The 115,343-nt window shown below is 39.9% G+C and carries 99 protein-coding genes and 1 riboswitch (1 of these 100 only partly in view); of the genes, 51 read left to right on the plus strand and 48 right to left on the minus strand.

Going from position 1 to position 115,343, the window contains the following annotated elements; translation table 11 throughout:
- Positions 1-151 precede the first annotated feature (151 nt).
- A complete protein-coding gene (locus tag J0A69_RS07085) occupies positions 152-1,399 on the minus strand; it encodes a metallophosphoesterase (protein ID WP_206585874.1) in 1,248 nt (415 codons plus the stop codon).
- A 693-nt stretch (positions 1,400-2,092) separates the two neighbouring features.
- On the opposite strand from J0A69_RS07085, the gene J0A69_RS07090 reads away from it, so the two are divergent.
- A complete protein-coding gene (locus J0A69_RS07090) occupies positions 2,093-3,397 on the plus strand; it encodes a pyridoxal phosphate-dependent aminotransferase (protein ID WP_206585875.1) in 1,305 nt (434 codons plus the stop codon).
- 117 nt (positions 3,398-3,514) lie between these two features.
- Here the strand turns inward: J0A69_RS07090 and J0A69_RS07095 are convergent, their stop codons facing one another.
- Together J0A69_RS07095 and J0A69_RS07100 are read right to left on the minus strand one after the other, a co-directional pair.
- Positions 3,515-3,970 (minus strand): four helix bundle protein, encoded by a 456-nt coding sequence (locus J0A69_RS07095; RefSeq protein WP_236032719.1) that lies wholly within the window; start codon positions 3,968-3,970, stop codon positions 3,515-3,517.
- A gap of 87 nt (positions 3,971-4,057) precedes the next feature.
- The gene (locus tag J0A69_RS07100) at positions 4,058-4,999 is read right to left on the minus strand and encodes a zinc dependent phospholipase C family protein (RefSeq protein WP_236032721.1); all 942 of its coding nucleotides are present in this window, start codon (positions 4,997-4,999) and stop codon (positions 4,058-4,060) included.
- Positions 5,000-5,209: 210 nt separating this feature from the next.
- Between J0A69_RS07100 and rpsT the strand changes: the two genes are divergently transcribed.
- The 8 genes from rpsT to J0A69_RS07140 all read left to right on the plus strand — a co-directional run bounded on the left by rpsT (position 5,210) and on the right by J0A69_RS07140 (position 12,441).
- Complete coding sequence (gene rpsT / locus J0A69_RS07105; RefSeq protein ID WP_206585876.1) at positions 5,210-5,464, plus strand: 30S ribosomal protein S20; 255 nt, start codon at positions 5,210-5,212, stop codon at positions 5,462-5,464.
- Positions 5,465-5,561: 97 nt separating this feature from the next.
- On the plus strand, positions 5,562-6,257 hold the full coding sequence (radC, locus tag J0A69_RS07110) for a RadC family protein (RefSeq protein ID WP_206585877.1): 696 nt from the start codon (positions 5,562-5,564) through the stop codon (positions 6,255-6,257).
- Positions 6,258-6,262: 5 nt separating this feature from the next.
- A complete protein-coding gene (locus J0A69_RS07115; RefSeq protein ID WP_206585878.1) occupies positions 6,263-6,880 on the plus strand; it encodes a DUF1684 domain-containing protein in 618 nt (205 codons plus the stop codon).
- 118 nt (positions 6,881-6,998) lie between these two features.
- Entirely contained in the window at positions 6,999-9,413 is a 2,415-nt protein-coding gene (gene pheT, locus J0A69_RS07120; RefSeq protein ID WP_206585879.1) for a phenylalanine--tRNA ligase subunit beta, read from the plus strand.
- Positions 9,414-9,415: 2 nt separating this feature from the next.
- Positions 9,416-9,700: a hypothetical protein gene (locus J0A69_RS07125; RefSeq protein ID WP_206585880.1), complete on the plus strand. Its 285-nt coding sequence runs from the start codon at positions 9,416-9,418 to the stop codon at positions 9,698-9,700.
- Position 9,701: 1 nt separating this feature from the next.
- Positions 9,702-9,986 (plus strand): cell division protein ZapA, encoded by a 285-nt coding sequence (locus J0A69_RS07130; protein ID WP_008202697.1) that lies wholly within the window; start codon positions 9,702-9,704, stop codon positions 9,984-9,986.
- 69 nt (positions 9,987-10,055) lie between these two features.
- Complete coding sequence (rny, locus tag J0A69_RS07135; protein ID WP_206585881.1) at positions 10,056-11,621, plus strand: ribonuclease Y; 1,566 nt, start codon at positions 10,056-10,058, stop codon at positions 11,619-11,621.
- A gap of 61 nt (positions 11,622-11,682) precedes the next feature.
- The gene (locus J0A69_RS07140; protein ID WP_206585882.1) at positions 11,683-12,441 is read left to right on the plus strand and encodes a zinc-dependent peptidase; all 759 of its coding nucleotides are present in this window, start codon (positions 11,683-11,685) and stop codon (positions 12,439-12,441) included.
- Here the strand turns inward: J0A69_RS07140 and J0A69_RS07145 are convergent.
- The 8 genes from J0A69_RS07145 to J0A69_RS07180 all read right to left on the minus strand — a co-directional run bounded on the left by J0A69_RS07145 (position 12,434) and on the right by J0A69_RS07180 (position 23,782).
- Positions 12,434-13,837: a tagaturonate reductase gene (locus J0A69_RS07145; protein ID WP_206585883.1), complete on the minus strand. Its 1,404-nt coding sequence runs from the start codon at positions 13,835-13,837 to the stop codon at positions 12,434-12,436. The two genes, J0A69_RS07140 and J0A69_RS07145, sit on opposite strands and share 8 nt — an antisense overlap.
- A 165-nt stretch (positions 13,838-14,002) precedes the next feature.
- A complete protein-coding gene (locus J0A69_RS07150) occupies positions 14,003-15,070 on the minus strand; it encodes a LacI family DNA-binding transcriptional regulator (RefSeq protein WP_206585884.1) in 1,068 nt (355 codons plus the stop codon).
- Positions 15,071-15,110: 40 nt separating this feature from the next.
- Positions 15,111-15,899: a gluconate 5-dehydrogenase gene (locus J0A69_RS07155; protein WP_206585885.1), complete on the minus strand. Its 789-nt coding sequence runs from the start codon at positions 15,897-15,899 to the stop codon at positions 15,111-15,113.
- Between the two features lies 1 nt (position 15,900).
- Complete coding sequence (gene kduI / locus J0A69_RS07160) at positions 15,901-16,746, minus strand: 5-dehydro-4-deoxy-D-glucuronate isomerase (protein WP_206585886.1); 846 nt, start codon at positions 16,744-16,746, stop codon at positions 15,901-15,903.
- A 41-nt stretch (positions 16,747-16,787) separates the two neighbouring features.
- Complete coding sequence (locus tag J0A69_RS07165; protein WP_206585887.1) at positions 16,788-17,951, minus strand: DUF4861 domain-containing protein; 1,164 nt, start codon at positions 17,949-17,951, stop codon at positions 16,788-16,790.
- A 25-nt stretch (positions 17,952-17,976) separates the two neighbouring features.
- Complete coding sequence (locus tag J0A69_RS07170) at positions 17,977-19,062, minus strand: glycoside hydrolase family 88 protein (protein ID WP_236032722.1); 1,086 nt, start codon at positions 19,060-19,062, stop codon at positions 17,977-17,979.
- 156 nt (positions 19,063-19,218) lie between these two features.
- Entirely contained in the window at positions 19,219-20,721 is a 1,503-nt protein-coding gene (locus J0A69_RS07175) for a RagB/SusD family nutrient uptake outer membrane protein (RefSeq protein ID WP_206585889.1), read from the minus strand.
- A 13-nt stretch (positions 20,722-20,734) separates the two neighbouring features.
- On the minus strand, positions 20,735-23,782 hold the full coding sequence (locus tag J0A69_RS07180) for a SusC/RagA family TonB-linked outer membrane protein (RefSeq protein WP_206585890.1): 3,048 nt from the start codon (positions 23,780-23,782) through the stop codon (positions 20,735-20,737).
- A gap of 223 nt (positions 23,783-24,005) precedes the next feature.
- Between J0A69_RS07180 and J0A69_RS07185 the strand changes: the two genes are divergently transcribed.
- From J0A69_RS07185 to J0A69_RS07220, 8 genes are all read left to right on the plus strand, one after another.
- Positions 24,006-24,389, plus strand: coding sequence for a VOC family protein (locus J0A69_RS07185; protein ID WP_206585891.1), 384 nt, complete (start codon positions 24,006-24,008; stop codon positions 24,387-24,389).
- Positions 24,390-24,446: 57 nt separating this feature from the next.
- Positions 24,447-25,460 carry a 3-dehydro-L-gulonate 2-dehydrogenase gene (gene yiaK, locus J0A69_RS07190; protein WP_206585892.1) on the plus strand — a complete coding sequence of 338 codons (1,014 nt, stop codon included), beginning with the start codon at positions 24,447-24,449 and terminating at the stop codon, positions 25,458-25,460.
- Complete coding sequence (locus J0A69_RS07195) at positions 25,457-26,500, plus strand: Gfo/Idh/MocA family protein (RefSeq protein WP_206585893.1); 1,044 nt, start codon at positions 25,457-25,459, stop codon at positions 26,498-26,500. The genes yiaK and J0A69_RS07195 overlap by 4 nt, the downstream gene beginning before the upstream one ends.
- Positions 26,501-26,628: 128 nt before the next feature.
- The gene (locus tag J0A69_RS07200) at positions 26,629-27,615 is read left to right on the plus strand and encodes a TRAP transporter substrate-binding protein (protein ID WP_206585894.1); all 987 of its coding nucleotides are present in this window, start codon (positions 26,629-26,631) and stop codon (positions 27,613-27,615) included.
- 24 nt (positions 27,616-27,639) lie between these two features.
- The gene (locus tag J0A69_RS07205; protein WP_206585895.1) at positions 27,640-28,131 is read left to right on the plus strand and encodes a TRAP transporter small permease; all 492 of its coding nucleotides are present in this window, start codon (positions 27,640-27,642) and stop codon (positions 28,129-28,131) included.
- Positions 28,131-29,426: a TRAP transporter large permease gene (locus tag J0A69_RS07210; protein ID WP_206585896.1), complete on the plus strand. Its 1,296-nt coding sequence runs from the start codon at positions 28,131-28,133 to the stop codon at positions 29,424-29,426. The genes J0A69_RS07205 and J0A69_RS07210 overlap by 1 nt, the downstream gene beginning before the upstream one ends.
- A 121-nt stretch (positions 29,427-29,547) precedes the next feature.
- Positions 29,548-29,754: a hypothetical protein gene (locus tag J0A69_RS07215; protein ID WP_206585897.1), complete on the plus strand. Its 207-nt coding sequence runs from the start codon at positions 29,548-29,550 to the stop codon at positions 29,752-29,754.
- Positions 29,744-30,010 (plus strand): type II toxin-antitoxin system RelE family toxin, encoded by a 267-nt coding sequence (locus J0A69_RS07220; protein ID WP_206585898.1) that lies wholly within the window; start codon positions 29,744-29,746, stop codon positions 30,008-30,010. The genes J0A69_RS07215 and J0A69_RS07220 overlap by 11 nt, the downstream gene beginning before the upstream one ends.
- A gap of 6 nt (positions 30,011-30,016) precedes the next feature.
- Here the strand turns inward: J0A69_RS07220 and J0A69_RS07225 are convergent, their stop codons facing one another.
- Positions 30,017-31,648 (minus strand): ABC-F family ATP-binding cassette domain-containing protein, encoded by a 1,632-nt coding sequence (locus tag J0A69_RS07225; protein WP_206585899.1) that lies wholly within the window; start codon positions 31,646-31,648, stop codon positions 30,017-30,019.
- A gap of 158 nt (positions 31,649-31,806) precedes the next feature.
- On the opposite strand from J0A69_RS07225, the gene J0A69_RS07230 reads away from it, so the two are divergent.
- Positions 31,807-34,248, plus strand: a complete 2,442-nt coding sequence (locus tag J0A69_RS07230; protein WP_206585900.1) for a zinc-dependent metalloprotease — start codon at positions 31,807-31,809, stop codon at positions 34,246-34,248.
- 54 nt (positions 34,249-34,302) lie between these two features.
- Here J0A69_RS07230 and J0A69_RS07235 read toward each other — a convergent pair whose 3' ends face one another.
- Entirely contained in the window at positions 34,303-34,725 is a 423-nt protein-coding gene (locus J0A69_RS07235; RefSeq protein ID WP_206585901.1) for a hypothetical protein, read from the minus strand.
- A gap of 163 nt (positions 34,726-34,888) precedes the next feature.
- A complete protein-coding gene (sucD, locus tag J0A69_RS07240) occupies positions 34,889-35,770 on the minus strand; it encodes a succinate--CoA ligase subunit alpha (protein WP_206585902.1) in 882 nt (293 codons plus the stop codon).
- A 130-nt stretch (positions 35,771-35,900) separates the two neighbouring features.
- Between sucD and J0A69_RS07245 the strand changes: the two genes are divergently transcribed.
- The 5 genes from J0A69_RS07245 (at position 35,901) to J0A69_RS07265 (ending at position 42,891) form a co-directional block, all read left to right on the plus strand.
- Entirely contained in the window at positions 35,901-39,338 is a 3,438-nt protein-coding gene (locus tag J0A69_RS07245; RefSeq protein WP_206585903.1) for a sensor histidine kinase, read from the plus strand.
- Positions 39,339-39,384: 46 nt separating this feature from the next.
- On the plus strand, positions 39,385-40,560 hold the full coding sequence (locus tag J0A69_RS07250; protein ID WP_206585904.1) for a hybrid sensor histidine kinase/response regulator: 1,176 nt from the start codon (positions 39,385-39,387) through the stop codon (positions 40,558-40,560).
- Position 40,561: 1 nt separating this feature from the next.
- The gene (locus tag J0A69_RS07255; RefSeq protein ID WP_206585905.1) at positions 40,562-41,194 is read left to right on the plus strand and encodes an ATP-binding cassette domain-containing protein; all 633 of its coding nucleotides are present in this window, start codon (positions 40,562-40,564) and stop codon (positions 41,192-41,194) included.
- Positions 41,191-42,423 carry an ABC transporter permease gene (locus J0A69_RS07260; protein ID WP_206585906.1) on the plus strand — a complete coding sequence of 411 codons (1,233 nt, stop codon included), beginning with the start codon at positions 41,191-41,193 and terminating at the stop codon, positions 42,421-42,423. The genes J0A69_RS07255 and J0A69_RS07260 overlap by 4 nt, the downstream gene beginning before the upstream one ends.
- Before the next feature lie 63 nt (positions 42,424-42,486).
- The gene (locus J0A69_RS07265; RefSeq protein ID WP_394369879.1) at positions 42,487-42,891 is read left to right on the plus strand and encodes a hypothetical protein; all 405 of its coding nucleotides are present in this window, start codon (positions 42,487-42,489) and stop codon (positions 42,889-42,891) included.
- Positions 42,892-42,904: 13 nt separating this feature from the next.
- On the opposite strand, the gene J0A69_RS07270 is transcribed toward J0A69_RS07265, so the two are convergent.
- Entirely contained in the window at positions 42,905-43,726 is an 822-nt protein-coding gene (locus tag J0A69_RS07270; RefSeq protein WP_206585908.1) for an aminotransferase class IV, read from the minus strand.
- A 127-nt stretch (positions 43,727-43,853) separates the two neighbouring features.
- On the opposite strand from J0A69_RS07270, the gene J0A69_RS07275 reads away from it, so the two are divergent.
- Positions 43,854-44,276 (plus strand): hypothetical protein, encoded by a 423-nt coding sequence (locus J0A69_RS07275; RefSeq protein WP_206585909.1) that lies wholly within the window; start codon positions 43,854-43,856, stop codon positions 44,274-44,276.
- Here J0A69_RS07275 and J0A69_RS07280 read toward each other — a convergent pair.
- From J0A69_RS07280 to J0A69_RS07290, 3 genes are read right to left on the minus strand one after another with little or no spacing between them, the layout of a single operon-like run.
- Positions 44,273-44,719, minus strand: a complete 447-nt coding sequence (locus tag J0A69_RS07280) for a c-type cytochrome (RefSeq protein ID WP_206585910.1) — start codon at positions 44,717-44,719, stop codon at positions 44,273-44,275. The genes J0A69_RS07275 and J0A69_RS07280 overlap by 4 nt on opposite strands.
- 1 nt (position 44,720) lies before the next feature.
- Positions 44,721-45,371, minus strand: a complete 651-nt coding sequence (locus tag J0A69_RS07285; protein ID WP_206585911.1) for an SCO family protein — start codon at positions 45,369-45,371, stop codon at positions 44,721-44,723.
- Between the two features lie 4 nt (positions 45,372-45,375).
- Positions 45,376-45,915, minus strand: a complete 540-nt coding sequence (locus J0A69_RS07290; RefSeq protein WP_206585912.1) for a CopD family protein — start codon at positions 45,913-45,915, stop codon at positions 45,376-45,378.
- 54 nt (positions 45,916-45,969) lie between these two features.
- Between J0A69_RS07290 and J0A69_RS07295 the strand changes: the two genes are divergently transcribed.
- Genes J0A69_RS07295 through J0A69_RS07305 form a run of 3 tightly spaced genes read left to right on the plus strand, consistent with a single transcriptional unit; the run spans position 45,970 to position 48,111 of the window.
- Positions 45,970-46,377, plus strand: coding sequence for a hypothetical protein (locus J0A69_RS07295; protein WP_236032723.1), 408 nt, complete (start codon positions 45,970-45,972; stop codon positions 46,375-46,377).
- Positions 46,374-47,363 (plus strand): methylmalonyl Co-A mutase-associated GTPase MeaB, encoded by a 990-nt coding sequence (gene meaB / locus J0A69_RS07300; RefSeq protein WP_206585913.1) that lies wholly within the window; start codon positions 46,374-46,376, stop codon positions 47,361-47,363. Before J0A69_RS07295 ends, meaB begins: the two co-directional genes overlap by 4 nt.
- Positions 47,364-47,370: 7 nt before the next feature.
- Positions 47,371-48,111: a PdaC/SigV domain-containing protein gene (locus J0A69_RS07305; RefSeq protein ID WP_206585914.1), complete on the plus strand. Its 741-nt coding sequence runs from the start codon at positions 47,371-47,373 to the stop codon at positions 48,109-48,111.
- A gap of 16 nt (positions 48,112-48,127) precedes the next feature.
- On the opposite strand, the gene dnaA is transcribed toward J0A69_RS07305, so the two are convergent.
- Positions 48,128-49,546: a chromosomal replication initiator protein DnaA gene (dnaA, locus tag J0A69_RS07310; RefSeq protein WP_206585915.1), complete on the minus strand. Its 1,419-nt coding sequence runs from the start codon at positions 49,544-49,546 to the stop codon at positions 48,128-48,130.
- A 365-nt stretch (positions 49,547-49,911) separates the two neighbouring features.
- Between dnaA and J0A69_RS07315 the strand changes: the two genes are divergently transcribed.
- Genes J0A69_RS07315 through J0A69_RS07325 form a run of 3 tightly spaced genes read left to right on the plus strand, consistent with a single transcriptional unit; the run spans position 49,912 to position 54,815 of the window.
- Complete coding sequence (locus tag J0A69_RS07315) at positions 49,912-51,309, plus strand: methylmalonyl-CoA mutase family protein (protein ID WP_206585916.1); 1,398 nt, start codon at positions 49,912-49,914, stop codon at positions 51,307-51,309.
- Positions 51,306-53,426 carry a methylmalonyl-CoA mutase gene (scpA, locus tag J0A69_RS07320; RefSeq protein ID WP_206585917.1) on the plus strand — a complete coding sequence of 707 codons (2,121 nt, stop codon included), beginning with the start codon at positions 51,306-51,308 and terminating at the stop codon, positions 53,424-53,426. The genes J0A69_RS07315 and scpA overlap by 4 nt, the downstream gene beginning before the upstream one ends.
- A gap of 33 nt (positions 53,427-53,459) precedes the next feature.
- The gene (locus J0A69_RS07325) at positions 53,460-54,815 is read left to right on the plus strand and encodes an AGE family epimerase/isomerase (RefSeq protein ID WP_206585918.1); all 1,356 of its coding nucleotides are present in this window, start codon (positions 53,460-53,462) and stop codon (positions 54,813-54,815) included.
- 6 nt (positions 54,816-54,821) lie between these two features.
- Here J0A69_RS07325 and J0A69_RS07330 read toward each other — a convergent pair whose 3' ends face one another.
- The 6 genes from J0A69_RS07330 to J0A69_RS07355 all read right to left on the minus strand — a co-directional run bounded on the left by J0A69_RS07330 (position 54,822) and on the right by J0A69_RS07355 (position 60,792).
- Entirely contained in the window at positions 54,822-55,154 is a 333-nt protein-coding gene (locus J0A69_RS07330) for an AtuA-related protein (protein WP_206585919.1), read from the minus strand.
- A complete protein-coding gene (locus tag J0A69_RS07335) occupies positions 55,144-56,490 on the minus strand; it encodes an acyclic terpene utilization AtuA family protein (protein WP_206585920.1) in 1,347 nt (448 codons plus the stop codon). Before J0A69_RS07335 ends, J0A69_RS07330 begins: the two co-directional genes overlap by 11 nt.
- A gap of 4 nt (positions 56,491-56,494) precedes the next feature.
- Positions 56,495-57,790 (minus strand): CitMHS family transporter, encoded by a 1,296-nt coding sequence (locus J0A69_RS07340; RefSeq protein ID WP_206585921.1) that lies wholly within the window; start codon positions 57,788-57,790, stop codon positions 56,495-56,497.
- A gap of 141 nt (positions 57,791-57,931) precedes the next feature.
- A complete protein-coding gene (locus J0A69_RS07345) occupies positions 57,932-58,678 on the minus strand; it encodes a Dph6-related ATP pyrophosphatase (protein WP_206585922.1) in 747 nt (248 codons plus the stop codon).
- A gap of 84 nt (positions 58,679-58,762) precedes the next feature.
- On the minus strand, positions 58,763-59,035 hold the full coding sequence (locus tag J0A69_RS07350; protein WP_206585923.1) for a DUF4242 domain-containing protein: 273 nt from the start codon (positions 59,033-59,035) through the stop codon (positions 58,763-58,765).
- A 215-nt stretch (positions 59,036-59,250) separates the two neighbouring features.
- Positions 59,251-60,792 carry a M20/M25/M40 family metallo-hydrolase gene (locus J0A69_RS07355; protein WP_206585924.1) on the minus strand — a complete coding sequence of 514 codons (1,542 nt, stop codon included), beginning with the start codon at positions 60,790-60,792 and terminating at the stop codon, positions 59,251-59,253.
- 211 nt (positions 60,793-61,003) lie between these two features.
- Between J0A69_RS07355 and J0A69_RS07360 the strand changes: the two genes are divergently transcribed.
- On the plus strand, positions 61,004-62,935 hold the full coding sequence (locus tag J0A69_RS07360) for a TIGR00341 family protein (protein WP_206585925.1): 1,932 nt from the start codon (positions 61,004-61,006) through the stop codon (positions 62,933-62,935).
- A gap of 3 nt (positions 62,936-62,938) precedes the next feature.
- Here J0A69_RS07360 and J0A69_RS07365 read toward each other — a convergent pair whose 3' ends face one another.
- From J0A69_RS07365 to J0A69_RS07400, 8 genes are all read right to left on the minus strand, one after another.
- Positions 62,939-63,388 carry a YybH family protein gene (locus J0A69_RS07365; RefSeq protein WP_206585926.1) on the minus strand — a complete coding sequence of 150 codons (450 nt, stop codon included), beginning with the start codon at positions 63,386-63,388 and terminating at the stop codon, positions 62,939-62,941.
- Positions 63,389-63,531: 143 nt separating this feature from the next.
- Positions 63,532-64,275: a hypothetical protein gene (locus tag J0A69_RS07370; protein ID WP_206585927.1), complete on the minus strand. Its 744-nt coding sequence runs from the start codon at positions 64,273-64,275 to the stop codon at positions 63,532-63,534.
- 65 nt (positions 64,276-64,340) lie between these two features.
- Positions 64,341-64,661, minus strand: coding sequence for a 2Fe-2S iron-sulfur cluster-binding protein (locus J0A69_RS07375; RefSeq protein ID WP_184492614.1), 321 nt, complete (start codon positions 64,659-64,661; stop codon positions 64,341-64,343).
- Between the two features lie 15 nt (positions 64,662-64,676).
- Positions 64,677-65,681, minus strand: a complete 1,005-nt coding sequence (locus tag J0A69_RS07380) for an NAD(P)/FAD-dependent oxidoreductase (RefSeq protein ID WP_206585928.1) — start codon at positions 65,679-65,681, stop codon at positions 64,677-64,679.
- A 77-nt stretch (positions 65,682-65,758) separates the two neighbouring features.
- Positions 65,759-66,205 (minus strand): MarR family winged helix-turn-helix transcriptional regulator, encoded by a 447-nt coding sequence (locus tag J0A69_RS07385; protein WP_206585929.1) that lies wholly within the window; start codon positions 66,203-66,205, stop codon positions 65,759-65,761.
- Positions 66,206-66,327: 122 nt separating this feature from the next.
- Positions 66,328-67,305: an ABC transporter ATP-binding protein gene (locus J0A69_RS07390; RefSeq protein ID WP_206585930.1), complete on the minus strand. Its 978-nt coding sequence runs from the start codon at positions 67,303-67,305 to the stop codon at positions 66,328-66,330.
- A gap of 2 nt (positions 67,306-67,307) precedes the next feature.
- Positions 67,308-68,336 (minus strand): iron ABC transporter permease, encoded by a 1,029-nt coding sequence (locus tag J0A69_RS07395; RefSeq protein WP_206585931.1) that lies wholly within the window; start codon positions 68,334-68,336, stop codon positions 67,308-67,310.
- The gene (locus tag J0A69_RS07400; protein ID WP_206585932.1) at positions 68,326-69,471 is read right to left on the minus strand and encodes an ABC transporter substrate-binding protein; all 1,146 of its coding nucleotides are present in this window, start codon (positions 69,469-69,471) and stop codon (positions 68,326-68,328) included. Before J0A69_RS07400 ends, J0A69_RS07395 begins: the two co-directional genes overlap by 11 nt.
- A 99-nt stretch (positions 69,472-69,570) precedes the next feature.
- Positions 69,571-69,786: riboswitch (cobalamin riboswitch) on the plus strand.
- A 127-nt stretch (positions 69,787-69,913) separates the two neighbouring features.
- Here J0A69_RS07400 and J0A69_RS07405 point away from each other — a divergent pair.
- A complete protein-coding gene (locus J0A69_RS07405) occupies positions 69,914-71,773 on the plus strand; it encodes a TonB-dependent receptor (protein ID WP_206585933.1) in 1,860 nt (619 codons plus the stop codon).
- Positions 71,770-72,822: a YncE family protein gene (locus tag J0A69_RS07410; protein ID WP_206585934.1), complete on the plus strand. Its 1,053-nt coding sequence runs from the start codon at positions 71,770-71,772 to the stop codon at positions 72,820-72,822. The genes J0A69_RS07405 and J0A69_RS07410 overlap by 4 nt, the downstream gene beginning before the upstream one ends.
- A 29-nt stretch (positions 72,823-72,851) precedes the next feature.
- On the opposite strand, the gene J0A69_RS07415 is transcribed toward J0A69_RS07410, so the two are convergent.
- Both J0A69_RS07415 and J0A69_RS07420 read right to left on the minus strand, forming a co-directional pair.
- On the minus strand, positions 72,852-73,268 hold the full coding sequence (locus tag J0A69_RS07415; protein ID WP_206585935.1) for a nucleotidyltransferase substrate binding protein: 417 nt from the start codon (positions 73,266-73,268) through the stop codon (positions 72,852-72,854).
- Between the two features lie 65 nt (positions 73,269-73,333).
- Positions 73,334-74,770, minus strand: a complete 1,437-nt coding sequence (locus J0A69_RS07420; RefSeq protein WP_206585936.1) for a S1C family serine protease — start codon at positions 74,768-74,770, stop codon at positions 73,334-73,336.
- A gap of 226 nt (positions 74,771-74,996) precedes the next feature.
- Between J0A69_RS07420 and J0A69_RS07425 the strand changes: the two genes are divergently transcribed.
- From J0A69_RS07425 to J0A69_RS07460, 8 genes are all read left to right on the plus strand, one after another.
- The gene (locus J0A69_RS07425) at positions 74,997-76,163 is read left to right on the plus strand and encodes a 1-deoxy-D-xylulose-5-phosphate reductoisomerase (protein ID WP_206585937.1); all 1,167 of its coding nucleotides are present in this window, start codon (positions 74,997-74,999) and stop codon (positions 76,161-76,163) included.
- Positions 76,163-77,482, plus strand: a complete 1,320-nt coding sequence (gene rseP, locus J0A69_RS07430) for an RIP metalloprotease RseP (protein WP_206585938.1) — start codon at positions 76,163-76,165, stop codon at positions 77,480-77,482. Before J0A69_RS07425 ends, rseP begins: the two co-directional genes overlap by 1 nt.
- 183 nt (positions 77,483-77,665) lie before the next feature.
- Positions 77,666-78,877, plus strand: coding sequence for a hypothetical protein (locus J0A69_RS07435; RefSeq protein ID WP_206585939.1), 1,212 nt, complete (start codon positions 77,666-77,668; stop codon positions 78,875-78,877).
- Between the two features lie 155 nt (positions 78,878-79,032).
- Entirely contained in the window at positions 79,033-80,298 is a 1,266-nt protein-coding gene (locus tag J0A69_RS07440; protein WP_206585940.1) for a hypothetical protein, read from the plus strand.
- Between the two features lie 8 nt (positions 80,299-80,306).
- A complete protein-coding gene (locus tag J0A69_RS07445) occupies positions 80,307-82,346 on the plus strand; it encodes a Kelch repeat-containing protein (RefSeq protein WP_206585941.1) in 2,040 nt (679 codons plus the stop codon).
- Positions 82,347-82,473: 127 nt separating this feature from the next.
- The gene (lon, locus tag J0A69_RS07450; protein ID WP_206585942.1) at positions 82,474-84,945 is read left to right on the plus strand and encodes an endopeptidase La; all 2,472 of its coding nucleotides are present in this window, start codon (positions 82,474-82,476) and stop codon (positions 84,943-84,945) included.
- Between the two features lie 124 nt (positions 84,946-85,069).
- On the plus strand, positions 85,070-86,461 hold the full coding sequence (hslU, locus tag J0A69_RS07455) for an ATP-dependent protease ATPase subunit HslU (RefSeq protein ID WP_206585943.1): 1,392 nt from the start codon (positions 85,070-85,072) through the stop codon (positions 86,459-86,461).
- Between the two features lie 35 nt (positions 86,462-86,496).
- Positions 86,497-87,231: an SDR family NAD(P)-dependent oxidoreductase gene (locus J0A69_RS07460; protein ID WP_206585944.1), complete on the plus strand. Its 735-nt coding sequence runs from the start codon at positions 86,497-86,499 to the stop codon at positions 87,229-87,231.
- Here the strand turns inward: J0A69_RS07460 and J0A69_RS07465 are convergent.
- Complete coding sequence (locus tag J0A69_RS07465) at positions 87,228-87,719, minus strand: SixA phosphatase family protein (protein ID WP_206585945.1); 492 nt, start codon at positions 87,717-87,719, stop codon at positions 87,228-87,230. The two genes, J0A69_RS07460 and J0A69_RS07465, sit on opposite strands and share 4 nt — an antisense overlap.
- Positions 87,720-87,807: 88 nt before the next feature.
- Between J0A69_RS07465 and J0A69_RS07470 the strand changes: the two genes are divergently transcribed.
- A complete protein-coding gene (locus J0A69_RS07470; RefSeq protein ID WP_206585946.1) occupies positions 87,808-87,999 on the plus strand; it encodes a cold-shock protein in 192 nt (63 codons plus the stop codon).
- A 64-nt stretch (positions 88,000-88,063) separates the two neighbouring features.
- On the opposite strand, the gene J0A69_RS07475 is transcribed toward J0A69_RS07470, so the two are convergent.
- The gene (locus J0A69_RS07475) at positions 88,064-90,577 is read right to left on the minus strand and encodes a mechanosensitive ion channel family protein (RefSeq protein WP_206585947.1); all 2,514 of its coding nucleotides are present in this window, start codon (positions 90,575-90,577) and stop codon (positions 88,064-88,066) included.
- A 227-nt stretch (positions 90,578-90,804) separates the two neighbouring features.
- On the opposite strand from J0A69_RS07475, the gene J0A69_RS07480 reads away from it, so the two are divergent.
- The 3 genes from J0A69_RS07480 (at position 90,805) to J0A69_RS07490 (ending at position 94,323) form a co-directional block, all read left to right on the plus strand.
- Positions 90,805-91,233 (plus strand): Hsp20/alpha crystallin family protein, encoded by a 429-nt coding sequence (locus J0A69_RS07480; RefSeq protein WP_206585948.1) that lies wholly within the window; start codon positions 90,805-90,807, stop codon positions 91,231-91,233.
- Between the two features lie 167 nt (positions 91,234-91,400).
- Positions 91,401-92,903, plus strand: coding sequence for a trypsin-like peptidase domain-containing protein (locus J0A69_RS07485; RefSeq protein WP_206585949.1), 1,503 nt, complete (start codon positions 91,401-91,403; stop codon positions 92,901-92,903).
- A gap of 130 nt (positions 92,904-93,033) precedes the next feature.
- Entirely contained in the window at positions 93,034-94,323 is a 1,290-nt protein-coding gene (locus J0A69_RS07490; RefSeq protein WP_206585950.1) for a serine hydrolase domain-containing protein, read from the plus strand.
- A 31-nt stretch (positions 94,324-94,354) separates the two neighbouring features.
- Here the strand turns inward: J0A69_RS07490 and J0A69_RS07495 are convergent, their stop codons facing one another.
- From J0A69_RS07495 to J0A69_RS07510, 4 genes are all read right to left on the minus strand, one after another.
- Positions 94,355-95,884: a SulP family inorganic anion transporter gene (locus tag J0A69_RS07495; RefSeq protein ID WP_206585951.1), complete on the minus strand. Its 1,530-nt coding sequence runs from the start codon at positions 95,882-95,884 to the stop codon at positions 94,355-94,357.
- Between the two features lie 181 nt (positions 95,885-96,065).
- Positions 96,066-99,200, minus strand: coding sequence for a VPS10 domain-containing protein (locus tag J0A69_RS07500; RefSeq protein ID WP_206585952.1), 3,135 nt, complete (start codon positions 99,198-99,200; stop codon positions 96,066-96,068).
- Positions 99,201-99,324: 124 nt separating this feature from the next.
- Entirely contained in the window at positions 99,325-100,758 is a 1,434-nt protein-coding gene (locus J0A69_RS07505; RefSeq protein ID WP_236032724.1) for a DUF6600 domain-containing protein, read from the minus strand.
- A gap of 456 nt (positions 100,759-101,214) precedes the next feature.
- Positions 101,215-101,724 (minus strand): heme-binding domain-containing protein, encoded by a 510-nt coding sequence (locus tag J0A69_RS07510; RefSeq protein WP_206585953.1) that lies wholly within the window; start codon positions 101,722-101,724, stop codon positions 101,215-101,217.
- A 146-nt stretch (positions 101,725-101,870) separates the two neighbouring features.
- Between J0A69_RS07510 and J0A69_RS07515 the strand changes: the two genes are divergently transcribed.
- The gene (locus tag J0A69_RS07515) at positions 101,871-102,254 is read left to right on the plus strand and encodes a hypothetical protein (RefSeq protein ID WP_206585954.1); all 384 of its coding nucleotides are present in this window, start codon (positions 101,871-101,873) and stop codon (positions 102,252-102,254) included.
- Between the two features lie 12 nt (positions 102,255-102,266).
- Here the strand turns inward: J0A69_RS07515 and J0A69_RS07520 are convergent, their stop codons facing one another.
- The 3 genes from J0A69_RS07520 to J0A69_RS07530 are packed head-to-tail and all read right to left on the minus strand — an operon-like array spanning position 102,267 to position 107,167.
- Complete coding sequence (locus tag J0A69_RS07520) at positions 102,267-103,271, minus strand: Gfo/Idh/MocA family protein (RefSeq protein ID WP_206585955.1); 1,005 nt, start codon at positions 103,269-103,271, stop codon at positions 102,267-102,269.
- A gap of 39 nt (positions 103,272-103,310) precedes the next feature.
- Entirely contained in the window at positions 103,311-104,750 is a 1,440-nt protein-coding gene (locus J0A69_RS07525) for a DUF1501 domain-containing protein (protein ID WP_206585956.1), read from the minus strand.
- A gap of 5 nt (positions 104,751-104,755) precedes the next feature.
- Positions 104,756-107,167 (minus strand): PSD1 and planctomycete cytochrome C domain-containing protein, encoded by a 2,412-nt coding sequence (locus tag J0A69_RS07530; RefSeq protein WP_206586901.1) that lies wholly within the window; start codon positions 107,165-107,167, stop codon positions 104,756-104,758.
- 426 nt (positions 107,168-107,593) lie between these two features.
- Between J0A69_RS07530 and J0A69_RS07535 the strand changes: the two genes are divergently transcribed.
- On the plus strand, positions 107,594-108,184 hold the full coding sequence (locus J0A69_RS07535) for a DUF4136 domain-containing protein (protein WP_206585957.1): 591 nt from the start codon (positions 107,594-107,596) through the stop codon (positions 108,182-108,184).
- 199 nt (positions 108,185-108,383) lie between these two features.
- Here the strand turns inward: J0A69_RS07535 and J0A69_RS07540 are convergent, their stop codons facing one another.
- The 4 genes from J0A69_RS07540 to J0A69_RS07555 all read right to left on the minus strand — a co-directional run bounded on the left by J0A69_RS07540 (position 108,384) and on the right by J0A69_RS07555 (position 112,292).
- The gene (locus tag J0A69_RS07540) at positions 108,384-109,178 is read right to left on the minus strand and encodes an SDR family NAD(P)-dependent oxidoreductase (protein WP_206585958.1); all 795 of its coding nucleotides are present in this window, start codon (positions 109,176-109,178) and stop codon (positions 108,384-108,386) included.
- Positions 109,179-109,287: 109 nt separating this feature from the next.
- Complete coding sequence (locus J0A69_RS07545; RefSeq protein WP_206585959.1) at positions 109,288-109,785, minus strand: DinB family protein; 498 nt, start codon at positions 109,783-109,785, stop codon at positions 109,288-109,290.
- Positions 109,786-109,792: 7 nt separating this feature from the next.
- Positions 109,793-110,767, minus strand: a complete 975-nt coding sequence (locus J0A69_RS07550) for an SAM-dependent methyltransferase (RefSeq protein ID WP_206585960.1) — start codon at positions 110,765-110,767, stop codon at positions 109,793-109,795.
- A 58-nt stretch (positions 110,768-110,825) separates the two neighbouring features.
- Positions 110,826-112,292 carry a Gfo/Idh/MocA family protein gene (locus J0A69_RS07555; RefSeq protein ID WP_206585961.1) on the minus strand — a complete coding sequence of 489 codons (1,467 nt, stop codon included), beginning with the start codon at positions 112,290-112,292 and terminating at the stop codon, positions 110,826-110,828.
- 313 nt (positions 112,293-112,605) lie between these two features.
- Between J0A69_RS07555 and J0A69_RS07560 the strand changes: the two genes are divergently transcribed.
- The 4 genes in view from J0A69_RS07560 to J0A69_RS07575 are tightly spaced (at most 19 nt apart) and all read left to right on the plus strand, a layout consistent with a single transcriptional unit that may run on beyond the window.
- Entirely contained in the window at positions 112,606-112,833 is a 228-nt protein-coding gene (locus J0A69_RS07560; protein ID WP_206585962.1) for a hypothetical protein, read from the plus strand.
- Positions 112,796-113,920 carry a Re/Si-specific NAD(P)(+) transhydrogenase subunit alpha gene (locus tag J0A69_RS07565; RefSeq protein WP_206585963.1) on the plus strand — a complete coding sequence of 375 codons (1,125 nt, stop codon included), beginning with the start codon at positions 112,796-112,798 and terminating at the stop codon, positions 113,918-113,920. Before J0A69_RS07560 ends, J0A69_RS07565 begins: the two co-directional genes overlap by 38 nt.
- Positions 113,921-113,939: 19 nt before the next feature.
- The gene (locus J0A69_RS07570) at positions 113,940-114,227 is read left to right on the plus strand and encodes an NAD(P) transhydrogenase subunit alpha (RefSeq protein WP_206585964.1); all 288 of its coding nucleotides are present in this window, start codon (positions 113,940-113,942) and stop codon (positions 114,225-114,227) included.
- Positions 114,224-115,343: the 5' portion of an NAD(P)(+) transhydrogenase (Re/Si-specific) subunit beta gene (locus J0A69_RS07575; protein WP_206585965.1), read on the plus strand. 266 nt of this gene lie beyond the right edge of the window; the window shows 1,120 of its 1,386 coding nt (coding positions 1-1,120); it begins with the start codon at positions 114,224-114,226; the stop codon falls past the right edge of the window. The genes J0A69_RS07570 and J0A69_RS07575 overlap by 4 nt, the downstream gene beginning before the upstream one ends.

Genomic DNA, 115,343 nt, shown 5'->3' on the forward strand with positions numbered 1-115,343 from the left:
GCTATCGAGGATGAAATCTCGAAGCTTGATCGGGACATTTGTAATCTTAATAACCATATCCTTGCAAAATAACTCGGATTAGAAATTCTTAGAAATGGGTTCAGAATTACAAACACGATAAACATTTAGTGTTTTTTTTAGACTTTTCACTTCAGCTTTCTGACTTCCGCTTCAACTCCAATACCGTAATCTCCGGCCAAATACCAACTCTTCCCGGAAAGGCTAAAAATCCAAAGCCACGGTTCACATGTAAATAGCGCCCCAGATCTTCGTACAATCCGGCCCATTTCGGATAGCGAAGAGAGGCAGGGCTCCATTTGATAAAGCCTGGAATCTCGATGCCAAACTGCATCCCATGGGTATGCCCGCTCAAAGTCAAATGGATATGCTGTGGGTAATTCTTCACTTCCTCATCAAAATGAGAAGGATCATGACTCATCAATATCTTAAAACTTTTATCACTTAGGTTTGCGGCTGTTTTTGGTAAGTCTCCATATTGCGCAAATCCTTTACCCCAGTTCTCGACACCTAGCAAGTCAATACTTGCCACTTCCCCTTCGACTCCGCTCAGTGCAGGTTTTGTGATTTTGACATTTTCATTTCGCAAAAGTCGGAATCCTAATTCTTCTTGGATGTCGGCAAGGCGTTTCAGATTGGCAACCTTTGCTTCTTTGCTGGGCCAAGACATGTAATCTCCATAATCATGGTTGCCCAAAATGGAGTATTTGCCCATGGGAGCTCTTAGCTTTTTAAAAGTATCTACCCAAGGTTCCATTTCTCCGGCATGATTATTCACTAAATCACCTGTAAACAAAATCACATCGGATTCCTGCTGATTGATCAGGTCCACACCGTACTCCAGCTTTTCTTTATTGTCAAAACTTCCCGAATGGATATCCGAAATCTGGGTAATCCTAAAACCGTCAAATTCCTCCGGTAAATCATCAAATTCCAAGCTGTGCTTGACCACGCGGTAGCGATATTTGCCTATCAAGACCCCATGAAGAATTCCTAAAAATGGAACTGCAGAGAGAATCAAAGCAGTTTGACTGACGAATTTCCTGCGGTCTGGTAGAAAGTCACCTTCCCTACTTCCGGATACAGATTGATAAACCCCTGCTAAAAACCGTCCGATATCCTCTCCAAACATAAAGACAAGAACGATCAGTTTTGGGATCAAGGATAGCACCAAAAGGGAAATCATTCTTCCAAAATTCAGGCTGAGACTGCCCCGATCAAAGGTCAGGAACCCATAAGCCACAAAAAGGTAAACGATAATAGAAAATGCCCAAAAGACAATTTTTACCCAGCTTTGTTCTGGAAAAATTGTTTTGAAAGCCTGAAAGGAATACCAGTCGATCAGGAAGACGAATAGTAAAAGGAGGAGAATTCGGATCAATTTGAGGGGTGTTTGAAGCTAGGTAGCTGACAAAGAATAAACCTTTTACGGGCTAAAATACCTTATCGGTTGAAATAGTTTCAAAAATTTCAAAAACAAAGTTGGGGCTAGAAAATATGATGATCTTTTAATCCCTAGGTTGCGTCGTTCCTCCTTACCCAGGCCTGCCCGCCTTAGCGGGGCTATGATATTTGACCCTTTAAGGGTCAGACTCTAAACTATATTTTGACTGTGCGTTGGGCTGTCGCAGCAGCGGGGCAGGCTGTTGGCCATGTGCGGGTGAAGTCCCGCATAGCTATCGGGATGCTGCGACGAAGGCTTTTGGGTTACTTTTTGGCCGCCAAAAAGTGACGAAGTTAAAGTCTAAATAATATGAAAGAAAAGGTAGGGAATGTTGAGCATCGGAAGGAAAATGAATTACTAATAAGTAGAAAATACACTTTCTTCTGAAGAAATCAGTTTAAAGCCCGATTTGCTTTATAATTAAACTTAGGATAAAGTCCTCCTTTTTTATCACAATATTGTCCATGGTTCCAACTGTGGATTGATGGTCCAATCCATTAGGTTGGTAAAACCATTTTAATGTTTTGCATTTTTTGATTCATATTCTAAAATATCTCCCACAAACCGATTTTCATTTCTGTTTTTCGTTTCTTTACACCCGAATTATTTTGAATTCAGCCTAGCAAACCTATGAGACAGTTATTCCTTAGACCCGGAGCAGAAGAATTGACCTATGAGATTCGCGGTATCGTGAAAAAAGCTCGTCAAGTTGAAGCTTTGGGCTATGCCATGACCTGGGAAAATATCGGTGATCCTATCCAAAAGAGCAATCATGTGCCGGATTGGATGAAGGAGATCATTGCCGATTTATTGAAAGAAGATAAAACCTATGGATATGCTGATTCTAAAGGGGTTTTGGAAACACGGAAGTTTCTCGCCAATCTCAATAATGAAAGGGGAGGAACACAGATCAGTGCAGAAGATATTCTGTTTTTTAATGGGTTAGGAGATGCGATCGCCAAGCTTTACCAATTCCTGATCCCAACTGCTAGGATTATTGGACCTTCACCAGCATATTCTACACATAGCTCCGCGGAGGCTGCTCACGCAAATGCCGCACCGATCACATACAAACTTGATCCGGACAACCAATGGCTTCCGGATATGGAAGATTTATATCTGAAAGTTCGGTATAACCCATCGATAGTTGGGATCCTGATCATCAACCCGGATAATCCAACGGGCATGGTTTATCCCAAAGAGGTCTTGGAAGGTTTTGTGAAGATTGCAGAGGAGTTTAATCTTTTGCTGATCACGGATGAAATCTATCAAAACATCACCTACAACGGGATTACTGCTGTACCATTGGCAGATGTAATTGGTAAGCGACCTGCCATTTCATTAAAAGGAATTTCTAAGGAATTTCCATGGCCTGGGGCGAGATGTGGTTGGATGGAGTTTTATAATAGAGAATCCTCCAAAGAGTTCTCCAAGCTTTGTCAGACATTGGAAAATGCAAAAATGATAGAAGTTTGCTCTACCATTTTGCCACAGTTGGCCATTCCTAAAATCATGAAGCATCCGGCTTATTTTAAATATAGGGAGGAAGCAAATGACCAGATAGGAAAGCGAAGTGACTGGATGCGGGAGATCTTGGGAGATATCCCTGGTATCAAATTTAATCCTACTCAAGGTGCATTTTACAATACAATTGTCTTTGAAGAAGGAGTGTTGAAAGAGGGGCAATCTCTTCCGATTCAGGATGAAAAGTTACAGTCCTTACTCAATTCCTGGTTAGAGGAAAAAGGAATGCCTTTGGATAAGCGCTTTGTATATAATCTATTGGCTGCAGAACAGATTTGTGTGGTGCCGATATCATCCTTTTGTTCCGACTTGAGAGGTTTCCGTGTTACCCTTTTGGAAGAAAACGAAGAGGTGTTTAAGAATACGTTTAGAAGACTTGGGAAGGCGATTAGGGAGTATTTGAGGTCGTAGTGTGTAGTCGCAGTTTCCAGGCGCAGTGTTCAGTCTCGGTATCCAGTTGCAGTGAGCAGTCTCAGTAATCAGTCGCAGTTGGCAGTTCCTGACAATTACGAATGGTTTCCAATTAAACTATTTTGAGGAAACACCGAATTTTGAGGGATTAAATATCATATAGTTAATGAGTTTTCCTACTTCATTCGATTTTTGAGTTAATTCAAAATAAGTTTCATCACTCAAGTATTCACATGCGTGGGCAAAATCTAACCAGACACTTGTTTCACTGTTTTCCATGTCTGCATCGCTAAGCTTAGATTTAAAATGAGCTGGATAGATTCGTTTTCTATAGGATTCAGCAATACTTGCACATACTGACCTGCTTGATCTTCTGATTTGGTCCGTCAAAGAATATCTTTCTTCTTTGGGGAAATTTTTTGAGACATAGAAGATATTCATGGCCAATTCAAATCCCTTTTTGAATGCTAATAGTTCTTTGTAATCCATTTTTAAAAATTTTAATGATATAGAGTGGTGTTTATAATGTCTAATCCAACCGCTTGAAATAATTCTAAATGTTGTTTCTGCCAACTGCTTACTGAGACTGGCAACTGAACACTGCGACTGCCAAAAGCGACTGTCCACAGACTACTGAACACTGCCAACTGCGACTGCCAATTAATCTTTATGCTCTCTCACCTTCAATTCAGGTTTTGTTTTAAAATCTTCATCCTCTTCTATTTCTCCTTGGAGTAAACTCAAATCTGGCTGGCCGGCATTGATCCAGGCGGTAAACCAAAAGTCGGCGATCATTTTTATGGATTTTTTCATTTGGCGTTCGACTTGTCTGTCAAGGGCTTGAGCATAGGCTTCCGTAAATTCCAAGGAATACACACGCGTTGTGAGTCTATTACGCTCTTCAAAGCTGAATTTTTGATCTTCTGGGAATTCCTCTGTCAGTTTCTTTTCAAAAAATAAAACAGAATCAACTTGAATATGAGCTTGGAAGACAGCTTCCCAGATTGCTCGTTGAGGTTTTTCCAAATACTCAGCTTGACCTACCCAAAGACTAAAATCACTTGCCATCAATTCAGGGATTCTACTTTCCCAGAATCCATGAATTCCCTCTTGACCAGTCAATTGTCCATTATAATTCACGGTAGTATGCAAGGGCACATTCAAATCAGCCAGGTAATGCCCAAGATCTGCCGAAAGCCTTAAAATTGCGGGCTTATTTTTCTGCTGAAAAGCCTGGGTGAGGTTGATAAAGGTGAGATAGGCTGACCAAGGGCCGATTCCATTTGCACGCAGGCTGTCTTCTCCAAATTTTTCAAGGGCATCCTTCCAAAATTCAGGTAAGATATATTCGGCGCTGTCTCCATAAATATCCAGATCGATATAATGCTTTTCTGCCTCTCCGCTTACAGCATATCTTCTCCGGTCTGGATTCACAGCTTTTTCTGTAATAAACTGGATATGAGGTTTGTAAAAGGAAATAAGTTCAGGAGGAAGTGAATAAACAGCCATCCGATTGATAAGGGAGTGCGCATAGAAGCCCCAAGTGTCGAAGTTATTTGAAAGTAAAAAAAGCGGAAAAATAATAGCTGCTAAAAACCTCATGTTTGGAAATATTCAAAATTTTCAAAGTAGGAATCTTCAATAAATACCTATATTTGCGCCAGATTAGGCGAATAAGTGCAATTTTCGTAATTGAAAAAGCTCCTTATTCTGAGGAATCTGAAAAATTAATTGGCAGAGTTAATAATTTCTAATAACTTTGCACTCCAATTCGGAATAGGGGAACGTAAAGCATTTATTTAATAACGAGATATGGCAAATCACAAATCAGCACTTAAGAGAATTCGTGCAAACGAAGCGAAGCGTTTGAGAAACAGATACCAAGCCAAAACAACCAGAACTTTCATCAAAAGATTGAAAGCTACTACTGATAAAGTTGAAGCAAGCGAGCTTTACAAAAAAGTAGTTTCTATGTTGGATAAATTGGCGAAGAAGAATGTGATTCACAAAAACAACGCTAATAACAAGAAATCAAGATTGGCCAAGTTTGTTAACGCACTTAGCTAATCCTTAAAGATTTTATCTTTATAAAAAACCCTGCTTGTCAGGGTTTTTTTATTGGTTTTAAGTTAGTATTTTTAGTTGAACTTTTTTATCTGTTGAAATGGAAAAATTTTCGTCTCTTAAGATTTCTCAACTAGCCGAAGCCGATCGTCCCAGAGAAAAACTTTTATTAAAAGGTAAATCGGCCCTTTCTGATGCTGAGTTAATTGCCATTCTGATTGGCTCGGGGACACCCAGCATGAGTGCGGTGGATTTGTCTCGTTATATCCTCGCCAATGTGAACCATGATCTTTTTTCCTTGGCCAAAATGAGCATTCAGGATTTAAAGAAATTCAAAGGAATAGGTGAGGCCAAAGCTATTTCCATTATTGCTGCCTTGGAATTGGGAAGAAGGAGGAAGGAATCTGAACCTGTGACTAAACCAAAAATCACCTGTTCCCAGGATATTTACGAATTGATGAAATCCGATTTGGCGGATGAGCAAGTGGAATATTTTTATCTGATTTTGATGAATAGGTCCAATCACGTCATCAAAAAACATCTGATTTCCCAGGGAGGAACTGCTGGAACTGTAGTGGACTCAAAATTGGTGTTTAAGGCAGCTTTAGATCATTTGGCTCAATCAATTATTTTGGTGCATAATCATCCCAGTGGAAATCTGAAACCCTCCGAGCAGGATAAAAGATTGACCGAAAGACTGGTGAAAATCGGCCGGGAATTGGATTTGCCCGTATTGGATCATGTGATTTTTACGGATGTTGGCTACTTTAGCTTCGCCGATGAAGGAATGATCTGAAAAAAATGAAGCAAAAACATATTTTAACCTTATTGGTCGGAGTGGTCATATTGATCGCTGTGACCTATACCTTGACGAGTACAGAAAGCCCTGAAGCCTATCAGGAGAAAATTGAAGCGGAACGAGAAAGGCAATTCAAGTTTATCCGGTTTAATGCGGAATCTCCGCTTTCGGATGAACAAAAGCAGGCATTCACCAAATTGAATTTCTATCCCATCGATCCTGCTTATAAAGTGAAAGCATTGATGGTACCCATTGAAAATAAAAAAGTGAGGGAAGTGCCGCTGACTGATGGATCAAAAGAACGCTACATAGAGCATTCTTATGCCGAGTTTGAACTGGGTGGGAAGAAGCAGAAGTTATTGTTGCTACAATCAATGGATGAACCGGATAAACGAAATTTTTTCCTGGCTTTTGCCGATGAGACTAGCGGTCTGGAAACTTACGGAGGTGGGCGTTATATCAATGCCAGACAGGATGGCAAAACCAGTATTACGCTTGATTTTAACCTGGCTTACAATCCATATTGCGCATACAATCCTGATTATGCCTGTCCGCTCCCGCCAAAAGAGAATCTCATGGACATAGCAATTCCTGTGGGCGAGAAAAATTACGATAAATAGACTTTTTGCCTACAGCAATTCTCTTAAATTTGTACCTAATTCTAAATTAAACGGGGTTTTCGAACCCCTTTTGTTTATCCAGTCGAATCTGGGATTCGAAAGCAACGGCAAAATATTCATGAAAATATCAATAAACAGACTCAAAGCTCATCTGAACTTAACTGAAAGTCCAGAGGAAATTGCAGCCTTACTAACTAGATCCGGTTTGGAGGTAGAAGGAATAGAGGCATTTGAGTCCATCAAAGGAGCGCTGGAGGGAGTAGTCATCGGAGAGGTGCTTACTTGCGAAAAGCATCCGGATGCTGATAAATTAAGCTTGACCACAGTAGATATTGGAGAGGAAAACCCTTCTCAAATTGTTTGTGGTGCACCTAATGTAGCTAAAGGCCAAAAAGTTCTTGTTGCTAAAGTAGGAGCGACTATTTATCCTACTTCAGGAGATCCTTTGACCTTGAAAAAGGCAAAAATTAGAGGTCATGTGTCAGAGGGAATGATCTGTGCCGAAGACGAATTAGGCTTGGGAACTAGCCATGCTGGAATTATGGTGCTGGACACCACGCTTCCAAACGGAACTCCCGCATCCGAATTTTTGGAGATTTCCCAAGATGATGTGTTGGAAATTGGTCTGACTCCTAATAGAGCAGATGCAGCTTCCCATTTGGGAGTTGCCAGAGATTTGAAAGCTTTGCTTGGAAGAGATATCAATTTGCCAGCAGTTCCGGAATTCAAAATTGAAGCTTCAGCGCCAAGCATTTCAGTGGAGGTAGAGAATTCGGCTGATTGCCCACGTTATGCGGGGGTTGTGATCACGGATCTTAAAGTTGCACCTTCGCCAACTTGGTTACAGAACTTTCTGAAATCATTGGACCTAGAGCCAATCAACAATGTGGTGGACATCACCAATTTCATTTTGCATGATTTGGGACAACCACTTCACGCTTTTGATGCTGCCAAGATTTCTGAAGGGAAAATTATCGTAGGCAAACTTCCAAAGGATACGGAATTCATCACGCTGGATGAGAAAAAGCGAAAGCTTTCAGGCGAGGAATTGATGATCAAAGATCCAAAAGGAGGCTTATGTATTGCAGGGATTTTTGGTGGGGATGAGTCGGGAGTTTCTGATGAAACAACCACTATTTTCTTGGAATCAGCTTATTTCTCTCCGGATATTATCAGAAAAGGAAGTCAGTTCCATGGTTTGAAAACCGACGCCTCTTTCAGATTTGAAAGAGGAACTGATCCAAATATGCCAGTGTATGCTTTGAAGCAAGCTGTGAAATTACTTCAGGAAATTGCCGGGGGTAAAGTAGCTTCTGAAATCATTGATGTCTATCCAGAACCGATTCAGGATTTCGTGATTGATGTGGAATATGGGCATGTGAACCGATTGATTGGTAAGAAAATAGATCCTTCCGAGGTGAAATCTATTTTGGAAAGCCTGGAGATAAAAGTTGAAAATGAAACTGAAAAAGGTTTTACTGCTATCGCTAAGCCGTATCGCGTAGACGTAACCCGTGAGGCTGACATAATCGAAGAAATCCTCAGAATTCATGGATTTCATCAGGTTTTGCTATCAGAAAATCTTAAAACGGATTTCCTGGCAGAGCATCCTGTGAAAGATCTGAACAAACTTCAGTACCGATTGACAGAAATCCTTTCAGGACAGGGTTATTTTGAGATTATCACTAACAGTTTGACTAAACCTGCCTATGCAGAAAAGTCAGGTTTTCTGGATGCTGCAAAAAGCGTAGAGATCTACAATAAACTCAGCGAGGATCTAGGTGTCATGCGACAGACTTTGCTTTTCACAGGTTTGGAGGTTTTGGCACGTAATATCAATAGAAGGCAGACTGATCTAAAGACTTTTGAGTTTGGGACAGTTTACCAAAAGCAAGAAGAAGGGTACAAGGAGGAGAGGAAACTCGCATTATTCCTGTCAGGGAATAGATCTTCTGAAAGCTGGTTAGAGCCGGCGAGACCATTTGGTTTTGCAGATCTGTATTCTACCGTAGAGAAATTACTGGAGAAACTTAATATATCTGTGGGTGATATCAGCATGGTAGAGTCAGCTCCATTTGCTTATGGGCTGAAATTGATGCTTGGCCAAAAGGAAATCGGAACGATTGGATTACTGGATGATAAGATTTTGAAGCTTGCGGAAGTAAGACAGGATGTGTTCTTCGCAGAATTGGATTGGGACTTGCTTTGCAAAAAAGCCAGTGGTCTAAAAAGCTACCAGGAGATCTCCAAATTCCCAGAGGTTAGAAGAGATTTATCCTTGGTTATTGACAAATCTGTGAGCTTTGATCAGGTAAAATCTGTAGGAATTAAGTTCGGAGGAAAATTATTACAAAGAATTGGCGTTTTTGATGTATACCAAGGTGATAAGATTGAAGCAGGTAAAAAGGCATATGCTTTGAGTTTTCACCTACAGGATCAGGAAAATACCCTGACTGATAAGGTAATTGACAAAACAATGAGTAAATTGATTCAAGCCTTTGAAAACGAAGTAGGTGCCTTGATCCGTACTTAGAAATGATTCACGACGAACTGCAAAAATTAGAAAAACTGGTGCATCAAGCCAGTAAGAAATTACTTCAATTGACGGAAGAAAATGAGCAATTGAAATTAAAAATGACTGAAATGACGGCTGATTTGAGTCAAAAGGAGCAGGAGATCGAGCATTTTAAAAATAAGATTAAAATTAGTAACATTGTAGACAGCCGACCGGTGAATTCAGGAGATTCCACCGAAATGAGTGACTTAATCAATAATTATATACAAGAAATCGACCATTTAATCACCTACTTATCCGAGTGATATGGAGACACTTGCCATCAAAGTAAAAATAGGGGACAGAGAATATCCCATGCGCGTCAAAATCGAGGATGAAGCCAAGATTAGGCATGCTGGCAAGCTGATTAATGAGAAATTGAGAAAATACAGAGAAGAATATGGGCTTGACGATCAGCAGGATCTAATCGCTATGGTTGCCTTTGATTGCATGGTGGAATCATTGGAAACCAACGAGGTGAATGCTGAGGACAGTGAACATATCCGAACCAGTTTATCACAATTGAATTCGTTGCTTTCGAAAGCTCTGTAATTATAATTACCCACTTATTTCAGGAATTTTTAGATTCCCCGCAGGTCAATATTCATATATAAATAACCTATGGGAGATATAGTATACATAGTTCTGGCCGCTCTGGTAGGGCTTGGTGCAGGCGCCGCGCTTGCGGGTTTATTAATCAAAAATAAGAATCAAAAACTCGAAGAAGAGACCAAAGAGAAGATCAAATCCATGCTTCGAGAGGCAGAAATCAATGCCGAAGCGATTAAAAAAGACAGAATCCTTGAGGCGAAAGAAAAGTATTTGAAGCTTAAATCCGAGTTTGATGAGGAGATGAATAATAAGAAAAATATTATCATCACCAATGAAAATAAGGTCAAGCAAAGAGAGCAGCAGGTATCTAAAGAGCTAGAGCAAGTAAAGCGAAAAGAAGCGGAACTAGATAGCAAAAAAGAGAATCTTAGCGCTCAGCTCCATGCAGTTCAGGTTAAGAAAGAAGAGCTTGAAAAGGTAACTAATCAGCGAATCGCTGATCTGGAAAAAGTAGCCGGATTGACTCGGGAAGAAGCACGTGAACAGTTGGTGACCATGCTGACAGAAGAAGCTCAGACAAGGGCATCTTCTCAAATCAAAGACATTCTGGACGAAGCAAAATTGACTGCGACAAAGCAAGCGAAAAAGATTGTTTTGGACACAATCCAGCGTACAGCTACAGAACATGCTGTTGAGAATTGTGTATCTGTTTTCAACATTGAAAGCGATGATATCAAAGGTAAAATCATCGGTAGAGAAGGAAGAAATATCCGTGCTTTGGAAGCTGCTACAGGTGTGGAGATTGTTGTGGATGATACGCCAGAGGCAATTATTATTTCTGGCTTTGATCCGGTAAGAAGAGAGATCGCAAGACTTTCATTGCATAGATTGGTTCAAGACGGAAGAATTCACCCAGCAAGAATTGAGGAGGTCGTAGCCAAGACTGAGAAAAATATCGAGGAAGAGATCGTCGAAATCGGTGAAAGAACCTGTATTGATTTAGGTATTCATGGCCTTCATCCGGAGTTAATCCGAATGGTGGGACGTATGAGGTACCGATCTTCCTATGGTCAGAACCTTTTGCAGCACTCTAGAGAAGTTGCCAAGCTTTGTGCTACCATGGCAGCTGAGATGGGATTAAATGCGAAGATGGCCAAGAGAGCAGGTCTATTACACGATATCGGAAAGGTATGGCATGAGGAGCAAGAACTTCCACACGCAGTGTTGGGAATGGAGCTTGCGAAGCGATACAAAGAACATCCGGAGATTTGCAATGCCATCGGGGCTCACCACGATGAGATCGAGATGACATCTATGATCTCTCCGATCGTTCAGGCTTCTGATGCGATTTCAGGCGCAAGGCCAGGCGCAAGAAGAGAAGTGATGGATAGTTATATCAAGCGATTGAAAGAGCTTGAGGAACTTGCATTGAGCTTTGACGGAGTAAATAAATGCTTTGCGATGCAAGCGGGTAGAGAACTTCGCGTATTGGTTGATGCCGATAATGTGGATGATTCTACAGCTGGAAAGCTTTCTTTTGATATTTCTCAGAAAATAGAAAAAGAGATGCAGTATCCAGGCCAGATCAAGATTACGGTGATCCGTGAAATGAGAGCTGTGAACTACGCGAGATAAAAAGTATTGGAAATATTTGAAATGGCAGTTACCTTCGGTTTCTGCCATTTTTTTTGAAATTATGTACGGGTTCTATTTGTTGAAGGGAGTTTTAAATGTCTTGGAGGAGATCCGCTTTTCTTTTTTTAGAAGAAGATTGGAGAAAAATGAAATCCAGATTTTAGAAAGTAAGTTTCCTTATTTTTCCAGGCTTTCGGAAAAACATAAAAAGGAGTTTTGTGAGAAGCTGGAGATTGTTTTATCGAGCAAAAAATTTATAGGTAGGGGAGGAATCCGAGTAGTGAGTGCAGAGATGGAGGTTTTGATTGGAGCTACTATTGTGATGGTGACTTTCGGTTGGAGAAGAGTCAGAATGCCGCATTTTCAGAAGATCCTAATCTATCCCAATGCCTATTATAGCACCATTTCCAAGAGCTACCACCGAGGCGAGGTCAATCCAAAACTAGGGATCATTGTTGTTTCCTGGAATTGTTTTTTAGAAGGAATGACTGATGAAAATGATGGAGTGAATCTTGGTATTCATGAAATTGCTCATGCACTTAAACTAGAAAATCAGATTTTTTACAATGGGGAAAGTGAATTCTTTAATCCCACAATTTATCAACGCTACAAGATGTTGGCAGCAGCGGAAATTGAGAAAATAGGAGCGGATGAATATTCATTTTTCAGGAAAGCCGGAGGACTCAACGAGCATGAGTTCTTTGCCGTTTCTCTAGAAAATTTCTTTGAGCGTTCAAATGAGTTTTTTGAATACAATCCAGACTTATATGGCGCCTTAGTTCAGTTGCTCCGCCAAGATCCCCGAGTTTGGGTCAAATAGAGAGAAGTGTTTTCACTTCTTGAATAACAATCTCGGTTAAACCTTTTTGTTTACTCAAATCCAATCCCCAAAACTTACTTTCAGCGAGGAGTGTATTTACTGTCTCTTCTATTGACTCAATTTTCCAGGCGTTTTTGAAGAATGCCAAAATTGTTGGATCGTCTTTCAAGGGGATGGTTTCTCCATTGAATTCTCCTTTGTAGAACACCAATAAGGCAGCTAAGGACTTTACTAAAAGTGGAGGCCAATTGCCATGCTTTGCCTGATATTCCAGAAGGGATGGCAGCACTCTTACTTTAAATTTGGAAATAGAATTCAGTGCAATGGAAATCAGTTCATGATGAATAAATGGATTGGCGAATCGCTCTAATACATCATTTGCAAACTTTTCCAATTCATCCTGAGGCATATCTAAAGTGGGGATGATTTCATCGAAAATCACCTCTCGCATAAATTTACCGATGACTGGATCTTCGACAGCTTCTCGGACGGTCCGAATGCCTGATAAATAAGCATAAGGCACCATGGAAGAGTGTCCTCCATTTAAAATTCTGACTTTCCTTGTTCGGTAAGGAGTTAGATCCTTCACAAACAAGACATCTAAGCCAGCTTTATCCAATGGAAATTCTTCTTTGACTCGATCTGGGGCCTGGATAGCCCAGAAATGGAAAGGCTCTGCCATGACTGTAAGCTTATCCTCATATCCGGTTCTTTCTTGGATTTCTTTGATGCTTCCTTTCGGAAAACCAGGAACAATTCTATCCACGAGCGTATTGCAGAAAATGCAATGTTGCTCAACCCAAGAGCTAAACTCTTTGCCTAATTTCCAAAGTGAGGCATATTGAATAATGCAGGATTTAAGATTTTCTCCATTGTTCTCAATGAGCTCACAAGGGATAAAAATGATTCCTTTTGAAGGGTCACCATTGAAATGTAGAAAACGATGATGTAGCAAAGCCGTGACTTTTCCGGGGAAAGTAGTTGGTACTTCCTTTGGTTCAGAATCTTTGGAGTCAAACTGGATTCCCGCCTCAGTGGTATTTGAGACCATTAATCGAAGCTCCTCGAGTTCTCCTAGCTTAAGGTAGTTTTTATAGTTTTCGTTGGGACTGCTGATTCCAGTTATGCAATTGACCAACTTTACCTCATCTACTTTTTTCCCGTCCTTAAGTCCACGGATAACCACGTGAAAGAGGCTGTCCTGAGCAAGCATTTGAGGATCTGCTGCTGGAGAGTGAACCTGCACTACATGAATATTGCCATCGAAAACTCCTTTTTCATTGGCTTCATCCACCATTAAATCAGTAAACCCACGGAGAAAATTTCCATTTCCGAATTGAAGGATTTTGATGGGGCGTTCTTTTTTTGTGGCTGTAGCAGCAGATAAAAGTCTCATATAGGATTAGCTTAGGTTTAAGGTTAGAAAATTAACCAAATCGTTTTTGACCACAAGAAAAGGTCAGGGATTTGTAGGATAAAACATAAATCGGAACTTGGATTTTAGAAAAGCTTGAACCGATAAATGGGCTTTGAAAGCGAGTAATACCGTTAATATTCAATTTCACTTTTCAATTACCTCCAAGTTAGTTTGGTCCTTAGGTTTCTCTTTATTGATTGAGGAGTCTCGGATAATCAGCTCTGGTTTCAGAATGGTTTTTCTGGGAATGTTATTGGATTGATCCTTATGATTGAGTATTTCGAAAAATGTTTCCGCAGTAAAATTGCCCATTGGAATACTTTTCTGATTGACAGAAGTCAAGGTCGGTTCGGTGAAAGAGGTAAATGGTTCATCCCCAAAACCAACTAGTTTCACGTCTTCTGGAAGTTTGAATCCCTTTTCTTTTAAGACTTGCATCGCTCCCATAATAGAATAATCCGAAGAGGAGAAAACCGCATCAAAAGGGATCTTGCTATCCAGGATTTGTTGCATGCTTTCGCGACCATCTTCGAGTTGTAATTTGCTAAAGACAATCAGATTTGGATCTACGGGAATGCCATGCTTAATCAATGCGTCCTCATAACCTCTCTTTCGCTCTTTGTAAATGTTGATGTTCTGAGAGTTGGAAAAATGAACAATCCTTCTGCAGCCTTCATTGATAAGATGTTCGGTTGCCTGAAAACCTCCATAATAATCATCGATCACCACTTGGCTCACATCTAGTTCGTTTGTTACCCTATCAAAAAGCACCAAAGGAATTCCTTTCCTAAGTATCTTTTTGAAATGGTCCACATTCTCCGTGGTTTTACCTACGGACGCTATGATTCCATCCACTCGGGCATTGAGTAGTGCTTCTACTGTTTGAACTTCCTTATCATAATCATCATAGGATTGAGAAATGATGACTTTATAGTCCAATGAATTGGCAATTTCCTCTATGCCTCTAATGACAGATGAGAAAAAGTTTCTGTTTGCCGTAGGTACCACAACTCCAATCAGCCTGCTTTTTCCACTTCTCAAAGCAGATGCAATATGATTTGGCTGGTAATTGAGTTGCTTGGCTACTTTTTGTACCTTTTTCTTGGTAGCATCAGAAATCCTAGGGTTATCATTGAGTGCCCTTGAAACGGTAGAGGCTGTGATTTTTAGCTTTTCCGCTATATCATGGATGGTGGCCTTTCTAATGTCCATTGCCTTGAGATTGGGTGAGGGGATTATTTTGCTAAAATAACTATTCCCCGTAAGGTTTACCTATTGTCGCCAAAATTCCTCCATCTACATACAATATTTGACCATTGATAAAATCACTGGCAGGACTGGCAAGGAAAACGGCAGCCCCTCCAAGATCCTCTGGATTTCCCCATCTTCCGGCTGGAGTTCTGTTAATGATGAAGTCATTGAAAGGATGTCCATCTACCCGAATCGGTGCAGTTTGATCAGTTGCGAAATATCCCGGACCTATTCCATTTACTTGGATATTATATTTTGCCCATTCGGTTGCCAGATTTCTGGTAAGCATTTTCAGTCCTCCTTTGGCAGCTGCGTAGGCACTGACTGTGTTTCTGCCTAATTCGCTCATCATAGAACAAATATTGATGATTTTGCCTCCGGTTCCCCTTTTGATCAGGGATTGCGCAATCCGCTGAGAAACGATAAAAGGTGACACCAGATCGATGTCTACTATTTTTCTGAAATCACTAGGTGACATATCAATAGCTGCAGTTCTTTGGATCATTCCTGCATTATTGACCAAAATATCGATGGTTCCTAAATCCTGCTCGATTTTGCTAATTGAGTCATTGACAGCTTGCTCATTACTTACATCAAATAAATAGGGATAAGCTGTAATGCCTTCAGAAGCATATTCCTTTACTGCCAGATCCATCTTTTGGGGAGTGTGGCCATTGATCACAAGGGTTGCTCCATGTTGTGCCAAAGCTTTGGCCATGGCCATTCCTAATCCATGAGTTGCCCCGGTAACCAGAGCTATTTTTCCACTTAAGTCAAAACTTGGTTTCATGTTATCTCATGTCAGTTGGTGAAACAACATCCATATCTCCATAATCCAGATTCTCTCCGGCCATTCCCCAAATGAAAGAATAATTAGAGGTTCCGGCTCCACTGTGAATCGACCAAGGAGGAGACAGCACTGCTTGTTGATTTTTCATCCAGATATGTCTGGTCTCTTGCGGTTCGCCCAAAAAGTGGCAGACCATCTGATCTTTAGGAAGATCAAAATAGAGGTAAACTTCCATTCTTCTGTCATGAACATGCACAGGGAATGTATTCCAAACGCTTCCTTCTTTCAATTCAGTTAGACCCATTTGGAGCTGGCAGGTTTTTACAACACTGTTCACGATGAGTTTTCTGATTTTCCGAAGGTTAGAGGTAGACAAAGCACCAATTACCACTGTTTCCGCATCTGCTTCAGAAATTTTCTTGGTAGGATAATTCGTATGGGCAGGAGCTGAATTAAAATAGAATACAGGTTGACCTGCTGAGCCAGAAGCTTTAAAAACCACTATTTTGGCACCTTTTCCAATGTAAAGAGCCTCTTTATTGGCCAGTGTAAAGCTCTGTCCGTCAACAGTCACTTCTCCCTCATCACCGATATTGATGATGCCCATTTCTCTTCTGTCCAGAAAAGCCTCTGCTTTCAAAGGTTCTATTGTTTCCAGTGCCAAGTCTTTGGTTTTTGGAATACAGCCTCCCACAATCAATCGATCGTAGTGTGTGTAGTGGAGGTTGATCTGATCTGAAACAAAGAGATCTTCCATTAAAAAATTTTCGCGCAGTTCATTGGTGCCAAGTGTTTTAAATTCCCTTGGACTAATGGCATGCTGAATTTTATATGTTTGGTATTTCATGAAATCTGTTTTTTGCTCCTTTTCAGGAATTGGGTTTTTGGTTAATTGAATCTGATGATCAAAGGGGATGCAAGCTGTGCAGCGAAGTTTTCCAAGTATTGATTCCATTCATCTGAACTAGAAAACTCACCAGCTTTTTCCCATCCGAACCCCGCATAATAGTTGATTTTTTCCTTAGGGTTCATCAAAAGATAAATATGGCTTTGGTCTTTTGAATTGGTTTTTATTTCCAATTTTTCAATAATATGTTTTGGATCCATAACGATCCCCGTTCCGAGTTTAGAATCATCTATGGATTCCCAATAGCTGATCCAACCTGCTTTGACATCAGAGTTTATCTCTCCTTTTTTATCATGAAGTGTGATTCCCGTTGTCACATTTGGAAGGAGCTCAGGATGGGAAATGAATACTTCCATTCGGTATAAATTTGATCCTAAGTCAAGTGAAATCCGTTTAGTTTCTTCAATTTTATTTGTGCCTGCTAACCAAGTATCATAGGTCAACTCGAAAACTGTCCTCAATGGGCCGTTCGCAAGAATCTTGTACTTCACAAAGTTTTTTGAAACATGTAAAGAATCGCCCATCCAGACCCCTATTCCTCCGATTCCCCGGCTATCACCCACATGATAGGGGTCATAACCTTCTCCACTATCCGAATGATAGCTTCCACCCTCGGTGTACAACTTGTACCATTTGTCAATGATTGGATATTCTACCCGTTTTAACCAAGCATCAATTCCACTAGTCAACGTTCCGCCGGGAAGGCCTTCATCAGTCAATCGCTGGGCCTCTGGACCATAAGTACGAAAGGCCACTTTGTCATTTTCCCAAGCAAAATCATCGATTCTTTCAGGCACAAACCGCCCAAAAGTTTTTAATTCTGGTTGAGCATGAGAAACTTCCTCATTTTTAATCGCAATCTGATAATTCTTCTTTTCGTTTTTTTCCAGAGTTACAAAAAAAAGAACTTCATCATATTTCCCATCCTGATCTATATCGGTCCATTGAGTTAGAACAGGAGTTTTGGAAGGTAATTGCTGAATCTCCAGATACTTTGGATCTATCGATTCGCCAAGCATTTTTTCTATTTGTTCCAGAGATATACTCAGCACTTCTTCCCTGGGAATTGCTAAGCGATTCTCCACGGTGAAAGTGGGATCTCCTGAGAAAATCCTGAAAATTGAAATGAATAAAAGGGATAACATAGCTTTTTTTAAGGGCCTTACTGCTTTACCTATTCGGCATCAGCATCTTATATCTTAACATCGCCTCGAGAAAATAGTAGTCTGCATAATTAATCGGGACATCTATTTCTGATTTATTTGGCATGTGTCCAGTACTGTGCATCAAGATGAAACCTTGATTTGTTCCAGGTTTAGCCAAATAAGCATCGCTACTCAAGCTATTGAGAATTTTTTCTGCAGCAGCATAATAGGTCACTCCTTTGAGTGAATATCTACCTAGTTCCAAAAGTCCTGAGGCAGCAACAGCTGCCGCTGAAGCATCTCTTGGAGCATTTGGGATATCCGGTGCGTCAAAATCCCAATAAGGAACCATGTCTTCAGGAAGATTGGGATGATTCAGATAGAAATCCGCAATTTTTTCTGCCTGCTCCAGGTATTTTTTGTCGCCGGTTTCACGATAAACCATTGTAAATCCGTACAAACCCCAAGCTTGGCCTCTAGCCCAAGCAGATTCATCAGAAAATCCTTGGTGGGTTTTTTTAGCCTTTACCTTTCCAGTCGCTTTTTCATAGTCTATGACATGATAGCTACTGTTATCTGAGCGAAAATGGTTTTCCAAAGTAGTGTCGGCATGTTTGACAGCAACTTTATAGAAAATTGAATCTCCGCTGTATTTGGTAGCCCAAAAAAGCATCTCCAAATTCATCATATTATCGATGATCACAGGATACTCCCAATTGCCGAAATCCCAAGATCGAATAGTTCCTACAGTCGGATCAAACCTCTTGATCAATGATTGGGATCCCTGAAGAAGAATCTGGGCATAGGTTGCGTTTTCAGTGAATTTCAATCCATTGCCAAAAGAGCAATACAGCATGAAACCCAAATCATGGGTTTTGGTATTGAATTTTTCCTTTTCAAGGGCTGCGTTCCATTCTGCTGCAGTTTGAGCCCATTTTTCATCTTGGGTATACTGATACATAAACCACATGCTTCCTGGATAAAAGCCACTTGTCCAGTCACTTGAATTGACGGTGTAGAGATTTCCATCTTCTTTTACCGATCGAGGATACTTGGTTTTGTCTGTATGATTTTGAAGGCTATACTCGAGTTGGGCTTCTGCTTGATCCATTGTCTTTGATACACTCAGGCTCTCCGAAGATTTGCAGCCAAATACAAAAAGACATAGGCACAAGCAAGGAATTAATACTTGTTTCATTGCTTATTTTATTTTTTGAAAATAGAACCAGCCAAGCTTTTTGGCCGGTCCTTTTTTGCAAAATAAGAATTAATAACCAGGGTTGTTGGGTGCCAAGTTTGGATTTATCCTTAATTCAGAGGCTGGCAAAGGCATCAAATAATCTCTGGAAGGATCAAAATTAGGGTGTGGCTCCAAGCTATTAGGTCCAGTGAAGACTTTAACACCTAAGTCTCTTCGTTTGATATCATACCATCTTTTCCATTCGAAAGCCAACTCAAGTCTTCTGTCTTCTAGGACTAAATCAATGAATTCCGCTTTGCTCATGGTTGGGTTGACATCTTCTGGGAAATTAGTCTGAGTTCCTGCCCAGTTTCTAGCTCTGGCTCTCACCTGATTTAAGTAGCCGGCAGCTTCAGCAGTAGGACCATTGATTTCTCCCAATGCCTCTGCAGCAATAAGAAGTACTTCTGCATATCTGAAATCAGAAAAGTTATGATCAGAATAACGTCCGATAGCATTTCCGTTTCCGAAGTCTCTGGCCCATTTTCCGATATGCGGTCTAGGTGTTGAGAACTCTGAATAAGGACGTTTTACTCCATCTACAACCAAAGTATCAATGAAGCTTACCTTTTTTCTGTAGTCTCTTGAATCCCAATCATCATAAACATTCATGTTTGGAACAGAAACCCCATAACCACCAGTCAGATTGAGAACTTCAATCATCGGTACTAAGGAGTCATCATTATTGCCACCCACAGCTTGCTGTCCAAGGAAATCAAATGCAAAAATGGTTTCTTTCAGAGAGTTGGCAATAGAGGCTTTGAAATTGTCCTCGTAATCAGTTTCCAGCTCATAACCAAACAATGCTTTGTTGTCAATTACAAATTTAGCTTCTGTATAAGCTTCCTGATATTGACCTAATGTCAAGTGTACAGAGGCCAAATATGCCGCTGCGGTACCTGCGGTAGGACGGGTTCGAATGTTGTTCTTTTGCGTATTTGGCAGCCATTGTTTAGCAAATTCCAAATCGGCAATAATGCCTGCATAGATTTCTGCCTCAGGAGTTTTTGAGACAGTTTTCAGACTTGAAGGATCCGTTACCGCAAAGTTGATATAAGGCAAATCACCAAACATTCTTACCAGATGGTAATAAGCAAAAGCACGGACAAATTTGGCTTCGGCGATCAAGTGATTGATTTCTTCATCTGGGAGACCTAGGCTAATTCCACCTGCTTCAGCAGAGTTGGCTGCATTGATGGCCTGAAACCACTGCGGCCAAAATCTTCCCACCATACCATTATTTGAGTCCATGTTGAAATCGTTCACTTGGATTCTTTCTGCAGAAGTGGCACGGTTTCCAATATCCACCATATCACCTCTAAATTGAAGCGCACATATAAACTGTCTACCGAAAAGGTTTTCAGAGGCGATTACTCCATAAGCACCCAATACAGCTGTTTCCACATCTTTTGGGCTCTTGAAAAACGTCTCTGGAGCAAATACTCCAATCGGTTTTTCATTTAAGTCAGCACATCCAGAAATTGATAGCAACAACCAGACAGCTAAAATTTTATATAAATTAATTTTCATGATTTTGTTTTGATTAGAAGCTAATGTTTAGACCGACAGTGTAGGATTTTGCATTTGGATAACTCGCATAATCCAAACCTAAGTTTCTGTTGGAATTAGTCGATCCGGAAGAGTTATAATTTACTTCTGGATCGATGCCCTCATATTTGGTGAAAGTCAAAATGTTCTGGGCACTTACATATAATTTGATTCTGGAAACTGAAATAGATTCAGAGATGGATTTTGGGAAAGTGTATCCCAAAGAGATGTTTTTAAGTCTTGCATAACTTCCATCATAAACCCATCTGGATGAAACTCGCTGAGATCGGCTCAAAGTACGCTTCGGTACATCCGTGTCTGTATTAGTTGGAGTCCATCTGTCCAAAGCTTTTTTAGTCGAATTGTTAGAGCCTGACAAAGTTTCAATTTCCAAAAGGGTATAGCTCAAGATTTTGTTTCCTTGTGATCCTTGGAAGAAGATATTCAAGTCAAAGCCTTTGTAGCTGAAATCGTTATTTAAACCCCAAATAAACTTAGCTTGACCATTTCCGATAATTGTTCTGTCATCGGAAGTAAGTCTTCCATCAGGTTCTCCGGTAAGCTGCCCATTGGCATCCTTTGTACCATCGATATCTCTGAATTTCTCACCACCGGCAACTTGCTCAAATCCACCCCCTGGGATGAAATCGTCACCTTCTTGATAAACTCCATCATAGATCCATCCATAGAAACTTCCCACTGGTTCACCTACTCGCAAAATCTGAGTTTGACCTAAACCGATCAAATGTCCAGGTCCTGATCCATAAAGAATATCGTTTCCATCTGGAAGCTCCAATACTTTGTTTCTGTTGAAGGAAATATTGAAACCTGTATTCCACTTAAATTCTCCTGTTGTATTGAAAGAGTTTAAGGAAAATTCAAGCCCTTTGTTCTCAACTTTCCCTAAGTTTTGTAGTTGGCTGGAATAGCCAGAATAGGAAGGAAGAGGTACTGAGAAAAGCAAGTCAGAAGTAACACTTCTGTAATAATCCACGGTCAAATTCAATCTGTTTTCGAAAAGAGCGATATCTGCTCCCAAGTCAAATTGACGTGTAGTTTCCCAAGTCAAATCGTCATTTGCTACAGTTGTAGGACGCACAGCATTGACTGGGGCACCATCAATAATGGTATAGCTATTTGAGAATCTAGCCAATGTCTGATATGGAGAAATTGCCTGATTTCCAGTTAGACCATAACTCACTCTCCATTTGAAATCAGAAATCAAGTTGACATCCTCCATAAATCCTTCATCCTTCATGTTCCAGGCAAATGCTCCAGATGGGAAGAATGCCCATTTGTTGTTTTTACTGAAGTTTGAAGATCCATCATACCTCGCATTGAAAGTCAATAGGTATTTGCTGTTGTATGAGTAGTTCAATCTTCCAAAAACTGAGGCAATCTGTGTTTCAGAGAAGCCTGAGCTTGGGATTTTTGGAACTGCTCCACCGCCAAGATTCCAGAATGAAACGGAATTGGTGATGAATGATTGAGATCCAGCTGACCAACCATTATTTGTTGATTTTTGGACAGAATAACCAGCAAGTGCTGTAAGCGTATTATTCTCGTTGATTTTCCAATTGTAAGTCAGGTAGTTTTCGTTGATGATATTGGTGTTTTTACCTGAATTGATGGTTGCATCGCCATTGACATTTCTACCTGCGTAAAGTGTTGTCGGTACAAAAATCCCTGTTCTGAAATTGTTTGTGTTGACACCTAAAGTAGTTTTGAAAGTCAGGTCTTCTGTAATATCATAATTCAGGAAGAAGTTGCCTTGTAATAGATCAGCAATAGTTTCTTCTTCTCTTTCTGTAGCTACTGCATATGGGTTGTCGATTGGATCTCCAATTGATGCCAAAGTAAAGCTTCCGTCTTCATTTCGTAAAGGAAGATCTGGCATAAAACGAAGGGAAGATCCTACTACCCCTGCACCCCCTGCACCACCGGATCCTTCTTGAGTTACTACTCCATTTCTGCCTGTTCTTCTTGCCAAGAGATTTAAGCCAACAGAAATTTTATCATTGACGTCAAAATTTAGATTACTGGTCACAGAATATCTTTTGAAATCCGATCCCACAATAATTCCTTTTTGATCAAAAAATGAACCCGAAACGTAATAGTTTACCCTGTCTGAACCACCGGATACAGATAGCTGATGGTTTTGAATACCTCCAGTTCTATAGATTTGATCCTGCCAATCTGTGTCAGCACCATTGTCTACATAGTTTGGAATTACTTCCCGAGTGTAGGCTAAAAATTCATCTGCATTCAACAAATCCAGACGATTGATTTCATTCTGTGAAGAATAAGATGTGTTGAAATCAACTTTTGCTTTCCCAGCGGTTCCTTTTTTAGTCGTTACCATGATAACTCCATTTGCACCTCTTGAACCGTAGATTGCAGTTGCGGAAGCATCTTTCAACACTTCAATTGACTGAATGTCTTCAGCAGGAGGCAAAGCTCCACCGACAAATCCATCCACTACGTACAAAGGATCACTGCTGGCATTGATAGAGTTTCCTCCTCTGATTCGAACTTTCAGTGCGCCTCCCGGATCCCCGTTGTTAGATTGGACATTGACACCTGCCGCCCGTCCTTGCAAAGCTTGAGTGGCATTGGCAACAGGGAAAGCTGTAAGTTCTTCTGATTTGACAGAAGAAACTGACCCTGTTAAATCACTTTTCTTTGTGGTTCCATACCCAACGACCAATACTTCATCTAATTGAGAAATATCAGTTTCGAGTGTCACGTTGTAAACAGAGGAGGAGTTTACTGTGATTTCTTTGGTGACCATACCTATAAAAGAGAAAACAAGAGTGGATCCTTCACTTGCTTGAATGGAGTAATTTCCATCAATGTCAGTGGCAGTGCCGGTGCTTGTCCCTTTGATTAGGATACTGACCCCTGGCATGGTTTCACCTTCGTTTGAGGTGACTTTACCAGTGATCGTTTTGCTTTGAGCCAGAAGTATTCCTGGGCTCAGAAGAAGAAAGAGCATGAAAATCCTTATGATTCCACGCCTTCTAAGGATTAAAAATTTCAGCATGTTAATAAATTTTGGTTTACGTTAATTTGTACAATCGATTGCATAATACAAATAAAGTTATCATTTAGAAATTTTTTCATAAAATAATTTAAAAATCAACTGATTAAGACCTTTTTAAGGCTTCATTATAATCTTTGAACTTCAGTATAGATTCTAAAATTCCTTCAATAATTAGGATAATTGTACAATCGATTGCTTAAAAAAATTATGTTATATTTAGCTTATGAAATTTGAACACTTTGCGATAAACGTTCCCGATGCTATGGCTGCATCGCGTTGGTATGAGGATAATTTGGGCCTCACAGTCAAAAAGAAAATGACAGAATCTCCCCATATGATCTTTCTTGCTGATGATAGCGGGACTGTCATGTTGGAAATCTATAACAATCCAAAAGGTGAAACCCTTGACTTTAAAAATCTCCATCCTCTGGCGGTTCATTTGGCTCTTGTTTCTGAAGATCCAGGTGCAGATAAAAAGCGGTTGATTGATGCCGGAGCAACGGAATTTTCAGACGATGTACTTCCTGATGGTTCTCGCCTGGTGATGTTAAGAGATCCTTGGGGTGTATGTCTGCAGCTTTGCAAAAGAGCGGTGCCGATGATTTAAAAGAGATATTGTTAAATTGGAAGGTATGAGTTTCCCTTTAACCCTGATAGCCATTGAATGAGTGATATTTTGATTTCTTTTGCCGAGTTGCAAGACCAACTTGAGATCGTTTTAAAACACTATCATTTTTCTCCAAGTAGAGCAAAAGCCTGTGCAAAACTCTTTGCACAAACGGACTTGGATGGGGTCAGATCTCATGGTGTAAACCGGTTTTCTAAATTTTTGGACTTTATCAGAAAAGGCTATGTCTTACCTCAGAATTCTCCCACTTTGGAAAGTAGCTTGGGTGTTTTTGAACGCTGGAATGGACAGCGTGGAGTTGGTAATCTCAACGCACAATTTGCAATGGGCAGAGCTATCGCAATTTCTGAGCAATTCGGAATCGGATGTGTGGCCTTGAAAAATACCAATCATTGGATGAGAGGAGGGAATTTTGGTTGGCAAGCGATAGAATCAGGCAAAATTGGAATCTGTTTTACCAATACAAAGCCGAATATGCCTGCATGGGGAGGCGCAGAACCTAAATTAGGAAACAACCCTTTGGTCATTGCGATTCCTAGAAAAAACGGGGCAGTTGTCTTGGACATGGCGATGTCTCAATTTGCTTATGGAAAACTTTCGCTTTACTCTCAATCTGGAAAAAAAGCACCTTACCCTGCTGGATTTGATCAAGAAGGAAATTTGACTCAGGAACCCCAGACGATAATAGAGAATGAACTGGCCTTACCTGCCGGAATGTGGAAAGGAGCAGGCTTATCCTTGGTTTTGGATATGTTGGCAGCAATATTTTCTGAAGGTGATAGTACTCACGAAGTCAATCAATCAGGAGAAGAAATTGGCTTGTCGCAAGTTTTCTTGTGCTTTGATCCAAAAAAACTTGAATTGGATAGTTGGTTGGATCAAAAAGGTGAAGCAATTATCCAAGACTTGAAAGACTCAAAGGTTTTTAATGGACAGGAAGTATTCTATCCAGGCGAGCAAGTTTTAAAGACCAGACATAGAAATATGGAAAATAGGATTCCTGTGAATGAAGCTGTCTGGAAGGAAATTTTAAAAGAATCAGAATTATGAAAGATTACGGAATTGGAATCATCGGTACTGGCTCAATTGCCATAAAACATGCTCAGGCCATTGAGGAATTAAATGGTGCCTCTTTGAAAGCGCTATATAACCCAAATCCAGCCAGTGCAGAACTTGCGAAAGACAAATTTTCACAGCCCGTATTTTCTGATTTTAAGGAATTTCTTGAAACTCCGGGCTTGGATATAGTTTGTATTTGCACACCAAGTGGCATGCATCTGGAGCCGGGAGTTGAAGCTGCCAAAGCTGGGAAACATGTGTTGGTTGAAAAACCCATAGAAATAAATTTAGATCGAACCGATGAGTTGATTCAATGCTGTCAAGAGAATAAGGTGCAGTTGGCAGTGATTTTTCAAAATAGATTCTCCCCGGATTATCAGAAACTCAAATCTGCTGTGGAAGCAGGTGTATTCGGAAGAATTTTAATGGGAAATGCCTATGTCAACTGGTTCAGGGACGATGCTTATTATGGTACCAGCAAGTGGAAAGGTACTTTGCAGGGAGATGGAGGAGGAGCCCTGATCAATCAAGGAATCCATACGATTGATTTGCTACTTGATCTGATGGGAGATGTTCAAGCGGTTTTCGGTCAAGTTCAGACTGCATTGTATCCAATAGAAGGAGAAGATCTTGGTACGGCAATAGTGAATTTCAAAAGCGGTGCTTTGGGAAATATTACCTCTGCTACGGCTTTATATCCTGGCTATCCTGAAAAAGTGGAAATTTTCGGAACTAAAGGAAGTGCTATTTTGGAGGGAGGTAAACTTGTAGCCTGGAATGTAAAAGGCCAAACCGAATCTGGAATCAATGAGCTTCCTGCCAACAAATCCGGATCTTCTGATCCAAACGCCATTGGTTATCAGCTTCACTTGGAGCAATGGAGATTATTCTTGGATAGCATTGAAAAAGACGCAATGCCAATTGTCGACGGTGCTACTGCGAGGAAGTCTGTGGAACTGATCAGGGGGATCTATCTATCCTCCAAAATGAATAAGAAAATTGAGTTTCCATTTAAAGACCCTGCTGAATAGGATAGAATTTTTTCTTTAGGATAGAATTCTACCAGTGACCACAGCTTTTAAATCGATTCCGTAAATCATCCGAAAACTAAGTAAGGAAAAGCCTATTATTGTTAATTACCTTCTATTTCAATAAACCCATGAAAAGAACCATTCCTATATTACTCATCTTCATTTTTTTAGGAGTTCTTCCGTTTTCCTGTCAGTCTCCACTCAATTTCAAAATCATTAAACTTGGTCATGCCCAGGTGGTAAGTCATCCCGTTCATGAGGCGATGCTTTTTATGGCCAAGCAAATTGAGAAAAAGTCGAACGGTAAAATCCGAGTCAAAGTCTACCCAAATCAACAGCTAGGTTCGGAAAGGGAGCTATTGGAATTACTTCAAATTGGAAGTTTGGGAATGACAAAAGTATCAGCTGCTGCTTTAGAGGGATTTGCGCCAACGATGCAGGTTTTTGGGATGCCATATTTATTCAGAGATGATGAGCATCAACGAAAAGTATTGGAAGGTCCAATCGGAAAGCAGCTTTTACTAGATGGAGAGGAATTTTGGTTGAGAGGCTTATGCTATTATGATGCTGGAAAGCGCAGTTTTTATACCAAAGATAAACCTGTGGAAACGCCAGAAGATCTGGCCGGGATGAAAGTAAGGGTAATGGAAAGTGTGACTGCATCAAATATGGTGAAGGCATTGGGAAGTTCTCCGACTCCTGTTTCTTATGGTGAGCTTTACACAGCCTTGCAACAAGGAATTGTGGATGCCGCAGAAAACAATCCTCCAAGTTTATATACCTCCAAGCACTATGAAGTTTGCAAATTCTATAGCTTGGATGAGCATACTTCCTTACCTGATGTGGTTATTATCAGTACGAAAGTTTGGGAAGACCTGACAGAAGAGGAGCAGGCTTGGGTTCAGGAAGCAGCAGATGAATCTGCGACTTATGAATACAAATTATGGGAGGAATCTTCGGCCGAGTCGATGCGGGAATTGGAAGCAGCGGGAGTAACGATCACTTATCCTGACAAAGAGCCTTTTAGAAAAGCAGTGGAAGGCGTTTACGAACAATTGAAAGTTGAACAGCCTGAGATTTATAAGATTGTACAATCAATCAGAGAAGTAAAATAGTCCAAACCCAAAGCACAACCATTCATGTTTTCATTAGACACGAAACGTAAACTAGATTCTGTCATAGCCCATTTGCTGGTTCTTTTGATGGCTTTGATGGTCCTCAATGTTACCTGGCAGGTGGCATCACGATATATTTTCAAAGATCCCAGTTCCTTTACCGACGAGCTTTCCAGATATATGATGATTTGGGTCGGGATGATGGGAGCAGCTTATGTGGCAGGGAAAAATGAACATTTGGCTATCGATATTTTACTGACAAGCCTGAAGCAAAAAGCACAGACCAAACTGATGATCCTGATCAGTTTTTGTATCATGATTTTCGCGATTGTGGTCATGATGATTGGAGGAGCGAATTTGGTTTACATCACCTTTATTCTTGGTCAAAAATCTGCAACACTCCAGATTCCTTTGGCCTATGTATATGGAATTATTCCTTTCAGTGGACTTTTGGTTACTTACTATCAAATCGTTTCCATCATTCAACTTTCTCACACTTTAAAAACTGCTGAATAATGGAAGTTTTAAGCGTCATCGTTCTCGTTTTATCTTTTTTGTTTTTCCTTGGAATAGGAGTGCCAGTTGCTTGGAGTTTGGGACTTTCCAGCATGTTTACCCTCATGGTAACTGTAGCGAGTATGCCTGCAATTACAACCGTTGCCCAGCGCATGGGTACTGGTTTAGATAGTTTTTCCTTGCTGGCAATTCCGTTTTTTATCTTGGCAGGTGAGCTGATGAATCGAGGAGGCATTGCAAATAGATTGATTGAATTTGCCAAAGCGCTGACGGGTAGGCTTCCGGGAGGATTACTTCATGTGAATGTGATTGCTGCAATGCTTATGGGAGCAATTGCTGGTTCAGCTGTAGCAGCAGCCTCTTCTATGGGAGGGATTTTGGGGAAAAGAATGGAGAAGGAAGGTTATCCAAAAGAGTTGGGAGCTGCAGTGAATATCACTTCCTCCACCACTGGTTTGATTATTCCTCCATCCAACGTTTTGATCGTGTATTCTTTGGCTTCCGGTGGCGTATCGATAGCAGCGCTATTTGTAGCGGGTTATTTGCCTGGTTTATTGGTTGGTTTACTGTTGATGGTTACAGCAGCTGTAATGGTGAAAATCAAGAAACTTCCTGCAGGTGAAGCAACTACTTTTAAGCATTTGGCAATCACCTTTTGGCATGCGATTCCAAGTTTGTTTTTGTTGGTTGTGGTGATAGGAGGTATCATTGGAGGTGTTTTTACAGCAACAGAAGCTTCTGCCATTGCAGTTGTATATAGCTTGGTCCTTTCTATGATTTACAAAGAAATCGGTGTAAAAGACCTGCCAGCAGTACTTTTGAAATCAGCTGAAACCACAGCCGTGGTAATGCTTTTGATTGCCACTTCCATGGCGATGTCTTGGGTGATGTCCAGTGAAGAAATCCCTCAAAGTATTTCCAATACATTGCTTTCTCTTAGTGACAATATTTTTGTCATCTTGATCATGATCAATGTATTGCTGCTTTTCGTGGGAGTGTTTATGGATATGACTCCAGCGGTTTTGATCTTTACTCCGATCTTTTTGCCAGTAGTGACTTCGCTGGGAGTTGATCCCGTTCATTTTGGGATAATGATGGTCTTGAATCTTTGTATCGGGCTATGTACTCCTCCTGTTGGATCTGTCTTGTTCATTGGGGTTGGGATAGCTCAGACTACTATCCAAAAAGTCATCAAACCCCTTTTGCCTTTCTTCTTTGCTATGATTTTGGCTTTGGCTCTGATCATGATATTTCCAGAGATTTCTCTTTGGTTACCAAGAGTATTTGGATTGTAGGTTTTTGGGGTAAAAAACCACAGTTTGGAAGCAAAACTCAGGTTTTCTCTACAGATTTTTAAATCAAAGTAGTGAAATCGGCGGCTTTTGGTGGAGGAATAATTTTTGCTTTTTGGGCGATATGGACTCAATTTTAGTTAATCCAAAGAATGAAAAGGAACTCAATTTTCTAATTGAGTTATTGGGAAAGCTCGGCACGAAATACAAAATGCTTACTTCTGAAGAAAAGGAAGATTTAGGACTTTCTCATTTGATGGTAAAAGTGGATCGAATGAAAGAAGTCCCAAAGGAAGAAGTGCTCAAAAAGCTATTGGAGAATGAAAATTAGATTTTTAACCTCTTTTTTGAAGGATCTCGAGCAAGTCAGTGAAGAACAGGACAAAGCTGAAATTTCACAGATGATCAAAACCTGTGAGAAAGCTAAATTCCTATCTGAAATCGGAAGTTTGAAGAAACTGGCCGGCTTTAAAAATGTCTTTCGGATCAAGAGAAAGAATTACCGGATCGGATTATATATAGAAATAAATGAGCTCGTCTTTGCAAGAATTTCTCACAAAAACGAGCTCTATAAAATGTTTCCTTAAAGGAGTTTATCGCTCTACTTCTTTCAGGTTCTCGATTTTCTTGTTTCGAAGGAAACCATTGATGTCCTCGAAATGCTCTTTTACGCGTTTGTTTCCAAATTCAAAAACTTTGGTCACCAAACCGTCCAAGAAATCCCTGTCGTGAGATACCACTACCAAAGTGCCATCAAAAGCCTTTAAAGCATCTTTGATGATGTCTTTGGTTTTCATGTCCAAATGGTTGGTCGGTTCATCGAGAATCAACAAGTTGACTGGCTCAAGCAATAGTTTGATCATTGCCAAACGGGTTTTCTCTCCACCTGAAAGAACCTTCACTTTCTTATTGATATCATCTCCTTTAAACATAAAGGCGCCGAGGATATCTTTTATTTTGGTTCTGACTTCACCAACAGCAATCTGATCGATTGTCTCAAAAATGCTAAGGCTTTCATCCAAAAGCGAGGCTTGGTTCTGCGCAAAATAGCCAATCATGGCATTGTGCCCGAGTTCGCATTTACCTTCAAAATCGATTTCTCCCATGATGGCTTTGATCATGGTGGATTTTCCTTCTCCGTTTTTACCGACAAAAGCAACTTTTTGTCCTTGCTCGATGGTCATGGAAGCGTTTTTGAAAACCACATGATCACCGTAGGATTTGCTCATTTCGTCCACGATCACAGGGTACTTTCCAGATCTTGGGGAAGGAGGGAAGCGAAGTTTCAATGCTGAAGTATCTACTTCGTCCACTTCAATGATTTCCATTTTCTCCAACATTTTCACGCGGGATTGCACCTGCAAAGTCTTGGAGTAAGTTCCCTTAAAGCGATCAATAAATCCTTGGATATCGGCAATTGTTCTTTGTTGCTCTTCGTACTGTTTCTGCTGCTGCTCGCGACGTTCTTTCCTAAGCTCTAGGTAATGGCTGTATTTAGCTTTGTAATCATAAATACGACCCATGGTCACCTCGATGGTACGAGTTGTAATGTTATCTACAAAAGCTCTATCATGGGAAATTACAACAACAGCTTTGGCTTTATTCATAAGGAAATCTTCCAGCCATTGGATGGATTCGATATCCAAATGGTTGGTAGGCTCATCGAGAAGAATCAAATCAGGGTTTTGAAGAAGGATTTTCGCCAATTCGATTCGCATTCTCCATCCACCTGAAAACTCGGAAGTCAAGCGGGTGAAATCCTGTCTTTCGAAGCCTAATCCCAACAATACTTTTTCTACCTCAGCTTCATAATTGACTTCTTCGATTGCGTAAAACTTCTCACTCAATTCAGAAACCTGCTCGATCAGTTTGTAATATTCTTCTGATTCATAGTCAGTCCTAACTGTCAATTCTTCATTGATTCTGTCAATTTCAGATTTCATGTTTAGGTAGCTGGCGAAAGCTTTGGAAGTCTCCTCCATCACGGTGCAATCATCCGAAGTCAGCAAATGCTGTGGCAAATAGGCCACAACAAATCCTTTTGGAGCAGAAACAGAGCCAGAGGTAGGCTTGGATTGACCTGCAATAATTTTAAGAAGAGTGGATTTTCCCGCACCATTTTTTCCCATCAAAGCGATTTTATCGGTTTCACTGATGGCAAAAGAAATATTACTAAAGAGTGTAGAGCCGCTATGAACGACTGCCACATTATCTACTGAAATCATAATTGTCTGAATTGAAGCGGCAAAGGTAAGGAATTGATATTTTAAAATTTGGGGTAATTCAGATATCTCCTGTAAAAATGGATTTACCGATCATAAATGTCTTCTTGTTTTCTAGGTGGCCTGACTCTAATTTTCTTCCTGATATTATTTACTACACCATGAAACATATTTCCAAAATTTTATGCTTGCTGCTGCTTGGTTTGACAACAGTCAGTTATGGGCAGAAAAAGAGCAAGAAAAATGCTGCACCGCCAGTGCAACAGACTCAGGCAGCCAAACCTGAAAAGAAAAGTCCTTTCAAAAAGTATAGCGACATCGTAACCAGCGATGCGGTGACGGATGAAGGCTTATTCAAAGTGCATTCAGTAGGAGAAAAATTCTACTATGAAATCCCATTTGATTTGCTCAATACTGACATGCTTTTGGTCAGTAGGATTTCCAAAATTGCTGCAGGACTGGGTGGAGGCTATATGAATGCCGGTTCCAAAACCAACGAACAGGTAATCCGGTGGTCTCGAGTGAATAATGACATCCATTTGAGATCCATTTCATTCACCAATGTGGCCAATGATTCCTTGCCGATTCAGTTATCAGTTTCTGCAAATAACTATGATCCGATTTTGGCTGCTTTTTCCATTGAAGCATTCAATCAGGATTCTACCGCCGTATTAATCGAGATAAGTGACTTGTTCCTGTCAGATAATCCTGCTTTGAGTGGGCTTTCCGAAAATATGAGAAGGGAATATAAAGTCAGAAACCTTGATAGAAAAAGGAGTTTTATCAGCCGAATGGCAAGCTTTCCGGAAAACATTGAAGTTCGTCATGACATGACTTACAATGCCACTGATCCGCCTTCTAATTCCAGAACGGGGACAATTTCTATGGAGATGAGTCAGTCCATGTATTTGCTTCCTGAGGTACCTATGCAGCCTCGATTATATGATCAACGTGTGGGATGGTTTACCATTCGTCAAATTGATTATGGTTCCGAAGCCTTGAAGTCAGATGTCAAAACCTACATCAGAAGATGGAGATTGGAACCTAAGGATCCAGAAGCTTATGCCAGAGGTGAATTAGTGGAACCTGTGAAGCCGATTGTTTACTATTTGGATCCGGCAACTCCAGCCAAATGGAGACCTTATTTCCGTCAGGGGATTGAAGACTGGCAGCAAGCTTTTGAAGCGGCTGGTTTTAAAAATGCCATTATAGCCAAAGATGCCCCAACCAAGGAAGAAGATCCTGATTGGAGTCCAGAGGATGCAAGGTATTCAACCGTGAGATACGTGGCGTCTACTACAAGAAACGCGGTCGGTCCAAGTGTTTCCGATCCAAGATCCGGAGAGATTATCGAGAGTGATATTATATGGTATCATAACCATCTACGCTCTTACAGAAATCGCTACATGCTGGAAACCGGAGCTGCTAATCCTTCTGCTAGAACTTTGGATACACCTGAAGAAGAAATCGGTGAAATGATGCGTCGCGTGATTTCCCATGAAGTGGGGCATGCTTTGGGTTTGCCACACAATATGAAAGCGTCTTATTCTTATCCAACGGACTCTTTGCGCTCAGCTACCTTCACTCAAAAATGGGGACTTGCGGCTACTATCATGGATTATACTCGATATAATTATGTGGCGCAACCAGGTGATGAAGGAGTGAGATGGGTGAGAATGCTCGGCCCATACGATGAGTATGCCATCAATTGGGGATATAGATACATTCCAAATGCAAACTCAGCAGAAGATGAAAAAGCTATACTGAATAGTTGGATCAGAGAAAAAGCAGGGGATCCAGTTTATTTGTTTGGAGGGGGGAATTCCTACGATCCAAGTTCCCAAACAGAATCGGTAGGGGATGATCCAGTGAAAGCAAGCCGTTATGGTTTGGCTAATTTGAAAATAGTGGCGCCGAATCTAGCGAAATGGACCGCAAAACCAGGTGAGAACTATGCTGATTTGGCGGAATTGTACGGAGAATTGATCGGGGTTTGGACACGATTTGCGGGACATGTGGTGACGAATGTGGGTGGCGTTTATGAAGAGTTAAAGACCACAGACCAGCCGGGAGTTATTTATACTCCGATTTCAAAAGCTTCTCAGATGGATGCCATGAAGTTTTTGGTGGAAGATGTTTTCACAACCCCAGATTGGTTGCTACAAAAAGAAATCCTTGACAACATTGAACCAAGTGGAGCAGTAGAAGGGATTGGGTCAATGCAGTCCAGATTGCTTGCAAGCTTGCTTCGAAAAGACAGGTTGGATAGAATGATTGAAAATGAAGCCATGAATGGTTCTGAGGCTTATACCCTGACAGCCATGTTGAGTGACTTGAGAAAAGGACTTTGGTCCGAAGTATCAAGTTCAAGAAACATTGATGCTTTCCGAAGAAATCTTCAAAGAGCACATGTGGAGCGTTTGGCGGAATTGATGAAGCAGGATGAAAGAAACCGATCTGATATCAGTGCGGCGGTCCGAGCAGAATTGAAATCTATTCAGTCTTTGGCGAAGACAGGTAGCTCACGATATGCTCCATGTATCATCCAATACCATCTTCGTGATATTGATGCATTAATTGAGTCAATGTTAAGTGCAGAATAGTCCAAGCCATTTCTAACAAAAAAGGCCTTCTGAATAGTTAGAAGGCCTTTTTTGTTAATCTTCGATAGAAATTTCCAGTTTGAAATCTGCAACTTCATTTCTTCTTGCAGCGCTTCTCATCAGATAAACTCGGATTCTCTGATCTCCGCTTTTTTCCAATTTTCCTTGGTAAGAATTTTCTCCCATGGAAGAATTATAGAAGGCTACATATTCTTCACCGGGAGCCATTAGGTTAAAATAGTTTGCGGAATTAGAAGAGGTAAACTTCACTGATATTTCCTGGCCAGCCTTTGCATTGAGGACGTAGTCGATTATTTGTTCACCTTTTAATTTCCCCGATATCATCGCAGAAGATTTTCCTTTCTCAAATTCCACTTTTTTGACTTCAATCTGTTCTTGGGAAAAAGCAAAGAGGGGCAGGATGAAAATCAAAACTGCGGTAAAAAATAATCTGAAGGTGGAATTGGGATTATTCATAATAAAGTCTTTAAAAATGCTGTTTGAAGATATTTCGATTGAAAATTTAAGAAAATATCAAACAAGTTTGCTGAGATAAGATAGTTGGCCACAAAAAAACCGCTTCGAAATAATCGAAGCGGCTTCCTAAATCTGATATCTTAAATCAGATCTCTAATATCAATTAAGCGTCCACGCCCAAAGCTTTCGCCATGGTAGCACCGATCTCTGCTGGAGATTCTGCCACGTGGATTCCATTTTCTCTCATGATTCTCATTTTGGCAGCTGCAGTATCATCTGCTCCACCGATGATAGCGCCGGCATGGCCCATTCTTCTTCCCGGAGGTGCTGTCTGTCCAGCGATGAAACCTACTACAGGCTTTTTGTTTCCAGTTTCACGGATCCATTTCGCAGCTTCAGCTTCGTAGTTACCACCGATTTCACCGATCATGACGATTGCGTCAGTCTCAGGATCTTCCATTAGCAATTGTACAGCCTGCTTGGTAGAAGTTCCGATAATAGGATCTCCACCGATACCGATAGCTGTAGAAACGCCCAAACCAGCTTTGGCAACTTGGTCAGCAGCTTCGTAAGTCAAAGTACCGGATTTAGAAACGATGCCGATTCTACCTTTTTTGAATACGAATCCTGGCATAATTCCAACCTTAGCTTCACCTGGAGTGATCACACCTGGGCAGTTAGGACCGATAAGAGTTGCTCCTCTTTCTACGATGTAAGGCTTAGCCTTCATCATATCTGCAACTGGAATACCTTCAGTGATGGCAATGATTACTTTAATTCCTGCATCAGCAGCTTCCATAATTGCATCAGCAGCGAAAGCCGGTGGTACGAAAATGATAGAGGTGTCTGCACCAGTCTTTTGAACGGCTTCTTCTACAGAGTTGAAAACAGGTTTCTCCAAATGAGTTGAACCGCCTTTTCCCGGAGTTACCCCACCGACTACGTTTGTTCCGTACTCGATCATTTGCTGTGCGTGAAAAGAGCCCTCAGACCCGGTGAATCCTTGTACGATCACCTTGGAATTTTTATTTACTAGTACACTCATGATGCGATTTCTAAAGTTTGGCACAAAAATAAAAGAATCAGGTCGCTGACAAAAGAAATGAAGAACATTCTCTAGTGAATTTGGCGACGAAATACTTTTTATATCTTAGAGCCGAAAGTACGCCTATAAAATGAGAATATTCATCACCCTTTTCATTTGTTTTGGATTGGCTGTTCAGGGATATACCCAGAATTTCAAATATGACCCTCAACCCAAGGGCGTAAAACTGCCTGTTCAGAACGTATTGCAGATGGAGCAAGACACCTTGGGAAGGATGTGGTTTTCTACTCCATTGGGCGTTGTTTATTCGGATGGAATAGAGAGTTTTACCCTGCCGGATTCCATTTTAAAAGAATTTAATTACCTGATTTCTATTCATAAAGATGAGGATGGAATTATCTGGATTTACAACTCAGATGGCCTTCCAAAGCTTGTAAAGGGAGGTTATGGACAATGGGAATTAATTGATCTGGGGATTAAGTTTGATGAAAAGTATAGCTCAGGTATCAGTTTTTCTACCCTTGGAAAAGGAGATGAAAAGAGATTTTTTATAGATACCAAGTACCAATTGCTTTACTGGACTGCTGGCTCTGCTGAAAAGACTCTCATCAACAGGGATTTTGATGAGCAGGGGATTTTGGGATCTGTCAATTTATTTGAAAATAAGGTTTACCTCTATTATGAAAATGGGACTTATTTGTTGTCAGGGAATAGTTTGGAAGAGGTTTCCTTAGACGGAATATCTTTGCCCTCCAATCCTTTCATTGTCAAAAGAAATCCTGAGGATGGGAATTATTATTTTTTAGGAAGAGAATATTTAGCGAAAGGGAAAAATCCATTTACTCCAGAGAGCATTGTCGATCAAAAGTTTTCGAAGGATCAATACTATTCGATGAATATGTATGGGTTGTTTTTTGAAGGTAAATCCATTTTCTACCATTTTAACTCACAGTTGTTTAAAGCGAGCGAGAATTATGCCTTTCCGTTGATCATTGACCTAGAAGATGAGCTTCGAGTTTATTCTATCAATGGTGCGATGGTTGACCGCGAAGGAATTCTATGGGTAGGTACGAGCAGAGGACTGGTGAATTTCAATAGCTTGGTTTTTCAAAATTATGGTTCAGGTCAAACCACCTTGTTGGCAGAGGAAATTTCAGCGATTGGGAACCTGGGCAATGGCGAGTACCTCTTTGGCTTTAACAACGGAATCCAAAAGTATTCGAGACTGGCAGTAAAAACAGTTTATAGAGATCCGTATCCTGATGGAAATCCAACAAATAGGATTGTAAATTTTTCGAATGATGGAAAAGGGAGCGTTTGGTTCTCTAGTAACTGGGCAGGCGTAGGGAGATATGATATCAAATCTGGAGTCATTCGACATTTTCTTCCTCCTCCCGGAGTGAATGTTTCTTCCGTCAATGCAAGTAATGATACGCTGATCATTACAGGTTCCAACGATCTTTTTTTGTTCCCTTTGAAAGCCGGACTTTCTAGGATGTATGAGAATAATAAAAGGAATGAAATAATTGAGTTGCTTCAGAATGACTTTTTTTACCTGAGAAAAGCTGGAAGACTGTCGGATGGAAGGTTGATGGTGATGAAAGCGGGGCAGCTCGCTAATGAAAAGCCATTTTTAGCAAATAATCACATGATGATTGCAGATGGGTATGATTTCTTGGAGCTGAATAATAACCAGATTCTATTAGGGACAGAGACAGGTTTGAAAATTCTGGAAAATGGACAAGTCAGACCTTACCCAATTCAAGGAGAACTCATCACCAGACCTGTTTTTGCGATGTTAAAAGATAGCAAAGATAGAATCTGGTTTGGAACAGACGATGGGGTCTATTTAAGTGATAAAGACAGACTCTTACATTTCAATGAAAGCAATGGCTTGATAGGGAATGAAATCAATAGAGGGGCTTTGATTGAAGCAAGTTCTGGCAGAATCATGATCGGCACTCTCAAAGGATTTTCACTTTTCTTTACTGACGAGGAATTCCTTGCAGAGGGGGCTCCCAAAGTGTTTATCAATAGATTGATGCTAGATGAACAAGTTCTTCAACCTGAAGAGCAAAATCGTATGCCCTTCTCTCAAAATTCCTTAGAAATCCAGTTCTCTGCTATTGGATTCAATCAGGTAAAAGATCTTTGGGTTCATTACAGGCTGTCTCCTGATAGGGATTGGGAGATTATTAAAGACCCAAAAACATCCTTTTTGTTCCTTCCCAATTTGCCTTATGGCGATTACCAAGTGGAATTAAAGGCCTCTTACGAAGGGCAGAATTTTTCGGAAGAAATCAAATCGATGCCTTTTACCATTTTAAAACCCCTGTATTTACAGACATGGTTTATCATTTTGTGGGTTTTATTTCTGATTGCTTTGGGTATTTTGATCAATATCTTCTTCCAGCAATTCAGAAAAGTAGGGGTATTGAAAAGTGCCTTTGATCAAAAGTCCTTTGAGAAACAACTTGCCGAAGAGCAGTTTAAAAACGTTTGGAGCAGTTCGAAAGACGGTTTGATATTGACTCTTGAAGGAGAAATTATTCTCACTGCAAATCCAAGCTTTGCACAGCTCGTGAATAAAGAAATCACGGAGCTGGAAAACACCAAAGTCATGGATCTTTTTAGCGATTCAGATTATTACACCAGCTACATAGAATCCTTTTTGAGGCAGGTTCTTAAAAAAAGAGAGAAAGGTCTAACCTATGAAAGCAGAGTTCCTTGGAAATCTGGAACGGTAGAAATGGAAGTTTATTCGGTTTTGATCCAAGAGGATTTTGGAGGTAAAAAACTGATATTAAGTGTGTTTCGGGATATATCGGCTAAAAAAGCCATCGAGCAAAAACTTCGGGACGCCAAGTCAAAAGCAGAGCAAGCAAACCGCTATAAAACCAGTATGCTATCGAATATCAGTCATGAAATCCGAACTCCACTGAATGGAATATTGGGCGGAACGGAGCATATCATGATGATGCGCCAGGATGATCCTGAACTGATTTCCCAACTCGATATTATTTTACAAAGTGGAGAAAGGCTACTTACTACGATTACAGCTATTTTGGATATGGCCAAGATCGAGGCAAACAAAATGAATGTCCTCTATACAGAAGTTGACATCAACGAGTTCCTCGCCACGATCATTGCGCCATTAAAAAATCTAGCCATGCGAAAAGGTCTTACTTTGAAAGTAGAGTTTTTGAAAAGTCCTTTTCATGGCAAAATCGACAAGCGATTTATGGAGATGATCGTCAATAATTTGGTGAGTAATGCTATCAAATACACCGAAAAAGGAATTGTCAAACTGACTGTGGATAGAAGGAAAAACAACTTGTTATTGTCTATCGAGGATAGCGGGGTAGGGATGTCAGAGGATTTTTTGAAAAAAGCTTTTCAGCCATTCGAACAGGAGAGTTCGGGTAATGACCGCTTATACGAAGGCACAGGTTTGGGATTGAACATCACCAAAAATCTGATTTCACTCTTACATGGCGAAATTAATCTCCAGAGTTCCAAAAATACCGGTACCATCGTCACGATAGAAATACCATTGCCAGAAGCATAAATTTTGTATTTTCAGACTTGAATTGTTTTAATCCCACCAACCCCGCATGTTCAGTTTAAAAATCCTCATTGTAGAAGATGATTCCGTTTCAGCCTTATTGCTGCAGCGTGCTTTAGAAAAAAACAACCACGACATCATTGGAATCGCGGATTCAGGAGAGAAAGCTCTTGACATCCTGGAGGAAAATATCGCAGATATTGTGATGATGGATATTAACCTAGCGGGTGAACTTGATGGGATTAAAACCACTGAGATAGTCAATGAAAAATACGACATCCCTGTAGTCTACCTGAGTGCAAGTTCGGATGCCGAAACTCTCAATAAAGTTGTCGGTACCAATCCCAGTGCCTATGTAATCAAGCCTTTCAATATCCGTGAATTAAACATGGTGATTGAACTGGCGATTTTTAAGGATAGAAAGGAAAAAGAGCTTCAAAAACTCAACAATGAACTGGAAGAAAAGGTAAGGCAAAGAACGGCCGATCTACACGAGGCAAACAAAGAACTGACCAAAGCCTTGGAAAAAGAAAGAGAAATCAACGAGTTAAAATCCAGAATTGTGCTGAATGTTTCTCATGGTTTCAAAACTCCTTTGACCTCGATTTTGAGTTCTGCGCAACTGCTTCAGATTTATGCTGAGAAGGATCATCCTTTCAAAGTCAAAATTGCCAAGCATGCTTCCAAGATCGAAAATTCTGTACGAGCCTTAAATAACCTGCTGACAAGTGTTTTGTTTTTTGGTAAGGCGGATGCAGATAAAATGGAGTTTAAGCCTAAAAAGATGTTTGTTGGGGCTTTTGTGAAGGAGGTTTTGGACACCGTAAAAGCAGGTATCGAAAATGATGTTACCATCAAAGTGACTTTAGGCGATTTACCAAAAACTATCGTCTCTGACAGTGAGTTACTTTATCAGGTTTTCGAAAATCTGCTTTCCAATTCAGTGAAATATTCCAAAGAAGGTAAATCCGTGGATTTCAAACTGGATTTTAAAGATCAGAAACTCTTGGCAACTTTTTCTGACAAAGGAATCGGAATTCCAAAGAAAGAACAAAGTCAGCTATTTGACAGGTTTTTCAGAGCGCATAATGTTGGAATTATCGAAGGCTCAGGACTAGGCTTGTCAATTGTAAAAAAATGTGTGGAGGTCTTGGGAGGAGAGATTACCTTTGAAAGTGAAGAAAACAAGGGAACCACATTCTATGTGTCCATTCCTGTGAAATAACATGCTTTTAAGTACCAAAAACCTTTCATTTTCTCATCCCCGCCAGCAAGCCATTCATTTTCCAGACATCCAACTTACATCAGGTGAAAGCCTTTTGATTTTAGGAAAATCGGGAAGTGGGAAAACGACTCTTTTGAATTTGTTAGGGGGATTGGCTCAACCGGCTACTGGAGAGATTCTTATTGACAAGGTATCGCTATCCGATTTAAAAGGGCAAAAACTGGATCTTTTTCGAGGACAGCATATCGGGATTGTTTTTCAAAAACCTCACCTGATCACTGCACTTACTGTATTTGAGAATCTGCAATTGGCAAATTTTTTCAGCAAAAAGAAGAATGACCAATTAATGCAGCTTTTGAAAGATTTGGGTTTGGCAGATAAAAGCAAATCTTCAGTTTTGACGCTTAGTGAAGGAGAAGCCCAGCGAGTGTCCATTGCTAGAGCCTTAGCAAACCAACCAAAATTGATTTTGGCAGATGAACCTACTTCAAGCTTAGACGATGATGCCACCCAGAAAGTCATTGATTTGCTGAAAGAGCAGGCAGAGAAAATCGGGGCGGGATTGATCATCGTAACCCATGATCAACGCGTGAAAAATCATATTTCGAATTTTATTGAGGTGAAGAGCTCATGAATCTTATCAAACTCAGTTGGAAATATTTGACTTTTAGGCCAATGTCTACAGGTCTGAATGTCCTCTTGCTGGCATTGGGATTAGCAATTATCACCGTATTACTTTTGATGCAGGATCAGTTGGAGAAAAAGATGAACCAAGATGCTGCGGGGATCGATTTGGTGGTGGGAGCAAAAGGAAGTCCATTGCAATTGATTCTTTCAGGTGTTTACCATATTGATTTTCCAACTGGGAATATTCCTCTGGCCGAGGCTCAAAAGCTGACTCGAAATCGCTTGGTAAAGCAAAGTATCCCATTGGCTTTAGGAGATAATTACCAAGGTTTTCGAATTGTAGGAACCAACCTAGATTATCTAGAACTGTATTCTACAGAATTTGAATCAGGCGATTCTTGGAAGGAGGCTTTTGATGTAGTTTTAGGAGCTGGAGTCGCTAAAAAAATTGGTCTAAAAGTAGGAGATGAGTTTTTAGGCAGTCATGGAATCTCTGAAGGGAGCCATGATCATGATGCCAATTATTTCAAAGTTACAGGCGTACTGAAGCCTAAAGGGAATGTAGTCGATCGACTTATATTAACTAGTATAGAATCTGTTTGGGCCACGCATGAGGAGGAAGAAGAAGAGGAGTCAAGTTCGCATGTTCCCAGTGAAATCACCTTGCATGGACTGCCACAGTCGGAGGAGCCTAAAGAAATTACCACACTTTTGATCCAATATAGAAACCCAATGGCAGCGATTCAGCTTCCAAGACAGGTAAATGCTGGAACCAGCATGCAAGCTGCTTCTCCTTCCTTCGAAATGTCCAGGCTATTTGAAATATTGGGAGTAGGAATCAGCTTATTGCGGGGCTTGGCTTTTGTGCTCATAGGGATTTCAGGTTTGGGGATTTTTATTGCGCTGTATAACTCACTTAAGGAAAGGAAATATGATCTGGCTATTCTTCGAGCTATCGGAGCAGCGAGATTTCAATTACTTCAGCTGATTTTCCTGGAAGGAATCATGTTGACATTTATAGGAGCCGTTCTTGGGATTTTATTGGGGCATTCGTTTTTGGCAGTTTTAGTCTCCCAGCAGGAAAGTGGAGTGATGGTTAGCTTAAATCCATGGATTTTCTTGAAATCAGAACTTTGGATAGTGATTTATGCGTTAACAGTAGGAATTTTAGCCTCTGTTATTCCTGCTATTGCAGCTTATCAAACAAGTATTGCAAAGCAATTGACAAAGGCGTAACTAGCAACGAATTCAAAAAAGGCAGTGATGAGAAATAAATTTATACTTGCAACAGTAGCTTTGATGCTTTTGGCATCCATTTCCACTTTTGCGCAAAGTACCAACGTGTGGAAAAGCCTTGCTGATGTTTCTTATAAGATCAGCGAAGATCAATTTGGGGAACTTTATGTCCCTGTGTTTTCTGAAGAATCCAAGAAATTAGAGGGCAAGGAAGTGGAGGCTGATGGCTATATCATTCCTTTTGAAGGGATGTTTAAGCCTGAGCATATAATCTTGTCTAGCCTTCCTTTGGCAGAATGCTTTTTCTGTGGATCAGGGGGTCCTGAAACTGTGATGGAAGTAATGTTAACGGATCCGATTAAATATACTTCTAAGCGAGTTAAAGTCCGAGGAAAGCTGGTTCTGAATGGCAAAGATCCAGAAAAGCTGATGTACATTTTGAAAGACGCCAAGCTGGTTTCCGAATAAAAAAAACTCCCTTTTAGAGGGAGTTTTCTTTTTCAAGTACCTTGAATTTATTCAGGATATCCAAAGTCACAGGACCTGGTTTACCATTTCCGATTGTATGATCATCTATTTTTGTAACAGGCAGCAAAATCTTGGTGGTACTGCTAATAAAAGCCTCATCAGCTTGCAGTGCTTCCTCCCAAGTTACATCACGGATTTCAACTTTTTCTGCCAATTGCAACACATGCTTTCTGGTGATCCCAAGTAAAATATCCTTTTCAGGAGTAATCAAAACTCCATCTTTCACAATGAAAAAGTTGCTTCTCGAACTCTCACTTATCAGTCCTTTGTGATGATAGAGAACATCTTCAGCTCCCTCTTTTTTCCAGCGCATGCTATCCCAAACAGATAGTGCATAATTGGTCGTTTTGATGTCAGCAATAGGTCTTACATAATCCAGACCCAATAACTTGATTCCTTTGGAATATTTTTCTTCACTAGGGAAAAGTAAAGACTCTGCAAAAATAAAGAGCTTTCCTTCTGCAGGTGAAAAATGATTCTCGGATAATCCACCACTTAAGACCATTCTAAAACCACCTTGCTCCATGTCATTTTTATCAGTGAGCTCTTGGATGATCTGCTTTAATTCAACTCTGGAATAAGGTAGAGGTAAAAAGGTTTTTTCAGCAGAAGCGATAAACCTGTCTAAATAATGCTCTAGAAATAAAGGCTTGTAATTGACAGATCTGAAAAAATCAAAAATCCCATAGCCTCGAATCAATCCTAGATCCATAGGGTGAATGGTGGCATTTTCAGTGTTGATAATCTGCCCATCGGCAAAGCAAAATGGTTTCATAAAGGATCGATTTAAAGCATCTAAAATTAAGGCTTACTTTTTGAAAATTTGAATTTTTTAATTCTACTTAACTTTTTAGATTAAAAAAAGAATAAATAGTACCTTTACGTTGATTTTAGAGATATCCATGAAAAGAAGCATTCCGTATTTCATTTTAGTACTATTTATTTTTACAGCTTCCTGTGCATCAGACAAAAAAGATGAGAGTCAGTTGCAAAGGGAAGAAATCATCAAGTATCATGATGAAGTAATGCCTCTGATGGGTAAACTGAAAAACCTCGAAAAAAAGGCCAACCAGGAGATTCAGCGGCTTGAGGAATCAGAAGAGCCAGACTCGGCAAGAATAGAATCCTTGAAAGCTCTTGCATATGATTTGGATGCTGCTTACGAGGGAATGTTCGATTGGATGCATCAATATGATGTTTCAGACGGTGAAAGAACCCCCGAGGAATTAAAGAAATTTTTAGATGAGCAGCTGGTGAAAATCAAAGCTGTTAATGAGCAATTCAAAGAGGTTTTGGCCAAATCGGATGAACTGCTGGAGAATTAAATCTCGGGCGTTGTTTTCAGGTATTTTTCTACATCTGAAGAAGTGATTTTTCCTTCATTTAGTCCCCAAATATTATAGAGATAGGTGCTGATCTGGGATATTTCAAGAGGATTCAACCTTGGACTTCCAGGCATTGGCTGATCGTATTCTTGCCCGTTGACGACAATTTTCCCTTCCTGCCCATATTTCATAATCCTCACTGATCTATGGATACTTGCTTTGAAGTAATCTGAATCCTTGATAGGAGGGATCAAATTTCCCAGGCCTTCTCCATTGTTCTGATGGCAATTGCCACAATGGTTTTCATAGAGGGTTTTGCCTGCTATGGCATATTTCATTACTTCCGGATCGGAAATTCCTGCCAGAGTATTTTCCTCATTTGAAGATTTTGGTGCGCAGGAAAGTAAAATTGAGAAGAAAAGAAGAGATGCAATTCCTTTCATATTAGAGTATTTTCGGAATATCCTTGATCAAATTATCCACCTGATCTGCTTTAGTTCCGTCATAGACTCCTCTGATTCTGCCATTTTCATCTACCAAAATAAAAGCTCCTGTATGTAGAAATCCTCCAGCTTCATTTTGATCCTCCATGGCTGTTGTAAGATAGCTTGTCTGACCAATTTCAAAGATTTTTTCAGAATCTCCTGTGAGGAAATTCCAAGTACTTGCATCGGGGATTCCTAGCTTGACAGAGTAGTCTTTTAGGACTTCCTGAGTATCATGTCTTGGGTCGATGGAGTGGCTTAGAATCTTGAAATCTGGATTGTCTTTATAGGTTTCATATACCCGAAGCATTTCCTTCTTCATGATAGGGCAAATGGTCGGGCAGGTTGTAAAGAAGAAATCGGCTACATAGACTTTCCCAGCTACAGAAGAGTTGCTGATCGTATCTCCATCCTGGTTCACAAACTTGAAATCTGCGATTTTATGGTAAACCGTGTCCTTTAGGGTTTTTCCTTCAATTTCAATATCGTTTACATGCCAATTTCCCAGAATTGGAAGAGATTCTGATTTCTCTTCTTCTGAGGCCGGCTTACACTGCCAAAGCGTCAATAATACCAGTGAAAGAAGTGGTAAGCTTAATTTGAACTTCATGATCTCATGAATTTTTATTTCTGTATTTTTTATAGAGGCGGATCGCAATCATCAAGGTGATGCCTAATCCAACCAATCCTAAGAGTCCCCAAACCATGCTTAGCGTGCTTTTCAATACGATCAAGAATACAATCGCAAAAAGCAATAGGGTGGAAGCCTCATTCCATATCCTCAACTGAGTTGAACTCCATCTGGTTCTCCCTTTTTGTAATTCTTTGAATAATAGATGACATCCAAAATGATAGCAATACAAAAGGAAGACAAAACCCAGTTTTGCATGCATAAATCCCATTTCCAAATAGCCCATTCGATAGCTTAGAACCCAAGTCCCAAAAATCAATGTCAGAATAGCAGATGGCCAGGTGATAATGTACCAAAGTCGGGAGGCCATAAGATCGAGTTGAGGTTTTAAGATGAGGCGCTCTGCCTCGGGTCTCTCCATTGCTTCGGTCTGATAGATAAACAATCGGACGATATAGAAAAGCCCTGCAAACCAGGTGACTACAAAAATGATGTGTAAAGCCTTGATGTACTCGAAACTCATTCTCGGAATTTTCGGCTAAATTAAGGCCTAATCCTTGTAAACCCGCTAAAGTTTTTGAAAAGCTCTAAATTCATTTTCTATTTATTGGCCGGACTGGTCATTTTCCTTGTCTTTTGGATAGGGAAAGAAAGTTTTACTCAACCCGGACTGGAACAGTTTGAAGGGAAGTATGAGGAAATTGCCAGCTATCGAAATGAAAATAATACCGGGCCAGTGGTCCGCGTTCTTGCCGTTAAAGCCTTGGATTCCTCAAAAGACTGGATGAAAGATTTTGGTGATTTTCAACCCCATACTAAATATGGTCGGACAGTAGTATTCTTTTTCTCAGAGGGCGTAGATCAAAAAATCAGTCTGGCTCCAAAAGACCCTTATTTTTCGGCAGGCTATCAGCCCTATGTAATTGCGACATATGAGAAAGGTCCGATGGGAGATGTGACATTTTCAGAAGGATATCCAAAATGAAAAAGAGACTAAGCCTCGATGCATACAAATCCGGAGTGTTGCAAGGAAATCGCGTGATCTTAAGTCAGGCCATCACCTTGGTGGAAAGTAGGTTGGAAGAGGATATGGATCTTGCAGCAAAGTTGGTTCAGGAAATTCTTCCTGCTACGGGAAAATCAATCAGAATTGGAATTACGGGAGTGCCGGGAGTTGGTAAAAGCACCTTTATCGAGGCCTTTGGGAAATTATTGATTCAAGAAGGCAAGAAACTGGCTGTTTTGGCAGTGGATCCCAGTAGTCAAAAAAGCAAGGGAAGCATTCTTGGGGATAAAACCAGGATGGAAAAACTTGCAGCAGATAAACAGGCTTTTATCCGCCCTAGTCCTGCAGGATTTACCTTGGGTGGGGTTGCTTCTAAGACAAGAGAAGCCATGCTATTATGTGAAGCAGCGGGATTTGATATGATTTTGGTGGAGACAGTCGGTGTGGGACAATCCGAAACGGCAGTTAAAGACATGGTTGATTTCTTTTTATTGCTGGTTTTGGCTGGGGCTGGTGACGAACTTCAGGGTATCAAAAAAGGAATTATGGAAATGGCAGATGCTGTCATCATCCATAAATCTGATGGAGAGAATCTAGAAATGGCAAAACAAGCCAAAAGGAATTATCAGAATGCTCTTCATTTATTTCCGGCAGCTGAGAGTGGTTGGTCTGTTCCTGTTTTGACGGCGAGTTCTTATACGAAAACTGGCTTGGAGGATATCTGGAACGTAATTTCCAATTACGAAGCAATCACTTTGGAATCTGGGTTTAAAGCAAAAAACCGAGCTGAGCAAAGGGTAAAATGGCTCGAGGAAAATCTTCGTGATTTACTTGGGAATTTATTTTTTAAGCAACCTGAAGTACAGAGTAAATTGAAAACAGAAAAAGAGAAAGTCGCAAAAGGGGAGTTGAGTCCTATGGTTTTGGCTAAGGAATTGATACAAATCTTTATTCAAAACAAATAAAATTGCGATGAACATTAGATCGATTGCCGTTCTGTTACTTTTCATGGGGTGCTCTGTTCCGAAAGAATCAGCAGTCCAGAATTTGACTTTTTCCTCTCAAGAAATCCTGACTAAGAGCTGTGAAGAAGAGAACTGTGCAAAAGTTGAAATTACTTATCCAGAAGCATCTCCGACTGAAGCGGGGAATAAAATCAATATTGCTCTTCGATCTAGGTTGATGGCATATTTTCGTCAGGATACGACTTATGCTGATTTAGAGACTGCTGCAGAGGATTATATCAAAGGCTACAATGAATTTAAAGCAGATTTTCCGGATGCTCCTGGAGCTTGGGCAGTCGAGATAAAAGTTGAAAATACCTATGAATCAGATAGCCTGATCAGTTTTAAATTCTCCGAATACAATTTTTCAGGAGGGGCACATCCAAATTCCAGTATCAATTTTATCAACTTTGATAAAAGCTCGGGTAATATCTTAAGTGTGGAGAAATTTGTTCTTGACCAGCAAAAGCTTTTGGAAAAGGTAAAAAAGAAATTTCGCGAGCATCATCAAGTGCCTGAAGGAACTTTGCTTACTGAAGACCCAAGGTTTTTCTTACCTGAAACGGGTTTCTTTTTACCCAATGCGATGGGATATGAAGGAGATAAATTTCGGGTGATCTATATTCCTTATGAAATCGGGCCTTATGCGCTAGGCTATACAGAGCTCAGTTTTGAGCTGGATGATTTGGATGGGATAGTAAAAAAATAGAGAGGTAGATCCTGAATTAATAGGATCTCATTTTGAATTTCTTCTTCAATTCGTTGACAGCATTTCTGAAAGAACTGTCAGTTTCCATCAGATCGTTTACGGTTTGAACCGCATGAATCACTGTCGAGTGATCCCTTCCGCCAAAATGATATCCGATGGATTTAAGGGAATGATTGGTGAATTCTTTGGAGAAATACATGGCCACCTGTCTGGCAACTACGATTTCTTTTTTTCGAGTCTTGGCTTTTAGATCATCCAAAGCAATCCCGTAATATTCGGAAACAGTTTTTTGGATGTAATCTATCCCAACTTCAGTTTCGATGTCTTTGATGATGTTTTTCATGACCGTTTTGGCCAGTTCCAAACTGATTTCCACTCGGCTCAAAGAAGCATGGGCGATCAAAGAAATCAAAATACCTTCCAATTCACGGACATTGGTATCCACTGTGTAAGCTAGGTATTCGACCACATCATCAGGAATATATATTCCTTCAGATTGCATTTTTCTTCTAATGATGGCTACCCTTGTTTCGAAGTCAGGCATTTGCAAATCTGCAGTCAAACCCCATTTAAAACGAGATAGCAATCGTTCTTCCAGACCCTTCAAATCCCTTGGAGGACAATCGGAAGTCATGATGATCTGCTTTTTGTTTTGGTGCAAGTGGTTGAAAATGTGGAAGAACATCTCCTGTGTTCTGTCTTTTCCTGCTAAAAATTGAATATCATCGATAATCAGTACATCCACCTGCATGTAAAAATTAGTAAAGCTCTTCACGTTACCATCTTTGATGGAATCCATGAATTGATTTACAAACTTTTCAGAGGAAACATAAAGTACAAATTTGTCCTCTGGACCATTTTTGATTTCGTTTCCTATGGCCTGCACCAAGTGGGTTTTACCAAGTCCCACTCCTCCATAAACCATCAAAGGGTTAAAAGAAGTGATTCCAGGTTTGGTAGCTACTGCAAACCCAGCCGATCTAGCCAGACGGTTACAGTCACCCTCGATGTAGGCACTGAAAGTATAATTAGGATTCAGATTGCTTTGAGTCAAAGCCTCCGCATCCAAGGATTTCATTTCAAAAGGAGTTCTTTGCTCTTCTGCTGCTGAAGGGCCTCCCTTTTTACCATTATTTCCCTGTGGATAGGAAACTACATAAGGCTGATTGGAGGAATTTCCTCTGTCTACAACCACTGCATATTCCAATCTGCCACCTTGCCCTAATGTGGTTTTGATGGCAAGTTTTAACACCTGCACATAATTATCCTCCAACCATTCGTAAAAAAACTGGCTTGGAACCTGAATCGTGAGATTGGTTCCTTCAAGTTTAACGGGATTGATAGGCTTAAACCAAGTCGAAAAGCTCTGCTCATTGACGTGTTGTTCAATCACACGTAAACATTCATTCCAAACGGCGCTAGCTTCTGAACTCATTAGAGAAGATTTCTGAAAATCTGATAACCCTGAGATTACAGGGGTGTCAAATTTGGAGAAAAATCAGGTAAATAAAAAATCCAATTTCAATTGAAAATGTGATTTTTTGGACATTTAAAATTTAACCATAAAATGAAATTTGGCCGCGAAAATTGAACCAACCTGTTTAATTCTATTGTGATAATCTGAAAAACCATTACTTTATTTAATAGGAAGGCTTTCTCTCTCTACTGAATTTCAATGATTTAACTGGTTTTGCATGTCGTCTTTTTTCAGAGAAATCTATTCGTTAGGGCTTTCAGAAGCAAATGGTTAATTTTGATTAGACTGAATTCAAATTTTAGATTCAAGAATACAAACCCAATATGACAAAAGATTCTTTTTTTGATTTTCCTTCATCTTCTAAATCTGATTGGATTGATCAGGTTAAAAAAGATCTGAAAGGAAAAGATTTCGATACCACACTTGTGAAGGAATTATGGGATGAAATCAAAATTGAACCCTACTACACCAGTGAAGAGCTGCCTGCTATCCATGAGCAGCTAGATTTCAATCCTGAACCTAAATTGCCTGGCTTTTCTCCAAGATCTTGGAATACCATTTACTCCATCAAACCGGTGGATGATAAAGGTGCCAATAAAAAGATTTTGGCAGCCTTAGAGTCTGGAGCAGACGCATTATTAATACACTTGGACGGTTCGGAAGATTTAAATCAACTTCTAAAAGGGGTTCTGACAGAATTCATTCACATTTATTTTTCACCTATCCGAAATGCCCGATTGGTCTACAGTCAGATTTGGGAATGGCGTGAATCGGTTCAATTAAAACCGTCCATGTTACGTGGGGCGGTTCTTTGGTCCCCAACAACTGAGCTATTCTTAACAGGTGAAGGATTTCAGGAATCCCTTGATTTGGCAAAAGACATGATAGACCGGTTCTCGGCTTATTTGGAGTTTTATCCATTGACTCTTGATATTGCCCGCTATGCTGATGCTGGTGCTTCAGGAATCCAACAATTGGGATTTGGACTGGGGGAAATGATCGAATGGATGGATGCAATGATAAAAAAGGGGGTTTCTGTAGCCATGCTTTTTGATAGTACAGCATTTTATGCTTCCGTTGGAGGGCATTATTTCCCTGAGATTGCTAAACTGAAGTCTTTCAGGATTTTGCTCTTAGAATTGGCTGCAAATCTTGGTCAGAATCTAGATCCATCTCAACTCCATTTTATAGTATCCACTAGTACTTGGAGTAAATCTCTGATAGATCTCAATACCAATTTGATTCGGCAGACTTATGAAGGTATGGCTGCAATCCTAGGTGGAGGAAATGGGATTTGGATCAGAGATGTAGAAGAAGAAAACTCTGATTTTCGGAAGAGAATAGCTAGAAATGTGTCCATCATTTTAAAAGAAGAGAGCTACCTGAACAAAGTGATGGATCCCAGCGCCGGGTCTTATTATGTTGAAAATCTCATAGATGACCTTAAAACTTCTGTTTTGAGCCAATTGAAAGACTTGGAAAATGATGGAGGCTGGTTGAAGGCTTTTGAAAGCAGAAAAATTCATGAGGAAGTCAGGAAAAGAAGGAAGGAGATTCAACATCTTTTTCTTGACGGGAAACAGGTTTCTGTCGGATCAAATAAGTATTTAGATAAAGCAGCTACTAATGGGACTTTTATTGATTTCCAGGAAAAGGAATTTGAATTGAAGCCTTGTAGAGCTAGTTATTTATTGGAATCAAAAACTTTGAAAAACTCATGAGACCTGATTTAGAAAACTGGAAAAGTCTAAATTTTCCTACAACAAAGCAGGACTCTGAAGAACTTTGGAAGTCCGCTGAAGAGATTGAAATTCCTGCGAAATTTGATAAAAAGGAAATTTCTGATCTTCCACATATTGATTTTGCTGCAGGAATACCTCCCTATCTGAGAGGACCTTATAGCACAATGTATAGCATGCGTCCATGGACCATTCGTCAATATGCTGGTTTCAGTACCGCTGAAGAGTCCAATGCTTTTTATAGGAGAAATCTAGCAGCCGGGCAAAAAGGACTCTCTGTAGCTTTTGATTTGGCTACTCACCGAGGTTATGATTCTGATCACCCAAGAGTGGTAGGAGATGTGGGAAAAGCTGGGGTTGCCATCGATTCTGTAGAGGACATGAAGATTCTTTTTGACCAGATTCCTCTGGATCAGATGTCCGTTTCTATGACCATGAATGGAGCCGTGATCCCGGTTTTGGCTTTTTACATAGTTGCAGCCGAGGAGCAAGGAGTAAAGCCTGAAGCACTCAGCGGAACCATTCAAAATGATATCCTGAAGGAATTCATGGTCAGGAATACCTACATCTATCCGCCCCAGCCTTCTATGAAAATCATTGCCGATATTTTTGAGTTTACCGCAGCCAAAATGCCTAAATACAATTCGATTTCCATTTCGGGTTATCATATGCAAGAGGCAGGTGCAACAGCGGATTTGGAATTGGCTTATACCTTGGCTGATGGTTGGGAATACCTCCGAACAGGAATCAAAGCAGGCTTGGACATTGATGATTTCGCTCCGAGGCTTTCTTTCTTTTGGGCAATAGGCATGAATCATTTTATGGAAATCGCCAAAATGAGAGCAGCTAGAATGCTTTGGGCTAAAATCGTTAAAAAATTCAATCCAAAATCCAATAAATCTCTTGCACTTCGTACCCATTGCCAGACTTCGGGTTGGTCTCTTACCGAGCAAGATCCATTCAATAATGTCACTAGAACAGCCATTGAGGCCCTTGCAGCAGCAATGGGAGGCACCCAGTCACTTCATACAAATTCTTTGGACGAAGCCATAGCTTTGCCTACTGATTTCTCTGCCAGAATCGCTAGAAATACTCAATTGGTATTGCAGGATGAAACTGGAATAACAGATGTGGTTGACCCTTGGGGAGGATCCTATTATGTGGAATATCTGACGAATCAATTGGCTAAAAGAGCTTGGGAGTTGATCGAAGAAGTGGAAGAATTAGGAGGCATGGCAAAAGCAATTGAAGCTGGACTACCTAAATTGAGAATAGAAGAGGCGGCGGCCAAAAAGCAAGCAAGGATAGACAGTGGAAAAGACATCATCGTTGGGGTGAATCGCTTCCAAGTTGACGAAGAATCGGAAGTGGAAGTCAGGGATGTAGATAATCAAGCTGTTAGAGAATCTCAAATTGCTAGACTGAAAGAACTAAGGGCTAAAAGGAATCAGCAAGAAGTGGAGGATTGTCTTCAAAAACTAACTGAGGTAGCCCGTACGGGAGAAGGCAATTTGCTGGAAATTGCGATTGAGGCAGCTAGAAAAAGAGCTACTTTAGGAGAAATCTCTGATGCGATGGAAGTTGCTTTCGGAAGACATCAGGCACAGACTAAATCTATTACTGGAGTTTATTCAGCAGAAGTGAAAAATCAGGAATCCTTTCAAAAAGCCATTGCTCTTTCAGATCAATTTGCTGAGATGGAAGGTCGTAGACCACGTATTATGGTTGCAAAAATGGGGCAGGATGGTCATGATCGGGGAGCCAAAGTAATTGCAACAGGATTTGCGGATCTCGGATTTGATGTGGATATCGGGCCTTTGTTTCAGACTCCTGAAGAAGTCGCAGAACAGGCGATAGAAAATGATGTTCACATTGTAGGGGCATCTTCTTTAGCTGCTGGCCATAAGACTTTGGTGCCACAATTGATTCAGGCATTGAAGAATCTCGGAAGGCCTGATATAATGGTAGTTGCGGGAGGTGTGATTCCAACAAAGGATTATGATTTTCTTTTTGATGCTGGAGTTGCGGCGGTATTTGGACCGGGGACTGTATTAGCTGAAGCCGCTATAAAGATTCTTGAAAAGTTGATTGACGAATAAATACCTATTTCTTCCTCATTTGAAATTAATACCATGAAGGGATCTCTCTCTGTTTTTCTATTTGCCTGCCTAGCTTTTTTTTCTTGTGCTGAAAATGAAGAGCAAGTGGATGCTAAAATTATTTTAGCTGATAAGATGGAGAAGCACCTCAAAACTGAGGTGCTTGATAAATGGTATCCTCAATCCATGGATACAGTGGATGGTGGGTTTCTTAGCAATTTCTCCTACGATTTTATTCCTGGAGAAAAGCAGGAGAAGATGATTGTCACACAGTCCAGGCACGTATGGACAAATGCCAAAGCTTCCGAAAAGTATCCTGATGTGGAGTACTGCAATCAAGGCGCTGCCCATGGTTTTGAATTCCTTAGAGAAAAGATGTGGGATTGGGAAAATGGAGGATTTTATTGGTTGGTGGACAAACAGGGGCAACAAATCGGGAATCCCATGAAAACTGCCTATGGAAATGCTTTCGGGATTTTTGCTTTGGCAGCCTATTATCAGTCTTCTGGAAATCCAGAAGCCCTTTCACTTGCGAAGGAGGCTTTTTATTGGTTGGATAAACATGCGCATGATTCAATTGATGGCGGTTATTACCAGCATTTAGAACCAGATGGAACTCCAATTTCCCGTCCTGCCGATACACCATCTACTTCGGATTTAGGCTACAAAGATCAAAACAGCTCCATTCATATTTTAGAAGCTTTCACCGAGCTATATCATGTTTGGCCGGATCCGCTTTTGAAAGAGCGATTGGAAGAAATGCTTTTGCTGATACGGGATCAGATAGTCACTGAAAAAGGATATTTGACGCTTTTTTTACATCCCGATTGGAATCCAGTTACATTTCGGGATTCCACTGATGAGGTGATCTTGGCACATCACAATCTGGATCATGTTTCTTTTGGGCATGATGTGGAAACGGGTTTTTTGATGATTGAGGCCTCTGAAACTTTAGGTTTGGAAAATGATGAAAAGACTCATACGATTGCCAAAAAGATGATAGATCATGCCTTAGAAAATGGTTGGGATGAATCCGTGGGAGGCTTTTATGATGAAGGTTATTATTTCCTAGATGGATTTCAAATCACCCATGACACTAAAAATTGGTGGGCTCAGGCAGAAGGGATGAATGCACTTTTATTGATGGCAGAATTGTATCCTGAGGATCCCCATGACTATTATGGCAAGTTTTTAAAGCTTTGGGGTTATACCGATACCTACCTGATTGACCATGAAAATGGAGATTGGTATTCAGGAGGTTTAGACAAGCAACCTGAGTTGAAAACAGTGGGAAAGGGGAATGTCTGGAAAGGAATTTACCATCATTACCGATCCTTGGATCATTGCATCAATAGATTGAGGGAAATGGCTGAGGCAAATCACGAGTAGAAATTTCTAGAGGCTTTTTCCTGAGCTATCAATCTCAATTTCCATTTCCAACAAGGCATAACTTAGTGATTTTCCATGTGCATCCATAGCAATGGATGTGGTGACTCCAGTCCCTAATGATTCTTCACAAATAAATTGAAAGGCATGAAGTTCGGGCAAGGAAAACCTTTTGACTTCTCCTTTCAATTGATGAGCTAAAAATTCTTTCACCTTCTTAGCAGTGATTTGGTTTTCTATCGCAGAAAAATACTTCTCCTCAAATGGGATAACAGATAGTAGGAGGGTATTCCCTTTGTCTCCAGCTCTTCCGTGAGCGATTTCTGCAAGTTTAATTTTCATCGGAGCCTGGTTTAGAGTTAATGATTGTTAAGAGTGGTTTTATTTTCTTTCTGTCCATCAAAATAGAAACTACCCCTACGAGCTCTGTAGTATTTTTTCGAGCACCACCACCACCAGCTGGCCCGTTAGTGTACAAAGCTTCAACTTCCTCACCTACGAGTGATGCCTTGTTTTGATCTTGGGTTTTTCCTGCCACTCTAAGCCTTACTTCATAAGGGTTCGAGGATTGGGAAAGTGATAAACCATGAAGGGAGCTCATTCCGATATAGTCCACTCTAAATTCATCAAATTGAGATTTGATTCGCTTCTCGATGATTTCTCCTGCCAGCATAGCTCGTTCTTTTGCATGGGCTCCTGCATATGAAATTTCCCCTTCGCCAAGAAAGCCAGCCTCATATCCCACACTGACTTTAAGTGTTTCTGGAGCTTTTTGACCCGCTCCACCTGAAACGCTTATTTCATTTTCACCCGATTCGATAATGCTAACTTTGGAAAAATCAGCGACCACATCTGGAGTGAAATATCCATGTGGATCCAAGACTTCATAGAGGAGTTGTTCTTTCGCAGTTTGCCGAGTAATTATCCCGCCGGTTCCATCCACTTTTGTGATTTTGGCAGTTCCATTAATTCCCACTTCGGCAATTGGATGGCCGAGTTTATCCATGTCAGGAACAGGTTTGGTCACAGGATCTGCAAAATATCCCCCAGTTATTTGCCCTGCACATTCCATCAAATGACCGATGACAGTTCCTTGGCCCATTAGATTTGAGTCCTGTGGATCCCAGCCAAATTCATGAACTAGAGGTGCCAAAAACAAAGAAGGATCAGCCACTCTTCCTGTGAGAATAATCGTTGCGTTGGTTTGGAGGGCTGGTAAAATCGCATCAATTCCCAGATAAGCGTTGGCGGAAAGTAAGTTGCCATAGTCCTTGATTGGTTTTCCGGATTCCAAAGTCGATTCATCTCCGGAAAGTAACTCGAAAACATCATCTCCATGGACTACCGCAACAGTAATATCAATTCCCAGTTTTTGGGCGATTTCGAGGATTTTTTTGCCACCAGCCAAAGGATTTGCAGCACCCATGTTGGAAATCAGGCGGATATTTTTTTGAACCAAAATGGGTAAAAGACTTTCAATTCTTCTTTCCAAAAGAGGATCATAACCAAGGTTCGGATCCTTTTTCTTGCGCTTTTGTGCCAAAGAAATAGTCCTTTCGGCTAGGCATTCCAGCACCAAATAATCAAGATTTCCTTCCTTGGCCAAGATGACGGCAGGCTCCAATCTATCTCCAGAGAAGCCAGCACCACAACCGATTCTTACAAATTCCTTCTTCATGATTTTAAACCGAAATGGCTCCAATTAGTATGGCCACAAACACCATGATTAATGTGATCAAAAACGCCCAAGGGATCGTTTTTTTCTGATGCTCTCCCAATTCTACTCCTGCTAATCCGATCAGCAAAAAGGTAGAACCAGTCAAAGGACTCACCGCAAATCCTGTTGTCATTTGTCCTAAAATGGCTGCTCTTCCCACTTCCAAACCTGAAGCTTGAAAGTATTCGGCACTGGTCGAAAGAAGAGGCAGAATGCCGAAATAAAATGAGTCGGGATCGAATAATAGACTAGCTGGCATCGCAAAAATACCTGTAATAAGCGGTATTTGCCTGCCTACTTGTTCTGGGATTAAATTTACAACTTCTCCCGCCATTGCCTCAGTCATTCCTGTTCCTTTCAGGATTCCCGTAAAGCAACCTGCTGCAAACAGAATACTGGCCATCAGCATAGCTTCTTTGGCGTGAGCATCGATACGGGCTTTTTGCTCGGATACTTTTGGGTAATTTATTAGAAGCGCAATCGCAAAAGCTATCATAAAGACGATATGTGGCGGTGCTAGATTGAAAATCATACAACTGATAGTCACCAAAACAAAAAGCACATTGAGCCAAAATAGCTTAGGTCTTGCCAGTTCTTTTTTCTCTGAAACTTTAGGCTGATTGGTCTGATGCTTTTCTGTTCCTGAGAAATTTATGTTTTTACGTTCCTGTAAACCGAAATAATAAGCGATGACTAAAACACAGGTTAATCCCACTAATACAGGAATCAATATTGGATTGAAAAGCTCCGTGACGGGAATATTCAGTGAAGTGGAGGCTCTCAAGGTAGGTCCACCCCAAGGGAGAATATTCATGGTTCCAGCGGACAAAGCCACAATGGAGGCCAATGTCAATCGGCTCATTTTCATACGATCATAAACTGGTGTCATTGCCGGCACAGCGATTAAAAAAGTGACTGCTCCAGAGCCATCTAAGTGAATAAGCATCGCTAATATGGCCGTAGCAATGGAGATTTTTAGGGGATCATTTCCTGCGAAAGCCAAAAGTCGATCGATAATGGGATCAAAGGTTCCGGCATCCATCAAGATTCCAAAAAACAAGATCGCAAATACGAACATCAATCCCGTAGGGGCGATATTCAAAAGGCCTGTACCAATGAGAGAAGGAAGCTCTTTCCAGAAACCCGCTAAAATTCCAGTGATGACAGGGATCAAAATCAAAGCGATAACAGGAGAGGTCTTTTTACCAATCACAAGGATAAAAAGCATGACAATGGTAACAACTCCCCAAAAGGCTAACATCCGATTCTATTTTTAGATCTTGAAAACTTTTTATGGAAGGGATAAGAAGGTGTGATGGTCATTTATAGGTTTATTTCTTCTGCAATAAACTTATAAAAATTATTGTTTCGATCCGAGACAATAAAGATTGGCTTTTATAATTTATTCAATCCCAATCAAATCAGTAAACCAAAATCCAAAGGCATAGGGATCCTCTTTTTTATGATCATCTTGGAAGCAGTCTTCGGAGTTCTCTTTTTTTGGAGCCTCATATTTCCGGTAAATAGTCTCTCCAACTTCAAAAGGAATAGGATTTTCAAAGATTGGACCGTCAAAGACAAAAGTATGGAACTCGCCATTCTCACCACATGGATCCACGGTTTTGGGAAGATCTTTAAGAAAATCCTCATCAATGATTCTCCCTGCAAAATCCTGGCTGAGATATTTTTCATTAACACAAGTGGTGATGGTTTTGAACCCAAGATCCAGAAACTCCTGAATCAGACGATCTGTGGGTTGTTTCCAAAGAGGAAATACTCCTTCCAATCCAACTTCTGCTAGTTTGTTTTCCCTATAAGTTCGCAGGTCTTCCAGAAAAATATCCCCGAATATGGAATGTGTAGCTCCTTGGTTGATCAGAGGGTTCAAAGTATTCCGCATAGCCTGTTCGTACGCCTCCATAGTTGGCATATCAGGAACCACCATCTCTGTTAAAGGAATTTTTAGACTTTTTGCCTGTAAAACCAAGAGCTCCTTCCGAACTCCATGCATGGAGATTCTTTCAAACTTTTGACTTATGCTGGTAAGTAAAGTGAGGATTTCAAAATTTTGGGATTGCTGGATTTTGTAAAGGGCTAATGCTGAATCTTTCCCTCCGCTCCAGTTAAAAATGGCTTTATTCTGACTCAATTTTCTGGGGATTAAAGCATGAAACTAAGTCAAATTCTATAAAAAGTGAAGGATGCCTTAATTAAAGCATCCTTCAAATAATTTTTACTCAGAAGTGGTAGGATCAATGATGGTTGAAACTACTGCTACATTGTTGGCTGGAAAGCCTCCCTGTTTTGCATGTTCCCGCACCATTTCTTCATTTGGAGCTATGTAAACACAGTAGATTTTGTCTCCTGTTACATAGCTGTGAAGCCACTGAATTTCAGATCCCATTTTCCTTAAAACATTGCAGGAGGTTTGAGAAATTCCCTTCAGGTCTTCAGCAGAGAGGCTTCCCGCACCGGGGATCTCTCTTTCGATTACAAACTTGGGCATATTGATAAAAATTAAGTGATCCTACTCGTTTGGCTTTTCGGATTCGCCCCGTTTTTTAAAGTGGTCGCTGGATTCCACTTATTGAAATCACATGGGTCTAAACTATCTAAAATTCAGGGTATTAACAATAAATATTTATTGGTGAATTCATTAAAAAAAAGCCTGATAGAATTAGAAATCTATCAGGCTTAAATCATTCCGACTTTGTTGAATATTTAGTTCACTTTAGGAAGTTCTTCCCTTGGTAATTTTTCATCTCTTTGCGCTGTATTATAAACGAATGAGGCTACGATAACTGCCATTTGACGCAAATCATCCAACTCCAATCTTTCGAAATTATCCATGTTGGTGTGATGGGTTCTGGTTCTATATTCGATAGGATCCTGGATAAATTGGAAGCCAGGAAGGCCCACTGCATCGAAACTCTGATGATCTGTTCCTCCGGTATCACGAATTGTGATTGTTCTGTTTTCAATGAGATCATCCACCGGCTTAAACCATTGATCGAAAATAGGACCTACAGCCTCATTTCCCTGCAAATAAATCCCTCTGATTTTACCTGTTCCGTTATCGATATTGTAGTAAGCAGAAAGCTTCTCATGGTCCGGTTTTAATTCCATGCTTGCTCTGTCTGCGAAATGATTTTGAACATAGTTTCTTGAACCATGAAGTCCTTGTTCTTCTCCTCCCCAAAGTGCAATTCTGATTGTCCTTTTAGGTTGAAGTCCCGTAGCTTTTAGAATTCTCACTGCTTCCATCATCACGATACAACCAGCCGCATTATCAGTAGCACCATTGGCACCATGCCATGAATCCAAGTGACCACCAAGCATAACCAGTTCAGATTTTAAAGAAGGATCCGTTCCCGGGATTTCAGCAATGACATTATAGCCTTGCAAATCATCTGTCAGGTATCTGCTTTTGATTTCTGCTTCTACCTCCACATCAACCCCATTTTCAACAAGCCTTGCTAGGAGGTTTACATTTTCAGGTGCAGTTTCCAATTCAGGAACTCCCACTGGCGTATCCTTTAAATAACCTCTTGGGCTGCTGGTGAATAAAGTTCCATGTCTTCCATTTACACCTTTGATGATCAAAGCTGCTCCTTCCTCATTCAAAAACTCAGAGATTCTCATGGAAAATGCCCTCGCTGCACGTAGCGCCTGCATTTGTTCAGGAGTAAATCTACTTCCTCCTGCTCTTTCCGCAGGTGGCTCAGCCATGGCATTTAATTCTTCCTCCGTGAATCTTGTCGCGTCAGCTTCAAAAGTGGGACTTTGATCTCCAGATGGTTTAATGGCGATGATTGCTCCCTTCAGCTTGCCTTTGTATTTAGCTAAATCTTCCTCGGTAGTAGCCTCGATGAAGACCACTTTTCCACTTACTTCGCCATTGGTACTTTCTGTCCAGGCTTTTGGGATGGCAATAAATGGCATGTAATACGGTTTGGTCATGGCAACGTAGCTTTTTTCCATTTCCCAACCTCGACCAAATTCACCCCAAGCTTCTGTTTTGGCGTTTTCCAAACCCCAAGCGGTCAATTGCTCTACCGCATAATCCGTTGCTCTTTTATATCCTTCGGAGTTGCTGAGACGAGGGCCTGCTTTATCGACTAATTCAAATGCTATTTTATTGACCTGGGAATTTTCAAGGCCCTCTTTTTTGATTTTTTCAATGGCTTGTAGGTCTATTTTTTCCTGCGAAAAGGCAATGCTTGCAGCAAAGAGTGCAGGAATGAATAAAAATGATTTTTTCATAGAATGCTGTTTAAATGGTTGGTGATTCAATATATAGCAGAATGAAGCGATTTCCTGATTTTTTCAATGAATGGTGGAGATAAATTGAGTTTTGGAAAAAACTGACCAGAATTGGCATCAATTTTTAACCTGAAATGTCTAAAAGACTCTTGAAATTTTAGAACTTGAATCTGAACTTTCAAAAGCAGGTGGATTAAAGCTAATTTTTGGTATGGCGGAAAAAAGGATTTTTGTATTTGATAATCAGCTGGATAAGGAGGAGGTCGACAAAGTCAGAGAATTATTTGAGACCAAGCCCTCTCAAGAAATAGCTGTCCAAGATTTGGATAAAAAATCCATCAAAGACTCAGATTTTTTGATTTGTCTGATCTCTGATACGCAACTTAAGGACTTAATTTCCCAATTCGGTGAGCGAGAAACCTCGATTGGCTTATTGCCTCACCCTGAATTGGATCACGGGCAAAAAGGTTTTGGCATTAATAAAAACATGGAATCGGCTCTGGAGGAAATTCTGGAAGCCAAAGAGGTTGATGCCATTGATTTGATGACAGTCAATGAGGAGTTGGTTTTGAATTCCTTGGTGATAGGGGAGTCGCTAAGCATTTTTTATGGGGATAGATCCGCAAATTTTTGGGAAGGCTTGAAAAACCGTTTTCATCAATTCATCAAAGTTTTCCGAAGGGTCAAATTGCAAGAAGTGGAAATCAGTTTCCCGGATGAAAAGGAAGAAAATAAAAGCATCTCCACTGCTAGCATGGGGATTATTGCCGTGGCTCAATGTCAAAGTCATGTAATCTTCAAGCGAATTATCAAAGATTCAGGACTTAAAGATGAGCTTGTTCACTTACTTATTTTCGCTCCAAAAAGCTTGATTTCTTTGATTCGTTTTGCACTTCAAAACCTCTTTTTCCCTATCAAGGGAAATAAACTCCCAAGGTTTGTAGGCTATGCTACTGGCAAGGAAATCCATCTGAAAGTCAAAGAGAAAACGCATTTTGCAATTGATGGAGTTGAAAAGGAAAACACTGAAATCAAGATAAAACTTCATGAAACGCCGGTTCATATTTTACCTGGAAAAACTGTTTTAGAATCCGAACAGGGAAATGGGAAGGAGGTTCAGAATCTAAATACACTACCTACTGGCAAGCTCAAAGAAGAATTGACAAGAGGCTACTTACCTTGGGTGAGACATGCTACTTCTGAGGAGTTTAAAGAATTGTTCAAACTACTCAAGGACAATTCCCAAACAACAGGTACCTACCTGGTTTTGATGGTACTTTCTACTATGATTGCCACATTTGGTTTATTTGGAAATTCATCGCCTGTGGTCATTGGAGCAATGATTTTAGCTCCATTGATGGCTCCTATTATTTCTCTGGCGATGGGAATGCTTCGCCAAGATGGTTTACTGATCAAAAATAGTTTGATCACCATTTTTTGGGGAGTGCTTTTGGGATTGATCTTTTCTATGATGATTACCTGGATAACACCACTTCAGATTTTAAATGATCAGATTCTGGCAAGGATTCGCCCCAATCTCTTGGATTTGGGAGTGGCTGTTGCATCTGGGATGGCAGGTGCTTACGCTTATAGCAAAGAAGAAATTGCCAAAACCTTGGCAGGGGTCGCGATTTCTGTGGCTTTAGTTCCGCCTTTGGCTGTAGCAGGTATTGGATTAGGTTGGGCAGATTGGAATGTGTTTTTTGGAGCTATGCTATTACTGGGAACCAACTTAGCAGGGATAGTTGTCGCAGCGGCTTTGACATTTTTGACTTTGGGATTTAGTCCTTTCCGCTTGGCAAAAAAGGGATTGGTGATCAGCTTGGTTTTGCTGGCTGCAATTGCCACACCCTTGGCTTTGAGCTTTTCGAAAATGGTCAATGAAAATCGGATTATCCAAGAATTAAGTGGTCAAGAAATTCCGCATGGTCTACTTCGAAATGTAAAAGTTGTCAATATGCAACCCTTACGATTAGCGGTTACCATTCTTTCTGAAAACGATTTGAAAGATGCAGATTTTAATGAAATCAGAACTGAAATAGAGGAAAAAATTGGATCTCCGATTGAGCTGGAGCTGACATTGGGGATTCGGATGGGAAAAATCGAGAAGGGAGATAAAACGGATACTATCTCAACTGATTAATACTTAATTGCCAGCTGGTAGCATATTCCGAATAGCAGAAATCCTCCAGCTTTTGCCATCATCCACAACTGTAAAACTGCTCCACATTTTTCGGATTGATCCATCTGGATTTTTGATTTCATATCGGGCGTCTACTAGGGCAACTTCCTCCGCCATAAATCTGATTTTTTCCACATGCAAGGTTCTTTCACCAGGATTGCTGGTTGAGCTTTCCATCATGCCTTTGATAGCTTCCTGGATTCCCGATCTCCATACCCCAGAAGAAACCAATTGATCAATGTCTTTTGTCAGGATCTTTTTAAGCAAAACCGTGTCCTTGGTATCTCTCGATTTTGAATAGGAACTGATCAGGTTTATTATTTCTTGAGAGTTTTCTTTTGTAATGTCTTTGGTTTGGGAGAAAGTATTAAAGCTAAGTGTTGTAAAAAAGAAAAGAAGGCAAAAGCGAATCATAAGATTTTAGTATGAATTTATTCTAATCTACATTTTATTAATCAAACTAAAGCCTATAATGTGATGAAATGGTTTAGGGAAAAGTCAGGAAAAACTAATTTACAAAAGTAAAAAAGTAGAATATGACCAATAGGAAATGGTAGTTATTGAAATTCTAATAGCTGGAATGAGTTGGTAGGTTCCCAAAATTCATTTTCAATCACTAGGAAAAATTTCACAATCGTGGGGATCGGACGATCGGAGTAATAGCTATCTACTTCCCATTTAGAACTCTCAATTAATTCCAAGATCATTTGATCTAATTCGGTATCAATACCATCAAGAACTCTTGCATCTGTCCAAAAGTTTAAGTAATCTATTTCAACTTCATAAATTCCAAATTTTGGGTTTGATGCATTTGATTTCAGTTGGTTAAGCTTTTGAAAAAATTCATTTTTAAAGCTATCGATAAAGAAAATAGAGGTGTAGTTAATCTGACTTTCTCTAACCTTTCTTAGGATTTCGATTTCCTTTGGTCTTTCTTTTAATTCGGAAAGCGAAAAGGATCGAGAGCAATAACCAAAAAAAGGGAGTTCATCTTCAATAGATGTTAAATACACCAACATCTCCTGGCCCTCTTTCAGGTAAACGTGACACATTCCATCTGCCTTTTTAGGGTCTACAATATAAAATTCAGAAAGACTCGAACCTTTAAAGTTCTCATGCACTTGAAATTGAACCTTGAGGAGGGAAGGGTTTACTTCAAAAGTAGAGATGTCCATTATTTTTCCTGAAACTACATGGGAAGATCTTCTGTATGCTTCATCAAATCTCACATTGGCACAATCGCAAGCAAATGATTTGGATAGGCTTATGAATAAGATGCTTGTAGCTAACCATTTCATCATGCTCTAAAATAAAAAAAAGCCACCCATTTCTGAGTGGCTTTTAGAGTAATTAAGAATATTATCTTTTATTGATCTTCTCCTCTGAGTTTGATAACGGCTCCTTCCAAAATATCACCTATTCGGATCTGGCAAGCCAATCTTGAAGTAGGGAAGTATTCCGGCAGATTTTCCAACTGATCTAATTCGATATCAGTAGCTTCACCCAGCTCGTCTTTTCCTTCCAAAACTTCGATGTGGCAAGTCGCACAAAGTGCCATACCCCCACAAGTGGCCAAAACAGGATATTCTGAAGCTTTCAAAATCTCCATAAGGCTGAAGCCCATGTCATCTGGAGCTTCTATTTCTTGACGATTGCCGTCGTGATCTTCAACAGTGAAATTAACCATGCCGCAAAAATAGTATTAAAATGAATTTACACCATTAACAGTTGTGTATTTGAAGCTCAATTTCTGATCTGGATACACATATTTGAATGCAGAGTGCATCATAATCGCAGCTTCATGGAATCCGCAAAGGATCAATTTCAATTTGCCTGGATAGGTATTGATGTCACCGATGGCATAAATTCTCTCCACGCCGGTAGAATAATCTCTCGTATCAACCTCAATGGCGTTTTTATCGATGCTAAGTCCCCAATCAGCGATTGGGCCTAGCTTTGGACTCAACCCGAAAAGAGGAATCAAATAATCTGTATCGATTTTGATTTCAGCTTTTGATTTGTCTACAAAAGTCACAGAATCCAGTTTTCCATTTCCGGAAACTTCCTTCAGGTTAGCAGAAAGGATCAAGTCAATTTTACCTTGATTTGCCAAGTCAAAAACTTTAGCCGCAGAATCAGGTGCTCCTCGGAAAGTCTCATTTCTGTGAACCAAAGTCACTTTTTTAGCAACTTTAGAAAGAAAAATAGTCCAGTCCAAAGCGGAATCACCACCACCTGCAAGAATGACATTCTTATCGCGGAAAGTTTCTGGATTCTTCACCATGTAAGTAATTCCCTTTCCTTCAAAAAGCTCTAGATTTTCTACCACAGGTTTTCTTGGCTCGAAGCAACCAAGACCACCTGCAATAACAATCACTTTTGCATGTACATGTGTCTTGTCTGAAGTAGTCACGATGAACGAACCGTCCTCCTGCTTGTCCAAATGATCCACTCGCTCACCCAAAGTAAACGTAGGAGAAAATGGTTTTGCCTGCTCCATCAAATTGTCCACAAGATCCTGCGCATTCACTTCAGGGTATCCTGGAATGTCATAAATCGGTTTCTGAGGATAAATTTCGGAAAGCTGTCCGCCCACTTGTGGCAGCGCATCAATCAGGTGGCAACGCATTTTCAGCAAACCTGCTTCGAAAACTGCAAAAAGGCCAACTGGGCCGGCTCCGATGATACAAAGATCTGTGTGAATCATGGTTTATTGACTTTATAGGTAAAACCCTGGATTTATGCTTTTGTTCGTGTAAATATAATTAGTATAACAAATACTTTTTACTCAATATCTTGGCCACCTAGGTTTTTATAGATGGTATTTAAGATTCTTTTAAATTCTTCAAAATCAGTTTCACTAAGATTTTCCCAAGCTTTCTCTCTGATTTCTAGAATTTGTGGCCTTAATGCAATCACTTTTTCTGTTCCCGCATCGGTCAAATGAAGTTGGAAACTTCTTCTATCCTGCGGATGTGGTACGCGCTCTACATATCCTTTTTTGCAGAGTAAATCAATTATTCTAGTCAGGGTAGGATGGTCTTTGAAGACCAACTGAGCCAACTCCGTCTGACTGAGCAGCTTGTTTTCAGATAGGTTTTTGAGTACCAGCCATTGATCCACTGTTACATCAAAATCCCCTGATTTGAACTGCTGCTGGGCATATTGCTTTACTTTCCGCGCTGTGCGATCAAGTAGAAACGAATACCTTGCAAATTGCTCTTGTGTCATACAAATAATTAGTGTGACAAATATATGAATTTTCTGAATTGAAAAAGTAATTCTCTATAAATTTTATAGGGTTTGTTACATTTAAAAATAATTTGCTTTTCCTGAAGGTTTTCTGACAGATTTCAGCTTTTTCTGCTTCCCAAAAATTTGAAAAATTCCTCCAAAGAAAGAAAGGTCTTTCCTTCAAAAAGTATTTGGAATGGTTCATTTTTGACTTCTATCAGGTTATCTAAAAGCCCAATATTTTTCTTTGAAAAAGCCTTTTGAATCCAATAAGTCAAATTTTTATCTCCTGAAATATTCCAAGCAGGTAAATCCGAAGTCTTCTGAATTTTGCCTTTTTCAGGATCGAAATGAAATTCTTTACCTGGAAGTAGTTCATTAATCTGACCTGAAATCACCAAGTCCTCAGGTAATCCTGCAATCAAAGGCGTACCGCAATTCAGTAGCCAAAATTGGTCCGCAGTTTCCAATGCAATTTCCAAATCATGGGTTACGACTAGGATTGCTTTTTCCTCATTTACACAGATTTCTCGAAGGAGATGCATGATTTCATAGCGATTGACCAAGTCTAAATGGGCTGTGGGTTCGTCAAGAATCATGACTTTTCCATCCTGAGCCAAAGCTCTGGCTATCATAGCTTTTTGTCGCTGTCCGTCGCTGATTTCAGAGAGGCGCTCGTCCTTCAGGTAGGTGATTTTTGTTGCAGCGAGTGCTTGATTGACTTTTTCTCGATCAAGCTGATTTAACTTTCCAGTCCAATTGGTGTATGGAATTCTGCCTAGAGCCACAAGTTGTGACACAGTCATATTCCCCGGTAAAATCGGTTCAGTTAGGACAACCGCAAGTTCTTTGGCCAATTCAGCATTCGAGAAATCAGAATTAGTCTTTCCTCCAATCGTAATCTCACCTTTGAATGGCTTGATTTCTCCTAAAATGGCTTTGACCAAAGTGGATTTTCCAACACCATTGGGACCTAGCAAGCAGGTGAGTTCGCCGGATTGAAGGGAAAAATTCAATCCTTCCAGAATAGTCTTTTTGTCATTGCCTTTTTGATAGCCCAATGATAGATTTTTTCCGGAAATGGCTTCTCTCTTCATCTTTAGAATTCTTTACTGAAGTTTTTCTTCAAAACCAGACTGATCACAATAGGAGCTCCAACCAAAGATGTTACGGCATTGATCGGCAAAGTTTGCGCATATCCCGGAAGCTGAGAGATGGCATCACAGAGTAATAAAAGTATGCTTCCCATTACTGCAGAAGCCGGGAATAAAATCCGATGATCAGCAGTTTTCCAAACCATTCTCGCCAGATGAGGCACTGCGATTCCGATAAAAGCAATTGGCCCACAAAAAGCAGTGATACTTCCAGCCAATAATCCTGTGCTCAAGATCATAAACCAACGGATAGTGGACGGATTGATTCCCATGCTTTTGGCATAACTCTCGCCCAAAAGCATCGCATTATAGGATTTGACAGAGGCCAAAATGGGTAAAAATCCCAATACTATCATCAATAGCAAAACCCAAACCTGTGACCAACCCAAACCTCCCAAACTTCCCATGGACCAGACTGTAAACAGCTTAAGGGAATCGGCATTGGAGTAATAAGAAAGGACTGAAATGATGGCTGAAACTGCGGATCCAAACATCAAACCGACAATCAACAAAGTCATGCTGTCTTTGATTCTCCAGGCCACCAAACTTACCATTACCAAAACCAAACTTGCTCCGATTGTTCCCGCAAAAGCAATGGCCCAAGTATTGAAATCCGATGTACTGGAAAATCCAAAAATAGTCCCAGCCAACATTAATATTGCTACTCCTAAACCAGCTCCAGAACTGATTCCAAGAACAAAAGGTCCTGCCAATGGATTTCTGAAAAAGGTCTGCATTTGTAGTCCGCTCAAGCTCAATCCAAATCCGGCAAAAATTGCTACCAAAGCTTTTGGAAGCCGATAGTTCAAAATAATTTGTTTCGTCGACTCTTTGACCCAGTCGCCGGTAAATATCCCTTTCACAATTTCGATCGGAGAAATAGCAACCGATCCCAAACTGATATTTAGCAAAAAGCTACCAATCAGTAGGATGAGTCCCGCACTCAGAAAGAAAATGGATCGGTTATTTTTCATGGAGTTGTTGATAAAAATACAACTCATAATCTGGTAAAAGTTCTGGATGAAGGATTTTGATCAGATCTTTTAAAATCAGATCAGGTCTCATATATCCCAATTCGAAATATTCCAAACCGCCAGTTGCTCCTCTCTTTTGAGTGTAAGAATAGACTTTTCCATTTTTCCATGCTTCGAAAGCCTGGTATCTAGGTTCTGATTCACCCATTTTCTGGATACTTGGAAAGTCTGCAGAACCGATCCAGAAATCTGCGCCTAATGCTCTATCCAGTACATATTCGTAATTCAACTGAGCACTTCCTGTACCTTTTTGATCTTTGAAAATGTAATTTCCACCGGCATTTTCGAGGATTTTAGCTCCCCAGCTATCACTTCCCGGGGCATACCAAATGTCTTGGTATAGAATTCCACTTAGGACTGTCGGAAAGGAAGTGCTGTCTGCTTTATTGATCAGTTTTTCTGCATCCAAATAGGATTGCTCCACTTCTTCAAAGACTTCTTTTGCCTCCTCGTATTTTCCTAAAAGGATACCTGTGAATTTGATCCATTCGGCTCTTCCAAGTGGGTGCTGCTCCACATATTCTCCATTAATCAGAGCAGGAACTCCGGCAGTTTTCAATAAATCCAAGTAGCGGATATCATCTCCGAGAGTAGAAATCATGATCCAATCCGGTGCTGTATCGATGATCATTTCAGGGTTTGAAGACGGACCAGAACCCAGATCTTTTACTTTTTTTTGATCAATTAATGCCCTTGTTTTTACTGAGGAAATCAAATCTGTATTCGGAAATCCAATCAGTTTTTCAGAAGCATTTAGCATGTCCAAATGAGGAATCTGTGTGGTGGAAGTGAGTATGATTTCATTCACTGGAAGCTGTACGATTGCATCAAAATCTCCTGATGGTTTTTCCGATTTTTCCTCCAAAATCAGGTAACGAAAACTTTGTGTCGCGCCAGTCCAAGGTTGACTTACTTCGATTTCCCAATAGCCATTTCCTTTAAAAATTTCGAAACCTTTCGCATAGTCCAAAGGAATTTTTTCCAAAGAATTCTCAACTTTTTGATCCTTAGAATTACAGGATAAAAGACTGAAAATCAATAAAAATAAAAGAGTAAAAGGTTTGGTTTTTTCCATTGGAAAATTTTCGTTTTCGGGGCTCAAAGTAAGCTTCAGATTTTTCTACTTCCAAAAAAAAGAAATTTGCTCTGCTTTTTTTTGAAGATAATCCCAGCTAAGTTTGTGGCTGAAATAGGTTCTTGGATTTGAATTTTAAATCCGGGATTAAAAGGGAATTCGGTGTAAAACCGAAGCTGTCCCCGCAACTGTAAGCCCTGTGGATTTTTCTACACATGGTTTTGTCATCCCTCGCCATTGGCCCGAAAGATTCCGGGCTGAGAAGGCAGACAAAATCGGGTAAGCCAGGAGACCTGCCATTTCATGATTCTGTGCTTTCGGAGGAAAAGCAATGAAGAATGCGCCAGAAATCGAATCAGGGTTTACTGATTCGAAAGAGATTCATTTCTTCTATTTTCTCTTCAAGCCGAATCGAATAGCGATAAGTTTAATTCGATCAGGCATGATTTTGTTTTTGTGGGTGGTTTCCCTATTTGGATTTATTCCTACTCCTCAGGATACGGTGATATTGTCTGAGGTGGAAGTTTATGCTCCAGCTTTGGATCGTTTTGCTCAAGGTCAAAAGGTGATTTCTTGGAGCAAAAAAGATTTGATGGATTTTGAAGGCAGAGCTTTGGCAGATCTGCTGCAAGAGCAATCGCCGGTTTTTGTGCGCCAGTATGGAGCGGGAATGCTGGCTTCTCCATCTTTCCGAGGTACTTCTGCAGGGCATACAGCTTTATTTTGGAATGGTTTGCCGATCAATAGCCCCTCCCTCGGCCAAAGTGACCTCTCCATTTTACCCATGGCGGCAATTGATCAGCTAAGTCTCCAATTTGGAAACGCAGGTGCACTTTTCGGCAATGAAGCAATTGGCGGATCCGTTCACCTTCTGACAGTTCCTGAGTTTGGAAAAGAATTCCATGCTTCTATAGGCCAGCAGTTTGGGAGCTTTGGGAAATACAACACACATCTCAAAGCTTCATATTCTACTGATGATCTAAGTCTTTCTACCAAAGTTTACAGGGAGTTCTCCAAAAACAATTTTCCTTACATGGATTTGGGACAGATTAGTACACCTCTGGTAAAAGAAGATCACGCTGCATTCGAGCAAAAAGGAATTGTACAGGATTTGGCCTGGAATTTTGATTCCAATCATCAGCTTAAAGCAGCATTTTGGTTCAATCAAGCGGATAGGGAAATCCAACCTGTGATGGGTTCAAATACGCAGGATATGCAATCTGACCAAAGTCTCCGAGCCGCTTTGGATTATTTCAGATTTGGCAATCACTCAGTTTTAAATTTAAAAATTGGGATGGTCAAGGATGAATTACTTTTTAATGAAAGTCTGAGTAAAACGGGACAGTTTTTTGTTGGAGGGGATTGGGATCAGGTGATTTCGGATCATTGGACGATCAAAGGAGGGTTGCGCTTTACACAGGTTCAGGCTGATTTGAGCACATATTCCACCAGTGACCAGCGGATTGAATCCTATCAATCTGCCAAGTTTAAGGCTTCTGATCGACTAGCTTTTTCCTTGAATTTAAGAGAATTGATTTATCAGGACCAATGGGCACCATTCACACCTAGCCTGGGAATGGACTGGGTAGTTATCCAAAACGAGAAGCAAGAATTGTTGCTAAAATCGTCTGTTGGAAAAGGTTTTAAAGTTCCAACGCTCAATGACAGGTTCTGGGAGCCTGGTGGAAATCCGAATTTATTACCCGAAGAAAGTACCAGTGGGGAAATTGGGTTTGCGCATCAGTTTTTGGGAGAAATAAACTGGTCAAATTCCATTACCTATTATCGAATGAGTGTAGACAATTGGATCATTTGGTTGCCTCAGGGATCGGTTTGGACTCCAGATAATATCCGAAATGTCAGCAATCAAGGAATCGAATACGAGGGGGCGGTCAAAGGAAAATTGGGTGCTTGGGATTGGAAATTAATCTGGTCCTATTCTTGGAATCGGGCTGTTTCCACCAAAGGGATCGGAGAGAGTGATCCAGCTATAGGAAAGCAATTGCCATACACTCCTCAGCATCAGGCCAATGGACAATTCAACTTTGGAAATAATGCTTTTAGAGCATTTTTAGGCTCATTTTTCGTCGGTGAAAGATCAGTGACAGCAGATAATCCGAGATTGATGCCTAGCTACCAGCTTTTCAATGGAGGTGTTTCTTTCAATCGAATCCAATGGGGAAAACTTTCTTTCCCAGTCAGTTTCCAAGTCAATAATATTTTCAATAAAAACTATCAGGTGCTCTACTTACGCGCCATGCCAGGAAGGTCTTTTCAATTTAATTTATCAATAAACTTATGAAGTTAAAACTCAACCAACTGTTAGGAGCATTTTTGCTCAGTTTCATCCTTTTCTCCTGTTCTAATTCTGATTCAGAGCAACCAAGAGGAGCCTATGAGCAAGGGATTTTGATCATGAATGAAGGCAATTTTGGAACAAATGATGGAGAGGTTTACCATTTGGATCCTGCTACTCAAACCTTGAAATCAAATGTATTTGAAGCGGAGAATCTCAGACCATTTGCTGGATTGCTGGAAGATATGGTCCCTGCTGGTGAAAACTTGTATTTGGTAGCCAATACTGGAAAGGTAGAGATAGTTGATGCAGGCACATTTAAAAGTACAGGAGCAGTTTCTGGTGGTTTGGATCAGCCAAGATCGTTGGAAGTGGTAGGAAGCAAATTGTTTATTTCGGATTATGGGCCTTACAATGCATCTTATGCCACTCCGGATTCTTATGTGGCAGTTGTGGATGGATTAAATGGAGGCGTGGTTTCCAAGAAAATTGAGGTATCAAACAAACCGGAAGATCTATTCGCTTATGGGAAATATATTTTCGTGGCAGGATCAGAGGAAGGAAAAGTAGAAATTATTGATGCAGACAAAGAAGAAGTAATTAAAGTCTTGGAAGTAGATGGTCATCCTGCCCAGTTTTTTGAATCCGATGGGAGAGTCTGGTTATTTTCGACAGGTAATGATGAAGTGTATTTCCAATCATTCCACATGGATAATTTTACCAAAGCAACTACCAATGCTTTGCCTGTGGCTAATGCAACAGGAAGAATTGCTTTTGGGAACGATAATATTTTTTACGTGGTGACCAGCACTGGTTGGCCAGACTATATCGACGGAGTTTCCAGAGTCTCTGTCTTGGGACCAGAATTAGATTTGGATTGGATGAGCGGAAGCGGATTTTATGGAATTGGGTACGATAAAAGCAGAGATGAATTATATGTTGCCAATTCAAATGGTTTTCAAGGAAACGGAACAATTACAGTTTATGACAAGGAAGGAGCCGAAATCAGATCCTTTGAGACTGGAAGAGGACCTTCAGGGTTTTTATTCTATTAAAAAGTAAAGAGCGGCATTGCCGCTCTTTTTTATTCATTCAATTTTTTACCCATCGTATCTTCAAACCGTTCCAATAATCGGAAGTAATTGTTTTGAATATTATGGATGAATTTTTCCTGGGTATCTATCGCATAGACTGGATTATATTGAATTCTATCAATCACTATGTCTAGCCAGGCTTTACCATCATCAATCAACTCAGCGTGAAATGCCTCGACGGTCAAATCACGGGAACCTGAAAATGGACCTTTTTTCTGTTTCTCGAAATATTTCGTGATCACTTTCAAAGCAAGTTCATGAGCCACTTCAAAATTGATGATCAGTTCTCGTGCCTGTGCTTCAGTGAGACCAATTTTTTTGGCTCGATTCACATAAATACTCAGATCTTCCAATGCCGTGCTGAATTCTTCAAAGCATTGTTCACAGGTTTGGGGTACGGTCTTCATGGGTTCTTACTTTTAAATAAGGTACAAATTTTTACAATCTGTCACCTATATCAAGCGATCAAATTTTATCGGATTGTGTAGCTCTGCATAAAAGGTTGTCCACTGGACGCTACCCCTTCCAACAAGAGTTTACCACTATATTCTTCCAAGAATTTTCCGACGGTTTTAGGATCTCGGGCTGGTTCTCTATTAATCTGAGTAATAATAAAACCTTCTCTCAATCCAAGATCTCTCAAGTAACCTCTGGTCATACCAGTTAATTTGATTCCGTATTCCACGCCCATTTTATCTTTTTCTATGGTATTGACAGCTTCAAGTTTTGCTCCTAAGACAGCAGAACTATAATACTCTCTTTTTAAGATTCCACTTCCACCTTCCAGATTTTGAAGTTTCAGCTGAGCAGTTTTGCGTTGACCGTCTCGATTATAAGTTACGGGAAGTTCCTGACCAGGATAGTAATAGGAAAGTGCTTCTTCAAAGCTTCCCATTCCTGTGATTGGTTGATTGCCCAATTGGGTGATTACATCATTTCGTTGAAGGCCAGCTTCTTCTGCGGCTCCATCCCGAACCACATGCGTTACGATAACTCCATTTAAGGTTTTAATATTCATTTCCTCAGCCAATTCCGGAGTGATTTCCACAGCTTCGATTCCTGGGATTGCCTTTTGAACTTCCCCATATTGGATCAAGTCATTTGAGACTTTCATGGCAATATCCACTGGAACAGCAAAACCATATCCGGTGTAAGAACCTGTTCTAGAAAGTATCGCTGTATTGATACCCACGAGTTCGCCATTGACATTGACCAAAGCTCCTCCAGAGTTGCCCGGGTTGATAGGGGCATCTGTTTGAATGAAACTTTCTAATGGGAAATCTCCTCCCAGAATATTGATCTGTCGCTCTTTCGCAGAAACAATTCCAGCAGTAACGGTTGAAGTTAGATTGAACGGGTTTCCGACCGCCAGAACCCATTCTCCGATTTTCAAATCTCTGCTACTGCCGCGACGGATCGCAGGGAGTCCTTCTGCATCAATTTTCAAAACCGCGATGTCAGTATTTTTATCAGTGCCTACGAGACGGGCTTTGTATGTTTTCTTTTGATGGATTACTTCAATAGTTTCTGCTCTATCGATCACATGGTTGTTGGTGACGATATAGCCATCCTCGGAAATAATCACTCCAGAACCAGAGCTTACCTGTTGGGATGGTCCTGATCCAAAGAAATAATCAAACATGCTATACCTTCTCGGATCGGTACCGGAAAAGTTCTTTATGAATACAACAGATTGGGTGCTATTTTCCGAAGCATCAACAAAAGATAGCGGAGGTTCTGAACGCGTACTTGGGGAATACTCCGAAGCAAAACTCATTTCTGTATCCGGTTGATCAGGAAGAGAAAAGGATGAGTTTTTAGGTTCCTGGAAAGTAAATTGAGTCCAAACCGCAGCTCCTGCAAGTCCAGCCAGGAAGGAAACTCCGGTAGTTTTGATAAGACTTTTCATAGAGTTCATTTTATCTGTTTGACGTTTGGATGAAAAATCAAGTTCTGTGCTTCACAAATTTTAAGAAACAGGCAAAAACTTGTATCGAAATCGAGCAAAAATCAGCCCATCCCGTAAAAACTGACGATAAGTACAAGGAAAAGTCTAGGCATCTTGTAATTTTGTCAGCTCATTGAGTAAACCTTCTTATAAATACAAAGGTTTAATTGCTCAAAATCCCTTGAGAATGACAGAAAAAAAGCGCGTAGCCATCCTAGGCAGCACCGGAAGTATAGGTACTCAGACCTTGGAGGTAATCCGCCAACATTCTTCAGACTTTGTAGTCGAGGTACTTACTGCCCAAAATAATGCAGCTCTTTTGATTCAACAGGCTTTGGAATTTCTTCCCAATGCTGTAGTGATAGGGAATGAAGCTTTATACGCAGAGGTCAAAGAGGCTCTGATTCCAAAAGACATTAAAGTATTTGCCGGGCAAAAAGCCATTGCACAGGTGGTGGAAATGGAAACCATTGATGTGGTTTTAACTGCATTGGTTGGATATTCAGGCCTGATCCCAACTATCCATGCCATTAAAGCTGGAAAGCAGATTGCTTTGGCCAACAAAGAAACTCTAGTGGTAGCAGGGGAAATTATCACAGCTCTTGCAAAAGAAAACAGAGTAAATATTTATCCTGTAGATTCTGAGCATTCTGCTATTTTCCAATGTCTGGTTGGTGAGTTTCACAATCCAATCGAGAAGATCATTTTGACGGCATCTGGTGGTCCTTTCAGAGGAAAAGACAGAACTTTCCTGGAAACGGTTACTAAAGCTCAAGCCTTAAAACATCCCAATTGGGAGATGGGAGCAAAAATCACCATTGATTCTGCTTCGTTGATGAACAAAGGTTTGGAAGTCATAGAAGCCAAATGGCTTTTTGGGCTGAAAACTGAGCAGATAGATGTCGTTGTGCATCCTCAGAGTATCATTCATTCCTTGGTTCAGTTTGAGGACGGATCTCTCAAAGCACAACTCGGACTACCTGATATGCGTATTCCCATTCAGTTTGCCCTAAGCTTTCCGGATCGGTTGAAAAGTGATTTTGAGCGATTCGACTTTATGAATTACCCACAATTGACTTTTGAGCAACCAGATTTAAAGACATTTAAGAATTTGCAACTAGCCTATGATGCATTGGCAAAGGGAGGAAATGCCCCTTGTATATTGAATGCAGCCAATGAAATTGCTGTTGCAGCTTTTCTACAAGAGAAAGTAGGTTTTCTGGAAATGTCCGACCTGATCGGTGAGGCACTTTCGAAAACAGAATATATCTTACACCCAAATCTGGAGGATTATGTGGAGACGGATCGCAGGGCAAGAGAAATTACAGAACAACTAATTAAGCGTAAAGTATAATGGATACATTGATTATGGTGGGCCAGCTTATCCTGGGATTGTCAATCCTGGTAGGTTTGCATGAGTTGGGTCACTTGCTCACAGCCAAGATGTTTGGCATGCGAGTAGAGAAATTTTCTATCGGTTTTCCCCCAAAAATCGCTGGTTTCCAATGGGGAGAAACTGAATATTCTATCGGAGCAATTCCTTTGGGAGGATTTGTGAAAATCTCTGGGATGGTGGATGAATCCATGGATACCGAGCAGCTAGCAGCTGAACCACAGCCTTGGGAATTTAGAGCAAAACCAGCCTGGCAGCGATTGATCGTGATGCTTGGAGGTATTATTGTCAACGTCATCACTGGGATTGTGATTTTTGTGATCTTGGTTTTCAACAATGGAGAAACCTATTTTTCGAGAGATCAAGTCGTTGAAAATGGGATCGTTGCTTATGATATTGGTGAATCTATTGGTCTAAAGACCGGTGATAAAATCCTGGATTTGAATGGTCAGCCATATGTAAGCATCAATGATCTGAGTAGTGGATCTGCCTTGCTTTCTGAAAATGGTTATTACACAGTTGATAGAGATGGAGAAATCCTGAAAATTGAAATCCCGAGAGGATTTATCAATTCGTTCAATAAACAAGAGGCCTTGGATAATTTTGTGGATATCCGATATCCATTTGAACTGTCTGTGATTGATGAGGGAGGAGCTGCTGAGAAAGCAGGAATTACACCTGAGGACAAGATCCTAGCAATCAACGGAAGAGAAATCAACTATTTCAATGACCTACAAGAGGTTTTGGCAGAAGCTAAAAATCAAAATGCGACTGTAACCTTACTTAGAAATGGTGATACAACTCAAGCCACTGTTGCAGTAACGGATAGAGGTACGATTGATATCGCCGTTAAGCCATTAATCGAGCCAGTTAGAAGGGAATATGGATTTGGGGAGGCTTTGGCAAAAGGAACAGAAAGAGCCTTTACTGTGGTAATCGTCAATGCTAAAGCTCTTGGAAAGATGTTTACGGGAGAGGTTTCTGCCAAAAACGTCAGTGGTCCGATTGGGATGGCTAAAATTTATGGAGATGTTTGGGACTGGACGAAGTTTTGGACAATCACAGGATTGATATCCATGTTATTGGCATTTATGAACTTGTTGCCTATCCCAGCATTGGATGGAGGGCATGTGATGTTCTTGCTCTATGAGATGATTTCTGGTAGAGCTCCTTCAGACAAGTTCTTGGAAAATGCCCAGAAAGTAGGGATGGTGATCTTGCTTGCTTTGATGGTTTTTGCCATCGGAAATGATGTCTTGAAACTGTTTACAGGAGGTTAAAATAAACCTTAAATACAATTTTTGAAGTCGGGAGAAATCCCGACTTTTTTTGTTGAAAAAAATCCAAAAAATTGTAGTTCTGAAAATCAATTAGTTACATATATTTTTAGGTGGAAGAGCTTCGCTTTGAAAAAAATATGAAAACCAAATCATAATTTAACGACCTGAAAATGAGTTAAAAATATGAAATTTTACAAGCCTGCAATTGTTATTCTATTGTACTTCTTTTCACAACTTTCGTGGGCTCAAAAAGCTTCAAAACTTCTTGTGATAAAAGACGGCCAATCTGTTGAAATGTCTTATTTGGGAGAATCAGATTTCTCTTTTTTCGATCAATTAAAAGTAATTGATGGGGGAGTGGAAAAAAGTTTTGATGCTGCCCAAATTGATGGGTTCAAATTTGAGAATGGGAGATATTTTCTCTCAAAAAAAGTAAGAGGAACAGAGGAGAGACATTTTTTCCAGATTCCATTTGAAGGTGAGAAATCAATTGGAGTAATTAAATCCGGGTATTATTTGATTTTGGGGGATGAGGCGATATTACTTTCTGTAGACAGCAGGGAAAATACCAGTATGGTCAGTCGTGAACTTAAAAGAAAAACTTATCTAGGAGTCCTTCATTATGCACTGGATGATTGTAGTCCAGAAATAACAGAAATGGTCAATGGAGTAAATCTTTCCTATCCTTCATTGGAGAGACTTTTTATTGCGTATCATGAATGCAAAGGGTTGGAGTATGAATTACATGGAAAGTCAATTCCGTTTTTCAAACCTGGGTTTTCAGCATCAGTAGGTTTTGGCTCGATCAATCAAAAAATGGATCCTTTGATTTTCACTACTCAAGGAAGCGCCCCTACTTTTGAAATTCTTATTGACTTGATTTTCCAAAAATTCTCTCCCCGAACCAAGGCACAGCTGGGGGCTTCTCTTTTATCATATGAAGACACCTGGAGAGTTTCGGATGATGGCTTTATTCCAGGTCAAGCAAGAGAATTTTATCAGGAAGAATTCAAAATGAGGTTGATAAAGCTACCCGCTGTTTTTACTTACAATGTGATTCATAAAGAAAAGCAGAGTTTGTATTTGGGAGCTGGAATTACATATTCTTTAGCCAAAAAAGAAAGTATATCAGAGATTTCCCAATGGGAATTTAATTCTCCTTATGAAGAAAATACAATTATTACCAGACCAAGAGATCCTGTTTTATTGGATACCAGAAACACATCTGGTTATTTGTGGAAACTAGGCTATCGAAGAAAAGTAAAGTCATCATGGATTTCTACGGAATATCAATTTGACAAATTCTCAAATTTAGGATATGCAGTTTTAACAAGTGATATCATTTACAAATATTCAATGTCAATGAACAGTTTAAAGATTGGGGTTAGTTTTTAAGAGTTTAAAATAGTCTTTTCCTTACCCTGGGAATTCCGCTCTGAAAGGCCGGGTTTTATATTAAAAAAAATAATAACTAATTATTAAAATATTTGAATACTTGAGCTTGCTAATTTGAAAGTAACTAATTATCTAGCACTCCATTTATTCAATATATGGTTAACAAATATTACCGGGTAGCTTTATTGATTTTGCTCTTTAATCTATCCAATTTTTTGGCCTATGGCCAAAAGGACTTTACCGATAAAAATCTATGGGAAAATACCCCGTCAGAATCAGGAATCCCAAGCGATTTTATCCTCGACTCCAGTGGTGATAAAGTCTTTGGTAGAGTTATCAGGTCATTTGATTTTTCAGATTATGAGGTTATAGAGTTTGAAAAAGATGGAAAAATTACCACTTACACCCCAGACCAAATTCAAGGTTTTGGATTAGACAATGGAAGATTTTTTCTCTCTAAGTTGCTGCCTGATTCAGAAGATTTTCAATTTGCTCAGATTTTGTTTTCAGGGAAATACCAGCTTCTGGAGCGAAAAAATAAATTTTTTGTTGATTCAGGATTGGAGATCATTGAACTGAAAATTATTCCAAGGGAAACCTATACAGGTAAAGAGAAATTTGTAAAGCTCTATATAAGTACTTTGAAATTTTTAATGACAGGACGTTGTGGGCTTGAGTTGGCGCCTAAGATAGAACGGGCTGATTTGGAAGAGCAGGATTTAATCCAGGTTTTAATTGAATTCCACGAGTGCGAGGATTATCAGTATGTGGTTCATGTAGCTAAAATTCCTTTGGTGAAAGTATCCCCAACTATTGGGATTGGTGGAGGAGTGGTTTCTCCAAAAGCACTAGAGGCATTAGAAGGCAGAGCTATGGATATTCAGGCTCCTTATTTTGTTCAGGCGATGGTTGGGGGACAGCTACATGATTTTAGAAAAGCACCACGGCTAAGTTTTGACTTCAAAGTGGGATATAGGTTGATGTCAAGCTCATGGTTAGTAAGCCAGATAAGTGGTTCGTATTTATATACCGGATCCCAAGATATAAGGCAGGGGAGTTTATTAATCCCTTTGAGTTTAAATTATACATTTTTCAAAAGGGAGTCCATGGATTTGTATCTAGGGCTTGGTGGAGGTTTTGTTTTTAGCAAAATCAAAAATGAAGAGGGCTTGGTAGATTTAACCAATCTTACCATAAAAGAAACAGTTTTGACCTATGAGGATTTAGTCGATGTAAGACCTAAACTTTTCAGTCCTGCAATCAAATTAGGAAGTAATATTTTTTCTGGCTCGAATAAAAGTATCTATACCGAGGTCTTGGCAGAATATGCCAAAGCGATGTACCTCAGTTATTTACCTAATTACCACGAAAAGGAATATAATTCTTTTTCAGTTTCAATAAGTCTAGGGATTAAATTTTAAAAATGGTCATGAGACGTCAATTATTGGCTTTTTTCCTTTTAATAGGACTGATTTCTTCCTGTGAAAAAGAAGAGGTAATACCTAGGACAAATCCCCGGTTTTCTGTCACGATGGTTCAGGATATCTCTGAGGGTGGTGCGGAATTCCGTGCCCAAATGACTGATTATGGAAGTGATGAAATATTGGAATATGGCTTTGTCTTTTCAGAAGGAGAAAATCCGAAAATCGGATATGGGGACTTTGTGAGTGAGCAAGGAAGACCGAGTGAGTTTTTTACTTTAAAAGCCAAAACCGGACTTATAAAAGGCAAAACGTATTTTGTTGCTGCCTATTTGAAGACAAATACTGGAATTATTTATTCTGAACCAAGCTCATTTTTAGCCCAGGGAAGTGAAGGATTTGTATTAAATAGAATTGAATTAAAGCAACCAGTATATTTTGGAGATACAATTTTAGTCTTTGGGGAAAACCTGAGTTCTAACTCTGCTTATTATGATGTGACTGTCAATGGAATACCAGCTTTAGTCTCAAATTTGAGCAATACCGGATTTAAAATTAAAATTCCAAGTTGGTTTGAGACAGAAAGAGTGGATGACGAACATGTCGTGTTGACGATAAACTTAAAAGTCGTTGGGAAGACCTTAGAGCTGAGGGAAATTGTCAAGTTTAAAGAACCAGAATTTATTCCTCAACCTGTCCAAGAGGTTTTTTACAAAGAAAAGGTTGTGGTTAAGGGTAATTACCTTCTTTCAGACGAAGTGAAAGTAATCATGAAAAATGACAGTGGTGGAGGATGGGAATTGCCTTTGGTCTCATTTGATGAAAATGAAGTTGGGTTTTTGGCTGAAATCAATAACTACATTTATAAAAATGGGAGCCTGTTTCTGAGAATACGAGGGAAAGATTATCCGATGAAGGACGTATTCAGAATGAAAGGTTCAGAGCTTGAGCCAGGCCAACAAATAAGAGGTTCTTCCAGAGAATATTTTTTTGTTAAGGGTACTAATTTTATCGAGCAATACCAAGCAAACGAGTTTTTAACCAATGTTTCAGGAGTAAGTTCTTATTCCGAATATTCATCGGAAAATGAAGTGGTGATGTATTTCAATGGAGAAATATTGACTCGCGAAATGAAAATTTTTGCCAACAATTTCGGTCAAAAATCACAAAACTTTGCAGAGATTCATTTTACTGATTCGTATTTAAATTATTTAAAAATGCCCTCTGAATTCAGGGATTATAGATTTATTAAGGGATCAGGAGTTACAGTCGATGGCATAGGTTATTTTTTCTTGGATAGAAATGTTTACCGAATTGATCCTAAAACAAGAGGAGTGAGCATTGTTGCCAAATCTCCGGAAAGTGTTTTTCATCTTGCAGGAGGCTTCTCATATTCTGCAAGCAATGGTAAGATTTACCTAGGGGCTGTCAGCAGTTCTGAAAGTCAAGGGTCTTTTTGGGAGTTTGATCCCAAAACGAATAGTTTAAAAAGATTAGCAGATATTCCATCAAAAGCGCTCAAGCCGAAATTGGTTTATGCCACTCAAAAACACCTTTATTACGAGGGTGGATATACCCAAACTACAGTTGGATATACTTGGGATCCTGGAGTTTTTAAATATTCATTTGCATCCAATTCTTGGGAAAAGCTGAACCGCGAGTTCAATAATGACGAATACCTAATCTTATTTAGAACATTCCGATATGATGGAGGGATCTATACCTTAATGGATGATGTTGAATCCATATATCCTGTAATTAAAAAATTCAACGAAAGTACCGAAGAATGGGAATTTGTAAGGGATTTAGGATACTATGAGCGAGTTACTACAGCAAATGAGCTTTTCGTTATAGGTGATTGGGTTTACAACTTTAATCAACAATCTGTGGCTGCATACAATTTGAAAACCTTTGAAAATAAAATATGGAATGCTGGCTATGGAGTCTCAGGTTTTGAGATGAACTATTCGTTTCAGGCAGATGGAAAGATATATGCGTATGATGGGAATTTCCTAGTTGAGATCGATCCAGCGTATTTTTCTGATTAATTCCCTGCCAATCTGACAATATCCCCGTTTGGCATAACCCTTGACCTTTTAGGAAGAACCTTCGCATTTTGAAGGTTCTTCTTTTATTTTAGCTAAATCCTGACAGCCTAACTGTCAATATGTCTATATGAGTCAATTCGAAAATCCAATGTTCCAAAATTTAATGACCGGTGAATTTGCCGGTGAAGGAGATCTAATCCAATTGATCACCGACGATGAAAATGAGGAACAAGGAACTGAATCTTACGGAGAAGAACTTCCGATTCTTTCTGTTCGAAATACAGTGCTGTTTCCAGGGGTAGTGATACCAATTACTGTGGGAAGACAGCGCTCCATTCGTTTGGTCAAAAAGGCCCAGAAAGGAGATAAATTAATAGGAGTTTGTGCACAGATTAATCCTAATAATGATGATCCTTCTTGGGAAGACATCTATCAAGTGGGTACGCTTGCCAAAATCATAAAAATGATTGTGCTTCCTGATGGTAACACAACCATTATCATTCAGGGTAAGAAGAGATTCAAAGTAAGGGAGCAAGTCACCGATGATCCTTATTTCATTGCCAAAGTGGATTACTTGGATGAGAATTTTCCTAAAAGCTCCAAGAAGATAAAAGCTCTTGAAGAGTCATTGAAAGATGCTGCAACTAGGATTTTGCATTTGAATCCCGAGATTCCAAGAGAGGCTCAGGTAGCTTTAGACAACATTGATAATACCCCTTTCCTAACTCATTTTCTTTCCTCAAACATCAATGCGCCTGTAGAATCCAAACAGCGTTTGTTGGAAATAAATGATGGAGTAGATCGTGCCACTTTGCTTTTGGAGTTTATGATGAAAGACATACAGATGTTGGAGTTGAAATCAGAAATCCAGAAGAAAGTTCATACCGATATCGATCAGCAGCAACGGGATTATTTCTTGAGGCAGCAGATGAAAGTCCTTCAGACTGAGCTTGGAGAAGAAGGCCCTGAAAAAGAAGTAGAGGATTTAAGGGCAAGAGGTGCGCAGAAAAAATGGCCGGAAGATGTAAGGAAACATTTTGAGAAAGAGTTGGATAAAATCCTTCGGATCAATCCTTCTGCGGCTGAATATCCGATTGCTTTGAATTATGCAGAAACCATGGTTGAATTGCCATGGAATGAATTCACTCAGGATAATTTTGATCTTAAAAATGCACGAGCCATTCTTGATCATGATCATTTTGGTTTGGAAAAAGTAAAAGAAAGGATCATCGAGTATCTCGCAGTTTTAAAGCTGAAAAACGATTTAAAAGGCCCGATTCTTTGCTTGTATGGCCCTCCAGGAGTTGGTAAAACTTCATTGGGTAAGTCAATTGCAGAAGCTTTGGGTAGAAAATATATCCGCATGTCACTAGGTGGTCTTCATGATGAGGCCGAAATTCGTGGCCATAGAAAAACCTATGTTGGCGCGATGCCAGGCAAGATTATTCAAAACATGAAAAAGGTGAAGATCTCTAATCCTGTTTATGTTTTGGACGAAATCGACAAGCTTTCTTCTGATTTCAGAGGAGATCCTTCTTCTGCTTTTCTTGAAGTGCTGGATCCGGAGCAAAACAGTACATTCTTGGATAATTACCTAGAGGTTGAATATGATTTGAGTAAAGTCTTGTTCATTGCCACGGCTAATTCTCTTGACAGCATTCAACCGGCTTTGAGAGATAGAATGGAAATCATTGAGGTTACGGGCTATACTCAGGAGGAAAAAGTTGAAATAGCTAAAAGGCATTTGGTACCTAAGCAAAGGAAAGAACATGGCTTGAAAAGCAAGCAGATTACATTCGAAAAAGCTGCTTTGGTGAAGATCATTGAGGATTATACTCGAGAGTCAGGAGTCAGAAGTCTAGAAAGAGCAATAGGGAAAGTTGTTCGGAATATTGCCAAGTCCATTGCAATGGAGGAGGAATATGATACCAAGATAACTCCTACCGCAGTTAGAAAAATCTTAGGTTCTGAAATTTTCGATAAAGAAACTTATCAGGATAATTCTGTTGCTGGAGTAGTTACTGGACTGGCTTGGACCAGCGTGGGTGGAGAAATTTTGTTTATAGAATCCAGTTTGAGTAGGGGAAAAGGTAAACTGACCCTCTCCGGTCAATTGGGTGATGTGATGAAAGAATCTGCCATGACAGCGCTTTCCTACCTTAAGTCCAGAGCAGAATCTCTGGGTATTGACCATCGGGTTTTTGATCAATACGATTTACACATTCACGTTCCTGCTGGAGCTGTTCCTAAGGATGGTCCATCTGCTGGTATTACTATGTTGACTGCCATGGCTTCTGTTTACACCCAAAGAAAGGTGAAAGCGAAAGTGGCGATGACTGGAGAAATCAGCTTGATCGGGAAAGTAATGCCTGTTGGCGGTATCAAAGAAAAGATCCTGGCTGCGAAAAGAGCTGGAATCAAGGAAATTATTCTTTGTAGAAAGAACATTCGAGACATTGAAGAAATCGATCAACAATACATCAAAGGAATTGATTTTCATTTTGTGGATCGAGTGGATGAAGTACTGGAAATTGCGCTACTAAAATCAAAAGTAGATAGACCTGTACAGTTCAATCTTTCTTCAGAAAGCAAATCTTAAACATAGCATAAGGCAATGCTGATTCCAGTATTGCCTTTTTTCATAACCCTAATAAATCCAACCCACTTTATTTTCGTTAGCGTAGATCAGTGACTTATAAAAAAGGGTTGTTTAACAAATCATTATGGAGCATATCATATCACTTACTCCCAGACAGATTGTTGCGGAGTTAGATAAATATATCATCGGGCAACACGATGCAAAGAGAAATGTTGCAATCGCTTTAAGAAACAGAATCCGCCGCTTGATGGTGAAATCTGAAATTCAAAAAGATATTGTGCCAAACAATATCCTGATGATAGGATCCACAGGTGTTGGTAAAACAGAAATTGCCAGACGATTGGCCAAAGTCGCAAACGCGCCATTTACAAAAGTTGAAGCCTCAAAATTCACCGAAGTAGGCTATGTGGGCCGCGATGTGGAAAGCATGGTAAGAGACTTGGTAGAGCAATCTGTAGCCTTGGTTAGAGAAGTAAAAAATGAAGCTGTAAAGGCTAAAGCGGCAGAGGCTGTGGAAGAGTTGATTTTGGATATTCTCATCCCACCTGTTAAAAGTGCCGGTTTCACACGAAGTATTCCAGTGGATTCAGATGCAGAACCTACCAATGATACCGAGCTGAATGAAAGAACTCGCGAGAGATTCCGTGAGAAGCTGAGAAATGGTGAGTTGGACGATCGCAAAATCGAGATCAATGTAAAAGCCTCTTCTCCAGTTGGAGTAGGTATGATTGGTAACGGAATGATTGATGATGCCAGCATGGCTGGACTTCAGGATATGATTTCCGGAATGATGCCTAAGAAAACCAAGAAAAGGAAGTTGAGTATTTCTGAAGCCAGAAAGGTATTGTTGGAAGAAGAAGCTTCAAAATTGATTGATTTTGATGAGGTAAAAGAAGAAGCTATCAAGTTGGCGGAGAATAATGGGATTATTTTTATTGATGAAATCGATAAAATAGCATCCAAGTCCGGAAAAAATGGTGGTGGACCTGATGTAAGTAGGGAAGGAGTTCAAAGAGATTTACTTCCGATTGTTGAAGGTTCTTCTGTCAATACAAAATATGGTGTAATTAATACAGATCATATTTTATTTATCGCAGCAGGAGCATTCCATGTGGCAAAGCCATCTGATTTGATTCCAGAGTTGCAGGGTAGATTTCCGATTCGAGTTGAGCTTCAAAGTCTTACCCAAGAGGATTTTACAAGAATTCTAAAAGAACCAAAGAATGCTTTGACCAAGCAATATCAAGCTCTATTTGAAGCAGAGGAAGTTTATTTGGAATTCAATGATGAATCAATTGATGAAATCGCAAGATTGGCATTCTTGATTAATCAGGAAGTAGAAAACATCGGAGCCAGAAGATTACATACTGTAATGAGTCATTTATTGAATGATTTTCTGTTTGATGTACCAGATACGATTGAAGCTAATTCTAAAATAATGATCACAAAAGAGATGGTTCAAGAGCGGTTAGCAACCCTTGTCAAGAACAGAGATTTGTCTCAATACATCCTTTGAGAAAAAAAAGGCACCATTTTGGTGTCTTTTTTTTTATGCCCCAATCACTCCTCATTATCACCGGTCATAGTCAAGGACTTGGCCGGGCAGTTTTGGATCATTATTTAGCCCAAAACGATTTTCAAATTTTAGCAATTTCTAGAACCAAACTGGAAATTGAATCGCCCAGATTGACACAGTTGAGTGTTGATTTATCAGAGCTTCCGGTTTTGGAAGAACAACTCGGAGATATCTTTCCCACAGGAGATTTTGAGAAAATTATTCTCCTCAACAATGCAGGATGGATCGGTGAAATAAAGCCGATCGGTAACCTGCAGCCTAAAAAGTTGAGAACCCAAGTGAATGTGAATTTACTAGCTCCTATGTACCTGACGAATGCTTTTATCAAGTTTTATAAAACGCATCAAGCTCAAAAAATAGTTTGTAATATTAGTTCAGGAGCAGCCTCCAGACCCGTTTCAGGATGGGGAGGATATTGCAGTACCAAGGCCGCTTTGGCTATGTTTACGCTAGTTGCAGCAAAGGAAAACAAGTCAGAGACTTTTCATTTCTACAGCTTGGCTCCAGGAATTGTGGATACAGGAATGCAAGGTGAGATAAGAGATTCAAATGAAAGTGACTTTCCTGAGATTGAAAAATTCAAAAGTTTCAAAGAAGAAAATAAACTGACAAGTCCAGAAGAGGTGGCTTTAAAAATTGAAAAGCTTTTCAGAAGTCCTGATCAATTTAAGGAAGTGATCCAGGATGTTAGATCTTTTGAACTGAATTAAAGTTTCCTCTTTGGAAAATCATAAAACCAGAACTTTGAATTTTCATTTGAAATTTCAGACCAATGGTCTGTGTCAAATTTGAACCCATAATGAGCTGAGGTTGGGAGGTTATCTATTGACCCTCCCAATAGCTCGATAAGTTCATTGAATCCAGGATTATGTCCAAAAACCAAGATCGTTTCATAGCGATCCTTTAGATGATGAATGATTTTTAGGATTTTTTCGGGACTGGCGTGATAGAGATGATCGTCGCTGATAATTTCATTTTTTGGGTAGCCAAAAGTTGCTGCAGTAAGCTCAGCAGTCTTTATGGCTCGCTCTGCTGAAGAGCTCAAAAATAGGTCTGGGTTTATCCCTCGGGCCTTTAATCTGCTTGCCATAACAGGTACATCCCTCAATCCTCGTTCAGCTAAGGGTCTCTTGTGATCTGCTAAAAATGGCTTATCCCATGCGGATTTTCCATGCCTTACCAAAATTATTTTCTTCATTTCCTCAAATAAAAAATGATTATTTTGTTTTTTTTCAGGTAATATTTACATTTAGCGTACTTTCAATTACAATTTATCACAATTTATTATGTTTACCGGAACAGTAAAATTTTACAACGAAGCCAAGGGTTTCGGATTTATCGTTGATGACGAAACTCAAAGCGAAATCTTCGTTCATGCAACCGGGCTAGTCGACAAGGTTACTCAGAATGACAAAGTAACTTACGACGTCAAGGATGGCAAAAAAGGACCAAACGCAATTAACGTAAAAATCGCTTAATTGGCGGTTTTGAAATTATAGTGTTATTAAACCCCTGAGAACTTCACTCAGGGGATTTTTTGTTTTAGCTGTCTTGAGTTTGATCAGAAGATGGGTCCTGGCCTGGACCTGTGACTTTCTCTTTCCATCTCTCAGGCAAGCTCTTGATATAAAGATCTCTTTTTGGGAATGGAATTTCTATGTCATTTGAGCTGAACTCCTCAAAAATTGCGGTCATTACTTCGGATCTCATTTCGATCCAGATATCCATGCTTTCTACCCAAAATAGAACTCTAAAGTCAACGGAATTATCTCCAAAATTCTGCATGAAAACTTTTGGTTGAGGAGCTTTGAGTATTCGGTCTCTGGATAACACTCCCTCTATGATGGTTTTGACTTTTTTCATATCTGAGCCATATCCCACCCCGATTATCAATTCTATTCTTCTTCGTTTGTCTGATAAGGTCCAGTTAATCAAACTTTGGGAAAGAAGATCTCCATTTGGAATCACTACCTCAGAGCCATCATATGCCAAGATTTTGCTGGCTCGAATCCCAACTTCTTTAACTGTTCCTGAATTTGAGCCGACTTCAATTTCATCACCGATCTGAATTGGTCTTTCGAATGCTAGAATAATCCCAGAAACCAGGTTGTTGATAATCGTTTGCAGACCAAAACCAATACCTACCGATAAGGCACCCAATACGATAGCAATGCTGTCTAGCGGAATTTTGGCAGCGGTCGCTCCGATGAAAAAACCAAGAATTAAAACTCCCAAACGGATCAGCAAGACTGAGCTTCCCAATCTTTGTTTTCTGGAAAGAGCCGTTTTTTGGTCTTTCATCGAGGCAAAATAAGCTATGTTATTTGCCAGAAAAGCAGAGATAAATAAGATGATAATAAATAAAAGAATGCTTCCAAATTGGAACTGGGTATTTCCTAATGTTCTTTCAGTAAACAAGAAGTCTGAAAGCCAATCAAAGATGTGATCAAAGAATCCTAAGTGCCAGATCAGCCCATATGTCCAGATTCCTACTGCAAAGAAGATCAGGAATCCTCTCATTCTTTTTTGTAAATCCTGAAAGTCAAAGTAAGAGGTAAAACCATCTGTTTCGGCTTTACTTTGCTCCACTATTAGGTAAATAGCCTCCATGACCACTTGCACAAACAAATAAAGACCAACAGCTCGATAGAAATTGACAGCGCCGGCAACTGCATAGGTTTTTGATAAATTAAATCTGCCGATAACGTTCATTACTGTGCTGAACAATTCAATTGCAATCAGAAAGATTGCTGCAGCTTTTAAAAAGGTTGATCCATTGAAATTTTTGAGTCTTAGGTCTTTCAAAATCAGAACACCCATAATTACAAAACCAACAGAGCAAAGTAGAACCAGCCATCTTTCTTGATAGGCGATTTTCCATTGCAAACCACTGATGGCAATGACCAAATAAGGAGTCATGAAAATGAGCCAAAGCTTATAAAAAAACTTCCCAAACTGAGCTTTGATGATAAATGTGGAGGCGATTACCAAAATGAGGGAAAGGATCGAAACAAAGACTAATGGAGGCCGATGGTAGATTATCAGATAAAAAGGAATGATAAATATCAAAGAAGAAACAAAGGTGAACCTTCTAAAATACTTGACTCTGTCTAGGATCAAGGAAGCAAATTCTTTCTCGTTTGAGATTGCTTTGACGATCGATTTAAGTTTAAAATAAAGGCCAATAAACAGCAAAATTAGAACAATAGTCGTGGTAACATTCCTCTTCACATATAAGCTAAATAAGGAGATATTCAGTAAGGAGGATTCAGTAAACACGTCAGATACTAACCTTTTTTTCTCAAAAGAGGATGGCTCCCAAGGGTAATTGATTTCCTTCTCCCAAGACTTCTTTTCCAGAATATTTTGATTTAAAGCTAAAAACTGCTGCAGTTCCATTAAGGAAATAGCATTTTCACCAATTCTAGCCTGAAACTTAGCTAGGATGATTTCTTGACTCAAGAATGTACTATCAACGTTTTTGAGGTTTTTCCTCAAGGTGTTCAACTCTGCATTAATGACGGGAACAATCGTAGTGTCTCTCAAGGATAAATTGAAAAGGCTATCGTTTTTGATTTCCTCAAGGGTGTTCCCAACTTCATTTAAAGCATTGACCCTATTCTTTATTATTTTATCGTACTTATTGTTTTCCTCATTAATCGCAGTGATCAGGTTTTCGATCCCTTTTAAGTAACGTAGATTAATTACTTCTTTTTCTTCAATTGCTTTTTCTTGAATTTGTATTGCCAACTGACGGATTAAGGGGAGCTCTTTACTCATTTCTACCGTATCCAAGTCCTCGGATAATTTGAGTTTTATCTCATTCAGTTCTATGGCATGTTGCTGAGCTTTATTTATTACCCTATTTAAAAGTGTCCCTACATTTTCCTTTCTTTTTTTAACAACGGTGTCAACGGGGACAAACAAACTGTCTAAAAGATTCAGGGAAGATTCTGGTTGGGTAGCAGTGCTGTCTGCTTGGGAGGTAGCTTCCTGTGCGAAGACTTGAATTCCTAAAAACAGACAAAATAGACAAGTAAAAACTGTACGGTTCATGTATCTAAATTTCACTTTAATATAGGTATTTATTCATATTTCAGATTCAGGGAATTTTGCTGAAGTATGAAATTGAATAAATGGGACATCCTATTCAGGTCATAATGACAGTTTTTGATTGAATATTATCAGAATTTCTGACGGAATGACTGAAAAAAGCGATTGGAATAGATTTTTCTAATTATTGGGAAAACTGTAAAACTCAAAAACACTAAACCAATAGCAAAATGAAATTAGTTAGATTTAATCAAACCGAGCCGTATTTTCCAAATACCTTCAGTGGAATGCTTGACAAGTTTTTCAATGAAAATATGGGAACTCCTTTAAAGCATTTTAATCCTGCTGTAGATATTGCAGAGGATGAAAACTCCTACGAAATCCAACTTTCAGTACCAGGAGTACAGAAGAAGGATTTTAAAGTAGAATTGGTAGACGGAAAATTGACTATCTCTGGAGAGAGAAAAATGGAGGAGAAAAAAGAAGGCAAAAACTTCCATAGTGTAGAGACTCAATATGGCTCCTTTAGTAGATCCTTCTTTGTGCCAGAAGATATCAAAGTGGAGGAAGTGAATGCTGCCTACGAAGATGGGCTATTAAAAATCACCCTTCCAAAAAAAGAAAAGAAAGTAGTGAAAGCTGCTATTGAAGTAAAATAATTTAGAGAGCGGGGGAAACCTGCTCTTTATTTTTTTGTTTAATAAGGAAAGCCCTGTAAAAGCGGTTAATTCTTGTTAATTTGGATGAATAAGCTACAAACAAGCTATAATTTTTGGATCGATTTTCACGTCCAAACGTTGTGGAAGTAACTAAACAGAAAAACAATATGAGCAAAAAGCAATTCTTTATCGGAATTATACTTGCCTCCCTCATCGGAGGCATTGTCGCCTTGGCAGGCGTGGGCTTTTTGATACAGCCCCAAAATGCCAGTAGTTTTGACGAAAAACAACAAGCAAGTTTCGTCAATCTTCTTTCGGGAGAAGAATTTACAGTTCCCGATGGAATCAATTTCGTAGCGTCTGCAGAATTAGTCACCCCAGCAGTTGTACACATCACCAGTGAAATTTCTTTTTCACCGTCTCAAGGTAGAAGACAAAGAGATCCTTTACAGGAGTTTTTTGGACTTCCAATGCCAGATGGTGGAGAAAGCAGAAGGCCTCAAGGTGTAAGCTCTGGATCAGGAGTAATTATCTCACCAGATGGTTATATCGTCACAAATAATCACGTGGTAGAAAATGCCACTAAAGTGGATATTTCGCTAGATAATAATAAGCGCTTTGTCGCAAAAGTAGTTGGTACTGATCCGACCACAGATTTGGCTTTGTTAAAGATAGAAGCTGATGGTTTGCCGTTTGTGAAATTCGGTGATTCGGATAAAACAAATATCGGAGAATGGGTATTGGCAGTTGGAAATCCTTTCAACCTGAATTCTACAGTTACTGCTGGAATTATTTCTGCGAAAGCTAGAAACATCAATATTCTAAAAGATGAAAACGGAATGCAAGTTGAATCTTTCTTGCAAACTGATGCTGTTGTAAATCCAGGAAACTCTGGAGGAGCTTTGGTAAATCTTGCAGGAGAACTTATTGGTATCAATACAGCCATTGCTACTCAGACAGGTACTTTCAGTGGTTATTCGTTTGCAGTGCCAAGTACATTGGTGAAGAAAGTAATGGATGACTTGATGAAGTATGGTACTGTTCAAAGAGGACTTTTGGGTGTTACTATTCAAAGTGTAAGTCCAGAGCTAGCAGAATACTTAAATAAAGATTTTGGTGTTGACCAGGGTGTTTATGTAGCAGGAGTAAATGAAAATAGTGGTGGAGCAGAAGCAGGATTGAAAGAAGGAGATGTAATCATTGGAGTTGATGGAAAAGTAACAAATAATGTATCTAACCTTCAGGAATTAGTCGCTAGAAAAAGACCGGGTGATCAAGTGGAAGTTGAATACTTGAGAGAGGGTAAAACTTACAAAACTAAGGCTACGCTTAAGAACTTTGATGGAGATACTAAAATTATCAAGAAGGAAATCCCTAAAACTTATGAGTTTGGAGGAATGATCTTCGAGCAATTAAAAGAGCCATTGAAAGAAGCACTAAGAATTGATGGTGGTGCTATGATCGGTGTAGTTGGAGAATCTGAATGGAGAGAAGCAGGAGCCAGACCAGGCTTTATCATTACTTCCATTATCAGTGACGAAGGAAGAATCAGAATCAAAACTGTGGAGCAATTATTGGAAGTATTAAACGATAAATCCGGTGAGGAAATCGTTGTACTAGGTATGTTCCAAGATGGTACAGAATACTATTTTGAAGTAGAATTAGATTAATTGTTGATTGATTGTAGATTGAAACAGGCCGGCATTTCGCTGGCCTGTTTTTTTTATGTCTTTAGAAAAGTAAAAGGATGGGACTTTGAGTAGCTTTCCTTATTTTGATACCACAAATGCCCAAAACCTTATGAAACACACAACTCTCTTTTTTGCAAAACTCCTGATTTTGGTATTGATATCCAGCAATGCTTTTTCTCAGGTATCCAGTAATCTAACACCAATTGGCAAATTGCCACTTCCCGGGATTTCTCAAGCAAGAATTGATCGAATCGATCAAATGCTAGAGGAAACCGTGAGTTCAAACCAAGTTCCAGGTTTAGTAGCGATGATCGTAAAGGATGGAAAAATAGTATACCATTCCGCAAAAGGGCTGGCAGATGTTCCTTCAAATTCTGCCATGGCAAAAGATCAGATTTTTAGAATCGCTTCTCAATCCAAAGCAATAACTTCTACCGCTGTCATGATGCTTTGGGAGGAAGGAAAAATCGGGTTAGATGATCCTATTTCTCGCTATATCCCTGAATTTGCAAACCCACAGGTATTGACAAGATTCAGTTATGGAGACACTACTTATTCCACTCGTCCCGCATCAAGGGAAATTCGAATTCGTGATTTATTGACTCATACATCAGGTTTAGGTTATGGAGTTATCGATGGGAATGAGCAAATGAAGATGATTTATAACAAAGCTGGGATTGTAGATTTGTTTACAACCGAACCTGTAAAAATCAGCGACAATATAAAGAAGTTGGCAAAATTGCCTCTGCATCATGATCCTGGTTCAAAATACACCTACAGCGAAGGCTTGGATGTGATGGGATACTTAATTGAAATTGTATCAGGGATGCCTTTCGACCAATTTCTTAAAACCAGAATTTTTGATCCACTTGGCATGACAGATACTGGTTTTTACTTGAATGATTCTCAAGGGGAACGACTTGTCACTGTTCACAGAAAAGTAAACGGAGCCTGGGAATCTTATCCTGTCACTTTTTATGATCCCAATTATCCAAAGACAGGTGCAAAAACATTTTTCTCAGGTGGAGCAGGGCTATCTTCCACTGCTATGGATTATGCTAAATTCCTCCAAATGTACTTGAATGGGGGAACCTATAATGGCGTTAGGATTTTGAGTCCAACTACCATAAAAACCATTATGTCCAATCAGGTCGGAGACTTATTGGGCGACGGAGGAAAAGATTATGGACTTGCATTTGGACTTGTGGATGAGCAAGGTGTTGCTAAAGGAGGGTTAGGAAGTCTAGGAACCTTTGATTGGGGAGGATATTTCAATACCCAATATTTTGCAGATCCAGTGACTAAAACCATTGGAATCTTAATGAAACAAACACAAGGAGGTACTGGAGATCAGTCCTCTTGGAAGTTTAGGCAGATGGTTTTTTCAGCCATAGAATAAAAAAAGGGGAGCTAATTTTGCTCCCCTTTTTTTAGATTTTATCCACTGCCAATTTATAATTCGGATCCTCAATCACGTTGATGTCAATGAGGTTATCTGCATTGGCGAGCAGTTTTCTACAGTCCGGACTGAGATGTTTGAGGTGGACTTTCTTTCCTGCCTTCAGATATCTTTCTGTGATTTTATTTAAAGCTTCAATCGCTGACATATCCACAACGCGGCTTTCTGCAAAGTCAATGATCACTTCTGATGGATCATTTTGCACATCAAATTTTTCGGCAAAGGCAGTTGTGGACGCAAAAAAGAGAGGGCCGAACATTTCGTAATGTTTGACTCCGTTTTCATCAACAAACTTTCTTGCTCGGATTCTTTTTGCATTATCCCAAGCAAAGAATAAAGCCGCTAAAATGACTCCGACCAAAACTGCCAATGCAAGGTTGTGAAGGAAAGCTGTTACCAATGTTACCAAGACCATCAGAAAGACATCTGACTTCGGCATCTTATTCCAGGTTTTCAGACTTGCCCATTCAAATGTACCAATGGAAACCATGATCATTAAACCTGTCAGAGCTGCCATTGGAACTTGCTCGATCAGGCTAGATCCAAACATGATAAAAACAAGCAGCATCACAGAAGCAACAATCCCTGAAAGTCTTGCTCTTGCTCCTGAAGAGATGTTAATCAAGCTTTGACCGATCATAGCGCAACCACCCATTCCTGAGAAAACTCCGGAAAGCATATTTGCTATTCCTTGAGCAACGGCTTCTTTGTTTCCACGGCCTCTCGTTTCAGTGATTTCGTCAATGATATTCAAAGTCAATAAACTTTCAATCAAACCCACTCCAGCAACTATCGCTGCATAAGGAAAAATAATTTGTAAGGTTTCAAACGTCAAAGGAACTGCTGGAAGGTGGAAAGGAGGAAAGCCGCCTTTAATTGCAGCCATGTCGCCGACCGTTTTGGTGTCAATATTCAAAAAAGTAACCAAACCAAAAACTACCAAAATTGCTGTAAGAGAGGCAGGAACGACTTTGGTAAGTTTTGGAAGTCCCCAAATGATCAACATGGTTAATATCACTAGTCCAAGTAGTACATATAATGTGCTGCCAGTCAGCCAATTTCCAGTTGTGTCTTTAAATTGATCCAGTTGGGACATGAAAATGATGATCGCCAAACCGTTGACAAAGCCAAAAATAACCGGGTGAGGAACAAGCCTCATAAGTTTTCCCAGCCTCAACGTCCCTGCAGCTACTTGCAAAATCCCTGCTAATACGACTGCAGCAAAAACATATTCTACTCCATGTGTGGCTGCAAGTGAAACAATCACCACAGCTACAGCTCCAGTAGCTCCTGAGATCATTCCCGGTCTTCCTCCCAAAATAGAAGTAACCAAGCCCATCATAAAAGCCGCATAAAGTCCAGTCAATGGAGAAAGTCCTGCGATGAAGGCAAAAGCTACTGCTTCTGGAATCAAAGCCATGGCGACTGTCAATCCGGAAAGGACTTCGGTTTTGTAATCAACGCGCTGACTGAAATCAAATAAATTGAAGTACTTTTTCATTAGGTAGGTTTGAGTGGTTCTCGTAGGATTCCAATGCGGAAAAGAGAAAAGGTTTTTGAATCGAAGCGCAAAGATAGATAAAAAAGGCTAAACAGAATTTTATTTGGCAAAACTGCTGCCAATGGAAAAAATGAAAAAGGCCCAACTTCGGGTTCGTTGGGCCTTCAATTAAGCTTTTGGATTATTTTACAAACAGGATTCCAATTCCTGCTTCTTGTACCATTTTATTAAAACTTGGAATTTCTTCATTCAATAATTTATCCCCGATTGCTTTAAGTTGTTCCCATTCTTTTTCAAGTTCCGCTCTTCTATCTTTCGATCCTTTGTTGATTTTAGGGATAGAGCTCTCCGATTGGTTGATGAGGTACATGTAATTGGCAGTGAATTTATTTGGGAAATTCTCCACGTCATCATAAGCTTTAGACTTGCGCTGAATCATCGATTCATCCCATGATTTCAGCTTTTTCAGTAAATTCTGCCCTTCTGAATAAAGTGAAACATACTTTTCATTTTCCTTTATTTTATCCAAGAAACTCGAAAGCTGTTCCTGATATTCCATTTCTGTATTCACCATTTGATGCATTTGTGTAAGCGCTTGTTCCATGCTTAGCATGAACTCATGGTACTCCAGATAATCAGCCTCCGTGATTTCGTAAAGTGGATTTTTGGTGATGACCCCAATATTTTCAGCTGTTCCCAAATCAGAGCTAAGTGTCAGTTTGTATTCACCTGGTATCGCTTTATGTCCACCATACCCTGCTTCGATGTAAGCTCCTTCAACTCCTGGCATGGTCGGATAGCTCAAATTCCAAACGAATCTATTCATTCCTTTTTTTGCAGAAAGCACAGGTTCTGGGGAAGGTCCTCCGGCATAAGACTTGAAATCTTCGTCTTTTTTTGATGAGAAAGTTCGAACCAGATTTCCCTTTGAATCATGTATTTGCAGGGTTAATTCAGTCGAGTCAGTCATAGTTTCTGGTAGGTGATAATAGAGTACCATACCGCTGGCTGGATTTACTCCTGCAAAATCATCAGTTCCGTCAAAGTTGGCAATAGAACCATTCATCGGACTATACCAGTTGCCAAGAATCACTTCCTCTGGTGTGTAAAGAGTAGGCTTCTCTACCTTTTCTTTCATTTCTCTGACAAAATTCAGATCATCTAAAATCCAGAAAGAACGACCTGCTGTGGCTACAATTAAATCACTATGAGCTATCATTAAATCGTTGATAGGAGTGACGGGGAGGTTCAATTGGAAAGTTTTCCAGTTTTTACCGCCGTTTCTAGAAATATAAAGTCCTGTCTCGGTACCTGTGAATAATAGATCTTTTACTTTTTCATCCTCGCGGATCACTCTCGTAAATGCTCCATATGGGATGCCTGCGCTGATATTTGTCCAGGACTTACCATAATCTGTCGTCTTGTAGATTCCAGGTGTTTTGTCATCAAACTTGTACCTCGTTGTGGCAATATAGACTGTGGCTGCATCATGAGGGGAAACTTCAATTGCGTTTATCAAACATTCCTCTAATCCTTTTGGAGTAACATTTTCCCAAGTTTTACCACCGTTTTTTGTCAAATGAACCAAGCCATCGTCTGATCCAGTCCAGATTACTCCTTTTTCATGCTGAGACTCTTTTACGTAAGCAAGTGTACCGTAATTCTCTGCACCTACCGCTTCATTAGTGTAAGGGCCACCGCCATTTCCTTGCTTTTCATCAATATTTCTGGTTAAATCCGGTGAAATAACCTCCCAACTATTGCCCATGTCTTGTGTCTTGAGCAAGTACTGTGAACCATGGTAATAGGTATTTGGCTCATGCTGGGACCAAATGATAGGAGCGTTCCAATTGAAAAGATATTTCATATCACGAGCTTCCCTTCCTAAATATTGAATAGGCTCGATCATGATATTGGTACTGCCATTGGATTTCATGTCCAATACCTCAATCGTTCCCAAATACGAACCTCCCAAAACATACCTAGGGTCATCTGGGTCAAAGGCCAAAAATGCACTTTCTCCTCCAGCGGAGTAGTTCCAATGCACTTCTGTGATTCCTCCTCTTCCCAAAGCAATGCTGTTGATAACAACCGAGGTATTATCCTGCTGACCGCCGTATACTCTATAAGGGAACTGATTGTCCACATTCACTCGGTAAAACTGAGCGGTCGGCATGTTTTCTTGGGTTGACCAAGTTTCTCCTCGGTTAAAAGTGATAGCTGCTCCTCCGTCATCGGCAAGGACCATGTTTTTTGAGTTTTTGGGATTGATCCAAAGGTCATGATAGTCACCATGGGCGCTTGGGAGAGTTTCCCAAGTTTTGCCACCGTCAATTGATCTAAGAGAAGGAGCACTCATGACGTAGACCGTATGCTCATCATTGGGATCAGCAAAAACTTCGATGTAATACCAAGCTCGCTGCACCAATCTATTGTCGCCGCTTGCCATGCTCCAGCTTTCTCCTGCATTATCGGAAACAAATAATCCGCCTAGATCCTTGTCGGTGTCCGATTCAATTAATGCATAAACTTTGTCGGAATTTGCTCGGGAAACAGAAATAGCCATTTTACCTTTTTCTTCTGGCAATCCTTTATGGATTTTGTTCCAGGTCTTTCCTGCGTCTTTGGACTTGTAAAGTCCACTTCCAGGCCCGCCGCTGATTACTTTCCAAGGAACTCGTTGATGCTCCCACATAGCGGCATAGAGGATTTCCGGATAATTCATATCCATGGATAATTCAGAAGCTCCGGTTTTTTCATCAACATAAAGAACTAATTCCCAAGAAGCTCCACCATCAGTTGACTTGTAGACTCCTCTTTCTGGATTTGGTGCATGCAAAGCTCCTTGAGCTGCTACATAGACGATGTCTGGGTTGGTCGGATGAATCTGTATTCTGGAGATATGCTGGGTTTTTTCCAATCCCATCTTTTTCCAGGTTTTTCCTGCATCGGTGGATTTATAAACTCCATCTCCATGAGAAGTCATAACTCCCCTAGGGGCATGTTCTCCCATTCCTACATAAACGATGTTTTGGTTGCTTTCTGAAACAGCGATGGCACCGACCGAAGAGGTCGTAAAGAAGCCATCTGAGATATTTTCCCAGCGTTGCCCTGCGTCAGTTGTTTTCCAGATTCCTCCACCAGTATTTCCCATATAGTAGGTTAGTGGATCATTGACCACACCGGTAGCAGTTACAGATCTTCCTCCTCTAAATGGACCGATATTTCTAAATTTTAGCGGAAGGGTGCTTTGTTTTTCTTGCGAATAGCCAAAAAAGCTAATTGCAAGAAGCAGTATAGTAAAGAATTGCTTCATAATTGGGTAAGTGGTTTTGATAAAAATACTCAAAAAATCCAATTCTATTTTGAATACCCAATCCGCAAAAAAAAACAGCAAGACAACTAATTGCCCTGCTGTTTGATGAATGATTTTAAATCTATTAATTATTTCCTCTGGTTCTTGATGTACTTCTCTGAGTTGTTCCAGAAGAAGATTTTCTAGAAGTAGGAGTGCTTGTCCTCGCTGGAGCAGATTTTGAACTTGTTCTGCTTTGGCTTGAACCAGAAGATCTTACAGTTGGAGCACTTTTGGTTCTCGCTGCACTAGGAGTTCTGCTTTGCTGAGTCCTTGTTGTAGGTTGAGAAGTTCTTGCTCCGGTGGATCTTTCATTGTTTGACCTCACAGTTGGAGACTGTTGAGTTCTGGATCCATTCTGAGGTCTACTCTCTTGAGTTCTTGTAGTCGGTGCAGAAGTTCTAGCGCCTCCAGACCTTTCAGTAGATTGTCTTGTAGCCGGCGAACTTTGGGTTCTTGGGCTAGCTGACTGAGGTCTAGTCTCTCTATTTCTAGTAGAAGGACTTGTTGGAGAAGTTCTGTTTCCCTCATAAGGCTTTGTCTCAAATGAACCACCCCTTTGCGAAGGTGTTGCAGATCGACTTGGGCTGGAATTTCTATTACCATTTTCAGTTCCTCTAGTTGTTGGACTAGCAGATCTACTTCCTGAAGAAATACCTTCTCTTGCACTTCTGGAAGGAGAGCTTGAGTAAGTATCTCTAGACTGAGATCTTGCAGTTCTAGCTTGATCAGAAGTCATGGACCTACTTGGTCTAGCCTCTACAGTTCTACCTCTGGATGCTGTCAAGTCAGGTCTATAGATCTCCAAACCATTTCTGGATACTGCAGCTCTTCCTGGTTTATTGCTTCCTCTCACAGAGTATACTGGTACATTTTGTCTTGTTACTCTTTCTACTTCTCTTCTGTTTGGACCAGCTACATACCTGTTATTATTGTACACAACTGTATTATTGATTACAGTCGTATTATTATAGATTCTAATCTTGGTTTTACGTGGCGCATAGTATCTGTAAGCATACTGATGGTAGATTCTATGACTTGGTAAGAATACCCAGTGGAAACTTGGAATATTCACTCTTACACTGATAGAAACTCCAGGTCCTAATGGAGCCCAGCCGTAATATCCTCCACCTGTTCTCCAATTTACCCAAGCAGGTCCCCAATCATAACCAGGAATCCATGCCCAGCTTTGGTAGAAGTCATCAAAATACCATCTACCGTAGTGAAAAGGTGCCCAACCCCAGTCGTAATAAGAAACCCAAGTATTACCATATTCTGTCATGACCCAATGGCCATTGGTTCCATAAGGGTGAAAATCTTGGTTTACTGCAGGTAGCCAGATGTATCCATAGTTGGCATCTTTCACCCAGTCGCCATAAGGCATCAATTCATCGTAGAAAACCTGAAATGACACCCCGTAAGGAGTTTCAGCTAATGATTGCTTAGGAGCGAATAAGCTGAATGCGAACACAAGTACCAGAGTACTTGCCAATCCTAATTTTAAGTTTTTCTGTTTCATTGCTTTGCGGTTTAGTTTGTGAATAAGGTGTCAGTTGGTTTTTTAGAGAATTTGGTGCGATTTAATTTTTCATAGGCTTCTATTTAGGTAGATGCATTTTTTTGTAAAAAGGATGCATGCATACTAAAACCAAAATCATTCCAAATTTTCATCTTACATAAAATAAATCAGATTTAGATTCACAAACGGAAGAAAAAGAAAGGAAGTTTAATGTTAATTCTTAAAGTTATCTTAAAAATGAAAATGTAAAAACATGACTTTAATAAAAAAATGAATTAACTTAAATTCTATGGTTCTATTTTTTTAATTAATTAAGGGAGTTCAATTCTGATTATTTTATTTAAGTACTCCTTTTAAAAACTATAAAACTGTGAATTCATTATGTAGTACTTCAAAAAAAATTATTTAAAAAAAAGCCATAAAAATTAATTTATGGCTTCAGGTCGTTGAATTTTGTTATTCTGATGGGGGAGGAGTTCTTCTTTTCATGACAAGGCTATCTGCAGGATAAGTCGCTTTCAGCATGGCCATTTGATCTTTTGCCCAGTTAATCAAAATTTCTCTTTCCTCATCTGTCATATTAGCTTCAGCATGTAGTCCAAGATAAGTGTAGGAGGGCAGCGGCATCTCCTTTTCTTCCACCATTTCTATGGTTTCTTCGAGCTTATGGTTTTGGTAAGCTAAAGGCCTATTGATGAATTCAGAAAAATTCAAATGTCTTTTTCCGTCTGTAATGTGATGGTTTAACCAATATCCTATTGGCTCAATATTGCTATACCAAGGATACCTAGTTGTGTTGCTGTGGCAATCATTACAGGCATTTTTCAAAATCATATTTACATTTTCTGGAATGTCATAAGACTTCGAAATATGATAGGTGTCCTCTCCACTAAGGTTTTTTTCGTAGGGGATAAATTGAATTGCCACTAGTAAAACTAAAATGGCGATAGAAATTTTCTTGATCATGGGGCTGGGTTTTGGATGAACAATTGAATATAAAATTTTTTTGGCTATCTAATTCTTAAAAATCGCTTAAGTCAGGCTGCCCTTTTTGACTGGTTTTTAGCCCTTTGGTTTAATTCTTGACGTATAAATGGGGTAAATCACATAAAATGCTACTGGTTTTTACATCCCAAGAGTTAGAGAAACTCGTAAAAAAGTTTTCTTCGAAAAGTCCCGAGATTCAATTTCTTGGCGAGAATAGAATAAAACTGAAAATGTCAGGAGTGAAAATCACTTTGTTTTTGAATGAAGTTTCGCCTCGGCAGGTTTCCTTTGTTTATAAAATGGGGGCTATTGTCAATTTTCTGGCAGAAAAATTCATAAAACTGGATAAGCCTGGGATCTTTTGGAATAAGGAGTCATCACTTATCCTGATCGACTTGGACCATATGGATTTAAAAGGACCTCTTCAAGATTTTTACATTCGCCAATTAATATTTGATGAAAAGAAAATGATTCTTGAATTCGATATGAAAGAGGAATCTGAAACCTGAACAGACTAAAACTTAAGCGATTCTATTTTTGGTCAATTCATCCATAACCCAATTGGTTCTTGCCGCTGATTTACCGGTACTGGCACTTTCTGATTGCCCGAGCAAATCTTCCACAATTCCATTGATAAGCGGCTCTTGAATGTGCTTTGGTAAATTGAACTCCAATTTTTCTATTCCTTTATTGTCCTGCTCCAAAGTGAATTCTCCTTTTCCAAAAGTCTCAAACCGGATTGTGCCCTTATTTCCATAAATACTTACTTCATCAATTTCGGAGCTCTCAGCGCTGGTAAAGCACCAATTCCCAGTTCCTAATACGCCGCTTTCAAACGCAAAACTTCCTGTCACGATATCTTCAGCGTTATAGGCTTTCCCCTGATTCGAAGAGAAACCAGTTGCTTGGGTGATTTTTCCGAAAAAGAAATCTAATAAGTCGAGCTGGTGGGAAGCTAAATCAAAAAAGTATCCTCCTCCGGCAATTTCAGGATTTACTCTCCAGTTGTTATCTAGATTGGCAACAATGCTAGGCTTTAAAACTTGTTTAAGATTGATATGGACAGTTCGGATTTCACCTATGATTCCCTGGTCGATTAATTCCTTGATTTTCAGAAAATGGGGAAGCGCCCGTCTATAATAAGCCACATAAAGTGGTACATTTTTCTCTTCACAGACAGCAATCATTTCAAGACATTCCTGATAAGTTCTTGCCATTGGTTTTTCGACATAGACAGGTTTACCTGCCGATGCAGCAAGCTTGGTCAATTCCAAATGTGCATTTGGAGGAGTAGCAATATAGATGGCATTGACTTCCGGATCATTGATTAACTCCTGAGCGTCAGTGTACCATTTGGAAACACCATGTCTAGTTGCATAATCCACTACCTTTTCTTCATTGCGTCTCATGACTGCCACTAGTTTGCTGTTAGGGACTAGTTTCATGGCTGGAGCTGATTTCACTTCACACACATTTCCTACTCCCAGGACTCCCCAGCGAACTTCTGTATCTTGAATTTTTTTCATTGTTTTTATTTAACCTTTCGGAAAAAATCTGGCTTTGATCTAAGCTTTAGGGTTTTCATTCAGCAACCCAAACTCCACTTTTCCATGTCCATCAGGTGTGGTGTAAAATGGTCTTTTTTCAATTTCATAATTTGTATCAGGAGCAATTCCCAAAGCATGATAAATCGTCTGGTGAATGCTGTCAATTTTGATAGGGTTTTCGATAGTCTTGCATGGTCTTTCATCAGCGGTTTTTCCGAAAACATGTCCTTTTTTGACTCCTCCTCCAAACATTAATATGGAGCAACCATCTGTAAAATGACGGTGCATTCCGTAGTTTTTCATGTCCTCAATCACATCTGGAACCACTACTTGGTCTTTCACTTTTAGATCAGGGCGGCCTTCAGTCAGCATATCTCTGCTGAATTCACTTGCCACAAGCACCAAGGTACGATCTAATCTTCCGCTTTCATCCAGATCACTGATTAATTGCGCGATGGGAGAATCGATCATTTTTTTCATGTCCTTTAGCCGAGTGTGTCCATTGTCATGCGTATCCCAACCAAAAAACGGTTCGTATTCAGTAGTCACAGTTATGTATCTCGCACCTTGGTCAACCAACCTTCTGGCAAGTAGGCAGCCTAAACCGAATTTGCTGGTGTTATACTTATAGTAGCTGCTCTTAGGTTCCAAACTGAGGTCAAAAGCCTTCGCTTCTGGGGAATTCAGCAAGATATAAGCTTGCTCCATGGATCTTTTAAGGGATTCTTTTTGATAATCACTTCCAAACTCTCCCATAGGTCCGGCAGCGATTAACTCTTCGTAAAGTTTGTTTCTGGATTCAAAGCGTTTGGTGGACATACCAACCGGCGGACGGACACTATCAAGTCCTGAGGTAGGGTCAGGAATTAAAAATGGTCCATGTTCACTTCCCAAAAATCCAGCATTGTGGAAGGCTTTCAATTCCTCACCTTCACCCACAGTGAATCGTTGACCTATATTAATAAAGGAAGGAATAACTGGATTTAGAGGGCCTTTTTCTTTTGAAATCCATGAGCCTAAATGTGGAACGACCACTGATTGCGGAGGTTCATAACAGGTGTGAAAATGATATTGATGCCGTGTATGAAGAATATGTCCCAAATCCGCAGCGATATAGGATCGGATCAAGGTTCCCTTGTCCATTACCTTCCCGATGGATTCCAGCCCTTCAGAAAAATGAATGCCATCCAAAGCTGTGGGGACACTGGGGAAAGTACTTAAAACCTCTTTGGACTCCATTCCTTTTCTAAAGGGAGTGTATTTCTTAGGATCAAAGGTTTCGGTATGGGCCATACCGCCAGCCATAAATAACAAGATTACAGAATCAGCAGTCGATTGAATTCTGCTTGTGCCACATGAACTCAAGAGGCTGGCAAAAGGAGCTCCTGCGGCCATGGTTGCCAAAGCAGCTCCACTTGTTTTCTTCAAAAACTCTCTTCTGTTAAATCCTTTTTTCATGGCATTTAGTAAATGAGTTGAAATTCCGGTAGAAGAATTACTGCCCAAATAAAATCCTGGATCTGATCAGGCTCAGGAGATTCCCCAAGTGCAGCTTTTGCGACTGCTAGCTCTTTTTCCAATGGCTTCCTGTTCAAAGCACTCATATATAAAGCTTCAGTCAGGGATTCAGTATTCTGGTAATTTGATTTCCAGTTTTTTGCTCCGCCGATTAAGGCTGAGTCAAGCTTGGTACCATTGGTGAGCTCCAAAGCCTGTAGTAAACTTGCCTGAGAATCTCTACTCGTAGAAACAATTTCTCTATTGGGTCTCCCCAAAGCAGTTAGAAAACTATTGTTGGCAACTAGGGATGCTCTTACAAAACCAACCTGTGATGATTGCTTCCGGTTCAATTCCTCTGGATTGTATTTTAGATCCTGATCAGTAAACAATGGAAAAACCATTTGACTGACTGCATCAGAAAACTGTTCCGCGGTTAGCCGCTTTCTGACCATTCCTTTAAACTGATAATCTTCTGCTAAAATCAAATCCGGGCTTGGATAACTGATGGATTCAGCTTGATAGATTTTGGAAGTTCCGATGAGGTAAATCAAGTTTTTCAGATCATATCCACTTGCCACAAATTCAGTGGCCAACCAATCCAAAAGATCCTGACTCCAAGGCTCATTGTCCATTTCATCAACGGGTTCCACCATTCCTCTGCCCATCATCTGCTTCCAAATTCTGTTGACTATAGTTCGGTACATTCTTCCATTTGCCGGCTGAACGAGCGTTTCTGCGAGTTGCTTGAGTTTTTCTGATCTAGATGCAGCAGAGTCAATTTCCCCCAATTCCTCCCAGAGGATTTTGGTTTTTGCCATTTTACCAGTGGGCTGTTCACAACGGCTGACCTCCAAAGTAGAGTCAGCAAAAATATTGGCAAAAGCATAGGACTCTTCCAGTTTCCAATCGGAAATAAAACTATCATGGCAGGATGCGCATTTTAGGTTGAGTCCAAGAATCACCTGTGCTACATTTTGGGCTGCCTGCATCTCTGTCCTTTGACTGGCATTAACTGTTCCCCTCCAGCGGATTCCTTCAATAAATCCTTTTGACTTTTCGTCTGGATTCAAGAGCTCTTTAACAAATTGATCATAGGGCTTGTTGCTTTCTAGAGATTTGTAAAGCCAGTCGGTGATATTGAATCTGCCATTAGTGATATAGCCTGTTCCCGTGTAATCATTTCTCAAGGCATCGTTCCAAAAGGTAAGCCAATGGGTTGCATAATCCTGATCACGATCCAATAGCTCTTGGAGCCAAATCGTTCTTTTATTTTCTCTTGGATCTTCTAAAAACTCATTCAAATCCTCAGGTGAAGGAATAAGACCAATTATATCTAAATAGATTCTTCTTAAATAGGTACGATCGTCAATTTGCTCGTTCCACTCCAGGCCGTTTTTCTCGAAATAATCATTAACCCAAAGGTCGATGGGATTGGACAATCCATTTTTCGGGTTTGGTAAATTAGGCCGTCTGGGAGCCAATTCTGCTACTCGGTAAATACTTTGCTGGGGAGCATTATCAGGCCAAGGTGCACCTTTCTCAATCCACAAAGCCAGTAACTCTTTTTCTTGCTTGCTCAAAGGTTGGCCTTTGGAGGGCATGACATCTTTGTGTCCTTTCTTTAGATTAATCCTTCGGATCAATTCGCTTTCCGAAGGATTTCCCGGAATAATAACAGGACCGTTTTCGCCACCCTCAAATGCAAAAGCTTTTTCATCCAGCCTCAGTTCTCCTTCTATTTTTGCTCCGCTATGGCATTTATAGCAATTATGTGCCAATACCATTCTCACTTCCCCGATCAGTTTCATTTCCCTTTCCGGATTTAATTCTGATTTGTAAAGCGCCAGGTTAATCGGAGTTTTTTCAATTTCTGATTGTTCCTGATTCCAGGGTAAAGTTTCTGTTAAAAAATCCTCTCCATGAGTTAGTGATCCTCCTAAATGCCCTGTAAGGGATACTCCAATGGCAGCCAAAAACAGAACGCTCCTAAAGACAAGAATTCGGGTTTTTTGATTGTTTTTTGATACTCTAAATAAAGCAAAGAGTAAAAGAGCGGAAAGGAAAGCTGTAGCAATTCCAAGCTGTTGATGCAGATCTAAGGTTGATCCGGAAGTTCCTTGTTCTTGGGCTAGCTGATAGCCAAATGCAGCAGATATTATGGCACTTAATGAGCCGATCAATACCAAAAGAGAAATGCCTGCTCTGTATTTTGATTGAAAATTTCGAAGGGAAATTAATTCCAGGAGGGCAGCAATAATCAGCAAGGAAATGGGAAAGTGCACAATCAGGGGATGAAGTCTTCCCAGAAAATCCCATAACCAAAAACTAGTGGATGTATTTTCAATTTCTTGTGCAAAAACAAGCGTCAGGCCCATCGTAAAAGCGAAGGGGAGTAATATAATAATCCTTTTGAATGCCTGAATTGAAATCATGATCACTGAATCTGATCAAAAAATAAGGGATTTGCTAAATTTAGCTATCCTGATTCAAGCTTCTTTTGATAAATGGCTTCAATTATTTTTTCCAGTTTCGCTCCGATATTAAGAAATCGATTTTTTAGCTTCTCCAATTGGTATGGATTTTACTTTTTGAGAAACTCATGAAATTTTCAATATTGATTCTGGCATCCTATTGGCACTTTATATAACCTATTCAGCCATAGGCAGAATATTCCGACAGATAAATCAGTTCGGAAATGTTTTTTGATTTAGTATGATTTATTGCTAGACAAAAGTGAGGCTCCCATAGGAGTTACTTCTGTTTGTGGTTTTACATGATTGTTGAACTAAAACTAAAGAACCATGAAAAACCGATTAAATATTTTATTGATTTCCATTATTTCATTTGCCGCATTTAGTTGCGCTCCTTCAGGAATGAAGGTTGTGACGCAGGAAAAAGAATCCGCAGAGGTCTCAGATTACCATACTTACAATTGGGTTTTTGAGGATGCTATGATTCCCGATGAGAAAATGATTGTGGCTTCAGATGGGATTTTGGTCTTTAATAATCAATCCGATAGAAAGAAAATCAAAGACGCAATTGAACTTCAAATGAAGGCTAGAGGCTTTGAAAAGGATATTTTGAACCCAGATATGTTGGTAGACTTCTCAGTTTTAGAAGAAGATACTGAACTGAGAAAATTCGTATTGACTAATGGGCAAGATTACCTTGGATATGGTCCTAGATCTGAAACAACTGAAATGGTACCAGTAGATGCAGGAACTGTAATTATCAATTTCCTCGATGCTGAAAGCGGAAATCAAGTATGGCAAGGATTTGCTTCAGGAACTCTTGAAGAAAAAGATATGAAGAGTTTAAGTACTATTCAGAATAAAGTAGGAGCCATCTTTGAAGACTTTAATTTCGATCAATTTGGAACAAGTCAAGAATAATATTTAAAAAAAATATTCTTAAAAGAAGAGGAGTTGCATTCATTTGCAACTCCTTTTTTATTTGATATAAATAATATCTCCTGTAGAAACTTTTTCCCAATCTGTTACTATTTTTAGACGGGGCATTAATTTGTAATGAATTGAAATTCAATTAGATAATTGAAATTTTCTAAGAGATCAATGCAATGATAAGTTCTGCCTATAGTATTGATTTAACTAATCCTCCTTCTGCTCTAATTGCTGCTCCATTGGTTGCTGAGGCTAAAGGGCTTGAGAAGTAAACTACTGTATCCGCTACTTCTTCTACCGATGCAAAGCGCTGGATCAAAGAGGTTGGTCTCATTGTTTTGAAAAACTCTTTTTCTACTCCTTCGACAGAAGAGTTGTTGGAATTAGCGAGATCCTCAATAAAATCTCCAACACCTCGGGATTTGGTTGGTCCAGGTAAGATCGTATTGACAGTCACATTAGTTCCTTTTGTCAATTCCGCCAGACCTCTACTTACTGAAATTTGGGCGGTTTTGGTCATGCCATAATGAATCATTTCATCAGGGATAAAGACTCCTGATTCACTGGAAATAAAAATAATTCTACCCCAATTTTTTTCAAGCATTTTTGGGAAATAATGCCTCGCAAGCCGCACTCCACTCATGACATTGATCTCAAAAAATCTAAACCAATCTTCGTCAGGTATTTCGGTGAAAGCTTTGGGTTCAAAGATTCCAGCATTATTGATCAAAATATCCACCTCTGGAATTGCTTCCAGTAATTGATTTACTTCTGCTACTTTCGAAAAATCAGCTGCCACTCCGCTGACTTTGTCATTCCCTGTGGAGGATTTTAGGGTTTGAACCGCCGCGTCTACACTTTCTTGAGATCTGCCGTTAATGATGACTTCGGCTCCTTCTTTTAAAAATCTTTCTGCAATAGCATATCCAATGCCTGCAGTTGAGCCACTGATAAAGGCTTTTTTATCTGCTAATTTTAAATCCATTTGTCTTTTGATAAGGTTAAAATAATAGGGCTGTGATTTTACACATCTACTAAACCCGAACCATCAACATAAAATTCGAGATCTTCGAATATTCTTTAAAAATTAAGGATTATCTCCACCAACCTTGCTGCTTACGGATATATACTATTTGGCCTGTGTGATAGGCATTATGTGATGCGATATTCGCCAAAGTTTCGCTCCAACCTTCCAGTTGTTTGTCTTCCAATTTTCTACTTTCTACTTCGATTTCAGTCAGAATTTCATCTAATCTCTTTACCATTTCTAACCATTCTTCTTCTGAGATTTCACTAAAAGTAGCATCATTGTCGCCACTGAAATCGGTTACCTCTTCACCTCGCATCCCTTTTAAAAGTCTTTCATTCCAAAAAACCAGATGTGAGACCAATTGCGCAATGGAGTGATTTCCGGAATCATCATGCCAATTGGCTTTTTCAGCGGTGAGTCCCTCGGTAGCGACATTCACTGGAGCAAACCAGTTTTCTACTGAATGGGAATACTTAAGCTGTTTGACTAGAAATTCATTGGTTTGAGAAACTGCAGGTTGGATAAGTAATGCAAAAAGAAAGAAAAAGAGAGTTGTCTTCATGATTGTGTTAGTTTGGAATGGAAAAATTCAAATTAAGTTTTGGATTAGCCCCAATTTCATATTGACTGTAAATTACAAATTCTGATTTGATTGGTTGTCGAAAAATAGTCTTTGGAATAGTCAGGCCGCTTTCATTTTCAAGTATTTTTTCTTCTTGGAAAACATGTATTAATGTCAGTAAAACCAAGTCCTCATTTTCATCTAATTCATTTTTTGAAATAGTGGTTTTTACCACTGGAAATTCTTTTCCCGTCTTAATGAAAGATTGTTTACTGAGTTCAAATACTTTCTGGATTTTTTGTGCTCGCGTACTCAATGAAGAATTATTATATACTCTTTTAGCGATAAATAATTCGATTTTTTCGGGGATGAATATGGTTTCCGGTTTTGACTGTTCGAAGAAATTCTGAAAAATGGCAACCTGATGTTCTTTATCTAAACTGTTTTGCATTGTTTCGCTAATGCATACATCAGGAAATTGATTTAGACTTAATTTGAATTTTGTGGCATCTGCTTCAATTAAGGAAATCTTCAAGTTTGAAAAATCGAGATCTTTGAGAAGTCTTGTTAGGACAGAGAAACTGATTGGGTTTAGTTCCAACAAGGTATATTCAATATTCAAATCTTCGAACTTTTGGAATAGTGGAAGAAGTAGAGTTGCAAAAGGTCCTGTGCCTGCATAAATGATTTTTATCGGGCTTTTTTTGTTTCTATTTTGTTCAATGGCCTTAGCGATACCGCATATAAATTTTTTGGTTCGTGCAATATCCTCTAAACACATAGCAGCCCAGAGCGGTCCAATAGCAGTACCATTTTCATTTTCTATATTTTCTCTGTCAAGGTTCTCTCCAAACTTTTTTTGGTACCAGGAAAAAAGTAATTCTTTGAAATTGTCAGTTGTCTCTTTTAGTTGATTATAATCAGGAGAATCTTCTAAATAAGAGTTTCCTATTGCATTTAACTTTTGTTTAAATGAATTCATAGATGGCAAAAAAAAGTCCTTCAAAACTTAGAAGGACTTTTAATTTATTCATTCTGAATTACATTTCCCAGCCAGGTCTGTAGGTTCTGGTCACGAACTGATTTGCATCTTCGAAATTGGTAATTCTTAGATTGTCACCATCCCAAAGCAATTTTTTACGTCCATAAAACTCCATCTGACCCCTTGCATTTTCTTTTCTAAGCATGTAGCTTCTGATGGCTAGGTTACCCATTAACACAGTTTCGGTCATAGGTCCCGCATAATCAAAAGAAGAAGTCAAGCCTTTGTGCTCGCTGCTGCCATATCCAGCTTTACAAGCATCTACCCAAAGTCTCTGATGTCCGTATTCCGGCTCATCATTTGGCTCAGTTTGAGGTCCGAATTCCTGCGTACCATCATTAAGGTATAGTTTCGGCATCAAAGGAGAGGAGTCATTGATATTGGTTGAGATAATTCCTTTTTCACCGATGATCAACACACCATTTGCAGAATTTGCTCCGCCGATGTCATGATCTGCAGGGATGATGTCAGGATGTGCCGGACGAATACCCCCATCACTCCAGGTCATATTGATTGGAGATTTACTTTTTGGAGTTGCAGCGAAGTTTAAAGAGATAAACGAGGAAGCAGGGCATCCATCAGGATGAAAATCAGGTGTCCACATCTGGCTGTAAACAGAACCTACAGAGCATTCGGCATCGGTAGGATAGTGAAGCCCCAAAGTTCTGAATGGAATGTCAATCAAGTGACAACCTACATCACCCAAAGCGCCGGTGCCATAATTCCACCAGCCTCTCCAGCTAAATGGAGCTAAGCCTGGTGTGTAAGGAATTTCTGGAGCTGGTCCCAACCAAAGGTCCCAATCCAAAGCGCTTGGTTTTTCACTTGGAGCTGGCTTTGGGAAAGGTCCACCCTGTGGCCAAACAGGTCTATTTGTCCAAACCTCTACTTTAGAGATTTTTCCGATTCTATCTTTATCAATCCACTCTTGTACTAAATTTAACAATGGGTTTGAGCCACCCTGATTTCCCATTTGAGTCACCACTTTTTGGCTTCTCGCCATTTCAGTCAGCATTCTAGCTTCCTTGATATTGTGGGTCATCGGTTTTTGTACGTACACATGTTTGCCTCTTTCCATGGCATACTTCGCTGCTGGTCCATGGACATGGTCAGGAGTAGAAATGGTCACAGCATCGATGTCTTTCTCTGTGTCCAGCATTTTTCTGAAGTCAGCATAAAGCTTTGCATCCGGAAAACGCTCTACTGAAGCCTTAGCTGATCCCGAAAAGTCCACATCACAAAGGGCTACAACACGTTCTCTACCATTTACAGAGGCATTTCGGATATCACTAGCACCTTTTCCACCCGCACCAATTGCTGCAAGGTTTAATTGATCGGAAGGGGAGGTGAAGCCTACGCCACCTAGAACATGTCTAGGAACTATGAAAAATGAGGATGCGATGGCTGCGTTTTTAATAAAATCCCTCCGGGTTTGACCTTCGGAATTTTTCTTGGGGTTTTTCATGTGTTTAAAATTTTATTTTCAGAGGTCACACGAAATCTCGCTTGAATCATCAGCATTTCAACTATTACTGATTTCTTTCTTGCTCGATTGCATGGGGTTGAAATAGGTTAAATAAGTTCATGAAAAATAGGAATTTATCTTTTTTAATGAATCCTGTTTGTCTTTAAACTGTCAATCTTTAGGGATCAACGGTATTGTTAATTTTTTGACAGGTTTTTGCCTGATTTAAGATGTTAGGGTTTATAATGGGGACTTTTTTAAGATTTTTTACACCGATCTTAAAAACCTGCTTTAAAAAATCTCCAAACTTAAGATGTATGGTGATGAAAGGATGAAATTTGGTTTAAGAGAAGGTATTGTTGATGTGGATTTTTTCGAAATAAAATATCATGAAAAAGGAAGAAATCAGGATAATGCAGGTGGGCTAAGCGTATTTTTCAGACTTTCTTTGAATATATTGAATGGTATAAACCATAAAAAGGAAGAGTTTCAATTAGCTAGAAATGAAAATAGGAGTTTTAAAAGAGACGAAAGAGCATGAAAACCGAGTCGCTCTGAGTCCCGATGTAATCAAATTGCTGATCAAAAACGAATTCGAAGTTTTGGTTGAGTCCGGAGCTGGAATCAAGTCTTATTTTTCGGATGAAGAGTATCAGGCTGCAGGTGCTTCTATTGTAGCCAAATCGGGAGTTTTTGAATCAGATGTGCTTCTAAAGGTGAATATTTTTACACTGGATGAAGTCTCCCAAATGAAAGAAAAGTCTGCCTGCATCTCTTTGATGTATGCGTATAACCATCCTGAAATTTTGGATGAGATGAATAAAAAATCCATTTCATCTTTTTCAATGGATGCGGTTCCAAGGATTTCAAGAGCACAAAAAATGGATGCTTTGAGTTCTCAGGCAAATTTGGCTGGCTACAAATCAGTGATTTTAGGTTCAAATTATCTCGGAATAATCTTCCCTTTGATGATGACGGCTTCTGGGACTATTACTCCAGCTAAGGTTCTGATTTTCGGAGCTGGTGTAGCTGGCTTGCAAGCAATCGCTACTGCGAAAAGACTGGGTGCAATTGTAGAAGTGAGTGATGTAAGACCAGAAACTAAAGAACAGGTAGAATCTCTAGGAGGTCGTTTTCTTACTGTTGAAGGTGCAGAAACTGTCAAAGTTGAAGGCGGCTATGCAGCGGAAGTTTCAGAGGAATTCCTTCGAAAGCAAAAAGAACTTATTCAAAGTAAAATCAAGGAAACGGATCTTGTCATCACCACTGCATTGGTTATGGGTAAGAAATCTCCTATTCTAGTGACAGAGGAAATGGTCAAAACCATGAAACAGGGAGCTGTAATTGTGGATATGGCAGTAGAATCAGGCGGAAACTGTGAGATTTCAGAAAAAGATAAAACGGTCGTCAAACATGGTGTGACTATCATCGGTGAGTCCAATCTTCCGGCTTTATTGCCAACAAATGCGAGTCAGCTTTATGCAACGAATATCAGCACATTGCTGCTGCATCTTGCTACTAAGGATGGATTTAATCTGGATCGGGAAGAAGAGATTACCAAAGGTGTTTTGATCACCTATGAAGGTGAAATCGTACATGAATTCACCAAGAAAATTTTAAATAAATAGTACCAAACCTTTTCAAATTATGAGCTCAGAAGCCTTAATTATTCTGATTTATATACTTGTTCTGGCAAGTTTTCTGGGATTTGAACTGATCGCAAAAGTTCCTCCAACCTTGCACACACCTTTGATGTCCGGCTCCAACGCGATATCTGGAATTACCATCGTAGGGGCTCTTTTAGCCTGTAATGAAATGGGTTATTCAACATTGAGTAAATGGCTAGGAATGATAGCCTTGGTATTGGCCACCATTAACGTGGTCGGCGGATACACAGTGACTGATCGTATGCTTAAAATGTTTAAGAAGAAATGAGTATAGCCATCTTACTTGCGTATTTGATTGCCTCAATCCTGTTTGTATTGGGGATCAAAATGATGAATAAAACCAAGTCTGCCAGACAGGGAAACCGTCTTTCTGCCTTGGGGATGCTTATTGCCATTGTGGCAACTTTACTTCAGATCGAGGTAATTTCTCTGGTAGAAATTTTTGGATGTATCGTTTTAGGATCTGCTATTGGCTTATACTATGCGAATAAGGTAGAAATGACCAAGATGCCGGAAATGGTTGCTTTATTCAACGGATTTGGTGGTTTGGCTTCCTTTGCTGTGGCTTTGTCTGATTTTTTCCTTCGGACAGAAGTCAATATGGAATCCATCGAATTGGTCACCGTAATAAGTATTATCGTTTCGGTTTTTATTGGAGGGGTCACCTTCACAGGTTCTATTGTCGCTTTTCTAAAGCTCAATGGAAATATTTCCGGGTCTCCGATTACTTTCAAAGGCCAGCATCCGCTCAACTTGATCCTGTTTATCAGTTTTCTTGCGGCGGCAACCTTCACAGTGATTGACCAATCGGATCCAATTTTAATTATTGCCTTGATTGTGATTTCGCTCATTTTGGGAATCCTGACAGTGATTCCAATCGGTGGAGCTGATATGCCAGTAGTAATTTCCTTATTGAATTCATATTCAGGCATGGCGGCCTGTGCCACTGGTTTTATCCTGAATAATAATGTCTTGATCGTGGCTGGTTCTCTAGTTGGAGCCTCAGGAATCATTCTTACCCAAATCATGTGTAAAGCAATGAACAGGTCACTCATCAATGTATTGCTGGGAGGTTTTGGTCAGTCTGTCTCAGCTGCAGCTGCGGATGGACCATCGATCACCGTAAAAGAAATCGGTGTGGAAGAAACGGCCATGCTTTTTGATTCAGTGTCTTCTGTAATTGTGGTTCCGGGATACGGGATGGCAGTTGCTCAAGCGCAGCATGTGATCCGTGAACTTATGGAACAGTGTGAAAAGAGAAACATAGATTTCAAATTTGCCATTCACCCAGTTGCTGGAAGGATGCCTGGACATATGAATGTGTTGTTGGCCGAAGCCAATATTTCCTATGACAAGCTGATAGAAATGGAATCCATCAATGATG

The sequence above is a fragment of the Algoriphagus pacificus genome (assembly GCF_017254845.1).
Lineage (GTDB): Bacteria > Bacteroidota > Bacteroidia > Cytophagales > Cyclobacteriaceae > Algoriphagus > Algoriphagus pacificus.

Bases quoted from the DNA above. Each gene is read 5' to 3' on its own strand.
- J0A69_RS07090 (WP_206585875.1), top strand. From the start codon at position 2,093: ATGAGACAGTTATTCCTTAGACCCGGAGCAGAAGAATTGACCTATGAG.
- J0A69_RS07100 (WP_236032721.1), bottom strand. From the start codon at position 4,999: ATGAGGTTTTTAGCAGCTATTATTTTTCCGCTTTTTTTACTTTCAAAT.
- rpsT (WP_206585876.1), top strand. From the start codon at position 5,210: ATGGCAAATCACAAATCAGCACTTAAGAGAATTCGTGCAAACGAAGCG.
- radC (WP_206585877.1), top strand. From the start codon at position 5,562: ATGGAAAAATTTTCGTCTCTTAAGATTTCTCAACTAGCCGAAGCCGAT.
- J0A69_RS07115 (WP_206585878.1), top strand. From the start codon at position 6,263: ATGAAGCAAAAACATATTTTAACCTTATTGGTCGGAGTGGTCATATTG.
- pheT (WP_206585879.1), top strand. From the start codon at position 6,999: ATGAAAATATCAATAAACAGACTCAAAGCTCATCTGAACTTAACTGAA.
- J0A69_RS07125 (WP_206585880.1), top strand. From the start codon at position 9,416: ATGATTCACGACGAACTGCAAAAATTAGAAAAACTGGTGCATCAAGCC.
- J0A69_RS07130 (WP_008202697.1), top strand. From the start codon at position 9,702: ATGGAGACACTTGCCATCAAAGTAAAAATAGGGGACAGAGAATATCCC.
- rny (WP_206585881.1), top strand. From the start codon at position 10,056: ATGGGAGATATAGTATACATAGTTCTGGCCGCTCTGGTAGGGCTTGGT.
- J0A69_RS07140 (WP_206585882.1), top strand. From the start codon at position 11,683: ATGTACGGGTTCTATTTGTTGAAGGGAGTTTTAAATGTCTTGGAGGAG.
- J0A69_RS07145 (WP_206585883.1), bottom strand. From the start codon at position 13,837: ATGAGACTTTTATCTGCTGCTACAGCCACAAAAAAAGAACGCCCCATC.
- J0A69_RS07150 (WP_206585884.1), bottom strand. From the start codon at position 15,070: ATGGACATTAGAAAGGCCACCATCCATGATATAGCGGAAAAGCTAAAA.
- J0A69_RS07155 (WP_206585885.1), bottom strand. From the start codon at position 15,899: ATGAAACCAAGTTTTGACTTAAGTGGAAAAATAGCTCTGGTTACCGGG.
- kduI (WP_206585886.1), bottom strand. From the start codon at position 16,746: ATGAAATACCAAACATATAAAATTCAGCATGCCATTAGTCCAAGGGAA.
- J0A69_RS07165 (WP_206585887.1), bottom strand. From the start codon at position 17,951: ATGTTATCCCTTTTATTCATTTCAATTTTCAGGATTTTCTCAGGAGAT.
- J0A69_RS07170 (WP_236032722.1), bottom strand. From the start codon at position 19,062: ATGGATCAAGCAGAAGCCCAACTCGAGTATAGCCTTCAAAATCATACA.
- J0A69_RS07175 (WP_206585889.1), bottom strand. From the start codon at position 20,721: ATGAAAATTAATTTATATAAAATTTTAGCTGTCTGGTTGTTGCTATCA.
- J0A69_RS07180 (WP_206585890.1), bottom strand. From the start codon at position 23,782: ATGCTGAAATTTTTAATCCTTAGAAGGCGTGGAATCATAAGGATTTTC.
- J0A69_RS07185 (WP_206585891.1), top strand. From the start codon at position 24,006: ATGAAATTTGAACACTTTGCGATAAACGTTCCCGATGCTATGGCTGCA.
- yiaK (WP_206585892.1), top strand. From the start codon at position 24,447: ATGAGTGATATTTTGATTTCTTTTGCCGAGTTGCAAGACCAACTTGAG.
- J0A69_RS07195 (WP_206585893.1), top strand. From the start codon at position 25,457: ATGAAAGATTACGGAATTGGAATCATCGGTACTGGCTCAATTGCCATA.
- J0A69_RS07200 (WP_206585894.1), top strand. From the start codon at position 26,629: ATGAAAAGAACCATTCCTATATTACTCATCTTCATTTTTTTAGGAGTT.
- J0A69_RS07205 (WP_206585895.1), top strand. From the start codon at position 27,640: ATGTTTTCATTAGACACGAAACGTAAACTAGATTCTGTCATAGCCCAT.
- J0A69_RS07210 (WP_206585896.1), top strand. From the start codon at position 28,131: ATGGAAGTTTTAAGCGTCATCGTTCTCGTTTTATCTTTTTTGTTTTTC.
- J0A69_RS07215 (WP_206585897.1), top strand. From the start codon at position 29,548: ATGGACTCAATTTTAGTTAATCCAAAGAATGAAAAGGAACTCAATTTT.
- J0A69_RS07220 (WP_206585898.1), top strand. From the start codon at position 29,744: ATGAAAATTAGATTTTTAACCTCTTTTTTGAAGGATCTCGAGCAAGTC.
- J0A69_RS07225 (WP_206585899.1), bottom strand. From the start codon at position 31,648: ATGATTTCAGTAGATAATGTGGCAGTCGTTCATAGCGGCTCTACACTC.
- J0A69_RS07230 (WP_206585900.1), top strand. From the start codon at position 31,807: ATGAAACATATTTCCAAAATTTTATGCTTGCTGCTGCTTGGTTTGACA.
- J0A69_RS07235 (WP_206585901.1), bottom strand. From the start codon at position 34,725: ATGAATAATCCCAATTCCACCTTCAGATTATTTTTTACCGCAGTTTTG.
- sucD (WP_206585902.1), bottom strand. From the start codon at position 35,770: ATGAGTGTACTAGTAAATAAAAATTCCAAGGTGATCGTACAAGGATTC.
- J0A69_RS07245 (WP_206585903.1), top strand. From the start codon at position 35,901: ATGAGAATATTCATCACCCTTTTCATTTGTTTTGGATTGGCTGTTCAG.
- J0A69_RS07250 (WP_206585904.1), top strand. From the start codon at position 39,385: ATGTTCAGTTTAAAAATCCTCATTGTAGAAGATGATTCCGTTTCAGCC.
- J0A69_RS07255 (WP_206585905.1), top strand. From the start codon at position 40,562: ATGCTTTTAAGTACCAAAAACCTTTCATTTTCTCATCCCCGCCAGCAA.
- J0A69_RS07260 (WP_206585906.1), top strand. From the start codon at position 41,191: ATGAATCTTATCAAACTCAGTTGGAAATATTTGACTTTTAGGCCAATG.
- J0A69_RS07265 (WP_394369879.1), top strand. From the start codon at position 42,487: ATGCTTTTGGCATCCATTTCCACTTTTGCGCAAAGTACCAACGTGTGG.
- J0A69_RS07270 (WP_206585908.1), bottom strand. From the start codon at position 43,726: ATGAAACCATTTTGCTTTGCCGATGGGCAGATTATCAACACTGAAAAT.
- J0A69_RS07275 (WP_206585909.1), top strand. From the start codon at position 43,854: ATGAAAAGAAGCATTCCGTATTTCATTTTAGTACTATTTATTTTTACA.
- J0A69_RS07280 (WP_206585910.1), bottom strand. From the start codon at position 44,719: ATGAAAGGAATTGCATCTCTTCTTTTCTTCTCAATTTTACTTTCCTGC.
- J0A69_RS07285 (WP_206585911.1), bottom strand. From the start codon at position 45,371: ATGAAGTTCAAATTAAGCTTACCACTTCTTTCACTGGTATTATTGACG.
- J0A69_RS07290 (WP_206585912.1), bottom strand. From the start codon at position 45,915: ATGAGTTTCGAGTACATCAAGGCTTTACACATCATTTTTGTAGTCACC.
- meaB (WP_206585913.1), top strand. From the start codon at position 46,374: ATGAAAAAGAGACTAAGCCTCGATGCATACAAATCCGGAGTGTTGCAA.
- J0A69_RS07305 (WP_206585914.1), top strand. From the start codon at position 47,371: ATGAACATTAGATCGATTGCCGTTCTGTTACTTTTCATGGGGTGCTCT.
- dnaA (WP_206585915.1), bottom strand. From the start codon at position 49,546: ATGAGTTCAGAAGCTAGCGCCGTTTGGAATGAATGTTTACGTGTGATT.
- J0A69_RS07315 (WP_206585916.1), top strand. From the start codon at position 49,912: ATGACAAAAGATTCTTTTTTTGATTTTCCTTCATCTTCTAAATCTGAT.
- scpA (WP_206585917.1), top strand. From the start codon at position 51,306: ATGAGACCTGATTTAGAAAACTGGAAAAGTCTAAATTTTCCTACAACA.
- J0A69_RS07325 (WP_206585918.1), top strand. From the start codon at position 53,460: ATGAAGGGATCTCTCTCTGTTTTTCTATTTGCCTGCCTAGCTTTTTTT.
- J0A69_RS07330 (WP_206585919.1), bottom strand. From the start codon at position 55,154: ATGAAAATTAAACTTGCAGAAATCGCTCACGGAAGAGCTGGAGACAAA.
- J0A69_RS07335 (WP_206585920.1), bottom strand. From the start codon at position 56,490: ATGAAGAAGGAATTTGTAAGAATCGGTTGTGGTGCTGGCTTCTCTGGA.
- J0A69_RS07340 (WP_206585921.1), bottom strand. From the start codon at position 57,790: ATGTTAGCCTTTTGGGGAGTTGTTACCATTGTCATGCTTTTTATCCTT.
- J0A69_RS07350 (WP_206585923.1), bottom strand. From the start codon at position 59,035: ATGCCCAAGTTTGTAATCGAAAGAGAGATCCCCGGTGCGGGAAGCCTC.
- J0A69_RS07355 (WP_206585924.1), bottom strand. From the start codon at position 60,792: ATGAAAAAATCATTTTTATTCATTCCTGCACTCTTTGCTGCAAGCATT.
- J0A69_RS07360 (WP_206585925.1), top strand. From the start codon at position 61,004: ATGGCGGAAAAAAGGATTTTTGTATTTGATAATCAGCTGGATAAGGAG.
- J0A69_RS07365 (WP_206585926.1), bottom strand. From the start codon at position 63,388: ATGATTCGCTTTTGCCTTCTTTTCTTTTTTACAACACTTAGCTTTAAT.
- J0A69_RS07370 (WP_206585927.1), bottom strand. From the start codon at position 64,275: ATGATGAAATGGTTAGCTACAAGCATCTTATTCATAAGCCTATCCAAA.
- J0A69_RS07375 (WP_184492614.1), bottom strand. From the start codon at position 64,661: ATGGTTAATTTCACTGTTGAAGATCACGACGGCAATCGTCAAGAAATA.
- J0A69_RS07380 (WP_206585928.1), bottom strand. From the start codon at position 65,681: ATGATTCACACAGATCTTTGTATCATCGGAGCCGGCCCAGTTGGCCTT.
- J0A69_RS07385 (WP_206585929.1), bottom strand. From the start codon at position 66,205: ATGACACAAGAGCAATTTGCAAGGTATTCGTTTCTACTTGATCGCACA.
- J0A69_RS07390 (WP_206585930.1), bottom strand. From the start codon at position 67,305: ATGAAGAGAGAAGCCATTTCCGGAAAAAATCTATCATTGGGCTATCAA.
- J0A69_RS07395 (WP_206585931.1), bottom strand. From the start codon at position 68,336: ATGAAAAATAACCGATCCATTTTCTTTCTGAGTGCGGGACTCATCCTA.
- J0A69_RS07400 (WP_206585932.1), bottom strand. From the start codon at position 69,471: ATGGAAAAAACCAAACCTTTTACTCTTTTATTTTTATTGATTTTCAGT.
- J0A69_RS07405 (WP_206585933.1), top strand. From the start codon at position 69,914: ATGATTTTGTTTTTGTGGGTGGTTTCCCTATTTGGATTTATTCCTACT.
- J0A69_RS07410 (WP_206585934.1), top strand. From the start codon at position 71,770: ATGAAGTTAAAACTCAACCAACTGTTAGGAGCATTTTTGCTCAGTTTC.
- J0A69_RS07415 (WP_206585935.1), bottom strand. From the start codon at position 73,268: ATGAAGACCGTACCCCAAACCTGTGAACAATGCTTTGAAGAATTCAGC.
- J0A69_RS07420 (WP_206585936.1), bottom strand. From the start codon at position 74,770: ATGAAAAGTCTTATCAAAACTACCGGAGTTTCCTTCCTGGCTGGACTT.
- J0A69_RS07425 (WP_206585937.1), top strand. From the start codon at position 74,997: ATGACAGAAAAAAAGCGCGTAGCCATCCTAGGCAGCACCGGAAGTATA.
- rseP (WP_206585938.1), top strand. From the start codon at position 76,163: ATGGATACATTGATTATGGTGGGCCAGCTTATCCTGGGATTGTCAATC.
- J0A69_RS07435 (WP_206585939.1), top strand. From the start codon at position 77,666: ATGAAATTTTACAAGCCTGCAATTGTTATTCTATTGTACTTCTTTTCA.
- J0A69_RS07440 (WP_206585940.1), top strand. From the start codon at position 79,033: ATGGTTAACAAATATTACCGGGTAGCTTTATTGATTTTGCTCTTTAAT.
- J0A69_RS07445 (WP_206585941.1), top strand. From the start codon at position 80,307: ATGAGACGTCAATTATTGGCTTTTTTCCTTTTAATAGGACTGATTTCT.
- lon (WP_206585942.1), top strand. From the start codon at position 82,474: ATGAGTCAATTCGAAAATCCAATGTTCCAAAATTTAATGACCGGTGAA.
- hslU (WP_206585943.1), top strand. From the start codon at position 85,070: ATGGAGCATATCATATCACTTACTCCCAGACAGATTGTTGCGGAGTTA.
- J0A69_RS07460 (WP_206585944.1), top strand. From the start codon at position 86,497: ATGCCCCAATCACTCCTCATTATCACCGGTCATAGTCAAGGACTTGGC.
- J0A69_RS07465 (WP_206585945.1), bottom strand. From the start codon at position 87,719: ATGAAGAAAATAATTTTGGTAAGGCATGGAAAATCCGCATGGGATAAG.
- J0A69_RS07470 (WP_206585946.1), top strand. From the start codon at position 87,808: ATGTTTACCGGAACAGTAAAATTTTACAACGAAGCCAAGGGTTTCGGA.
- J0A69_RS07475 (WP_206585947.1), bottom strand. From the start codon at position 90,577: ATGAACCGTACAGTTTTTACTTGTCTATTTTGTCTGTTTTTAGGAATT.
- J0A69_RS07480 (WP_206585948.1), top strand. From the start codon at position 90,805: ATGAAATTAGTTAGATTTAATCAAACCGAGCCGTATTTTCCAAATACC.
- J0A69_RS07485 (WP_206585949.1), top strand. From the start codon at position 91,401: ATGAGCAAAAAGCAATTCTTTATCGGAATTATACTTGCCTCCCTCATC.
- J0A69_RS07490 (WP_206585950.1), top strand. From the start codon at position 93,034: ATGAAACACACAACTCTCTTTTTTGCAAAACTCCTGATTTTGGTATTG.
- J0A69_RS07495 (WP_206585951.1), bottom strand. From the start codon at position 95,884: ATGAAAAAGTACTTCAATTTATTTGATTTCAGTCAGCGCGTTGATTAC.
- J0A69_RS07500 (WP_206585952.1), bottom strand. From the start codon at position 99,200: ATGAAGCAATTCTTTACTATACTGCTTCTTGCAATTAGCTTTTTTGGC.
- J0A69_RS07505 (WP_236032724.1), bottom strand. From the start codon at position 100,758: ATGAAACAGAAAAACTTAAAATTAGGATTGGCAAGTACTCTGGTACTT.
- J0A69_RS07510 (WP_206585953.1), bottom strand. From the start codon at position 101,724: ATGATCAAGAAAATTTCTATCGCCATTTTAGTTTTACTAGTGGCAATT.
- J0A69_RS07515 (WP_206585954.1), top strand. From the start codon at position 101,871: ATGCTACTGGTTTTTACATCCCAAGAGTTAGAGAAACTCGTAAAAAAG.
- J0A69_RS07520 (WP_206585955.1), bottom strand. From the start codon at position 103,271: ATGAAAAAAATTCAAGATACAGAAGTTCGCTGGGGAGTCCTGGGAGTA.
- J0A69_RS07525 (WP_206585956.1), bottom strand. From the start codon at position 104,750: ATGAAAAAAGGATTTAACAGAAGAGAGTTTTTGAAGAAAACAAGTGGA.
- J0A69_RS07530 (WP_206586901.1), bottom strand. From the start codon at position 107,167: ATGGGCCTGACGCTTGTTTTTGCACAAGAAATTGAAAATACATCCACT.
- J0A69_RS07535 (WP_206585957.1), top strand. From the start codon at position 107,594: ATGAAAAACCGATTAAATATTTTATTGATTTCCATTATTTCATTTGCC.
- J0A69_RS07540 (WP_206585958.1), bottom strand. From the start codon at position 109,178: ATGGATTTAAAATTAGCAGATAAAAAAGCCTTTATCAGTGGCTCAACT.
- J0A69_RS07545 (WP_206585959.1), bottom strand. From the start codon at position 109,785: ATGAAGACAACTCTCTTTTTCTTTCTTTTTGCATTACTTATCCAACCT.
- J0A69_RS07550 (WP_206585960.1), bottom strand. From the start codon at position 110,767: ATGAATTCATTTAAACAAAAGTTAAATGCAATAGGAAACTCTTATTTA.
- J0A69_RS07555 (WP_206585961.1), bottom strand. From the start codon at position 112,292: ATGAAAAACCCCAAGAAAAATTCCGAAGGTCAAACCCGGAGGGATTTT.
- J0A69_RS07560 (WP_206585962.1), top strand. From the start codon at position 112,606: ATGTATGGTGATGAAAGGATGAAATTTGGTTTAAGAGAAGGTATTGTT.
- J0A69_RS07565 (WP_206585963.1), top strand. From the start codon at position 112,796: ATGAAAATAGGAGTTTTAAAAGAGACGAAAGAGCATGAAAACCGAGTC.
- J0A69_RS07570 (WP_206585964.1), top strand. From the start codon at position 113,940: ATGAGCTCAGAAGCCTTAATTATTCTGATTTATATACTTGTTCTGGCA.